This is a genomic window from Streptomyces sp. Root1310 (assembly GCF_001426425.1).
GTDB lineage: Bacteria > Actinomycetota > Actinomycetes > Streptomycetales > Streptomycetaceae > Streptomyces.
In genome coordinates this window covers 115,344-229,893 of sequence record NZ_LMEQ01000034.1, presented here as the reverse complement: position 1 = coordinate 229,893, position 114,550 = coordinate 115,344, and the positions used below count along the sequence as shown (strand labels likewise).

Genomic DNA, 114,550 nt, shown 5'->3' with positions numbered 1-114,550 from the left:
CGTGCTCGCTCAGCTGGGCGACTCCGCCGTCCTGACCGTGGGCGGGGCCAGGCTGGCGTTCTCCACCGACTCCTACGTGGTGCGGCCGCTGTTCTTCCCCGGCGGCAGCATCGGCGACCTGGCGGTCAACGGCACCGTCAACGACCTCGCCATGAGCGGCGCCCGCGCCGCCTACCTCTCCTGCGGATTCATCCTGGAGGAGGGCGTCGAGCTGGACGTGGTCCGGCGGGTGTCCGAGGCGCTGGGCGCGGCCGCGCGTGCCGCCGGGGTGGAGGTGGCCACCGGGGACACCAAGGTGGTGGAGGCCGGACACGGCGACGGGATCTACCTCAACACCGCGGGGATCGGTGTCCTCCCCGCGGGTGTGGACCTGCGGCCGCAACGGGTCGTCCCCGGCGACGTGGTGATCGTCAGTGGCGCCATCGGCGTCCACGGGGTGGCGGTCATGAGCGTGCGCGAGGGCCTGGAGTTCGGGGTCGAGATCAAGAGCGACTGTGCGGCGCTCGGCGGCCTGGTCGACGCCATGCTCGCCGTCACCCCGGATCTGCACGTGCTGCGCGATCCCACCCGAGGCGGTCTGGCGGCCGCGCTGAACGAGATCGCGGCGGCCTCCGGCGCGGGGGTGGTCATCCGGGAACGCGACGTCCCGGTCCCGCCGGCCGTGGCCAACGCGTGCGCCATCCTGGGCCTGGACCCCATGTACATCGCCAACGAGGGCAAGCTGGTGGCCTTCGTGCCGCGCGAACACGCCGAGGCCGTTCTCGGGGCGATGCGGGCCCATCCGCTGGGCACGGACTCCGTGGTCATCGGTGAGGCCGTGGAGGAGCATCCCGGGATGGTCGTGGCCAGGACCGGGCTGGGCGGAACGCGGGTGGTCGATCTGCCGATCGGGGAGCAGCTGCCGCGGATCTGCTGACGCGGATCTGCTGACACGGATCCCGCGCAGTCGCGCGCGCCGCCGGGATCCGTGACGCGATCGCCGGGGGCGTGGAGGAGCCGGCCGTCCACGCCCCGAGCGGGCCGTCAGCCCGATCGCCGTCCGGACGGCGGGTCCTGCGGGTCCACGCCGGTGGTGGCGGACGCGTTCCTGGTGCCGCTGGGGCGCTGGGAGCGACCCTTGGGGCCGGTGTCCCGCCGGCCCTTCTCGTCCGCGTCGGCGTACCCCTCGCCGCGTCCACCATGACTCTTGACCGTGTCCCCCGGAACGGACTTCGTCTCCTCCGCGGACCTGGTCCGGCCACGTCCCTTCGCGTCGGCGTGCTCGGCGGCGTGGAAGGAGCGGTGGGCGCTCGGGTTGTCCTGCTGACGTGTCTCGTCCACATCGGGCGACCAGCCGTGCTGCCCGGTGCCCTCGTGCCGGCTCGGCCCCTTGCCGTGGGGCGGCTCGGACGAACGTGGTTTCTTCGACATGGTCCGACCTGCCTGTTCCTGGTCAGTGGAGGACGCCGGTCGAGCGCCACCGTGCTCATTGAATTATCCCCTCTTGTGATATTTCGAGCACATCGTGCCTCCGCGTCCCCCGCCGGTTCGGCACGGGCGGCGGCAGCGATGGCGAGCGATGGCGAGTGGCTGATTGTTGTCGAAATTGTTGACGATCCCCTCGGTGTGGGTCACGCTGACCGCTCGGTGGCCGTCGACCGTGGCGCGCCCGCACCGAGAGGGGAACCCCATGCGTTGGTCCTTCGCCCGAGGTCGAAGGAGACCGGCCGCTGTCGCCGCCCGGGTGGCGGTGGTGGCCATGCTCGCCGCCGTCCTGGTGCCGGTCACGAGCGCGAGCGGCGCGCAGGCGTCGCACCGCGCCGTCACGGCCGACGGCCTGGCGGATCTGCCCGCGGTGCGGCCCGTGATGGACTGCGCCGGTCTGACCGGCCTCGATCTGGACGGCGTCACCGACGCGCCCGTCACGATCTCCTCGGCGACCGTCGTGACGACCGGCGCGGCCCCCTACTGCGAGGTGCGGGGGACCGTCGCCCCCGCGAACACCATTGTCATGCGCCTGCCGGTCGACGGATGGACGCAGCGCTACGTCCAGACCGGCTGCGGTGGTCTGTGCGGTAGCGCCACCATCAACTACGGCCAGGCGGCGGCCTGTCCGGTCGTCCGGGACGGCACGGTCGCGAGTGCCACGACCGACATGGGCCACCAGGGCCGCAACGACGGCTCATGGGCGCTGGACAACCCGCAGGCGCAGATCGACTTCGCCTACCGGGGCGTGCACGTCACGTCGCAGGTGGCCAAGGCGGTCATCACGAGGTTCTACGGCAAGCGTCCCGCCTACGCGTACTTCACCGGCTGCTCCGACGGCGGCCGTGAGGCGCTCATGGAGGCGCAGCGCTACCCGGACGACTTCGACGGCGTCGCCGCCGGCGCGCCCGCGAACAACATGGTCGTCCAGAACACCTTCCACCACGCCTGGAACGTGCTGACGAACAGGGACGCCGACGGCGACTACATCCTCCTCGCCGACAGGCTGCCCCTGATCCACCGGGCCGTGCTGGCGGCCTGCGACGCGCTGGACGGACTGACGGACGGGCTGCTCGACGACCCGCGGCGCTGCGACTTCGACCCGGGGACGCTGGTGTGCGTGTCCGGTCAGGACCCGTCGACGTGCCTGACCCCGGCGCAGGCCGCCGTGGTCCAGCGGCTGCACGACGGCGCCACCGACGCGCAGGGCCACCGGCTGGAGCTCGCGATCTCCCACGAGTGGGGCTCGGAACTCGAGTGGACCCTGTTCGTGCCGAAGGCGCAGGGTGAGACGGTGGCGAGCGAGAACTTCGTGACGTCCTTCGCCCGCTACCTCGCGTACCCGAACGCCCCCGACCCGGACTTCCGGCTCTCGGACCTCGACTTCACCGTCGAGTCCTTCTGGAAGACCGTCCAGTCCTCCGGCTATCTGGCGGCCCTGGACCCCGACCTCGGCGCCTTCGAGAAGAGCGGCGGCAAGCTGCTCCTGTGGCACGGCTGGAACGACCAGCACATCTCACCGCAGGGCACGCTGGCCTACTACGACGCCCTGCGCGACACGATGGGGGCGAGGACCGCCGACCGGTTCGCCAAGCTGTACATGTTCCCGGGAGTGGCCCACTGCGGGGGCGGTGACGGACCGAACACCTTCGACGTCCTCACCCCGGTGATGGCCTGGGCGGAGAGCGCCACCGCGCCCGGCCGGATCGTCGCGTCCCAGAGCACCGGCGGCACCGTGACGCGTACCCGGCCCGTCTACCCGTACCCCGAGGTCGCCCGCTACGACGGCACCGGCAGCGTCGACGACGCCGCCAACTTCGTGCCCCGGACCCCGTCGGCCCGCCCGGACGGCGACGCCTACGACTGGCTGGGCGAGCGCCTGTACTCCTCCGACTACCAGACGTGGTGCAGGGCCGTGGACGGCAAGCTCGTGTGCCGACCCGCCCGGACCTGGCTGACGGAACGGGAGCGGGCCGCGTAGCCGCGGAGCCGGCGCCCCGCTCGGGGCGCCGGCCTTCCCGCCGGTGCTTCCCGCGCCGCTGCTCCTCGCGTCGGTGTTTCCCACGGCGGCGCCTCCCGTGCCGGTGGAGACTGGTCCGAGGACCAGCCCGTCGGCCAGGAAGCCCCGAACCGCTAGGAATGAGCATGGACTTCACCGTCGAGACCGCCACCGAAGCGGTCGTGGACAGCTTCCGCGGCACCGAGGACCCCCGGCTGCGGGAGGTGCTGAAGAGCCTGACCCGCCACCTCCACGCCTTCGTGCGGGACGTCGGGCCCACCGTGGGGGAGTGGGAGGCGGCGATCGACTTCCTCACCGCCGTAGGGCAGAAGTGCGACGACACCCGGCAGGAGTTCGTCCTGCTCTCCGACGTCCTCGGCGTCTCCACGCTCGTGGAGACGCTCGACGGAGCCCAGGAGGGCACGGAGAGCACCGTCCTCGGCCCCTTCCACATGACCGAGTCGCCCCGCAGGGACCTCGGCGACAGCATCGACCTCCTCGGCACCGGCCACCCCTGCGTGGTCTCCGGCCGGGTGCTCGCCACCGACGGCACCCCGCTGCCGGGTGCCGAACTCGACGTGTGGCAGTGCGACGAGGAGGGCTTCTACGACGTGCAGCGGCCGGACGTCCAGCCGCCGGGCAACGGACGCGGGCTGTTCCGCACCGACGGCGAGGGCCGCTTCTGGTTCCGCACCGTCGTCCCGTCCCCCTACCCGATCCCCACGGACGGGCCGGTGGGCACCCTGCTGCGCGCCACCGGCAGACACCCCTACCGGCCCGCCCACGTGCACTTCATCGCGCGTGCCGAGGGCCACCGGCCGGTCACCACCCACATCTTCGTCGCCGACGGCCCCTACCTCGACTCCGACGCCGTCTTCGCCGTCAAGCAGGGCCTGATCACCGACTTCGCGGAGTCGCACGACCAGCGCGCGGCCGAGCGCTTCGGGGTGGCCGCGCCCTTCACCCATGCCGCCTTCGACATCGTCCTGGCGCCGGAAGCCGGGACGTCCTGACGGCGTTCACGTACGAGGCGTTGCCCATGCGGGTGCTCTTCGGCGCCGGAACTCTCGGTCAACTGCCTCAGGAGGCCGAGCGGTTGGGTCTGCGGCGGCTGCTGGTGCTGTCCACTCCCGGTCAGCGGGCCCTCGCCGAGCGGGCCGCCGGGCTGCTGGGCCCCACCTGCGCCGGACTGTTCGGCGAGGCACGGACGCAGGTGCCGGTCGGGACCGCCGACGCGGCCCGCGCGGCCGCCCGGGACGCCGGCGCGGACGGCTGCCTGGCCATCGGCGGAGGCTCCACCGTCGGCCTCGGCAAGGCGATCGCCCGGGACACCGGCCTGCCCGTGATCTGCGTGCCGACCACCTACGCGGGCTCGGAGATGACCCCGGTGTGGGGCCTCACCGAGCAGGGCCGTAAACGCACCGGCCGCGACCGGACCGTCCTGCCGCGCAGCGTGATCTACGACCCCGAACTCACCCTCCGCCTCCCCGTCGAGGTGTCGGTCACCAGCGGCTTCAACGCCATGGCCCACGCGGTGGAGGCCCTGTACGCGCCCGACGCCTCGCCGATCGTGTCCCTGATGGCGGAGGAAGGGGTGCGCTCGCTCGCCGCCGCCCTGCCCGACGTCGCCGCCGACCCGGGGGCCATCGGCGCCCGCACGGACGCGCTCCGGGGGGCATGGCTCTGCGGGGCCTGCCTGGGCGTCACGACCATGTCCCTGCACCACAAGCTCTGCCACGTCCTCGGCGGCACCTTCGACCTGCCGCACGCCGCCACCCACACCGTCCTGCTCCCGTACGTCGCCGCCTTCAACCTCCCCGCGGCGCCCGCGGCCGACGGGGTACTGCGTCGCGCCCTGGCCACCGACGACGTGCCCGGGCACCTCGCGCGCACGGCCACCGGCCTCGGCGCCCCGCGCTCCCTCGCCGAACTCGGGCTCGGCGAGCGCGACATCGACGAGATCACCGCCCAGGCTCTGGACCGTCCCTACGCCAACCCCCGCCCGGTGACCGAAGAAGCCCTCCGCGCGCTCCTGGCCGATGCCCTGAACGGAAGCCTCGCAGCCTGAGTAAGGCAAGGCAAGCCTAACTTCAGATAATGTTCCCCGTGCAACTATCTGCCGGGGGCGCGCACATGGGGAGTCGGCCTTGCCGCACACGATCGATACCGCCGGGGCCGGACTGGACGCCGGGACCGGGAGGGGCTGGGTGGCGCTGGAGTCACCGGCCGAACTGCGCGCCCTGCTGGGCGAGCCCTGGCCCGTGGTGATCGAGAAGGTCCACGACCGGCTGACCGGCCAGGACCTGGACATCGTCGCCCGCTCGCCGTTCTGTCTGCTCGCCACCTCCGACGCGCACGGCAACTGCGACGTCTCCCCGCGCGGGGACGCCCCGGGTTTCACCCACGTCGTCGACTCCGGCACGATCGCCCTGCCCGACCGGCCGGGGAACCGCCGGGGAGACAGCTTCCATAACATCCTCGACAACCCGCACGCCGGCCTGCTGTATCTGATCCCCGGCGCCAAGGAGGTCCTGCGCGTCAACGGCCGGGCCCGCATCCTCACCGACGCGCCGTTCTTCGACTCTATGACGCTCGACGGCCGGCGGCCCCAGCTCGCCCTGGTCCTGGAGATCGACGAGGTCTATCTGCACTGCCCGCAGTCGCTGCGCCGCTCGGGCGTCTGGGATCCGGCGTCGTGGCGGACCGGCTGAGCCGGGTGCCGGGCACCTCTGATCCACTTCAATTTAGGTTAGGCTAACCTTCGTCGTGTGAGATCTGGTGAAGAAGCAGCCGCCACCCCGCGGCTACGCGGTCATGAACTGTCCGCCTCGGGTGTGACCGTGTCGTACGACGGCGTCGACGTCGTGCACGACGCCTCGGTCGCGCTCCGGCCCGGCGAGGTGACCGCGCTGGTCGGCCCCAACGGCAGCGGCAAGTCGACGCTCCTGCGGACCATCTCCCGTCTGCAGCCGGCCCGCCACGCCACGCTCAGGATCGACGCCGACACCGACGGCCTCACCCTGACCACCCGTGAGTTCGCGCGGCACGTCGCCCTGCTGACCCAGGGTCGCCCCACGCCCAGCGGGCTGACCGTGCGGGACGTCGTCGAGTTCGGCCGCTACCCCTACCGGGGCCGCTTCGGCCGGCCCGATCCGGACGCGTCGGCCGCGGTCGAACGGGCACTCGCGCTGACCGGTGTCACGGACCTCGCCGAGCGGGGCGCCGACCACCTGTCAGGCGGGCAGCTGCAGCGGGTGTGGCTGGCCGGCTGCCTCGCGCAGGAGACCGGCGTGCTGCTGCTGGACGAGCCGACGACCTATCTCGACCTCCGCTACCAGATCGAACTCCTCGACCTCATCCGCGACCTGGCGGACGACCACGGGATCGCCGTCGGCGTCGTCCTGCACGACCTCGACCAGGCGGCGGCCGTCGCGGACCGGATCACGCTGCTCCAAGCGGGCCGGATCGTCGCCGACGGCCCGCCCGAGGACGTCCTCACCCCGGAACGCCTGACCGCTGTCTACGGCATCCGGATCGACGTCGACACCGACCCCCTGACCGGCCGACTGCGCACCCGCCCGATCGGCCGCCACCACACTCGACACCCACGGACCGAAAGGCTCGGCACCACCTCATGAGACGCCTCCTGCTCACCGCGGCCACCACCACCGCCGCGGCGCTCACCCTCACCGCGTGCGGCACCACCGAGCCTGCCGCCGACAGTTCCACGAAGCCCTCGCAGGCCATCAGCCTCACCGACGCCACCGGCGCCAAGCTCAAGCTCGACGGCCCGGCCACCAAGGTCGTCGCCACCGAGTGGAACGTCGTCGAGAGCCTCCTCACGCTCGGCGTGGACCCCGTCGGCGTCGCCGACGTCAAGGGCTACAAGACCTGGGACACCGCCGTCCCGCTGAAGAACGAGCCGAAGGACATCGGCACGCGCGGCGAGCCGAGCATGGACGCCATCGCCTCGCTCGCGCCCGACCTCATCGTGACCACCACCGACCTGACCCCCGCCGCGGTGAAGCAACTGCGCAAGGTCGCCCCGGTGCTGGAGGTGACGTCCGCCGACTCCGGCGACCAGATCGGGCAGATGCTGGAGAACCTCGACCTCATCGCCAAGGCCACCGGCACCACCGCCAAGGCCGAGACGGCCCGTACGGCCTTCGAGGCCAAGGTCGCCGAGGGCAGGAAGGCCCTCGCGGACGCCGGTCTCGCGGGTGCGGACTTCGCCTTCTCCGACGGTTACATCGCCTCCAACCAGGTCTCCCTGCGCCCGTACACCAGCGGCTCGCTCATCGGGGCCGTCAACGAGGCGGTCGGTCTGAAGAACGCCTGGACGGTCAAGGGCGACGCGGCCTACGGCCTCGGCACCACCGACGTCGAGGGCCTCACCGCCCTGCCGAAGGGCACCCGGTTCGCCTACATAGCCAACGACGACGACGCGAGCAGCACGCCGTTCACCGGTGCGCTGGCGAAGAACGCCGTATGGACGTCCCTGCCGTTCGTGAAGGCCGGCGAGGTGCACCGACTGCCCGACGGCATCTGGATGTTCGGCGGTCCCGAGTCGATGGAGGCGTACATCGACGCCGTCGTCGACGCGCTGACGAAGTAGCGCCGGCCATGGCCGTCACCGCAACGCCTCCCGCGCTCCGTCCGCCGGCGGCCGCGTCCCGGACGGGCGCGGCCGCGGTGACGGCCGCGCTCGTCCTCCTGGTCGCGGCCCTCGCCGTCGTCGACATCACCCAGGGCACCGCCTCCGTCGGACCGGCCGAGGTGTTCAAGGCCCTGACCGGACGGTCCGATCCGGCCGACGCCTCCGTCGTGATCGCCTCCCGGCTGCCGAGGATGACCGCCGGCATCATGGTCGGCGTCGTCCTCGGCGCGGCCGGCGCCGTGCTCCAGGCCGTCAGCCGCAACGTGCTCGCCGCTCCCGACACCCTCGCGGTGAACGCCGGTTCGTACCTGGCGCTCGGGCTGGTCGGCGTCACCGGCGTCTCGCTGCCGGTGATCGCCTCCTCCGGGGTCGCCTTCGTCGGCGGACTCCTCGCCGCGACCGTCGTGCTCGCCCTGTCCGGCCTCGGCACGGGCACCGTACGACTGGTCCTCGCCGGCACCGCGCTGGCGCTGGGGCTGACCTCCGTGACGGAAGGCCTGCTCCTGCTGTTCCCCCAGGAGACCGAGGGCCTCTACCAGTGGAACCAGGGCAGCATCAGCCAGAACGGCTTCGACGGCGTCCTTCAGATGCTGCCCGTCGTCCTGGTCGGGCTGGCCGGCCTGCTGCTGACCGCCCGTCGGGTCGACGCGCTGGCCCTCGGCGACGACGCGGCGCGCGGGCTGGGCGTCCCGGTCCGCGCCACCCGTCTGACGGTCGTCGTCCTGGCCACGCTGCTGTCCGCGGCGGCCGTCACCCTCGCCGGGCCCATCGGCTTCGTCGGCCTGTGCGCCCCGGCCCTGGTGCGACCGCTGGCTCGCCGGTGCCGGGGCTTCGTCCGGGCCCGGACGACCCTGTCGGTGGCCGGCCTGGTCGGCGCGGGCCTGGTCCTCGGAGCGGACGTGCTGCTGCGGGCGCTCGTGCCCGCGGACACGGCGGTCGCCGTGCCCACCGGTGTCGTCACCAGCCTGGTCGGCGCCGTCTTCCTGGTGGTGATGGCCCTGCGGCTGCGGGACACGGCCGGTGCGGACGCGCCGGACCGGTTGCGCGTCCCCAGCCGGGCCGCGTTCCTGACCACGCTGGCCGTACTCGTCGTCGTGGTCGTCGGGGTGACGATCGCCGGCGTCCTGCTCGGCGACAGCAAGCTGCTGCTCGGCGATGTCGCGAACTGGGCGCAGGGGCGGGCCGGCCGGGCGGTGTCCTTCGTCCTCGACACCCGGGTGCCCCGCGTCCTCGCGGCGCTGTGCGCGGGCGCGGCGCTCGCCCTGGCCGGCACACTGGTGCAGGCCGTGACCCGCAACCCGCTCGCGGAGCCCGGCGTCCTGGGCGTGTCCGGCGGAGCCGCGCTGGGCGCCGTGCTCCTGGTCACCACCGTTCCCGTCGCCGGGACCTGGGGGGTGGCGGGTGCCGCGTTCGCGGGCGCCGCCGTGACCTCCGTCGTCGTCTTCGGGCTCGCCGCCCGGGGCGGCTACCAGCAGAACCGGCTGGTCCTCGTCGGCATCGGCACGGCCGCCGGTACGACGGCACTGATCAGCCTGCTCATCGTGCTCACCGACCCGTTCAACGCGACGAAGGCGCTGACCTGGCTGTCCGGTTCGACGTACGGCCGCACCATGCCGGACGTCCTGCCCGTCGCGCTCGTGCTGACGGTGGGCCTCGTCGTCGCGGTCGCCCGGCGCACCGAGCTGGACCTCGTCTCGCTGGACCCGGACACGCCCCGGCTGCTCGGCCTGCGGCTGTCCCGGGCCAGGCTCGGGTTCCTGGTGGTGAGCGTCCTGCTCAGCGCCACGGCGGTCGCGTCGGCCGGCACCATCGGCTTCGTCGGCCTGGTGGCGCCGCACGCGGCGCGTGCCCTCGTGGGCCGACGGCACGCGCGGGTGGTGCCGGTCGCGGTCCTCCTCGGCGCCGCACTCGTCTGCACGGCCGACCTGCTGGGCCGTACGGTCATCGCCCCCGCCCAGCTGGGTGCCGGCCTGATGACGGCGGTGATCGGCACGCCGTACTTCCTCTATCTGCTGGTGCGTGGCAGGCGGGGGCGCTAGGGCGTGTCCGACAATTCGCGTCGCGCGCCCGGCGGGAATTGTCAGACGCTCCCTGGGCGCCGAGCCGCTCGGGGCGGACCGGCCTGCGGGCCGGGGCGGCGGCGAGGTCACCGTCCGCCCCCACCGTGGTCAGGGCGGCCGGGGCGCCGGTGCGGAAGCCGCCCCGTGCCTGCCCGCTGTCCCGGTTCGGAGGCGAACACCCCTGCGACGGGGCGTGGTTCCAGGTGTCCTCCCCTGGTGAGGGCCGGCGGGCGGGTGGCCTCGCAACGCGTGCGGCCTTGCAGCGCGTGCGGCCACGGGAGATCATGGGCGCGTCCCGCGGAGTCCGCGTGGGCACCGCGCAGCAGGGCACCGTCCGGTGCGCAGTCGTCAGGACCGAGGGGGGCCATGGTGGGGACAGCGCCCGTCCGGCCGTTCCGCACCCCGGCCCTGGCTCCCGCCCGGACGAAGCGTCGGCACGTCGACCTGTGCCGGACCCACACCGCGCTCTGTCGCTGACCTGACCTCCGGCATTTCCCTGGCGGGCCCGCGTGTGCCCGCCCTGCCCGAGCACGAGTGGCCGCGCAGGCGCGGGTCCTCACCCCGCCGCCGGAGCATCACGTCAGGCACCCCCCGCACAGTCGGGTGTCCGCCCCACCCGTGGAGCCCTGTCCGGGTGCGAACCGTACCCGTGGAACTCCGTCCCCCGAGACGACACCGACGCCGGTGAGAAATGGACGAGTCGTGAGCGTGCAGCAGCCCAGGACGCTGAAAACCGTGACCGGAGCCGGCGGTACGTCGGAGACCTACGATCTGGCGGTCGATCCGACCCGGTCCACACTGGACACGGCCGTGCGGGTGGCGAAGCTCGCCGAGGCGGCACGGATCGACGCCCTGTTCACCGCCGACCTGCTGCGCTTCGACGCGCAGGGCCCGATCGGATCGCAGGAGCCCCTGGTCTTCGTCTCTGCGCTGAGCCAGGTGACCTCGCGGATCGGCCTGATCGCCACGGTCTCGACGACGTTCAACCACCCTTTCAACCTGGCCCGGTTGTTCGGAACGCTCGACCACGTGAGCGAGGGGAGGGCGGCCTGGAACCTGGTGACCTCCTCGGTCGGCGAGGAGAACTTCGGGTCCGGTGAACTGCCCAGTCCCGAGGAGTGCTACGCACGCGCCGCGGAGACGCTGGAGGTGGTCAACGCGCTGTGGGACAGCTGGCAGCCCGACGCCCTGACCGTCGGCGCGGACGGGAAGGCGGTGCTGCATCGCGACCGGGTGCACCCGATCCACCACTCCGGCCGGTTCTTCGACGTGGCCGGCCCGCTCAACATCCCGCCGCTGCCGCAGCGCAGGCCGGTGCAGATCCAGGCCGGCCAGTCCGCGGCGGGCACGACACTGGGCGCTCGATTCGCCGAGATCGTCTTCACCTCGCTGCCGACCCTCGACCACGCGCTGGACTTCACCCGGAGGATCCGGGGCCAGGCCCGCCGGTTCGGCCGCGCCGACGGACTGCCGCTGATCTTCAGTTCGTTCCACGCCACCTTCGGCGCGACCGAGGAAGAGGCGCGGCGACTCGTACGCGAGCGGCGCGAGGCGATCGACTTCGAGCGCGGCCGCGCCCAGGTCGCCGACATGCTCGGCGGCGGCGTCGACCTGTCCGACCTGCCCCTGGACGCACCATTGCCGCAGAGCGTGCTGCCGGAGATCGCCTCGGTCAACCGCCGCCGCGGGCGGGTCGACATCTTCGCCGGGTACGTCCGCCAGGGCTACACCCTGCGCGAACTCGTCGTCGCCGCGCAGGACACGGGTCACTGGGCCGCCGCCGGAACTCCCGGCCAACTCGCCGACGCGGTGGAGGAACGCTTCCGGGCGGGCGTGCTGGACGTGATCTCCCTGAGCGGTCTCGCCGACCCGCGGCAGCACGACTTCGTCGTCAACGGTCTGCTGCACGAACTGCGCCGGCGCAAGATCGTCGCCGCCGACTACACCGGTACGACACTGCGGGAGAACCTGGGACTCGAGTTGCCGGCCCGGAAGACTCCGGCCCGCCGAAGCTGACCGGCGCGGTGCCCGGGAGTCACCGGACCGTTCGGGCGTCACACCTGGTCGGTGTTCCTGCGGCCCCGGCGGTCGGCGCCGAGCCGGACGAAGTGGGCGATGAGCTCGGGGGCGTCCACCGCGGCGGGGTTGACGACCCGCTCGGCGGGCGCGCCCTGGAGGAGACGCTTCACCGGGACTTCGAGCTTCTTGCCGGTGCGGGTGTGCGGAATGGCCGGGACTTCCAGGATCTCGTCGGGGACATGCCGGGGCGAGGCGCCCGTGCGGATGGCGTCGCGGATGCGTTCGCGCAGGTCGTCGTCCAGTTCCGTACCGGCCGCGAGGACGACGAACAGCGGCATCCAGTAGCCGCCGTCGGGTTCCTCGGCGCCGATGACGAGGGCTTCGGTGATCTCGGGCAGCCGCTCGACGACGTCGTGGATGTCGGCGCTGCCCAGCCGGACGCCGTTGCGGTTCAGAGTGGAGTCGGAGCGGCCGTGGACGATCACCGAGCCGTGGGAGGTGAGCGTGATCCAGTCGCCGTGCCGCCACACACCGGGGTAGGAGGAGAAGTAGGCGTCGCGGTAGCAGGTGCCGTCGGGGTCGTTCCAGAAGTACAGCGGCATCGACGGGAGCGGCCGGGTGACGACCAGTTCGCCGACCTTGTCCACCACCGGGACGCCCTCGGGGTCGTACGCCACGAGCGCCACACCCAGGTGCGGGGCGGACAGTTCACCCGCCCAGACCGGCAGGTTGGGCGCGCTGCCGGCGAATCCGGAGACGATGTCGGTGCCGCCGCTGATGGACGCGAGCAGGACATGACCGCCGACGTGGTCGCGGACCCACGGATAGGCGGAGGCCGGCAGGGCGGAGCCGGTGCAGCCGACGACACGGATCGACGACAGGTCGTGCACGGACGGGTCGATGCCGAACTTGGCCATGCCCAGCAGGTACTGGGGACTGGTGCCGAAGACGGTGACGCGATGGCGGGCCGCCAGCTCCCACAGGATGTCGGGGCGGCTGAACGGGGCGGGGCTCCCGTCGTACGTACATGGGGTGGCGCCGGTCAGCAGCGTGGAGGCGACCAGGTTCCACATCATCCAGTGGGTGGTGGTGTACCACAGGAGGCGGTCGCCGGGCCCGAGGTCGGAGTGCAGGCCGAGTGTCTTGAGGTGTTCGAGCAGGACCCCGCCGTGACCGTGCACGATGCCCTTGGGCAGGCCGGTGGTGCCGGAGGAGAAGACGACCCACAGGGGATGGTCGAACGGCACGGCGGTGCAGACGAGTTGTTCCGTACGGGTGACGGCGTCCTCCCACGGGACGACCGACGACGGGTAGGTGTGCGAGGGCCGGGGCAGGCCGACATGGCCGACCAGCAGGGTTGCCTTCAACGTCGGCAGCGCGGTGGCCAGTTCGTGGACGGCGTCGCGACGGTCGTGGGTGGCACCGTTGAAGAGGTAGCCGTCCGCCGCGATCAGCACGGTGGGTTCGAGCTGGGCGAAGCGGTCGGCCGCCGCCCTGGGCGCGTAGTCCTGCCCGCACACCGACCACACCGCGCCCAGACTGGCGGCGGCGAGGAACGCGATGATCGCGTGCGGGGTGTTGGGCAGATAGCCGACGACCCGGTCGCCCCTGCCCACGCCCAGGTCGCGCAGGGTGGCCGCGACCGAGGCGACCTGGGCGCGCAGCCGCCCCCCGCTCACCTCGTACCCGGCGCCGGTCTCGTCGAGCGCGACGATCGCCGTGTCGTCGTCCCCGAGGTTGCGCAGGGCGTGGTGGGCGTAGTTGAGGGTGGCGCCGGGGAACCAGACGGCGCCGGGCATCCGCTCCTCCCCGAGCACCCGCTCGTACGGGGTGTCCGCGTCGACGTCGAAGTACGCCCACACCGCGCTCCAGAAGCCCTCCAGGTCGGTGACCGACCAGAGGTGCAGGGAGGCGTAGTCCGCGTCCACGGCCACCCCGCGGTGCCGGGCGGCCCAGCGGGCGAAGTCCACGACGCGGCTGGCGTCGGCGGCCCGCGGATCGGGCGTGAAGAAGGGGTCCGGGTAGGGCGTGTTCATCGTGTGGCGCTCCTCGACGGGCTTTCCCCGACCGACGGTCGGGACGGCAGGGGGCTTCGGGTGGTGTGCAGCAGGGACGCCCAGTCGGCCGTACCGGTGAGGTCGTCGGCGCCGGCCGGCACGACGTCCATGACGACGCGGTCCGGCCGCAGCAGCACGGCGTCCGCTCTTCCCGCACGCAGCCAGGCGGCGAGCCGGCCGTCGTCGCCGAGGCCGGCCACCGCGACGGTCCGGGCGCCGAGACCGTCCGCGACCGCCCGGAGCGAGGGCGCCGGCGGTATGGCGGTCAGCAGGGCGAAGGAGTCGCCGAGCAGCTCGTCGAGACGCACGCGCCGGCCGTCGACGGCCACCCACGGCTGCGGGCAGAAGCCGCCCACGAGACCACGGCCGCCCCGGCGGGCCCGACGGTGCACGAGCGGTCCCGCGCCGAGCACCGGACCGAGGTCACGCACGGCCGCCGTGGACAGGCCGGGGATCCGCACCGCCGCACTCAGGACGCCGCGGCGGAGGGCGGCGGCGCCGTCCTGGCCGCCGGTCATGGCCCAGCCCATCGCGACCGCGAGCCGGATCACATGGCGGGCGTGCGGCTTGCGTTCACTCTCGTACGTGTCCAACAGCCTTTCGTCCGCGCCCTGTCGAAGGACACGGGCCAGCTTCCAGGTCAGGTTGTGGGCGTCGCGCAGGCCCGCGCAGAGTCCCTGTCCGATGAACGGCGGGGTGAGGTGCGCGGCGTCGCCGAGGAGGAAGACCCGGCCCCGGCGCCAGCGGTCGGCGATGCGCGCCCGGAAGGTGTACCGCGCCTGCCGCAGAACCGTGAAGTCGGCTCCGGGCGCGAGGTCCACCCACGGGGCGACGAGGTCCCGCAGCCGCTCGTCATCGAGTGCGGAGTCCTCCCGCAGCCGGAACTCCCAGCGGTAGCGGTCCTCGCCGACCCGCATGAACGTCGCGGGACGCCGCGGGTCGCAGATCTGCTCGACGCCTTCCCAGCAGCGGACCGGGAGGCTGGTGCGCACGTCGACGACCGTCCAGCGTTCCTCGAAGCGCAGGTCCTCCCAGACGGCGCCGACGGCGTCGCGGGTGAGGCTGCCCGCGCCGTCGCAGCCGAGGACGGCGTCCGCCCACAGCAGGTGTTCGCCCGTCGCGTCACGGTAGGCCACGCGGACCGGCCCCCCGCCGTCCGCCCCTTCGCCGTCCGCCCCTTCGCCGTCCGCCCCTTCGCCGTTCAGCCTTTCGCCGACCGGCCCTTCGTCGTCCTGGTCGACGCCGACGACCTCCACGCCGCCGCGCAGTTCGCACTCCGGTCTGCGGGCGAGGGCGTCGCGCAGCAGCCGTTCCAGCTCAGGCTGGTCGAACATGCCGGTCTGCGGGAAGCCGTGGGCGCCCTGCGCGGCGCGCGGGAACTCGGCCATCACCCGGTGCCGGGCGTCCAGCAGGCGCAGTCCGCGTGCGGGGCGGGCGATCGCGGCGAACTCTTCCGCGACGCCCGCTGCCTGGAGGATGCGGCGCACCTCGTCGTCGGTGGCGACGGCGCGGGGCAGCGGGTAGACGTCGTGGTGGCGTTCGAGGACGACGGTCCTCACGCCACGCCGGGCCAGCAGCAGGGCGGCGGTCACGCCCACGGGCCCGGCTCCGACGATCACCACGGGTACGTGTGCCGGCCGGGGCGCGGGGTCCCGTGGTCCGGCGGCCTGGTCTACGGTCATGTGCGGCTCACTTCGGGTCTCAGGTCGCCTCGGTCATTTCGCGTCGGTGACGGCGGTGCTCGCGTCGGTGACGGTGGTGCGCTGCTCACCGAGGTCGATCCGCCCGTCCGGCGTGGCGATCGTCGCGGTGATCAGGTCGCCCCGGCCGAGGTAGCGCGGGTTGCGGGCCTGGCTCTTGAAGAAGGCCTTCCACTTCACCGCCGGCGGCAGCAGAGCGCCGATCTTCTCGACGGCCTTGGGCGGTGCCTTGAGGGCGGTGCCGCCGGGCGTGCCGGTGAGCAGCAGGTCACCCGGGTCGAGCGCCTGGAAGCGCGTCAGCAGGGTCAGTGCCTGCGCGGGGCGCACGATCATGTCGGCCAGGGTGCGGTCCTGGCGCGGCTCGCCGTTGACGGACAGCTTCAGCCGCAGGTCGGGAAGGTGCGCGAAGTCCTCCGGTTCCATGAGGGAGAGGTACGGCCCTGCCGGGGTGAAGGTGGGGTAGGACTTGCTCTCGTAGAACTGTGTCTTCGTCAGCTGTACGTCACGTGCGCTGACGTCGTTCGTGATCACGAGTCCGGCGACGTAGGCGGGCAGGTCCCCTTCCGCGACGACCGTGCCGACCGGCAGCGGCGCCCCCATGACCAGGCCGAGTTCGATCTCGTAGTCCAGGAACCGCACATGGGACGGTCGGACGATGTCGTCGTGCGGGCCGCTCACCAGCCGGACGCCTTGCGGAAGAAGGCGGGCGGGATGTCCCCGGTGAATCCCGAATCGCGGGCGTGGCTGCGGTAGTTGACCATCTGTGCGACGACCCGGCAGGGGGTGGTGACCGGGGAGAGCACGACCAGGTCGGCCACGGGCGTGCCCGTCCCGCCGGAGACGGCGGCCTCCCGGACGGCGGCCCGGTCGGCCAGCAGTCCGGCGGTGGTGACCGCTTCGGTGTCGATACGGACGGCGCGCGCGTCGCGCACCACCCACCAGCCGTCGGCGGTGCGCAGGACGTTGGTGCTCATGTCGTTGCCTTTGGTGAGGGGGCGAGGGGAGGAAGAGGCGGAGGGGGTCAGGAGTTCGCGGCCTTGAGCAGGCCCAGGAGGCGCGCGGGGTCCATCTCGTTGTCGCCGCGCAGGGCCCGGAACACCTCGCGGATCCTGGCGGGGGAGGGACTCGCGCCGAGGAAGTCGCGGGTGGCCGGCGGCCCCCACTGGGCGAGGCCGCTCGTGGACATGGGCGCCCAGCCGGGATCGAGGTCGCGGGAGAAGAGGTCGCCGTCGGCGAAGTGCTCGAGCATGAGGCGGTCGGGGTCGCGCCAGTAGTCGAAGAGCTGGCTGCCCTGGATGTGCCGGCCGATGCCCCAACTGCGCTGGTAGCCACGTTCGTCGAGGTACTCGCCCCCTGCGGCGATGGAGTCGAGGTCGGTCACCTGATAGGCGGAGTGGACATAGCCGTTGCCCGGTCCGAGGTGCATCGCGAGGGTGTGGTGGTCGACGGCCACACCACCCTGGTCGCAGCGGATGAACGCCATCGTCGGACCGCGGTCGCGCTGCCCGTCCAGGAACAGGAAGTCGGACACGATCATCCCGAGGGTGTCCAGGTACCAGTCCAGGGCTCGGGCGAACACCCGGGTCTCCAGCACCAGATGGCCGAGGCGCTGGATACGGGACGGTTCACGGGGCGGGCGCTGCGCGAGGTTGATGCGGCGCTGGTCCGTGCCGGAGTTGAGGAGCAGCGGTCGCTGTCCGGGCAGCGCCGGCAGCCGCTCCTCGCAGTGCACGACCCGGACCGGGAAGCCCGAGGGGTCGAGCAGGTCGACGACCTTGCCGCCCCCGGGCACGTCCGCGTCCCGTACGTCTCGTACATCCCGTACGCGCGAGCCGGTGGCGCGGGCCAGCCGGTCCAGGTCGGCGCGCTCGGCCGCGCGGAACGCCGGGCCGATGAAGCTGCTGGTGCGTCCCTTGCGGATCACCATGCACGGGGTGCCCGCGAAGGTGCCGCGCAGCCACAGCTCACGCTCGGTGCGGGCGGCGATGCCGAATCCGAAATCGCGGGCGAAGACCTCGGCCCGGTCCAGATCGGGCTTCTCGAACTCCAGCCAGGCCAGGTCGGCGACCTTGACGACGGGGTTCCGGGAGCGCCCGGGATGTTCGCCGCGCAGGGCGCCCCGCTCGCTGTGGAGGTCCTGGTGGGCCGTCCTGACGCCGGTGACGCCGACCGCGTTGACGTGAGTTCCGGACATGGTGTCCTCCAAGCGACAGTGCCGTGATGAGGAAATCATCAGCATTGACAGTTCGATCGTCAAGAGTCGCTCGATGGCGAGTGATGATTTCCTCAGATGTGAGCTCGATGCGAGCTGAGCGATTCATCAGAACTGTGACCTGGCACACCCGGTGGGTAGACTCGCGCCCATGTCGACGTCAGCCCCGCCCCTCAACCGTTTCGAACGGCGCCGTGCCGAGACCCGTCAGGCGCTGGTCCGCGCGGCCCGGCAGATCCTCGCCGAGACCGGGGACACCAGCGCGAGCATCCAGGCCATCGCGGAGCGCGCCGATGTCGGCTTCGGCTCGTTCTACAACCACTTCGAATCGAAGACGGCCCTGTTCGACGCGGCGGTCAAGGACGCCCTCGAAGAGCTCGGCCAGGCCTTCGACGAGCATCTCCAGGGCATCGACGACCCGGCGGAGCTCGTCGCGGCGGGCTTCCGCCTCAGCGCGCGTCTGGCCGATGCCCGGCCCGAGCTGATGCAGGTCCTGCGCCACCGCGGACTCGGTCACCTCCACTCCGACACCGGACTGGCCCCGCGTGCCGTACGCGACCTGGAGGTCGGCATCGCCTCCGGCAGGTTCACCGTCGGCGACCCGACCGTCGCCCTGACCGCCCTGGGCGGCTCCCTGCTGGCGCTGCTGGAGCTGCGGTTCGCCCGCCCGGACCTCGACGGGGACGAAGCGGCCTCGAACCTGGCCGAGATGCTGCTGCGCATGCTCGGTCTCCCGCCGCGGGACGCCCGTGAGGTCGCCCGGCGTCCGCTGCCCGACCTCGGCTGACGCGCACCGCCGCACCGCCCGGCGTCGGAGCGGCGCGCCCCGAACCGTCCGACGGCCGAAGGCCTCGAACTCCGTCCGCCCTGGCACTCCGTCCCCCAGGGCCGAATGCGTGGTGTTCATGGCCCGGTCGGGGGCATCCGCTGAGCAACGAACCGCAAGAGAGCAACGACACCGCACGAGCGCCACCACCGAACCGGCCGAACCACGAACCGGCCGGCACCACGAACCGGCCACACCCCGAAGGGACGGACCCCTTGCTCGCCATCATCTCGGCAGTGCTGTTCTTCATCGCCTTTCTGATCAACGCGGCGGAGATCTCCACCAACGACACCTTCACCTCGACCAACCTCATGCTCCTCGGCCTGACCGTGCTCGCCCTGCACGTCGCGGGCATAGGCAGCGGCTGGTCGGTGCGGGGCCGCCGGCGCTGAGCGCTCCGGGCGCAAACCGACCCGTACTCGCGGACAGCCGCCCCCACAAGGGAAGATGGAAGGCGCAAGCCTTGATCGACCGATGCGGAGGAGCGGGCACATGCAGCACGAGCGAGCGGGCACGAAGGCCGGCCCCGAGGATCTCGTCGACGTCGCCCGGCTGGTCACGGCGTACTACGCGCTGCACCCGGACCCGGCCGATCCGGGGCAGCGCGTGGCGTTCGGCACCTCGGGGCACCGGGGATCGTCGCTGAACACGGCGTTCAACGAGGACCACATCGCCGCGACCAGCCAGGCCATCTGCGAGTACCGGACCGCCCAGGGCACCGACGGCCCCCTCTTCCTCGGCGCCGACAGTCACGCCCTGTCCGAGCCCGCCCGGGTCACCGCCCTGGAGGTGTTCGCGGCCAACGGCGTGACGGTGCTCGTCGACAGCGCCGACGGCTACACGCCGACACCCGCCGTCTCGCACGCGATCCTCGCCCACAACCGGGGCCGCACCGCCGCCCTCGCCGACGGCGTGGTCGTCACCCCGTCGCACAACCCGCCCGCCGACGGCGGCTTCAAGTACAACCCGCCGAGCGGTGGCCCGGCCGGCTCCGACGCCACCTCCTGGATCCAGGACCGGGCCAACGAGATCATCGTGTCCGGCCTGAAGGACGTACGGCGCATCCCCTACGCCCGGGCCCTCGCCGCGTCCACGACCGGCCGCTACGACTTCCTCGGCACCTATGTCGCCGACCTCCCGAACGTCCTCGACCTGGACGCGATCCGCGCCGCCGGTGTCCGCATCGGCGCCGATCCGCTGGGCGGTGCGTCCGTGGCGTACTGGGGACGGATCGCCGAACAGCACCGGCTCGACCTGACCGTCGTCAATCCGCTCACCGACCCGACCTGGCGTTTCATGACGCTCGACTGGGACGGCAAGATCCGCATGGACTGCTCGTCGCCGTACGCGATGGCCTCGCTGATCGAGCAGCGCGACCGCTTCCAGATCGCGACCGGCAACGACGCCGACGCCGACCGGCACGGCATCGTCACGCCGGACGCCGGTCTGATGAACCCCAACCACTACCTGGCCGCGGCCATCGCCTACCTCTACGCGCACCGGCAGCAGTGGCCGGCCGACGCGGGGATCGGCAAGACGCTCGTGTCGTCCTCGATGATCGACCGGGTCGCCGCCGACCTCGGGCGCCGCCTCGTCGAGGTGCCCGTCGGCTTCAAGTGGTTCGTGGACGGGCTGGTCGACGGCTCGCTCGGCTTCGGCGGGGAGGAGTCGGCCGGTGCCTCCTTCCTGCGCCGCGACGGCTCCGTCTGGACCACGGACAAGGACGGCGTCATCCTGGCGCTGCTGGCCTCCGAGATCACGGCGGTCACCGGGAAGACCCCGTCCGAGCACTACGCCGTGCTGACGGACCGCTTCGGCTCGCCCGCCTACGCGCGCATCGACGCCCCGGCCACCCGGGAGGAGAAGGCGCTGCTCGGCAAGCTCTCACCCGCGCAGGTCACCGCCGACACCCTGGCCGGTGAGCCGGTCACCGGCGTGCTCACCGAGGCCCCGGGCAACGGCGCGTCCATCGGCGGCATCAAGGTGACCACCGCCAACGCCTGGTTCGCGGCCCGCCCCTCGGGCACCGAGGACGTCTACAAGATCTACGCCGAGTCCTTCCTCGGACCCGACCACCTCGGCCGGGTCCAGGAGGAGGCGAGGGACGTGGTCGACGCCGCACTGGGCGCCTGAGCCGCCCGAGGCGGACCACTTGGCCGGCTCGCATGCCGGCGGTGTTTTCCGTACCGCTGTGAGCGGTACGGAAAACACCGCCGGACGTTCTGCGCAGGTCGGCCGGGACCATCCTGCCAACTTGCGGGGCCGGTCAGTTGACGGTCAGGGCCGCGGTGTTGTTCGTGAGGTCCGGGTCGAAGTCGAAGGGGTACTGGCCGAACTCGCCGAACGACGGGTGGAGGCTCACGGCGCCGGTCGCGCCGGGCACCACGGTGTCGATGCGCACCGAGAACGTGAACGTGCGCTGGGTGTCCTCCAGCACCCAGTACGGCAGGTAGCAGTCGTAGCGCGGGGCGCCCGTCGGCCTCGGGTAGGAGCCGCCGGCGAGGGTGTGCGGGACGCAGCCGGTCGGCACGCCGGTGACCTTGGCGCCCGTGGGCACGATCAGCCGGACCGCGGCGACCGGGTCGCCGGAGCCGAGGTGGCCGAACCAGGCCGGGCCGTTGTTCTTGAACGTGAGCTCGGCCGTGGCCGTCTGTCCCGCCGCGCCGGAGATGGCGTCACCGGTCACGGAGAAGTCCGCGGTGTTCTCCGCGCCGATCTGGAGCGCCGTGTAGTCGTTCTGGGGGTCGATGTCCTGGGCGCCGCCGACCGGTTCGACATCGATGTCGAACCGCTCGTTCAGCGCGTGCGGGGCGAGTCGCACCGTCAGCGGCTCGGGCAGTTCGAAGGAGTCGCCCGGTGCCAGCACCTGGTCGAACGTGCACAGGGCCGTGGCCGTCGGCGGATAGTCGTTGTCGACCGCCGCGGTGTAGGCGCAGGCGTCGTACCGGGTCAGGTCCGTCAGGCCGTACGAGGTATACAGCTTGACGGTGAACCCGTTCGCGCTCTCGTTGCCCTCGTTGGTGATCTTGAACGGGATCGTCCGCTCGTCGCCGGGCCGAGCGTTCTCGATGTCGGCGAGGGGGGCGATGGCGAGGTCGGGACCGGAGCCGACGGTGAGCGTGGTGGCGAAGCTGTCGTGCGGCGCCGTGAGCGTGCCCTGGGGACCGCCGGTGGCCGTCGCCTCGTAGGTGATCCGGCCCTGCGCGCCGACCGCGGCGCCGTCGGCCGCGCGCACCGTCAGGGATACCTGGCGGTCTCCCGTCGTGGGAACCACGGGGATGTCGCACACGGCGCTCGTGCCGCTCGGCGTGCAGTTGTCCGGCCAGGCCACCTCGGCGACTCCCGCGAGGCCGGAGACATCGACGCTGAGCCTGCCGTCGGTCACCGTGAAGTTCTCGTTGTCGTGGTAGATGCCGACGTCGAGGACGAGGGACTGCGGCTGACCGCCGTCGGTGCCGAGCGGCAGCGTTCGCTCGGTCGGCTCGTTGATCCACAACTGGTCGGTCTGCGGCGGATCGTCGGCGGCGAACACGGGCGCGGCGAGACCGGCAGTCAGCAGACCGGCCACCACCACGGCCGCGCCGGATCTGAGACCTAACGGGCGTCCGGCGAAGAACAGTCTCATTGCTCCCCCAAGGGTGTGACAGCGCGTCGGCAGTCCCGGCGCATCGGCAGGATCATGACATGGCAGCACAGCCCGCCGCGCCCAGGTTTTCGACCCTGCCGGAGAGCACCCGGCTGCAGGTGAGCCCGCTCGCGTCTCCCGAGGACCTGGCCGCCGACGACTTCGCCGCCCTGAACACGATCTCGACGATCGACTCCTCTGTCCCAGGCCTGCCGATGACCGTCTCCGGTCGGAACTCTCCATGTGACGCGCGCCACACTCGCGCTCCGGAACCCGGTCGGCGGCCGCTCCGACTACTGAAGCGGTACGGCGCGATCCCGGCGACGTCGTACGACGTCACCTGGAGACGCGGCTGATGGACGTATCCCGGAATTCCTCCCTGTCCGGCGTGGGCGCGGCCTTACGGAAGGCGGGGCCCCCGCCCGCCCTCTGCGGCTTCCTCCTGCTCATGGCGCTGATCTTCGCGGTCTCGTACGCGGTCGGCACCGCCTCCGGCCCCGTGGCCCCCGGCATGCACGGCACCGGGACCGGGACGGGCGGCGGCGGTGGCGGCGGGGGAGTGGAGGACGCCGATGACATGGGTGACATGGGCGGCATGACCGACCCGCACGGGGGCGGCCACTGATGAGTACGGAACCGGTGACCGCCCTGGTCATCACCGATCTGGCCGTCGGCGGCATGACCTGCGCGGCCTGCGTGACCCGGGTCGAGAAGAAGCTCGGCAGGCTGGACGGCGTCACGGCGAGCGTCAATCTGGCCACCGGGCGGGCTCGGGTGAGCCACCCGGCGGACATCGGCCCGGCCGAACTCGTCGCGACCGTCGAGAAGGCCGGCTACACGGCCGCCCTGCCCGAACCGCCCAGGAGCAGGCAACCCACGGACGGCGGCGACGCGTCCGAGGGGACCGGGCGGGAACGGCACCGGCTGGTCGTCACCGCCCTGCTCGCGCTCCCCGTGCTCGTCCTGTCGATGGTGCCCGCCCTCCAGTTCCGCAACTGGCAGTGGCTGTGCTTCGTGCTCGCCGCACCGGTCGCCGTGTGGGGGGCCCTGCCCTTCCACGAGCGTGCCGTGCGGGGACTGCGGCACTCCGCCGCGACCATGGACACGCTGGTGTCGCTGGGCGTGGTGGCCTCCTTCCTCTGGTCGGCGTACGCGCTGTTCCTCGGCGGCGCCGGCGACCCCGGTATGCGGATGCCGTTCACCCTCGTGCCGACCGCCTCGGACGGCGTCGCGCACATCTATCTCGAAGCGGCCGTCGGCGTACCGCTGTTCGTGCTGGCCGGACGGTTCCTGGAGGCGCGGGCCCGGCACGGAACCGGGGCGGCACTGCGCTCGCTGGCCCGGCTCGCCGCGAAGGAGGTGTCCGTCCGCGCCGCCGACGGATCCGAATCGCTCATTCCCATCGAGGAGTTGCGGGTCGGTCAGGTCTTCGTCGTGCGGCCGGGGGAGCGGGCGGCCACCGACGGCGAGGTGCTGGAAGGCAGTTCGGCCGTCGATCTCTCCCTCGTCACCGGCGAGAGCGAGCCCGTCGAGGTGGGGCCGGGGTCCGCGGTGGTCGGCGGGGCCGTCAACGCCGGCGGGCTGCTGCTCGTACGGGCCGAGGCGGTCGGGTCCGACACCCAACTCGCCCGCATCACCCGGCTGGTCACCGAGGCGCAGGCCGGGAAGGCGCGGGCGCAACGGCTGGCCGACTCGGTGGCCGGCGTCTTCGTGCCCGTCGTGCTGGCGCTGGCCGTCACCACCCTCGGGTTCTGGCTGGGCGCCGGGGCCGATCCCCAGGCGGCGGTCACCGCGTCCGTGGCCGTGCTGGTCGTGGCCTGCCCGTGCGCGCTGGGCCTCGCGACCCCGACCGCGTTGATGGCGGCGACGGGCCGGGGCGCCCAGCTGGGCATCCTGGTCACCGGACCGCAGGCGTTGGAGGGGCTTCGGCACCTCGACGTGGTCGTGCTGGACAAGACCGGCACGCTGACCTCCGGACACATGAGCGTCGCCCGGGTCACCGCGGTACCGGACGGGCTCGGCCGCGACGCGGCACTGCGGCTGGCGGGAGCCGTCGAGCAGGGTTCGGAGCATCCGCTGGGCCGCGCCCTCCGCGCGTACGCCCGACGGGAGCCGGACGGGCGGCGGCTGCCGGAGGTGAGCGACTTCGGCGCGCTGCCCGGGCGGGGAGTACGCGGCCGGGTCGAGGGGCGGCTCGTCGAAGTCCTCGCACCGGACGAGGAGTTGCCCGACGCCCTCGGGGCCGCCCTGGCCGCGGCGGAATCCGCCGCTCGTACCCCCGTACTGGTCCGCGTCGACGGCAGGGCCGAAGCGCTGATCGAGATCGGGGACGTCGTGCGCCCCGGCAGCTGTCGCGCCGTGGACCGGCTGCGGCGGCTCGGTGTGCGTCCCGTGCTCGCCACCGGCGACCGGGAGGCGCCCGCCCGTGCCGTCGCCCGGGCACTCGGCATCGAGGAGGTGCACGCCCGCCGCAGTCCCGAGGGGAAGGCCGCCCTCGTGGGTGGGTTGAGGGAGCAGGGCTACCGGGTCGCGGTCGTCGGGGACGGTGTGAACGACGCCGCCGCGCTGGCCGGCGCCGATCTCGGGATCGCCATGGGCGGCGGCACGGACGTGGCCATCGGGGCCGCCGACGTCACCCTCGTCCGCGGCGACATCGAGGACCTCGCGGACGCGGTCCGGCTCGCCCGGCGCACGCTGGGCACGATCCGCGTCAACCTGGTGTGGGCCTTCGGCTACAACGTCGTCACCGTCCCGCCGGCCATGGTCGGCCTGCTCAACCCGATGGTCGCGGCGGCCGCCATGTCGGCGAGCTCGGTGCTGGTCGTCGCCAACAGCCTGCGGCTGCGCGCCTGGCAGCCCTCGGCCCGGTCCGTTGCCGCGCGGAAAGGCACCCCATGAACGAACGAGCAACCCGGCGGCCTTCCCGTCGCCGGCTCACCGACACGCTGCTCGCCGCGCTCGCGCCCGTCGCCGTGTGCGGTCTCGCCCTCGGCGGCCTGAGCACCTGGACCGCCTACGGCAACGCCGGCAGCCCGGCCCGGATCAGGGTCACCGACGGCAAGGTCTTCCTGCCCTCCGTCGGCGTCCCGGAGACGGCCGCGTTCTTCCGGGTCGCCAACAGCGGGGGCTCGGCGGACCGGCTGCTGAAGGTGACCACCGCCGAGGCCGGCGCGGGGTCGCCCCGTCTCAGCCGCCACCTGATGACCGGCACCGGTTCGGCCTCCGCGCGGACGGTCGCCTCCGTCACCGTGCCGCCCGGCGAGACCCTCGCCATGTCACCGGGCGGCCTCGACGTGATACTGCCGGCGAAGTCGGGCTGGCAGTCCGGTGATCTCGTCGCGTTCACCCTGCACTTCGAGCACGGCGGGACGGTGAAGACACTCGCGGTGGTGGTCCGGCCGGGCCAGGACGGCATCTGACTCCGGCCGCGGAAATCGATCCGGAAACACGGAGAGACGGAGACGCGGAAGCAGCACGGAGACGCGGGAACACGGAAACACGGAAGCAGCACGGAGACGCGGGAACGCGGGACCGTCCGTGGCCGGCCCGTTGCTTCGGAACGCCCCCATAGGCCAAGCCGAAAGGAGGAGGCGGTAATTCGTTGATGCGCGGGGAGAAATCCCCGGTATTCCCTGCCCGACAGTTTCCGACTGTCGGTCCCTCGGGCTGCCCGGAAATATCGGGAAGCGGTTTCGGTGCGGAAATGCGGGGGGCGGGAAAACGACCGTTCCCATTCCGGATTCCGACTGCTACGGTGACGGAAATTGATCGACCGGCCGGAATTCGGGTCCATGGAATTCCGCATACTGCGCTTCTGAGGGGGTGATGGATGATGTCCCTGTTCGTTCTGGCGGCGGGGCAGCTCGTCATCTCGCTCGACTACAACATCGTGTACGTCGCCCTGCCGGACATCGGCGCGGGCCTGGGTTTCTCCGACCGTGACCTGCAGTGGGTGGTCAGCGCCTACGTCGTGGCCACCGGAGGCTTCCTGCTGCTGGGCGGCCGGGCCGCCGACCTGCTGGGCCGACGCCGGATGTTCGTCCTCGCGGCGTTGCTCTACGCGGGGTCGTCGCTCGTGGGCGGTCTGTCGGAGTCGGCCGGTGTCCTGGTCGCCGTCAGGGCGGTCCAGGGCCTGGGCGGGTCCCTGCTCTTCCCGGCGACGCTGTCCCTGATCAACACCCTGTACGCGGAAGGGCCGAGGCGGAACCGGGCCCTCGCCGTGTGGGGCGCGGCGGGAGCCGGCGGGCTCTGCTTCGGGTCGTTGCTGGGCGGGGTTCTGGTGGAGGTGTTCGGCTGGCCGTCGGTGTTCTTCGTCAACGTGCCGATCGCGGGAGCGCTCGCGGTCGCCGGGTGGCGTCTCTTCCCGGCGGACGGGCCGTGGGACCGCTCGCGGCGCTTCGACGTCGCGGGGGCGCTGACCGCGACGGGCGGGGTCACGCTCCTGGTGTTCCTGCTGGTGCGCGTCCCGGCGCGGGGCTGGGGCCCGGCCGCCGTCCTGACCGGCGGGGCGCTCTCGGCCGGCCTGCTGACGCTGTTCGCCGTCGTGGAGCGGCGCTCGCGTGAACCGCTCGTCCCGGCACGGTTGTTCGCCCGTCGCGGCCTGGCGGTCGCCATGGGAGTGACCGCCCTGTTCAGCGCCACGTTCAGCTCGGTGCCGTACTTCCTCACCCTGTACTTCCAGACCGTCCACGGGTACAGCGCCGTCGCGACCGGTCTCGCGTTCCTGGTGCCCGCCCTGGTGATCGCGGCGGGGACCCAGGCCGGGGAACGGGCCGTGACCGCCTTCGGTGTGCACCGGGCGCTGGTCGGCGGCATGGCGCTGGGGGCGGTCGGGGCGGCGGTGCTCGGCCTGGGGCTCACCTCGGACGGCTCGTATCCACGACTGCTGCCCGGGATCGTGCTCCTGGGGCTCGGCCAGGGTGCCGCGTGGACGGGGATGTGGATCGCCGCGTCCGCCGGAGTGGCCGCCGACGACCAGGGTGTGGCCTCCGGACTGGCGTCGACGACCCTCCAGGTGGGCGGCGCGGTGGGCCTGGCCCTCCTGGTCGCGATCGCCGGCGGTGTCGGGTGGAACGCCCCGGGCCCCGGGCTCCTGGACGGCATCCGGACCGCCGTCTTCGCGACGGCGGGCGCCCTCGCCCTCGGCGCGCTCGCGCTGCTCGCCCTCCGCCGGGGCACCGGAAGCACCGTGGGCACCGGAAGCACCGTGAGCGCCGGGAGCAGCGCCGGTCCCGCCGCAGTCCTCGCGGAGGGCGGCGATCCCGGCGGGACCGGCCGGCCCGGCGGCAACGCCGACGACCCCCGGGCTCCGGGGAGCACGAGTGCCTAGGCGCCCATGGCCCCGGGGAGCAACGGTGCCCGACCGCCCGTTCCCGCCCCCTGTTCCCGTCCCGCCTGCCGACCCCGGCCGCCGGCCCACCCGGCAGTCCCACCCCTGATTCCCCCTTTTCCCCCTTCCTCCCCGGGCCGCCCGGCCCGTCCTTCGTCATGCCAGGAGCAGACCCATGTCCCCGATAGCCGGCGGTTCCTCCGCGCCCCCGGCCGCCGTACTGTGCGGGCTGGCCGGATCGGTGCCGTCCCACGTGGTGACCAACGAGCACCTCGCGCGACGGCTCGACACCGACGACACCTGGATCCGCACCCGGACCGGGATCCGCCGACGGCACGTCGTCGGACCCGGGCAGGCGACCTCCGACCTTGCCGTCGAGGCCGGCCGCCGGGCCCTCGCCTCCTCCGGTACCGGCACGGTGGACGCCCTCGTCGTCGCCACGGCCACCCCGGACCGCAGCTGCCCGGCCACCGCCCCCGCGGTCGCCGCGCGGCTCGGCCTCACGGGGGTGGCGGCCTTCGACGTCGGTGCCGCGTGCACCGGATTCGTCTACGGACTGGCCGCCGCCGCCGGGCTGATCGCGGCGGGCGCGGCCGAACGGGTCCTGCTCATCGGGGCGGACACCTACTCCACCATCGTGGACCCGCTGGACCGGGCCAACGCGATCATCTTCGGCGACGGCGCCGGAGCCGTCGTCCTGCGCTCCGGACGTCCCGACGAGCCCGGCGCGGTCGGCCACTTCGACCTCGGCAGCGACGGCGCCCACGAGGAGCTGATCATGGTCGCCGCCGGTGGCTCCCGGCAGCGCTCCCGGCCCGCCGAACCCAGCCACGAGGACCGGCACTTCGCGATGCGGGGCAAGGAGGTCTACCGCCACGCGGTGACCCGGATGGCCGCGTCCGCGCGGGCCGCGCTGTCCCGGGCCGGTCTGCGGATCGACGAGGTCGACCACTTCGTACCGCACCAGGCCAACCTGCGGATCCTGCACGCCGTCGCCGACGACCTCGGTCTGCCCCGGGAGCGGTGTGCGACCCACGTGGAGACCGTCGGCAACACCGGCGCCGCGTCCATCCCGCTCGCCCTCGCCGACGCGGCCGCCCGTCGCACCGTCCGGTCCGGCGACCGGCTTCTGCTGACCGCTTTCGGCGGCGGTCTCACCTGGGGTTCCTGCCTCCTGACCTGGCCCGTGCTCCATCGACAAGAACGGACGACGCCATGAGCACCACCTACGAGCAGCTCGTCGACCTCCTCACGAGAGTCCACGACGCCCCCGCCGACCGCATCCGCCCCGAGGCGACCCTCGGCGAACTGGACGTCGACTCGCTGACCACGGTCGAGATCAGCATCCGCATCGAACGCGACCTCGGCGTGACGGTCGGCGACGACGAACTCGGACCCGACCGCACCCTCGGCGACATCGCCGGACTCGTGGACGCCCGGCAGCCGGCCGTCTGATCCCCTGGAAGGAACCACCGCGATGCAGATCGAGGAACAGCCCGGCACCGCGATCGGCGCCACGGTCGAGGGCTTCGACCACACCACCGCCTCGGACGCCGCCATCGAGGCACTCAAGAACACCGTCTACACGAGGAAGATCGCCGTCCTGAAGGGACAGCACCTCTCCCCGGCGGAGTTCCTCGCGCTCGGCAGGCGGCTGGGCCGCCCCGAGACCTACTACGAGCCGATGTACCGGCACCCGGAGGTCCCGGAGATATTCGTCTCCTCCAACGTGCCGGAGAACGGCAGGCAGATCGGCGTTCCGAAGACCGGCAAGTTCTGGCACGCCGACTACCAGTTCATGCCGGACCCCTTCGGCGTCACCCTCATCCACCCCCAGGTCGTGCCGGAGACGAATCGCGGGACGTACTTCATCGACATGGGACGGGCCTACGAGAAGCTGCCCGAGGAGCTGAAGGAGGAGATCGCCGGCACCCGCTGCACCCACTCGGTGCGCAAGTACTTCAAGATCCGGCCGCACGACGTCTACCGCCCGCTCTCCGAGATCATCGACGAGGTCGAGCGCAAGACCCCGGCCGTCGTCCAGCCGACCACGTTCACCCACCCGATGACCGGCGAGACGGTCCTCTACATCAGCGAGGGCTTCACCGTCGGCATCCAGGACCGGGACGGCGACCCGCTCGACGAGGAACTGCTCAAGCGGCTGTTCGAGGCGACCGGCCAGCTCGACGAGACGTTCACCCACGACGGCATCCACCTCCAGGGCTTCGAGCGGGGCGACCTGCTGATCTGGGACAACCGCAGCCTCGTCCACCGCGCCCGGCACACGGACACGCCGGAGCCCACCGTCTCCTACCGCGTCACCGTGCACGACGAGCGCCGGCTGCACGACGGGATCGAGGCGGCATGACGGACGAAGCCCTGCTGGCGCACGTGCTGACGCCGTACAAGGAGCACTGCAGATACCTGCGCTCGGCCGTCGTGACGGAGATCGACGGGCGCGCCTCGGCCCGCTGCGAGTTCGAGATCCCCGCGTCGTGCTACATCGACGACACCGGCCATCTGAATTCCGTGGAGGTGAACATCTGCTACAACCAGATGATGTATTACCTCGTGGCCAAGTCCGTGCAGGAGGGACTGGGGACGGGATTCGAGTCCTGGACGCTGGACGACTTCTTCGAGCGCCAGCTCCCGGACATTCTCATCGCCCGCTTCGCCGCCAGTTTCCGGCGCCCGATCGATTCCCGCGCGTTCTCGGGGGAGCTGGAATTCAATTCCGTCACCCGGCGCGTTCCGGCCGCCGGTCACCCGTTCCTCCACGCCGAGACCGCCTACCGCTACCGGGACGCCGGCTCGGGCCGGTGCGACGGAGTGGCGACCCTGGCGTTCGTCAACCTCCCCTGACCCGAGGCGAGAGAAGAAACCATGAGCACGGAAAGCCTCCACCACCCGGAGCTCCGGACGCTCGTCCGGACCACGGGCTTCCACGCGCGGCACCGGCCCGACACCCCCGCGATCCTGTGCGAGGGGCGCACGCTGACGTACGGGCAACTGCACCGCGAGAGCAACCGCATCGCCCACGGACTCCGGGCCGCCGGACTCACCCCGGGCGACCGGGTCGCCTACCTCGGAAAGGAGTCCGAGCACTACTACGAGATCCTCTTCGGCTGTGCCAAGAGCGGCGCGGTGCTCGTCCCCGTCAACTGGCGGCTCACCGGGCCCGAGGTCGGCCACATCCTCCAGGACTCCGGCACCCGACTCCTCTTCCTGGAGGACGAGTTCGCCACCGTCGTCGACAGCATGCCGACCGCGCCGCCCGAGACGGTCGTCGCGCTCGGCGAGCGCCTCGCCGCCTGGAAGGCGCCCCACCCCGACACCGAGCCGCCGGACACCGCCACTCCCGACACCCCGGTGGCCCAGCTCTACACCAGCGGCACGACCGGCCTGCCCAAGGGCGTGGTCCTCGCCCACCGCAGCTTCTTCGCGATCCGGGACGCCCTGGCGAGCGAGGGGCTGGACTGGATCGACTGGCGCGCCGGGGACATCGCGCTGATCGGCATCCCCGGCTTCCACGTCGGAGGCCTGTGGTGGGCCGCGCAGAACCTCAACGCCGGCACCACGGTCGTCGCCATGCGCGCCTTCGACGCCCGCCGGGCCGTCGACCTCATCCGCGACCTCGGCGTCACCACCGCCTGCGTCGTCCCGGCGATGCTCCGCATGATGCTGACCGAACCCGGCGTCCGCGCCGAGGACTTCACCACCCTGCGCAAGACGGTCTACGGCGGTTCCCCGATCTCCGAGGCCCTGCTGGAGGAGAGCCTCGCCGTCCTCGACTGCGAGTTCGCCCAGATCTACGGGCTCACCGAGACCGGCAACACCGCCGTCTGCCTGCCTCCGGCCGCCCATGTCCCGGGCGGCCCGCTCATGCAGGCGGCGGGGCGGCCGTACCCGGGCGTACGCGGCAAGGTGATCGACGGGGAGGGCCGGGAGCTGCCGCCGGGCGCGGTGGGGGAGGTCTGTCTGGCCACGCCCGCCCGCATGGTCGAGTACTGGGGACTGCCCGGGAAGACCGCCGAGACCCTCGTCGACGGCTGGGTCCACACCGGGGACGCCGGCTTCGTCGACGAGGACGGCTACCTCTTCATCCGCGACCGCATCAAGGACGCGATCCTCGTCGCGGGCGAGAACGTCTACCCGGCCGAGATCGAGAACGCGCTGGAAGCCCATCCCGGCGTGGCCGAGGCCGTCGTCGTCGGCGCCCCCGACGAACGGTGGGGCGAGTACGTGCACGCCTTCGTCGTCCCGGCCCCCGCCCAGCCGCCCAGCCCCCGGGACCTGCACACCTTCCTCGTCCCACGGCTCGCGAGCTTCAAGCTGCCCGCCCGCTACGAGTTCATCGACGCCGTACCGCGCAATCCCAGCGGAAAGATCCTGCGCCGCACACTGCGCGACCGTTTCTGGCGCGACTCCGCACGCAAGGTCAACTAGCCCCTCAGCGGGGCCGGATCGAGAGAGAACGACATGCCTGCTCCCCTCACCCTGGACGTCTTCCGCGCGGACCTCGCGGAGTACCTGTACCAGCGTCCCGACGAAGTCGACCTCGACGAGCACCCCCTCCACGCGGGCCTGGACTCCCTGCGCATCGTCACCCTCCTCGAACGGTGGCGGGAGACCGGCGTGGACGTCACCTTCGTCGACCTCGCCGAATGCACCTCGTTCGCCCAGTGGTGGGAGCTGCTCCGCGCCCGCCGGGGAGGAACGACGTGACCCCGCGCCGTCCGCTGCCGCCCGCCCGGGAAGGCGTGTGGACCGGACAGCGGCTCGACCCGGACAGCCCCGCGTACAACACGGCCGAGTACGTGCACATCCACGGTCCGGTGGACGAGGCCCTCTTCGACGAGGCCCTGCACCTCGTGGTCGCGGAGACGGAGGCCCTGCACGTCCGCTACGGGGCCGACGACCAGGGCCGCCCCTGGGAAACGGACGCCCCGGCAGGCGACTGGCGCCTGCACACGGCGTCCCTCACCGGCGAACCCGACCCGCACGCCGCGGCCCTGGCCTGGATGGGCGAGGACGTGGCCCGACCCGTCGACCTCACCCGCGGCCCCGTCTTCGGCCACGCCCTGTTGCGGATCGCGGGGGAGGAGCACCTCTGGTACCACCGCGTCCACCACATCGCCCTCGACGGCTTCGGCCTGGCGCTGGTGGCCCGGCGGGTCGCCGAGGTGTACACCGCCCTGGCCGCCGGGGAGCCGGTGCGGGACAGCGGCTTCGGCACGCCGGCCTCGGTGCGGGAGGAGGAGCGCGCCTACCGCGAGTCGCCCCGCTTCGCCGAGGACCGCGCGTACTGGACGGACCGGTTCGCGGACCGGCCGCCCGTGGTGACCCAGGCCGGCCGGGCGGCGCTGCCCGGGCACACCTTCCACCGGCGGGTCGTCGACCTGGACGCGGCGCGGACGGAGGTCCTGCGTGCCGTCGCCCGCGACCTGAAGGTCACCTGGTCCGAGCTGCTGCTGGCCGTCACGGTGGCCCGGCTGCACCACACGACCGGCGCCCCCGAGATCATTCTCGGCCTGCCGGTGATGGGCCGCCTCGGCTCGGTCTCCCTCCGCGTCCCCTGCATGGTCCGCAACATCCTGCCCCTGCGGGTGCCTGTGTCCGGCTCGGACAGTCCGCGCGGCCTCGCCGTCCGCATCGCGCGCGAACTGCGGGCCGCACTGCCGCACCAGCGCTACCGCTACGAACAGCTGCGGCGCGACCTCGGACTCCTCGGCGGACAGCGGCGACTGTCCGGTCCGGGCGTCAACATCATGCCCTTCGCCTACGATCTCCGGTTCGCCGGATACCGCAGCACGGTCCACAACGTCTCCGCCGGTCCCGTCGACGACCTGTCCGTCAACGTCTACGACCGCTCCGAGGGCGGCGGCCTGCGCATCGCCGTGGACGCCCACCCCGACCTCTACGACGCGGCGGACGTCGTCGCGTTCCAGGAAGGGCTGCTCGCCCTGCTCGCGGCGGCCGTCGCCGCACCCGACCGGACGCTGGACGAACTGCGCGCCCGTGAGACCGCCGTGGTCCTGGACGGGGGGCCGCTGCCCGGCCCGGCCCGCCCGGTGCTCGGCCTGATCGCCGGACACGCGGCCCGGAGCGGCGGAGCGGTGGCCGTCGAGCACGACGGCCGCGGCGTGACGTACGCGGAACTCCTCGGCTGCGCGCACGACCTCGCCCGCGGGCTGGCCGTCCGGGGAGTGGGCCCCGGGGACCTCGTGGCCATCACCCTGCCGCGCGGGATCGACGCCGTCGTCGCCGTCCTCGGCGTCCTGCTCCACGGGGCCGCCTACTGCCCGTTCGACCCGGCCGCACCACAGGCGCGTGGGGCCGGGCTGCTGGACGAGGCCCGGCCCGCGCTGGTCCTGACCGCCGCGACGTACGCCGACATGATGGCCGCCGGCCGTCCGGACCCCGGCACGGTCCCACCGGCGCCACCGGCGGCACCGGCGGCACCGGCGGCACCGGCGGCACCGGCCGCACCGGGACCCGACGACCTCGCCTATGTGCTGCACACCTCCGGTTCCACCGGCCGCCCCAAGGGCGTCGAGGTCGGCCACGGGGCCCTCGCCCGCTTCGTCGCCGGCGCCTCGCACCGCTACGGGCCGCGCCCCGGCGACCGGGTGCTCGGGTTCGCCCCCCTGCACTTCGACACCAGCGTCGAGGAAATCTTCCTCACCCTGTGCGCGGGCGCCACCCTCGTGATCCGCACCGACGACATGACCGACTCGGTCCCCGCCTTCCTGGACGCCTGCGCCCGGCTGCGGATCAGCTTCCTCGACCTGCCCACCGCCTACTGGCACGAGCTGGCGCACGCCGTCTCGACCGGGGCCGCCACCCTCCCCACCGAGGTGCGGACCGTCGTCATCGGCGGCGAGACCGCCCTGCCCGAAAGGGTCGACCGCTGGCGCGCGGCCGTCGGCCCGTCCGTACGGCTGCTCAACACCTACGGCCCGACCGAGGCCACCGTGGTCGCCACCGTCGCCGACCTCCACGACCCCCGCCTCGCCCCCGGGGACGTACCCATCGGGCTTCCGCTGCCCGGCACAGGCGCTGCGGTCGTCGACGGCGAACTCCACCTCCTGGGTGGCAATCTGGCCCTCGGCTACCGGGGCGACCGGCCTCCGGACGCCGCCCGCTTCGCGCCCCTGCACGCCCTGCCCGGAGCGCCCCGCGCCTATCGCACCGGCGACCTGGTCCGGGTCGGTGACGACGGGCAGCTGCGCCATCTGGGCCGCTCGGACAGCGAGTTCAAGATCAGCGGACACCGGGTGCATCCCGCCGAGGTGGAGAGCGCCCTGCTGGGCCACCCGGGAGTGCGCGCCGCCGCCGTCGTGGGACAGGTGCTGCCGGGCGGGACACGGCGCCTCGTGGCGTACGTCGTGCCGGAGGGGCCCGCCCCGGCGGCGGCCGCGATCAGGGAGCACCTGCGCAGCGCGCTGCCCGCGGCGATGGTCCCGTCGGCGGTCGAGTTCCTGGACGAGCTGCCCCGGACGGGCTCGGGGAAGACCGACCGCCACGCTCTCGCGACACAACTCCCCGTCACCCGGACCGCGGTGTCCGGCACGCTGGAACACGCCGTCACCGCCGTCTGGCGACAGGTGCTCGGGTCGGCGGGCCTGTCCGCGCGGGACGACGTGTTCGAACGGGGCGCCCAGTCCCTCCAGGCCATCCAGGCCGCCAACCGCCTCGGCGTCGCACTCGGCCGGGAGGTGAAGGTCGCCTGGCTCTTCCAGCATCCGACCGCCGCCGAGCTGGCCCGCTTCCTGGAGCAGCGCGGGCGGCCGGCCACGGTCGGCCTGCCGGAGAGCCTGCTCGCCGACGCGGTCCTCGATCCCGGCATCCGTCCCGGCGACGGCCCCCGGGCGGGCGGCACACCGGATCGGATCCTGCTCACCGGCGCCACCGGGTTCGTCGGCGTGCACCTGCTGGCGGAACTCCTCACGAGCACCGGAGCCGAGATCGTCTGCACGGTCCGCGCCCCGAGCCCCGCAGCGGCCACCGAGCGCGTCCGACGGGCCCTGGACACCCACCGGATCCAGTTGACGGACGCGGCACGCGACCGGGTCACGGCGATCCCCGCGGACCTCGCCCGCCCCCGACTCGGCCTGGACGAGAAGGAGTTCACCGCACTCGCCCGCACCTGCGACGCGATCCTCCACAACGCGGCGAACGTCAGCATCCTGCGCGAGTACGCCGGCCTCCGCGCCGCCAACACCGAATCGACCAGGGAACTGTCGCGCCTCGCGGCCCCACGTTCGATCCCCCTGCACTTCGTGTCGACACTCTCCGTCGCCCCGCCACTCGCCCTCGCCGCCGAGGTGCCCGAGGCGTTCCTCCCACCCCACCCCGGGCTGCGCCACGGCTACCAGCAGTCGAAATGGGCGGCCGAACAGCTGCTGCGCCAGGCCGCGGAGCGGGGCCTGCCGGTCACCGTGCACCGGCTCGGCCGGATCGTCGGCCCGGCCGCCACCGGTCACGTGAACGAACGCGACTTCCTCTGGAGCGTGCTGCGCGCCGGGATCCCCGCCGGCATCGTCCCCGACCTCTTCGAGGAGGAGATCTGGACACCGGCCGACCATCTCGCCGAGGCGCTGGTGCGGGTCTGTCTCGGACCTCCGGGCCCGGCGACCGTGTTCCACCACGCCGTCACGCCCCCGGTGCGGCTCAGCGACGTCTACGACTGGATGGAGGAGTACGGCTACCCGCTGCGGCGCCTGCCCCTGGACCGGTGGCGTGCCGAGTTGCCGCGTTCCTCCGGAGCCGCGGCGACCACGCTCGCCTTCTTCGACGCCCGGGACGCGGACGCGGGCGATGCCACGGGCGCGGACCTGCGCCTGGGACGGGTCCGCGCCGACAACGTCGTGAACGCACTGCGCGCCGGCGGCGTCACCTGCCCGCCCGTCGGCAGGGAACTCGTCCACCGCTACCTCGACCACTGCGTCACCACGGGCAAGCTGCCCGCTCCCGCCGGACGGCGGAGCCGTCCGGCAACTCCCGCGAAGTAAGGGGGGATTGCCGGGAACTCAAGGCCACCGCCCCCCGACTACTGCAACAGAACCCGTCGTGTCACGAGCCCCCCGCTGCAAGGAGCCCGCATGTCGAAGAAACGGCCGGTCGCCGTCGCCCTGGCCGGCGCCCTCTGTCTGGTCACCACGGCGTGCGGCGCCGACTCCTCGACCGGCACGGCCGGCAGCGGCGACAAGGCGTCTGCGGCCGCCGCCGGATCCGGCTACCCCGTGACGCTCGAGAACTGCGGGGTCGCCCAGAAGTTCGGCGAGGCGCCGAGCAGGGTCGTCGTCATGAACGGCGCCTCGGTCGCCGAGGTCTCCACGCTGCTCGCCCTCGGCCTCCAGGACAGGATCGTGGCCAACCAGCAGAGCTACGGCATGTCCGAGGTCGCGGGACGAGCCGCGGCCATCAAGGCGCTGCCCACCGGTGACGTCAAGCTCAACGACGCCTACGACATCCCGCGCGAGGCGATGATCGCACTGCGTCCGGACCTGGTGCTGTCCACGACCTCGTACGGCTTCGACGAGAAGAACGGCTTCGCCACCCGGGAGCAGTTGACGCAGATCGGCGCCCGCACCTATGTCTCGCCGCAGGGTTGCGACCAGGACACCACGAAGATGACGATCGCCGACAGCTACACGCTGCTGCGTGACCTGGGCAAGGTCTTCGGCGTCGGCGACCGGGCCGAGAAGATCGTCGCCGCTTCGGAGAAGCGCATCGCCGACATCGCCGCGAAGGTCGAGGGCGAGCGGCAGCCCAAGGTGATGGTGCTGTTCTCCAACATGGCGATGGGCGGCAACGACTTCAGCTCGGTCGTCGCCAAGGGCATCTACAACGACATCCTGGACAAGGCCGGCGGCTCCAACGCCTTCGAGTCCGCCTCCGAGACCTCCTTCGCCGACCTGAGCAAGGAGAAGGTGGCCGCCACCGACGTCGACGCCCTCGTCGTCATCGGCTACAACGACCCCGACCCGGCGGCCTACGCCGAGAAACTGCTGAAGGAGTTCCCCCAGTGGCCGGCCGCGAAGAACAAGACGTACGTGGCGCTGTCGGATTCGATGTACCTCGGCCCGAGCAACGACCTGGCGGTCGCGAAGATCGCCGGGATGCTGCACCCCGACAAGGTCTGAACGGGCCGAGGCTTCCCCTCGCCGCCGGCGGCCTGCTGGTGGTGCTCGTCGCCGTCATGGTGGCGGCGGTGAGCATCGGCGCGGTCACCATTCCGGTCGGCGACGTGTGGGGGATTCTCCTGCACCACCTCACCGGGCAGGGAACCACCGGCGATCCGGCCCTGGACCAGATCGTGTGGACCTTCCGGGCCCCTCGCGTCGCCCTGGCCGCCCTGGTCGGCGCGGGTCTGGCCGTCGCCGGGGCGGTGCTCCAGACCCTGGTCTCCAACCCGCTCGCCGACCCCGTCGTCCTCGGCTTCTCCTACGGCGCCTCGCTCGGCGCCGTGCTGGTCATCACCCTCGGCGGGGCGGCGCTCGGCGGGCTGGGCGGACTCGGTGTGTCGGGCGCGGCGTTCGTCGGCGCGCTGGCGGCGGGCGCCCTGGTGTTCGCCCTCGGGCAGCGGCAGGGACGGCTCGCCCCCACCCGGCTGGTGCTGGCGGGGGTCGCGGTCGGCTACGTCCTGCTGTCCGTGACCAGCTTCGTCCAGCTGCTCGCGACACCCACCGAACTGCGCACGGTCATGTTCTGGATGCTCGGCAGCGTCGCCGGCGCCCAGTGGAGCCAACTGCCCACCGTCACGGTGGTGGTCCTGACCAGCACGGCCCTGCTGACCCTGTTCGGGCGGCGGCTCAACGCCCTGCTCGCCGGAGACGAGTCCGCCACCGCGCTCGGCGTGGACGTCAACCGGCTGCGTGCCGTCCTGCTGGTCATCAGCGCGCTCCTGACCGGCACGGTCATCGCCGTCGCGGGCGGGGTCGGCTTCGTCGGCCTGATGATCCCCCACCTGGTCCGCCTCACCGTCGGCGCCGACCACCGTCGGCTGCTGCCGCTGAGCGCCCTGCTCGGCGCCGTCTACCTGGTGCTCGTGGACCTGCTCTCCCGTACCGTCAACCGCCCCAACGAACTGCCGCTGGGCATCCTCACCGCCCTGCTCGGCGCCCCCTTCTTCCTGTGGCTGCTGCGCCGCAACAAGGGCCTGGACACCGTATGAAACTGACCGTGGACCAGCTCCACATCACTCTGGAGAACAAGGCGATCCTCCGCGAGGTGAACCTGGAGGCGGCGGGGGGCGACATCGTCGGACTGGTGGGACCCAACGGCAGCGGCAAGTCCACCCTGCTGCGCACGGTCTACCGCTCGCTGCGCCCGGCCGACGGGGTCGTGCGGGTGGGGGGTGACGACGTGTGGGAACTGTCGGCGCGCGCCGCGGCCCGTCGCACGGCGGCGGTCCTCCAGGACGCCGGCACCACCACCGGCCTGACCGTGACGGAGATCGTCGCGCTCGGCCGCACCCCCCATCACGGCCTCCTCGGCCGCGACGGCGCCGAGGACCGCGAGGCGGTGGCCGAAGCGGTCGCCCGCTGCGGAGTCGCCCCCTTCGCGCACCGCGACTACGCCACCCTGTCCGGCGGCGAACGCCAACGCGTCCTGCTGGCCCGCGCCCTCGCCCAGCGACCGCGCCTGCTGGTCCTGGACGAACTCACCAACCACCTCGACATCCGCGCCCGGTTCGAACTGCTCCACCTCATCCGCAGCACCGGCATCACCACCCTCGCCGTCCTGCACGACCTCGACCTGGCAGCCCGCCTCTGCGACCACCTCGTGGTGCTCCACGGGGGCGCGGTGGTGGCGGCGGGTCCCGTACTGGACGTCCTCACCCCGGACCTTCTGCGTGAGGTGTTCGGCGTACGGGGCGCCACGGAACGGCATGCCGACGGCGTCGTGCGCATCACCTACGCGGCCGAGCCCCTCGACCTGGACCGGGAGGCCGAGCCCGCCGAGCCGTGACGTACACGATCACTCCCTGTCGGGCCGGTTCGGGAAGCCGGTCCGGGTGAGCGGTCACCGGTGGCGAGGCGGGTCGTCCCGCTCCGGTGCCCGCTAGGCGTCACTGCCGCCGACGGCCGCCGCACCTGCCCGGGCGGGGACGCGGGCCTGCCGGAGCGGCGCCCCGGCCCGGTGGAGACTGGCGAGGGCCTGCCGGTAGGACGCGATGAGCCCGGTCTCCAGGTAGTCCAGGCCCAGTTCCTCGCAGTGGCGGCGGACGATGGTCCGGGCCTTGCGCAGGTTGGGGCTGGGCATGCTGGGGAACAGGTGATGCTCGATCTGATGGTTCAGCCCGCCGAGGGCGATGTCGGTGAGGCGGCCGCCGCGCACGTTGCGCGAGGTGAGCACCTGGCGGCGCAGGAAGTCCGGGCGGTCCTCGCCCGTAAGGATCGGCATGCCCTTGTGGTTGGGCGCGAAGAGGGAGCCGAGGTAGACGCCGAACAGGCACTGGTGGACGGCGAGGAAGGCGATCGCCATGCCGGGGGGCAACAGCCAGAGCAGGACGGTCAGATAGACCGCGAAGTGCGCGAACAGCAGGGTGCCGTCGAGTGCCCGGTGCTTGAGGGAGCGGTTGGCCAGCGCCCGCACGCTCGACACGTGCAGGTTGAACCCCTCCAGCGTGAGGAGCGGGAAGAACAGGAACGCCTGCCAGCGGCCGATCAGCCGGGGGAGCCCCTTGGCGACCCGGGCCTGGTCCTCGGACCACACCAGCAGATCGGGGTCGAGGTCGGGGTCGAGTCCCTCGTGGTTGGGATGGGCGTGGTGACGGGTGTGCTTGTCCTGCCACCACCCGTAGCCCATCCCGACGCCGGCGCCGGCGATCCGTCCGGACGCCTCGCTGGCCCGGCGCCGGCTGAACACCTGGCGGTGGGCCGCGTCGTGCGCGAGCAGGGCGACCTGGCCGAAGACGACGGCCAGGAAGGCGGCGACCGCCAGCGTCCACCAGCTGGCGCCGATGAGTGCGACGGCGGCCCAGCCGCCGACGTAGAGTCCCGCGACCACGGTGATCCGCAGTGCGTAGTAGCCGGGACGGCGCCCCAGCAGGCCGGCATCGGCGATCTTTCTCGACAGCCTGGCGAAGTCACTGCCGGAGGTCTCCGAGGGCGGGGGGCGGACCGGGGTGTTTGCGGTCATGACGATGTGACTCTCTCCGAAGGAGGCAGATGGCTCGGCGCCGCCTCGGGAGTTGCTGAGACCGGGCCACACGTGGGGATGGGCTTCCGTCGTTGCGCGATGCGTGTGGCGCGACCGCGGAGCAAGGACGAGGTCTGCGTCGTCTGCCACGGCAGCGCAGGCCCTCTGTCCGCTTGCGGGTTCCCCGGCAGCGAGGTTTCACACTCCGTCGTCCCGACGACTGGTGACCAGCCAGGAGCGTGCGGGTTCCGCCGCGCGGGTGGTGTCCACCGTGAGGTGGAGACGGGTTCCGCCGGCCACCCTGCCGACGGGATAGCTGCGCTGCTCGGAGGAGGCGAAGCAGCTACGGAGGATCTCCGCGATCATGCGGGCGGCCTCGGGGGACGAGGCGACGAGACGCACGTCGACCTTCCCGGCAGCGGGCGGTTCCGGCGCCTCCACGGGGCGGTGCCGTCCTCCCGGCCCGCCCACCGTTCCCGCCGGGGAAGGGGGCAGGTCGTCCGCGGTGCCGGCCGGGGCGGCCTCGTGGAGAGCGGGTGACGCGTCAGCGGGTGCCGGGGAAGGCTTCGCCGCTCGTCGGTTCCTCGCCCGCAGGCGGCCGAATCCCGGCAGCGCGCGGCCGTAGCGGGAAGGCGTGGTCCCCATGTGCGGCTGCCCGTCGGGGTGAAGGGCCAGCGCGGGTCTCATGGCGACCCTCAGGGCGATCACGGCGATGATCAGTGCCGCGGTGACGACGATTTCCACGTCCTCACCCCCTCGGGCGGAGCGCACGCGACAGCACGGGAGAGGTCGTGCTCGGTGAGGGTGGTACGTCTGCCGGTCGCGGTCATGGCGCGAACCTGTCCCCGGGCTCGTCTTCGACGTTCCGGTCATGTTTGCTCACCGCGAACGGCACCGGCATCTGATCCGGTGTGCGAAGTGTTCCCGGCGCTTGGAGCCTACTCCGGTCCCTGGGAGGGGGACCTGCGACCGAGTCCTCTCCCCACACCTCTCCCCGGCTGTGTGCCGCGTGGGGACCGCGCTTGTCACGGGCACGGTGAGAGCCCTCGGCCCGACGATCGTCGTCCTCTTGCGTGCGGTCCCCACGCCTCGGCCGAGGACTACGCCGAGGGCGCGAACGTACGGGAGGACTGCGCTGCCTCGGCCGGACGGCTTTCCGCCGGCACCGGTCTCACGGCTGCCGACGCTGCCGAGCACGTTGCACGCAGGCGGGGGACCCCGCCCGGCGATCCCCGCCGTCGGAAGAGCACCTCAAGAATCGGAAGAGCACCTCAAGAAAGGGTCTCGATCCGGGCCGCCGCTTGGGCTGCGGGAGCGGTGCGGCAATCATGGGGCCATGCACCGGCCCGTCCGCCTCCGTACCCACGAGTGGTTCACGGTCGACGACTCGACCCTGAACGTCGCGCTCGTGTACCCGATGCAGGGGCCCGCCGGAATGTTCGGGCCCACCTGCGAGACCTGCGCCCGGCTGGCCGCGGAGGAGATCAACAAGGCGGGCGGAGTGCTCGGCAGGGAGCTGCGGCTCATCGAGGTCGACGGGGGCGCCGAGCCGCGCCGGGTCGCGGAGGACGTGGAGGCCCTGGTGGCCACCGGGGCGGTGCAGGGGGTCACGGGCTGGCACATCTCCTCGGTGCGGCAGGCGATGGCCCCGCGGATCGCGCACCGGGTGCCGTACGTCTACACCGCGCTGTACGAGGGCGGCGAGCGCACCGACGGCGTCTACCTGACCAGCGAGACCCCCGCCCGGCAACTGCTGCCCGCCATGCGGCTGCTCAACGAGGCCCGGGGTGTACGCCGTTGGTTCGTCGTCGGCAACAACTACGTCTGGCCCCGGCACACCGCCCGGGCCGCCCGCCGCTACGCGCGCGACTCCCGCGGCCGGGTGTGCGGCGAGGCGTATCTCCCGCTGGGGGCCGACGACTTCGACGACGTGCTGGGCCGGATCGAGCGGGCCGACGCCGACGCCGTACTGATGCTGCTGGTCGGCAGTGACGCGGTCCGCTTCAACCGGGCCTTCGCCGCCGCCGGGCTCGACCAGCGCTGTCTGCGGTTGAGCACGCTGATGGACGAGAACATGCTGCTGGGCAGCGGCCCCGAGGCCACCGTCGACCTCTTCAGCACGGCCGGATTCTTCGCCTCGCTCGCCGACCGGAACACCATGGACTTCCACGGCCGGTACGCCGACCGCTTCGGGGCGGCGGCCCCGACCCCGGGCAGTCTCGGCGAGTCCTGCTACGAGGGAGTGCTGCTGCTCGCCGCGCTCATCGAACGGGCCCGCACCCTGGACGTCGCCGCCATCGGGGCCGCCGCCGACACCGTTTCGTACGAGGGTCCGCGGGGTCTGATCGGCCTGGAGGGCCGGCATGTGCGCCAGCGCATCTATCTGGCGCAGGCGGACGGTCTCGACTTCAACGTCCTCGCTCAACTGCGCGCTCCGCACGAGCTGTCGTAACCCCGCCGTCCTCCTCGAGCACCTCCGCCAGGCGGTCCAGCAGGACTTCGAGCCGTTCGCCCCGCTCTTCCCCCAGCAGCGGTTCCCAGGCCGCCCGGTCGGCCCGCACCGCGCGGACCAGCTGCTGCCGGCGCTCCACGCCCCTCGGAGTGAGGCAGGCCAGGACACGACGCCGGTCGGCGGGGTCGACCCTGCGGAACACCAGGTTCTGGTCGACGAGTTGGTCGATCAGCTTGGTGGCGCTCGGGGCGGGCATGAAGGCGTGGTCGGCGAGGGCCGTCATAGGGTGCCCCTGCCCGTCGGAGAGCAGGTCCAGCACCCACCACGCCTCCACCGAGCAGTCGAACTCCTCCAGCACGCACTGGAGTCGGCGTGCGGCGAGACGCTCGGCCCGCGTCAGCAGACGGAGCAGTTCCTGGGGCCGCCTCGCCATCGCACTCCTCCGCTCGAAGCCGGGGTTCCCCGTGCGGGGTTGGGCGGGAGCCTACCGCAAATGGTCCTTTCCCCGGGAAGTATCAATGCGCGCTTTATTGCTTCCAGCAGAAACTGTTCATCAATTGCGCGGAAACGCGGCGGAAACAGTTTCCTCGCAGGCTGTGCGCCAACGCCGCGGCCACCGAGGCGCGTTGGATCCCCTTTCTCCCCAGAGTCCTTCCGCTCCCTTCGCACCGCCCTTCGGGGCATGGAGGTTTTGTATGTCCGGGCTCAGCATCAGCAGGCGTGGCCTGCTGGCCGGTATCTCGGCGGTCGGCGCCTCCGCCGCCCTCAGCGCCTGTGGCGCCAAGACGGGTGAAGGCTCCTCGACGGACGCGCCCGGCGCCTCCGCCGACACCTCCGGCAGCACGGTCAAGGTCGGTCTGCTGAACTCCCTGTCGGGCACCATGGCCATCAGTGAAGTCACCGTCCACAACGCCCTGTTGCTCGCCGTCAAGGAGATCAACGCGGCCGGTGGCGTGCTCGGCAAGAAGCTCAAGGCCGTCAGCCAGGACGGCGCCTCCGACTGGCCCACCTTCGCGGAGAAGGCCGAGGCCCTGATCAAGGACGACAAGGTCGCGGCCACCTTCGGCTGCTGGACCTCGGCCAGCCGCAAGGCCGTCAAACCGGTCTTCGAACGGTACAAGTCGCCGCTGTTCTATCCCGTGCAGTACGAGGGCCTGGAGGAGTCGCCGTACATCTTCTACATCGGCGCGACCACCAACCAGCAGATCGTCCCGGCCCTCGACTATCTCAAGAAGCAGGGCCTGACCAAGCTTTACCTGGTCGGCAGCGACTATGTGTTCCCGCGCACCGCCAACAAGATCATCAAGGCCTATGCGAAGGCCAAGGGAATGAGCGTGGTCGGCGAGGACTACGCGCCGCTCGGGTCCACGGAATTCGGCACCATCGTCAACAAGGTCAAGGACTCCGGCGCGGACGCCGTGTTCAACACCCTCAACGGCGACAGCAACGTGGCCTTCTTCAAGGAGTACAAGTCCTCCGGGCTGACGGCGAAGAGCATGCCGGTGCTGTCGGTCTCCATCGCCGAGGAAGAGGTGAAGAGCATCGGCACCCAGTACCTCCAGGACCAGCTGACCGCGTGGAACTACTACGAGACGACACCCGGCGCGGCCAACACGAAGTTCGTGGCGGCCTACCAGGCCGAGTACGGCAAGGACAAGCCGACCAGTGACCCGATGGAGGCCGCCTACATCTCCGTGTACCTCTGGAAGGCGATGGTGGAGAAGGCCGGCTCCTTCGACGTCGCCAAGGTCAAGGCGGCCTCGGACGGCATCACGTTCGACGCCCCCGAGGGCAAGGTCACGGTCGACGGCGCGAGCCAGCACGTCCACAAGACGGCCCGGATCGGCAAGGTCGGCGCGGACGGCCTGATCACCGAGGTCTGGAACTCGGGCGGTCCGATCAAGCCGGACCCGTACCTCAAGGGCTACGACTGGGCCTCCGGCCTGTCCTGATCCCCGCCCGGTCCCGACGCCCGGCCGGGCCGGTCCCGCCCCCTGATCCGGCCCACTCCCGCTCCCGCGGTGGGACCCGGCCCCATCCAGGGGCCGGGTCACGCCCCCCGGCCCCGCCCGCACCCCCGTCCCGACCAGGAGCCGCTTCATGACGGTCATCCTCAACCAGTCCTTCACCGGCATCAGCATCGGTGCGGTCCTGCTGCTCATCGCGCTCGGTCTGACCCTGACCTTCGGTCAGATGGGCGTGATCAACATGGCGCACGGCGAGTTCATCATGACCGGCGCCTACACCACCTACGTTCTCCAGAAGTCCGTCAGCGGCGCGGGTGTCTCGCTGCTCGTCGCCCTGCCGGTGGCCTTCCTGGTGGCCGGCGCCATGGGCGCGCTGCTGGAGTGGCTGCTCATCCGGCGCCTCTACACCCGCCCGCTGGACACCCTGCTGGTCACCTGGGGCGTCTCCCTGATGCTCCAGCAGCTCGCCCGGGACGTCTTCGGCGCCCCCAACGTGCAGACCCACGCCCCGGACCTGCTCACCGGCAACCTGTCGATGGGCGGCGGCATCACCTTCGCCAGCAGTCGCCTGTTCATCCTCGGCCTGGCACTGCTCAGCGTCCTCGTCCTCACGATCGTCCTGCGGCTCACCCCGCTCGGCCGCCGGATCCGGGCCGTCGTGCAGAACCGCGACCTCGCCGAGGTGTCCGGCATCGCCACCGGCCGGGTCGACCGTGTGACCTTCTTCGTCGGCTCGGGCCTCGCGGGCGTGGCCGGCGTCGCGCTCACCCTGGTCGGTCCGATCGGCCCGACGATGGGCACCAACTACATCGTCGACGCCTTCCTGGTCGTCGTCGTGGGCGGGATCGGGCAGCTCAAGGGGAGTGTCATCACCGCCTTCGCGCTCGGCGTCCTCCAGTCGGTCCTGGAGTACTCGACGACCGTCAGCGTCGCCAAGGTCGTCGTGCTCGTGGCGATCGTCGCCTTCCTCCAGTGGCGACCCCAGGGCCTGTACACACTGCGCACCCGGAGCCTGGCATGACGACGATCACCGAGACCCCGCCCGCACCGCTGACGGCACGTCTGCGTGTCCCCGGCGCCTTCGCCCTCGGCGCCGTCCTCCTGCTCGGTGTGGCCCCGCTCGCCCTCTCCGACTTCCGCCTCTCGCTCCTCGCCAAGTACCTGTGTTACGCGATCGTGGCCGTGGGAGTGAGCCTCGCCTGGGGCCGCGGCGGGCTCATGGTGCTCGGCCAGGGTGTCTTCTTCGGCCTCGGCGGCTACGCCATGGCCATGCACCTCAAACTCGCCGACGCGGCCGCGACCGGCGAGACACTGCCCGACTTCATGCAGCTGTACGGCACCGGCGACGCCCTGCCCTGGTGGTGGAAGCCGTTCGGCAACCCGGTCTTCGCGCTCGCCATGACCGTACTGCTGCCCATGGCGGTCGCCGCACCGCTCGGCTTCCTCGTCTTCCGACGCCGGGTCAAGGGCGCCTACTTCGCGATCCTCAGCCAGGCCCTGGCGGCAGCCCTGTCCATCTGGCTGATCGGCCAACAGGCCACCACCGGCGGCACCAACGGACTCACCGACATCCAGGGCTTCTTCGGCTATTCGCTGGACGACCCCGTCAACCAGCGGATGGTGTACCTCGTCACCGCCGCCGTGCTGCTCCTGCTGATGGCGGCCGCCCGCCAGTTGTTCGTCAGCCGCTACGGCGAACTCCTCGTCGCCGTACGCGACTCCGAGGAGCGGGTCCGCTTCCTCGGCTACGACCCGGCCAACGTCAAACTCGTCGCGTACGTCGTCGCCGCCGGCATGGCGGGCCTGGCCGGGGCTCTTTTCGTCCCGGCGGTGGGGATCATCTCGCCGGCGCTGATCGGGATCGTGCCGTCCATCGGCTTCGTGATCGGCGCAGCGGTCGGCGGCCGGGCCTCGCTGGTGGGCGCGGTGCTCGGCGCGATCGCCGTCGCCTGGGCGCAGAGCACGCTCTCCGACGCCTTCCCCGGCGCGTGGACGTACCTCCAGGGTCTGCTCTTCGTCCTCGCGGTCGGCTTCCTGCCCGGCGGCCTCGCCTCCCTCGGCGTCGTCCTGCGGCGGCGCCGCACCCGTACCCCTGCGACTGGAGAGACAGCATGAGCGGCGAGGGACTGACCGTGCGCGACCTGCGGGTGACGTTCGACGGGTTCACCGCCGTCGACGGCGTCGACCTGGACATCCGCCCCGGCGACCTGCGTTTCCTCATCGGCCCGAACGGCGCGGGCAAGACCACTCTCGTGGACGCGGTCACCGGGCTGGTCAAGGCGACCGGGGCGGTCCGTTTCGGCGACCAGGACCTGCTGGGCAAGCCCGTGCAGAAGATCGCCCGGCTGGGGATCGGGCGTACGTTCCAGACGGCGACGGTCTTCGAGGAGCTGACCGTCGTGCAGAACCTGGACATCGCCGCCGGCGCCGGCCGCGGATTCCGGACCATGCTGCGGCGCCGCAAGGACGTGCCCGAGCCGGTCGCCAGGGCCCTGGAGACCATCGGCCTCGGCCACCTGGGCGACCGCCCCGCCGGGGTGCTCGCCCACGGGCAGAAACAGTGGCTGGAGATCGGCATGCTGCTCGTCCAGGACGTACGGCTGCTCCTGCTGGACGAGCCCGTCGCCGGCATGAGCCACGACGAACGCGAGGCCACCGGCGAGCTGCTGCGGCGGGTGAGCGAGGACCGCACGGTCGTCGTCATCGAGCACGACATGGACTTCATGCGCGCCTACGCCCGCAGCGTCAGCGTCCTGCACGCCGGCAAGGTGCTCAGCGAGGGCTCCGTCGCCGAGGTCCAGGCCGACGCCAAGGTCCAGGAGGTCTACCTCGGGCGCGCCTCCGAACCCGAGCCCGCCTCCCTGCCCGCACCCGCCCCCGCAGCCCCGCCAGCCCCTGCTGCCGCGTCCGTCGCCGAGGAGGCGTGAAGCCCATGCTGGAGATCGACACCGTCCGGGCGGGCTACGACCGCACCACCGTGCTGCACGGCGTGACCGTCACCGTCCCCGATGACGGCGTCGCGGCCGTGCTCGGGCACAACGGGGCCGGCAAGAGCACCCTGCTGCGCGCCGCCATGGGCCTGATCAAGCCGGCCGGCGGGACCGTCCTGCTCGACGGCGAGGACATCACCCGGCTCGCCCCGCACCAGCGGGTCGCCCGCGGTATGGCGTACGTCCCGCAGGGCCAGCAGTCCTTCCCGCACCTCACCACCGCCGAGAACCTCCAACTGGTCGCGGACGGCCGTCCGAGGACCGCGCCGGGCCGGCCGGGCGGCGGGGGCGGGAAGGAGGCGATCGCCGAGGCACTGGATCTGTTCCCCGTCCTGCGCGAGCTGTCCGGCCGCCGGGCCGGCCTGCTCTCCGGCGGCCAGCGTCAGCAGCTCGCCATCGCCCGCGCCCTGGTCACCCGGCCGAGGCTGCTCCTGCTCGACGAACCGACCGAGGGCATCCAGCCCTCCGTCGTGGCCGAGATCGAGGAGACGATCCTGGCGCTCGCCCGGCGTGGCGGACTCTCCGTCCTCCTCGTCGAACAGCACGTGGGCTTCGCCATGCGGGCCGCCCAGCGCTACTACGTGCTGGAGGCGGGCCGGGTGACCTCCTCGGGCGAGGGTGGAACGGGCGCCGAGCAGACCGTACGGGCGGCGCTCAGCGTGTGAGCCCGCAGGACCCGTGCCGGTGCCGCACGTGAGGCGGCCCGGCGCGGGCTCCCAGGCCCGCGGGGGCGAGGTCCGGTGCATCTCGGCGCGGGGGTTCCGCGGAGGTCGTCGACGGACTGTGCGACCCGTCCCGCGGCGGGCGTCGAAGAACTGTGCGACCGCGTCCCCGTCGGGCCGCGCCTCAGGGCCGGTATCATCCTCTAAAGGTAAAATATGAGGTTTGCCCGATGGGGCTGCCCTCCCGACGAGCTGCCGTCCCGCCGGAGTGATCAATGTCCCGCAAGCGCCCCACGGACGACGGCGACGAGCTGCTGGCCAGACTCGGTTCGCTGACCGCCCAGGCGCGCGAGCGCGCGGAGCTGCAACGCTCCCGCGTAGAGCTGGCTCTCGCCCTCCAGCGCGGCATGCTGCCCAGGGACCTGCCCGCGGCACCCGGCTTCCGCCTGGCCGTGCAGTACGCCCCCGCCTGCTACGGCCTCAACGTGGGCGGCGACTGGTACGACGCCTTCGCGATGCCGGACGGGCGCATCGGCCTGTCCATCGGCGACGTCCAGGGCCACAACATAGAGGCGACCGCGTTCATGGGTCAGGTGCGGGTCGGTCTACGGGCCCTCGCCTCCGTCACCGGCGAGCCCGGCGAGCTCCTCGCCCGCACCAACGACCTGCTCCTCTCCCTCGGCAGTGATCTCTTCGCCACCTGCACCTTCATGCGGCTCGACCCCGCCACGGGGGTCCTGGAGAGCGCCAGGGCCGGGCACATCCCATGTGTCTGGGCCACGGCGGACGGCAAGTCCGGCGTAGCCGAGGACGAGTGCGGCCCGCCTCTGGGGGTCCAGGAGGGCATGGACTACCCGGTCACCCGTTACCGGCTCACCAAGGGCGGAGTGTTCGTCCTGCTCACGGACGGCGTGGTGGAGGGGCCGACCCTGAACGTCGACGAGGGCCTCGACCAGGTCGTACGGCTCGCCGGCATCGCCGCCGTCGCGGGCATGTCGGCGGACTCCCTCGCCGCCGCGGTGATCAAGGGCGCCGAGCGCGTCGGACACGAGGACGACGCGGCCGTGCTGGTGGTCGGACACGACGGACTGACGGCGCCGGACGTCCCCCTGGTTCAGCCATAGGGCCGGACACCGCGCGTCTCGCCTCGCCGACAGCGTCGCGCAGGTGTCTGATGGCTGCTGTGGTGGGTACCCCGGATCTGCGTCGGTCAGCCGTCTTCGCCTTGCAGACGCTGGCCGTAGCCCTGGGCTACTACGCCGCCGGGCGGCTGGGGCTCATGCGGGAGCTCGTCGTGGAGGGCGCGGTCTTCACCCCGATCTGGCCGCCCACGGGCGTGGCGGTCGCCTGTCTGCTGCTCCTCGGGATCCGCGCCTGGCCGGGCATCGCCCTCGGCGCCCTCTTCGTCATCATGTCCCTGACCTCGTTGCGGCCCGTGGTGATCGGCAACCTGATCGGCAACACCGCCGCCCCCGTCTGCGCGTACCTCATGCTCCGCAAGGTGGGCTTCCGCAACGACCTCGTCCGATTGCGCGACGGCCTCGCGCTGGTCTTCCTGGGCGCCCTCACCGCGACCCTGCTGAGCTCGACCATCGGCGTAGGTCTCCTCGTCCTCACCGACAAGCTCGCCGCGCACAGCTTCTGGCCGGTCTGGCTGGCCTGGTGGGTCGGTGACGCGATGGGCGTACTGATCGTCACACCGGTCCTGCTCGTGCTGCACACGATCACCCGGCCGCTGCGGTTGTCCCGCTGGAAGGAGGCCGTAGGACTCGCCCTCATCGCCGGCGCCCTCGTCCCACTGGCCACCCACAGTCGCGTCAGCCTGCTCTTCCTCGTCTACCCCATGCTGATCTGGGCGGCCCTGCGCTTCCAGCTCGCCGGCAGCATGCTGTGCGCCCTCTTCACCTCGGTCATGGCCACCGTCGCCGCGACGGACAACGTCGGGCCCTTCGAACGGCTGAGCCGCGTCGAGGTGATGATCAAGCTTCAGGCCTTCAACGGCACGATGGCCCTGACCGCCCTGCTGCTCTCCGCGGTGATCACCGAACAGCACCACACCAGACGCTCCGTGGAACGCGCCTGCCAGGAACTGGTCGAGGTCCTGGAACACCTCACCGCGGGCGAACCCCCACCAGGCCGACCGACGAAGGACATCGAGTACGGGACGGGCCCGCCGGACGCCGAGGACCACCCGAAGCACACGACGAGCACGAAGGACACGACGAGCGCGAAGGACACGACGGGCGCGAAGCACGAGAGGGACCAGGGGCACGAAGGACACGAACCGCAGATGTGACGATCACCTACGGCGCCGGGCCGGCTCACGGGACGAGGGCCGCAGCACGCGGGTCGGCCGGGCACCGGCCGACGTGATTGTCAGTGCCAGCGCCTACGGTTCAGGGAGTGGGACTCGCCGGAACGGCCGCGGGTCCACCCTGGGGAGGGTTTTGTCATGGCTACCGGGTCCAGCACCGTGTCGACGACGTATCTGGAGCTGTCGCAGGACGGCGGCGGCGCCCACAAGTTCTACGAAGTGGCCGTCGACGGCGTGGTGGTGACGGTGCGGTACGGGCGGATCGGCGCCACCGGGCAGCTGCAGACGACGACGTTCCCCACCGCCGAGAAGGCCCGCGCCGCCGCCGCGCGGAAGGTCGGCGAGAAGGTCCGCAAGGGGTACGCCCCGGCCGTCGCGGGCGGGCGTGCCCCGCGTTCGGTGACCCGCCGTCAGGTGACCTCGACGCCGTCCACCGCGCGCGCCGTGGCCCCGGTGCTGTGGCGGTTCCGCACCGGTTCCTCGGCGTTCGGCATCCACGTGGACGACGACCGCTGCTGGGTCGGCAACCAGTCCGGTGATGTCTACACCCTGGACCACGAGGGCGGCGTGCTGGCCCGCTTCAGCCTGCCCGACGGGGTGAAGTGCCTGGTCGCCGACGACTTCTGGATCTACGCGGGCTGCGACGACGGCAAGGTCTACGACCTGTCCTCGAAGCTGCCGTTCGCGGCGTACGACATCGCGGCGGACGTCGACATCTTCTGGCTGGACATCCACGAAGGCCTGCTGAACGTCTCGGACCGCGACGGCCGGCTCACCGTCATCGACCACGAGGACGAACACCAGTGGGCCCGCCGCAGCCAGGGCGAGCACGCCTGGATGGTCCGCGCGGACGACCGCGCCGTCTACCACGGTCACCACCGGGGCGTCACCGCCTACGCGCCCGACGGCGGCGGCGAACTCTGGCACACGCCCACCCGCGGCGGCGTCCTGTTCGGCTGGCAGGAGGAACACGCCCTGTTCGCGGGGACCGCGCACAAGGTGGTGCAGCGGCTGTCGAAGGCCACCGGCGCGGTCGAGGCCACCTACGGCTGCGACAGCGCGGTGTACTCCTGCGCCACCTCGCCCAACGGGCGCTTCGTGTTCGCCGGCGACGCGTCGTCGTCCGTCTACTGCTTCGACCGGGACGGCACGCGCCTGTGGAAGCTCGGCACGGGCGGCGGCTCGGCGCTGTCGATGCAGTACCGCGACGAACGGCTGTACCTGGTGACCACCGACGGCTCGCTGGTGTGCGTGGACGCGAGCGAGGCGGCCGTCACCGCGGCCGAGCAGGGCACGGTGCCGGTGGCGCGGGACGTCAAGCTCGCCGCGGCCCTGCCGACGTACGCCCCCGCCACGGCCGCGGCCACGGTGGCCACCGTGGCCCAGGCCCCCTCCGGGTCGATCGTCGTCGAATGCGTCCGGGAATCGGGCCGGGTCCGGGTGCACGTGGTGTCCGACGGCTACGACACGTCCTGGAACGTCCAGTTCCCGCGCGAGATACGCGAGCCCGGGGCACGCTACGTCGTGGACGCCCTGCACACGGCGGCCGGCGGCTTCTACCGGGTCCGCGGTGACATCCGGCGGCTGCTCTGACCGTATGGTTCCCGCCCGGGCTCGCTCACCGACCGGTGCCGCCCCGGGCGGCAACGGGCGGTGCGGCCGGTGGTACGGCCGACAGTGCGGGCGGGGTGGCCGGGGTGGCGACACCGGCGGGTCGCCACCCCAGCTCCGGCGCGATCAGGTGCCGGACGTCGTGCAGGATCTGCTCGTAGTCGCCCCGATGGAACTCGTACGGCAGTTCCAGGCGCAGCTCCGACACGGCCGACACCACGGGATCCGCGGCCAGCTGCTCCAGGATCTGCTCCGCCGTCCCGACCACGTCCGGCGCGAACAGGGTCCGCTTCCCGCCCTGCGGCGCCAGGGTGCGCGCGTGCCGGGCCGCCGCGTACTCCCGGTACCGGGCCCGGGTGGTGGCGTCGGCGCTGTCGAACGGCACGATCACCCGGCCCAGCGCCACCCGCGCCGGACGAGCGGCGGAGACCGTGCGCCGGTACTCGGCGAGCAGGGTGAGCTGGGCCGTGGTGAAGTCGTCGGTGCCCTCACCGGTGACGATGTTGCCGCTCAGCAGGTTCAGGCCGTGTTCTGCGGCCCAGCGGATCGAACGCAGGCTGCCGCCGCCGTACCAGACACGGTCCAGCAGGCCCGGGTCGTGCGGCTGCAGCCGCGGCCGTTGGGTGTTGCCCGGCGACCGGATCACGGTGTCCGGACCCCCGAGGTAGTCCCCGCGCAGGTTGTCGACGACGCGGGCGATCCTGCCGTACGACAGGTCGAAGCCGCGCCAGTCCCCGTCGTACACCAGATCGCCGAGCAGTTCGGCGTGCGGCATGCCGGTGCTGAACCCCGCCTGAAGCCTGCCCCGGGACAGCACGTCGGCCAGGGCCAGGTCCTCGGCCAGCCGGAACGGGCTCTCGTACCCGATCGGGATGACCGCGGTACCCAGCTCGACCCGCTCGGTCCGCTGGCCCGCCGCGGCGAGGAACACCGCGGCCGAACCCACCCCGTGTTCGAGATGCCGCTGCCGCACCCAGGCCCCGTCGAAACCGATCCGCTCGCCGTATTCGAACAGCTGAAGCGTCTCCTCCAGACCGGTGTAGGGATCGTCGTCGGCGAAGTTGCCCGGGGTGAGAAAGGCCAACGAGGTGAGGGAGGGGATGCTCATACGGTGCCAGTCCTCAGGGTCGGGGGCGGCTCATCGGTGCTCGGTGCTCGGTGCTGGATGGTCAGGACCCGCCCCGCTCGTGGGGGATCTTCTCGCCGGCCTCGACCGGCACGGGCAGCCGGTTCTCCGCGGGCGGCAGCGGGCAGGTGGCCAGATCGGTGTAGGCGCACGGCAGGTTCGCCGCCCGGTTGAAGTCCACAACGACCGTGCCGTCGGCGGCGGGCGCGTCCAGCGCGAGGGCCCGGTTGGCCGCGTAGGTGGTGACCCCGGAGGTCGCGTCGGTGAACAGCACGAGCAGACTTCCCGGGCCGTGCCCGGGGAACGCGGTCAGCGACAGCGATCGCCCGTCCAGCTCGAACTCGACCCGGCCCGGCGCGTCGTACACATGCTCCAGCCCCTCGACCGCCGCACCCACGGTGGTCGGCCTGGGCTCGTCGAACGCCGTGTAACGGCCGGTCACCACCCAGCGCGGGTGCGGGGCGTAGGCCGGTGTGCCGGTGAAGCCGGTGCGCAGCGGGGCATCCGGATGCCGGGGGCGGATGATGTCCTGCCCGCCGCGCTTGGCCACCTCGATGACGGCGTCGCCCCACACGGCGTCGACCCCGCCGCGCTCCGGGATCACTCCGAAGCGGTGCTCGCCGCGGACGGCGGTTCCGTCGACGACCAGTTCCTCGCCCTCGTCGAGGACCACGACGATCCCGTCGGCGCCGGTGGACCACGAGCCCGGCGCGTCCGGGAAGCGTTCCGGCCGATCGCTCAGCCAGTGCAGGCCGGTGATCGCCAGGAATCCGTGCGGGTCGGCGAGTCGCGCCTCCTGCCGCTGATGCCACTCCTGCCAGTCGTGGACGAAGGTTTCGAGTTCCGCCGACGTGTCCTGAACGGTCACAGGTGCTCCTTCGGTTGGTGCGGCCGGTCCCCTGACGACGCGTGGCGGCCGCCGGGGATCGCCGCGAGCAGTTCGCGGGTGTAGTCGTGCCTGGGATGGGTGAAAAGGTCCTCGGCGGTGCCCGTCTCGACGACGCGTCCGGACCGCATGACGGCCACCCGGTGCGCGATCTGACGTACGACGGCCAGGTCGTGCGAGATGAACAGGTAGGCCACTCCCGTGTCGGCCTGGAGTTCGGCGAGCAGCTCGAGCACCTGCGCCTGGACCGACACGTCGAGCGCGGACACCGGTTCGTCGCACACCACCAGGTCGGGCGAGAGCGCGAGGGCGCGGGCGATCGCGACACGCTGCCGCTGCCCGCCGGACAGTTCCGCCGGGCGACGGTCCAGCACCGCGCCGGGCAACGCTACCCGGTCGAGCAGCTCCCGGGCCCGGGCGAGCCGGGAGACACGGTCGCCGACCCGGAACGCGCGCAGCGGCTCCGTGATCACCTCGCCGATCGAGAACCGGGGATCCAGCGAGGCGTACGGGTTCTGGTAGACGAGCTGGGCCCGCCGGCGCAGCTGCCGGGCCTCCGCCCCGCGGGCGGTCGTGACATCGGCGCCGTCGAACAGGACGCTCCCGGAGGTCGGATCGACGAGCCGCAGCACCAGACGGGCGGTGGTGGACTTTCCCGAGCCGGATTCGCCGACCAGGGCCAGCGTCCGGCCGCGGTGCACGGTGAGACTGACGTCGTCGACCGCGCGCAGGGTGCGGGCCGCGCCCGCGGCGGCGGGCAGCCGGAACTCCTTGACCAGGTTGCGGGCCTCGACCAGCGGTGCCTGGTCGGGAGCCGGCGCGGTGACCGCGGCCGTGGCGCGCGGCCGGGCCGTGGTGAGGCTGGGCGCGCTGGCCAGCAGCCGCCGGGTGTACGCGTGCCGCGGGTTTTCCAGGACGTCCCGGGTGGGCCCGGCTTCGACGACCCGGCCCTCGGACATGACCACGATCCGCTGCGCCCGGTCGGCGGCCACGCCGAGATCGTGCGTCACCAGCAGCACGGCGGTGCCGGACTCCTCGGTGAGCTGCTGGAGGTGGTCGAGGATGACGCGCTGCACGGTGACGTCGAGGGCGCTGGTCGGCTCGTCGGCGATGATCAGCTGCGGTTTCGCGGCGATGGCGACCGCGATCAGGGCCCGTTGACGCATGCCGCCGGACAGTTCGTGCGGGTACTGCCGGGCACGGGTGGCCGCGTCGGGCAGTCCCGCCTGGTCCAGGATCGCGACCGCGGCCGACGCGGCGGAGCGGCGGGTCGCCAGCCCGTGGATGCGCAGCACCTCGGCGACCTGCTCACCGATGCGTTTGACGGGGTTGAGCGACACCGTCGGGTCCTGCGGCACCAGCCCGATCCCCGCGCCGCGTACGGTGCGCAACTCCCGTTCCGACAGCGTGGTGAGGTCGTGCCGGCCGAAGCGGACGGTGCCCGCGTCGATGCCGCCGTTGGCCGCCAGCAGCCGGGTGATCGCGTGCGCGGTCGTGCTCTTCCCGGAACCCGACTCGCCGACCACCGCGGTGACCTGCCCCGGCCAGACGTCGAGGTCCACGCCCCGCACCGCGCGCACGGTGCCGCCACGCGTGCGATACGACACGGACAGGCCGCGCACTTCCAGCAGCGCGGGCTCGTCCGCTGAAGCGGCGTCGGGTGCGGCGTTGGTTGCGGCGTTGCCGGTGGCGAGCCTGCCCGTGGGGGGCGCGTAAGCGGCGGGCGGGTCGGTGGCGGCGGCAGCGTCGGTGGAGGCCGCGTCGGTGGCGGGCCGGTCCGTCGTGGCGTGGTCGGTGGCGACCTCGTCGCCTGCCGCCTCCGCCGTCGCGGCCCTGTCCGTCGCGGTTCCGTCGGCTGCGGCCCTCTCCGCCGCGGTTCCGTCGGTCGCGGCCTCGGCCGAGGCCGCGACCGACGCGGCCCGGTTCGTCGTGGCCGTGTCGGTCCTGGGGCGACCGGTCGGGCTGTGGCCGTACACGCCCTGGTCGGACACGGTCTGGTCGGCCGTGGTGTGGTCGGCCGCGGACTCGTGGGTCACGGTCTCGTGGGTCACGGCTTCTTCCGTCACGGGTACGTCCGTCTCGGGCTCGTTCGTCGTGGGGCCGGTCATCGCTGTCGGGACCATTCGCCGTCCAGCGCCCGCGCGAGGCGGTTGGTGGCGAGGCCCGTGGCCGCGATCGCCAGTCCGGGCAGTGCGGTGAGCCACCAGGCGTTGGCCAGGTAGTTGCGCCCGTCGGAGATCAACGTGCCCCATTCCGGCGCCGGTGGGGGCGCCCCGTAGCCGAGGAAGCTCAGCGACGACACGGCGAGGATGGCGGCGCCGAACTCGAGGGTGGCGAGCACGATCACCGGGCCCGCCGCGTTGGGCAGGACGTGCCGGCCCAGCACCGAGTACCAGCGGGCGCCGCAGGAGCGAGAGGCCTCGACGAAGACCGCCTGCCGCACCCGCAGCACCTCCGCGCGGGTCACCCGGGCGAAGCCGGCCACGCTGGCGATGCCGACCGCGACGGCCACCTTCACCGTTCCGTAGCCCAGCGCGGTGACCAGAGCCAGGGACAGGAACAGCGACGGGATCGACAGCAGTACGTCGACGAAGCGCATCAGCACGTCCTCCACCCAGCGGCCGACGAACCCGGCGACCAGGCCGATGAGGCCGCCGACCACGAACGCGAACCCCACCGCGATCAGGGTCGCCTTCAGCGACAGCTGGGCACCGTGCACCACACGCGAGAACACGTCGCGTCCCAGCTCGTCGGTGCCGAACCAGTGACCGCCGCCGGGACTCCGGAAGTTCTCCGTGGGCACCCCGTGCAGCGGGTCCTGCGAGGTGAACAGCCCTGGCCAGAACGCGGCCAGGATCACCAAAACCAGCACCAGGACGGAGGCCAGCAGCCCGGGCCGGCGCAACAGGAACAGCAGGAACCGCCGCGGTCCGACACCACGTCCGGCATGCGCGGGGCCCGGGTCGGCCCCTGGATCCACGGTCAGGGCCAGGCCGGCCACGGCATCGACCGGTCCGACCGCTTCGGCCGTTCCTGCGGCGCCCGCCGTTCCGGCGGTTCCGGCAGTTCCGGCGGTGACACCGTCGGCAAGGGTCCGGCTCATGCGGGACGCACCTTCCTGCTCGCCGCCACCACGATCCGCGGGTCGAGCAGCGGGTAGACGAGATCGACGATCAGATTGGCCGCCACGAAGATCAGCGCCCCGAACACCACGACCCCCTGGACCAGCGGGATGTCCTGGACCGTGACCGCGGCTGCCGTCACCCGGCCCAGACCGTCGCGGGAGAACACCGTCTCGACGACGACCGAACCGGCGATCAGCTGGCCGGCCAGCAGTCCGACGACCGTCAGGGCCGGCAGCGAGGCGTTGCGCAGCGCGTGCCGCAGATGGATGCGCAGCCGACCGGCGCCCTTGGCCCGGGCGGTCTCCACATAGGCCTGGTCCAGCGCGGTGAGCAGGCTCTTGGCCAGCACCTGTGCCACCAGCGCGCCGGTCGGGACCGCCAGCGTCACCGCAGGCAGCACCAGGCCCCGCAGCCCGTCGTTGCCGAACGCCGGGAACAGTCTCGTCCGGAAGGAGAACAGCTCCACGAGGACCAGCCCGACCCAGAACGTGGGCACCGACACCCCCAGCGGCGGCAGCGACAGCAGCAGTTGCCGCAACCAGCGCCGGCTGGTGTAGGTGGCCAGCACCGCAAGCCCGCCGCCGAGGAACACCGCGAGGAGCAGCGCCGCCCCGGTCAGCTGGAGGGTCTGCGGCAGCGCGTCGGCCAGCGTCGAGGTCACCGGCCGGCCGGTGGACACCGAGTCGCCGAAGTCGCCGCGCACCGCCCTGCCGAGATAGTCGGCGTACTGCGCGAGAATCGGTTTGTCGAAGCCGTACTCGTGCCGCAGCGCGGCGAGTTGGGCCGGATCGACCTGGCCCGTGTCCGCTCCCGCGCCGGCCATCGCCGAGACGGGGTCACCGGGCAGGTAGTCCAGGACGAGGAAGGACACCGTGTAGGCCGCCCAGAGCACCCCGAGGGCCTGCGCGAGTCGCTTGACCACATAGAGACGCATGCCGACCGCTATCCGATCCAGGTGTCGTGCAGCTGGATCCGGCTGGAGGCCTCGAAGTCGAGGTGGTGCACCTTCTTCGCCACCCCCAGCTGGGTCTGAAGCTCCACCACGGGTACGACGTAGGCGTTCTGCACGATCAACTGCTGTGCCTGGGTGACGAGTTGTTTGCGCTTCGCCGCGTCGGTCGTCGCCGCCTGCCGGGTCAGCGCGGTGTCCAGCGGGCCGGCCGGCAGGTGGTAGAAGTTGGCCAGCTGGGTGGAGTACGAGCTGCGCAGGATGTCCGGGTCGGCGCGGGTCACGTTGCCCCACACCGCGTCGAAGTCACCGGACTGCAGGGTGGGGGAGAACTGGGCGATCTGGAGCTGCTTGAGCACCACCTCGACGCCGACGGCCTTGAGTTGCTGCTGGATCAGTTCCAGCGCGGGCTGGTTGGTGGCCGCGTTGGCGAACCACTTGACGGTCAGGCTCAGCTTCTTGCCGTCCTTGACCCGGACGCCGTCGCCGCCCGCCTGCCAACCGGCGGATTCCAGCAGTGACTTGGCCTTGGCGGCGTCGAAGGTCAGGTCGGAGCCGAGATCGGTGTAGTCGGGTGTCGTGTGCGCCAGGATACTGGTCGCGGGCTCGGTGCCGGTCGGGAAGACGGCGTCGACGATCTGCTGCCTGTCGATGGCGAACAGGATCGCCTGCCGTACCTTCGCGTCCTTGAAGAGCGGACGGGAGTTGTTGAGGCCCAGGTTGAACACCACGCCCGGGTTGGCCCGTGCCTGGAGGTTCACCGCGCCGCCCTTGAGCGCCGCCTCGTTGGCCCGACCGACGCTGCCGATCGCGTCCACCTGGCCGGACTGGAGGCTGCCGGTGCGCACGCCCGCCTCGGGCACCACCTTGAACACCAGCTTGTCCAGGTAGGCCTCGCCCTGCTTGGTCCACAGGGAGGAACCCCAGGCGTACTTGGCACGCTTGGCCAGGGTGATCGACTGATTCTGCACATATCCGTTCAGCACGAACGGCCCGGAGCCGACCACTCCCTTGCTGCACTTCTCCTGCGGGCTTCTGTGGACGCTCGCCGACGACTCGATCCCCAGCGAGTGCGTGGCCGTGGCCTGCAGGAACTGGGCGTTGGGCTGCTTGAACCTCACCCGCACGGTGAGCGGGTCGACGGCGGTGGTGCTCTCCACGCCGCTCAGGTACCCCTGGGCGAGTGTGCCGAGGGCGCCGAGCTTGGGCACCGCGTCGAAGTTGTCCTTGACCACCTGCGCGGTGAGCGGTGTCCCGTCGCTGAAGGTCACCCCTGATCTCAGGTGGAACGTGAACGTCGTCGTGTCCGAGCTGATGTCCCAGCTCTTCGCGAGCCACGGCACGATCTTGCCGGTCTTGGGGTCCTGGTCGGTCAGGGAGTCCACGACCTGGCGCAGTGAGTAGATGGTGTCGTTGCTGCCCACCTGCTGCGGATCCACGCAGCCGGCGTCGGAACCCACCGCGAAGGTGAGGGTGCCACCCGACCTCGGGCTGCCGCCCGCGCCGCTCGCGCTGCCGCTGCCGCTGGATGAGCAGGCGCTGAGCAGAAGGCTGCCGGTCACGAGTGCGGCGAGCGCCGCCCACCGGGGGGTACGGGAATCCGGATGCGCTGTCACGGGATGGTTCTCCTACTCCAAGGTCACCGCGCACATGCCGGCGCGACACGCGGCCATGGCGATGCGCGGAGGGTGCCGGCCCCGCACGGGGCGGCACTGCTCAGAACTGTTCAGGGGGAGGGGGGCGCCGACGAGGGTGTCGACGGCGACGTCGATGACGGCGTGACCGCGCCGTGGGCGGGGGTCAGCCTGCGGTGTGGGGCGTGATCAGCCCTGACACAGACAGCTGGCGGAACGCCGCAGGTCGATGTGGCGGCGGCGGGAGAATCCGGAGAACAGAGCCGCGGTCGCGATCGAGGCGCTCAGGTTGCCGCTGTGCCGCACGCTGGTCCTCCCCATCTCAGGCCCCTGAACAGGGCCACGCGCTTGCAGAGTCGGTGACCCTGCCGGGCTTTCACCTGGAGCACCCCACCGCGGAGGAGGGTTGCCGGTCAGCTAGCCAGGGCTTGACGCTGACACTCAATGCCGGGGTCGATCTTACGGAGTACTGACATTATCCGTCAATATCGGTAGGAGAGTTGAACGGCTCCGCCGCACCCGCCGTCACCGCCGGTGCGGCGGTGACGGCGGGTGCGGCGGAGCCGTGTCCGTGCGTGCCGCCCGCCCGTCCGGTGGGGAGGGCGGCGCGGGCGGTTACGGCTTGCGGGCGAGGCCGCCGTGCTCGCCGATGACGACGGGGGCGGGGGAGGTGGACTCCGGGCGCCAGAGGGGGACCGAGACGACTCCGGGCTCGAGGAGCTCCAGGCCGTCGAAGTACGCCGTGATCTCGTCGACGGAGCGCAGGTTGTACGGGACGGCGCCGCTTTCGTTGTAGGCGTCCTGGGCCTCTTCGAAGACCGGGTCGATGCCCCGCGAACCGTCGTTGACGGAGAGGTAGCTGCCGGACGGCAGCGCCGCCATCAGCGTGGTGACGATGGACCGGGCCTGGTCGTGGTCGGCGACGTGACCCAGGATGTTGCTGAGGATGAGCGCGGTGGGGCGGCTGAAGTCCAGCGTCTCCGCGGCGCGCGCCAGGATGCGCTCCGGGTCCAGCACGTTGGCGTCGACGTAGGAGGTCGCGCCCTCCGGGGTGGAGTAGAGCAGGGCGCGGGCGTGGGCCAGGACCAGCGGGTCGTTGTCGACGTAGACGATCCTGGTCTCGGGGGCGAGACGCTGGGCTACCTCGTGGGTGTTGTCCGCGGTCGGCAGGCCGGTTCCGACGTCGAGGAACTGCCGTATGCCCGCCTCGGAGACCAGGAACGTGATGTTGCGGCGCAGGAACGCGCGGCTGCTGCGCGCGATGGTGACGATGCCGGGGAACACGGCGGTGTAGGCGTCACCGGCCTGCTCGTCGACGGGGTAGTTGTCCTTCCCGCCCAGCCAGTAGTTCCAGATGCGTGCCGAGTGCGGCACCGAGGTGTCGATCTTCTGAGGTGCCGCTGAACCGGGCGTGGTCACATGGTCGGTCATGAGGGGCGTCCGTCTTTCGGCCGAGGCGTGGGCAGTTCGAGCCACAACTTACGTCCCAACGACCCCGGCACGTACACCCGTTCACATTTTCGGTCGATTCGAACAGTGCTCTGGCGGAGGCCTCCGGGTCCACGTGCCCCTGCCGGGTGGACCGGCCGTACCGTCGGGCACGCCGTCCGCGCGGTGAAGTCGGCCGGGCCGGTAGCGTGGGCCGCGTGATGGTGGGCACCCCAGAGACCCGGCTGGTCGTCCTGCGCGGCAACAGCGCCTCGGGCAAGTCGGCGGTGGCGGCCGGTCTCCGCGAGAGGTTCGGCCGGGGCCTGGCCCTGGTCGGGCAGGACAACCTCCGCCGGGTCGTGCTGCGCGAGCACGACCGGCCCGGCGCGGCGAACATCGGGCTCATCGAGGCCGTCGCCCGCTATGCCCTGGACGCCGGTTACCACGTCGTCCTGGAGGGCATCCTCCACGCCGACCGGTACGGGCCCATGCTCGAACGACTGCGCAGGGAGCACCGCGGCCCGACCCACTGCTACTACCTTCATGTGCCGCTCGCCGAGACCCTGGTGCGTCACGCCACGAAGCCCATCGCCCACGAGGTCGCCGAGGCGGACCTGCGCGCCTGGTACCGAGAGCTCGATCTGCTGCCGGGCGGTGTCGAGACAGTCATCGGCGCCGACAGCACGCTCCCGTGGACCGTAGACCGCATCATGCTCGACACAGGCCTCGACCGGCTTCCCGCCCGGGAAAACTCCTGAGGCAACGTCACCGACGCGCACCCGACGGCGACTTACGCGAGCAACCGGAGGGATGCCGGGCGCTGGAATTATCAGGCAGTCGGTTGCAGCTTGAACTTCGTTGCGAGCATGATTACTTGTGTGAAGCGTGCTGCCGGACTCGAGCGTTCCCCCGCCAACCCCCTGACACCCACACAGGAGTTGGTCCGCTCGGGCGATCGCGGCACCGGGACCCTACGGAGCACCCCCTCCCCGTAGGTCCGTCGCTCACCGTTCCCCGCCTCAGGCTGCTGCCGCCCCCCACGGAAGGCGACCATCGTGTCCCCCCACACGACGTCCTCACCCCGGTCCTTGGACACCTGGAGTCCCGACCGGACGCACTGGATCGAACTCCCGGCACACCGCTCCAGCGTCTCGGTGGCCCGCCGCGCCATGAGCGCGCGGCTGACCGCCTGGCGGCTGCCGGGCGAGCTGTGCGCGGACACCGTGCTGCTCGTGTCCGAGCTGGCCACCAACGCCGTACGGCACACACTCGGCGCCCGTTTCCTGTGCGGCGTAGGACTCGTCACGGACGGGCGGCTGCGCCTGGAGGTGCACGATCACGACCGTACGGGACGGGGCCTGCCCCGCTGCGAGCCCGGACCGGACGACGAGGGCGGCCGCGGCCTCTTCCTCGTGGAGCAGCTCGCCGAGAACTGGGGAGTCGCCCGGTCGAGGCTCACCGGCGGCAACGCGGTGTGGGCGACCATGACGGACTGAGCGGCCCCGGGAACCCGGCACGCGCCGCCCGGGACCGGCGACTCAGCACCCGGCCGGGGTCAGTTCGGCCAGCAGCAGGGTGCGGTCGTCGGCTCCGGCCGCGCCGGACGGGGCGTGCAGGAGCCGACGGCACAGGGACGGCAGCGCGTCCTGACCGTCGCCGTCCACGGGCTCGACGGCGGCCGCCGCGTCCACGGTGCGCGCGAGGCGGCTGATCTCCTGGTCGATGTCGGCGTCGCGGGACTCCACCAGACCGTCGCTGTAGAGCACCAGCAGGGCCGGATCCGGCACGCTCAGCACGGTCTCCTCGTAGCTGCCCGCCCCGAGCCCGAGGGGCAGCCCCGCCCCGGTCAGCCTGACCGGAGCGGTGCGGCCGTCCGGGCCGCGCAACAGCGGGGGAGGGTGGCCCGCCCCCACCAGGGTGCAGGTGCGCCGCCGGGCATCCCACTCGGCGTATATGCAGGTCGCGAAGGACACGCCGGGTGAGTCGCCGGCGAGCGTGTCGAGCCGTCCTATGAGGTCGGCCGCGGGGATGTCGAGCGCCGCCAGGGTACGGACGGCGGTGCGCAGCTGGATCATCGCGACGGCGGACTCGGGACCGTGCCCCATGGCGTCCCCGACGATCAGACTGACCCGGTCGCCCGGCCGCTTCAGCACGTCGAACCAGTCACCGCCGACGAGGTTGCCCTGCCCGGCGGGCAGACAGCCGTGCGCCGTGCGGCAACCGCCGAACTCCTGCTCCGTGCCCGGCGGCAGACTGTTGCGGATCGCCAGGGAGGTCCGGCGCTCGCGCTCGTAGCGGCGCGCGTTGTCGAGGGCCACGGCGGCCCGCGCGGCCAGTGCCTCCACGGCGGCCACGTCCGCCGGGCCGAACGGCGCACGGCCCGGTCCCCGGGTGCACGTGACGAAGCCGATCGACAGGTCCCGCAGCCGCAGCGGGACGACGAGGAAGGCCGCCACGTTCAGGAGGTCGCAGACGCGGGCCTCGCCGTCCCCTGAGGCGATGAGCCGCTCGGACGTGTGCGGGTCCACCGCGTCCAGCATCTGCGCGTGCCCCGCGGTGAGCGCGCGGGCGTACGGCGTGTCCCGGGGGAAGGCGATCACCTCGCCGACCGGCAGCATGCCCTCCCAGTCCTCCCGCGCGCCGGGCCCGACACGCAGTGCCATCCGGCGTGCCTCGATCCGGGGCGCGTCCACACCGACGTGCGCGTTCTCCTCGACACGCCACCTCTCCAGCAGGTAGAGGGACGCCGCGTCGCAGAATCCGGGAGTCAGCGCGTGCACGACATGGCTGCCGGTCATCAGCAGATCCAGTTCCGAGCCGATGACGTCGGCGGCGGGGGAGAACACCGACCGACGGGGCGAGGACAGAGCGGCGCGGACGTCGTCGGTGTCGCTGCGCGGTTGGTTCCGCAGGGTGGTGCCTTTCCAGTGGGGGCCGGCCGCGCGGCGGGGGACAGGGGAGCACCGCGTGCCGTCGCAACTATATGATGGCGCGTCAAGTTACCGGGCCCGAAGCACAGTTGCCGGACCCGTTCCCCGGCCGTGGCGACGGCCCGGCCGCTCGGGGCCGACCGTTCGGGGCCGACGGGCGACTTCGCACCGCTGGGGGAGCGTCATCGCGGGCCGGCCGGGCCACCGCGAACGGGCGCCGGCCGGCCCGGCCGAGAACGGCCGAAAGCGGCTCAACCCTCCGAAGCCCGGCAACCCCCCTTCCGCCCGCCGGGTCCCTCCCCCTGACCGAACCACCGGCCGAACGGGGACGACACATGTCAGTGCACCAGGGACGTCTGCGCAAGGGATTCGTCGGAGCGGCCGCGGCGATGGCGGTGACGGCCGTGGCCCTCACCGCCGTACCCGCGGCGGCGGACCCGAGGCCGGCAGCCGGCCGCCACGAGGCGACCCGGCGGGCGATGGACGCCGTCGTCGAGGAGGGCGTACCGGGAGTCGCGCTGCAGGCCAAGGACAAGCACGGCGTCTGGAAGGCCACTTCGGGCGTCGGCAACCTCACGACCGGCGCCCCGCGCGACGCCCGGGACAGGTATCGCGCCGGCAGCATCACCAAGACCTTCATCGCGACGGTGCTGCTCCAGCTCGAGGCCGAGCACCGGCTCTCCCTCGACGACACGGTCGACACATGGCTGCCGGGGCTGGTCCGCGGCCACGGCCACGACGGGCGCCGGATCACCGTCCGTCAACTCCTCAACCACACCAGCGGGATCTACAACTACACGGACGACGAGGACCTCCAGAGTGCGATCTTCCTGCCCGGGAACTTCTTCGAGAACCGCTACCGCACCTGGACACCCCGCGAGCTCCTGAAGATCGCCATGGGCCACCGGCCCGAATTCGCTCCGGGCACCTCGTGGGGTTACTCGAACACCAACTACGTGCTCGCCGGCCTGCTGATCGACAAGGTGACCGGCAACTCCTACGGCGACGAGGTCCGGCGGCGCATCATCGAGCCGCTGGGGCTGCACGGCACGCGGATGCCCGGCACCAGCCCCACCGTGCCCCGGCCGAGCAGCCGGGCCTACTCACAACTCGCCGAGAACACCACGGGCAAGATCTACGACGTCACCGAGTTCAACCCGTCGGTCGCCAACGCCGCGGGCGAGATCATCTCCGATTCCGGTGATCTGAACCGCTTCTACGCGGCGCTGCTGACCGGCCGGGTGCTGCCGGCGACGCAGCTCGCCGAGATGAAGGAGACCGTCCCGGCCGCGAGGGTGGGCGGCCGCTACGGGCTCGGCCTCATCGAGAGCGAGCTGAGCTGCGGAGTCCGGATCTGGGGCCACAGCGGCGGTATCCACGGCTCCGGCTCCGTGGCGTTCACCACGGCGGACGGCAGCCACTCCCTCGCCGCCAACGTCAACGGCGACTGGGCCGGCGACCCCATGAAGATCGTCGAGGCGGAGTTCTGCGGCGACTAGCCGTTCCACGGCCGCGAGTCGGGCACGGGCCTACCGGGACCGAGTGACCATCGAGTCACCGATCCCCGGAAGCCCGTGCCCGTGTCCGCGTACCTGCCCGTGCTCGTGCTCGTCCGCGCCGAAAGCCGGTTGAGATACCGGCCGGACTTGGGAAGGGTCTGCCGGTATGGAGTTCTTCTGCTACCACCGTGACCGGCCCGGCTCCGCCGCCCTGCGCGACGAACTGCTCGAGAAGCACTGGTCCTACATGGACCGGTACGCGGCACAGATGATCGCCCGGGGTCCGACCTTCGCCGCCGACGGCGACACGCCCACCGGCAGCGTGCACATCGTCGACCTCCCGGATGTCGCCGCCGCCCGCGCGTTCGTCTTCGACGAGCCCAACTACCAGGCCGGTGTCTACCGGGACGTGCTGCTGCGCCGGTGGCGCAACACGCTGGGGCGGACCATGTGGGACTTCCCCGGTGGCCGCAGCGGCGGCGACCGGTACCTGGTGCTCGGCCTCGGCCCGGGCACGGACGACGGCCTCGTCGTGCAGCCCGACGAGGACGAGCTGATCGCGTACGGGCCGCTGCTGTCCGACGACGGGACCACCCGGGTGGGCACCGCGGTGCTGCTCAGAGCCCCGGACGCGGACGCGGCGCGCGCCGTCCTGGCCCCGGACCGGTATGCCGACGTCGAAGTCCACGACTGGCAGTTCGGCGGACGGCCGTCATGAGCCCGGTGTCGCCCTCCGTGCGGGGCGGGCCTGCGTGACAGTGGAGACATGAACGCAGACGACAGGAACATGCTGGCCCGGGGACGCGTGGCGACCAGGCTTCCCACCCAGGACCTGGACCGGGCCCGGCGCTTCTACGCCGAGCGGCTCGGTCTGGAGCCCGTCGACGAACGGCCCGGCGGGCTGCTGTACCGATGCGGAGGTACGGACTTCGCCCTGTTCGCGTCGACGGGAGCCTCGCCCGGCACCTTCACCCAGATGGGGTGGGAGGTCGACGACCTCGACGCGGTCGTGGCGGAGCTCAAGCGCCGTGGCGTGGTGTTCGAAGAGGTCGACGTGCCCGGGTTCGGCACGAAGGACGGCATCGCCGAGATCGACGGGAACTACCCGAGCAAGGGAGCGCGGGGGGAGCGGGCGGCCTGGTTCCGGGACAGCGAGGGAAACCTCCTGGGCATCGGCGAGCCGGTCGTCTGAACGCCCGTCCGCCCCGGGCCGGCGATCCGGAGCTGCCCCCCTGCCCATGCGGCCCCGGACGCGGTCGCCCCCCGCCGCCCAGGTCGCCCCGGTGGGCACGGCGCGGGCACGCCGCTGCTCCCGTACGGCTCTGCGGCGGTTCTACGGCGGTTCCACTGCGGCTCTAGGGCTGCGGCTCCAGGCTGGGGCTCCAGGACTGCGGTTCCACCGCGGCCCTACTCCGGCTCGCAGCCGCGCAGGACGGACGCGATCACGTCGTCCAGACCGGGCCCGGTGACCTCCGGTGGGAGCAGCCCGCTCACGGTGAGCCCGGCATAGCCGTGCAGCGCCGCGAAGATCGGCAGGGCGACGCGCTCCAGCTCGCCCTGCCGCACCTCGCCCCGACGCTGCCCGTCGCGGATCAGTTCGAGAAGCCGGTCGGACCACGTGTGGGCCGTCGCGCCCAGTGCCTCCGACGCCTCCGGGCTGTGCTTGGCCGAGAACATCAGGTCGAGCAGCGCGGGGTTGGTCACGGCGAAACCGACGTAGGCGCGGGCCGCGGCGTCCAGGCGTTCCGCGAACGACTCGCCGACGCCTTCCTGGGCCGCCGAGATGAGGGCGGCCAGCCGCTGGAAGCCGGTCAGCGCCAGGGCGTCCAGCAACGCCTGCTTGGTCTTGAAGTGGCGGCTCGGCGCGGCGGGGCTGACGCCGATGTCACGGGCCAGTTCCCGCAGGGACAGCGCTCCCGATCCCCTCTCGCGCAAGGTCTGCTCGGCGCGTGCGAGCAGCTCCGCGGGGAGGTCTCCGTGGTGGTAGGGGCGGCTTTTCATGCCCTCAGCCTAGCCCGGCGTGAGCAGCGCCCACATTGTTATCGTTGCCAACATTGTGAGCAGCGCATACATTGGACTCATGGCAAACGACATGAAGACCACCCCGTCCTGGAACACCACCGACATCCCCGACCAGACCGGCCGCACCGTCGTGGTGACCGGCGCCAACAGCGGCCTCGGCCTCGCCACCGTCGAGGCGCTGGCCCGTGCGGGCGCCCATGTGGTCCTGGCGGTGCGGGACCCCCGGCGCGGCGAGGCGGCGGCCGCGGCCGTACCGGGCAGTGTGGAGGTGCGCCGGCTCGATCTGGCAGACCTCTCCTCCGTCCGCGAGTTCGCCGCCGGCTGGCGCGGTGACCTGGACCTGCTCATCAACAACGCGGGCGTCATGAACGTCCCCGAGGGCCGAACCAAGGACGGCTTCGAGACGCAGTTCGGCACCAACCACCTCGGCCACTTCGCCCTGACCAACCTGCTGCTGCCGTACGTCACCGACCGCGTGGTCGTCCTGTCGTCCGGCGCCCACAGGATGCCGGGCCGTCCCCGCATCCACTTCGAGAACCTCGACCTGAGCGGCGAGTACGCCCCGATGGCGGCCTACAGCCAGTCCAAGCTCGCCAATCTGCTGTTCACCCTCGAACTCCAGCGGCGGCTCGGCGAGGCGGGCTCGACCGTACGCGCCGTGGCGGCCCACCCCGGCTGGGCCGCCACCAACCTCCAGGGGCACGACGCCAGCCTCCTGCGGCGCCTCTTCATGCGGGTGGGCAACCGGCTCATCGCCCAGGACGGCCGGGCCGGCGCGCTGCCCACCCTGTACGCCGCGGTCCGGGATCTGCCCGGCGCGAGCTATGTCGGCCCCGACGGCCTCTTCGAGATGCGCGGTGCGCCGACTTTGGTCGGCCGTTCCGCGGCGGCCAGTGACCCGGCCGCCGCACTGCGGCTGTGGACCGTGTCCGAGGAGCTGACCGGCGTCACCTTCCCCGAGCCCGCCCTGACGGCGAGCGGCCCGACGTCCTGAGAGGCCCGGAAGGCCGCGACGGAGCGGTACGCCCCGCCGCGGACCGGGACGGCCGTCCAGCGCCGGGACGGCCGGTGGCGGACGGTGGACGGCGGGCGGACGGTGGACGGCGGGCGGTGGCCGATGGCGGGTGGACGGCGCGGCGGCCACCCGCCACGGGAGCGGCTACTCGCCCTTCGGTGCCGCCTGTTGCACCACCTCGAAGGACCAGAGGGTGGAGCCCGATGCCGCGGGCTTGGGCCGCTCCCCCTCCGTGTCGCCCCGGTGGGCGGCCTTCATCGGGCCCTCGAGCCAGGCCTGGAACGACGCCTCGTCACGCCAGCGCGTGTACACGAGGTAGGTGTCGGTGCCCTCGACCGGGCGGAGCAGCTCGAACCACTCGAAGCCGTCCGAGTTCTCGACGGCGTGGGCCCGTGCGGCGAACCTCTTCTCGAGGGTCTCCCGCTGTTCCGCCGGGACGGTCAGTACGTTGATCTTGACTACGCTCATGCCCCCATCCTGCCTTCCGGCGACCGCCGGGGGACGGACCACCCCTCCGTACCGTCGGCCCGGGCCCTGAGGCCCCGCTCCGGAATCCGAGCCTCCGAACCCGAGCCTCCGAATCCGAGCCTCCGAATCCGAGCCTCCGAACCCGGTCTCGTAGATCCGGGTCCGTGAATCTCCGGCGCGGTGAACCCCCTCCCGTGAATCTGGTCCAGACCAAACTCTTGACAGGGTCATTACTCACTTCTTAAATCACGTAGTGAACTAAGCCCGGGTCAGGGCCGGTTCGCACCCCCCACCCATTCGGCGCGGTCAGCGGTGAGCCGCCCGGCCGCGCCCACGGATGTCATGACCATGTCGTGACCGTCCGTCATGTGCCAGGAAGGGAGAGCCATGGCCTCTCCGCGCCTGCCCCGGCGCCTGCTGTTGTCGCTGGCCTCGCTGCTCGCCTTCGCGTCGCTGTCCACCGGACCGGCGCTGGGCGTGTCTCCATCCGCGGAGGACACCTCCGCACGCGCCGCCGCGGCACCCCGGGCGGCCGCCGCCGTCACGTTCTCCGAGGAGTTCGACGGACCCGCCGGTTCCGCCGTGGACGGCGCCCGATGGCAGACCGAGACCGGTGACAACGTCAACAACCACGAGCGGCAGTACTACACCGCGGGCAACCGCAACGCCGCTCTGGACGGCCAGGGCCATCTGGTGATCACCGCCCGCCGGGAGAACCCGGGCAACTACCAGTGCTGGTACGGCCGGTGTGAGTACACCTCCGCCCGGCTGAACACGGCCGGCCGGTTCACCACGACGTACGGGCGGGTCGAAGCCCGGATGAAGGTCCCGCGCGGGCAGGGCATGTGGCCCGCGTTCTGGATGCTGGGCAACGACATCGGCCAGGTCGGCTGGCCCGCCTCGGGCGAGATCGACGTCATGGAGAACGTGGGCTTCGAGCCGGCCACCGTCCATGGCACCCTGCACGGCCCGGGATACTCCGGCTCCGGTGGCATCGGCGCCGGGTACACCCTGCCCGGCGGCCAGGCGTTCGCCGACGCCTACCACACCTTCGCCGTCGACTGGAGCCCGAACGCGATCACCTGGTCCGTCGACGGCACCGTCTACCAGCGGCGCACCCCGGCCGACCTCGGCGGACGGCAGTGGGTCTTCGACAAGCCCTTCTTCCTGATCCTCAATCTCGCGGTCGGCGGCTACTGGCCCGGCGACCCCGACGGCAGCACGGTCTTTCCCCAGCAACTGCTGGTCGACTACGTGCGGGTGAGCACCGACACCGCCCAGCCGGGCGGCAGCGGCCCCATCACGGGCCTCGCCGGCAAGTGCGTGGACGTGGCCGGGGCCAACAGCGCCAACGGCACGGCCGTTCAGTTGTACGACTGCAACGGCACCGCCGCCCAGCAGTGGACGGTGGGCGCCGACGGCACGATCCGCGCGCTCGGCAAGTGCCTGGACGTCGCCTCGGGCGGCACGGCGGACGGCACCCCCGTCCAGCTGTGGGACTGCAACGGCACCGCCGCCCAGCAGTGGGCCGTCCCCGCCGCCCGGGACATCGTCAACCCGCAGGCGAACAAGTGCCTGGACGCGACGGGCGGCAGCTCGGCCAACGGCACCCGGCTCCAGATCTGGACCTGTACCGGTGCCTCTCAGCAGAAGTGGACGGTGACCCGATGACCAGGAGGTTCCCGCACCGCCGCGCGGTACGCGGCGCCCTGGGCGCGGCGGCCGCGGCCGCCCTGCTCACCGGCCTGAACGGCACACCGGCGAGCGGCGCCGCGGCCGTCGCCGGGCAGATCACCGGCCTCGGCGGCAAGTGCGTCGACATCGCGGGTGCCGCCACGGCCAACGGCACGGCCGTCCAGCTCTACGACTGCAACGGCAGCGCGGCCCAGCAGTGGACGGTGGGCGACGACGGCACGATCCGCGCGCTGGGCAAGTGCCTGGATGTGACCTCGGGCGGCACCGCCGACGGAACCCGGACCCAGCTGTGGGACTGCAACGGCAGCGCGGCGCAGCAGTGGACGGTCACCGCCGCCCGGGACATCGTCAACCCGCAGGCGAACAAGTGCCTGGACGCCACCGGCAACAGCTCCGCCAACGGCACCCGGCTCCAGATCTGGACCTGCACCGGATCCGCCAACCAGAAGTGGACGGCGCCCGGCGGCGGAGGACCGGCGCCCGGACCGGGCGCCATGGCCGTCGCGCCGTATCTCTACAACGGGTGGGGCAGCCCGCCCAGCCCCACCACCGTGATGAACGCGACCGGCGTCAAGTGGTTCACGCTGGCCTTCGTCCTCAGCAACGGCTACTGCAACCCGCAGTGGGACGGCAGCCGCCCGCTGACCGGGGGAGTCGACCAGCAGACCGTCAACACCGTCCGGGGAGCCGGCGGTGACGTGATCCCCTCCTTCGGCGGCTGGAGCGGCAACAAGCTGGAGAGTTCCTGCGGCAGCGCGGGCGAACTGGCCGCCGCCTACCAGAAGGTCATCAACGCCTACGGGCTCAAGGCGATCGACATCGACATCGAGGCGGCGGCGTACGACAGCCCGACCGTGCAGCAGCGTACGGTCGACGCGTTGAAGACCGTGAAGGCCAACAACCCCGGCATCAAGGTGTACATCACCTTCGGCACCGGGCAGAACGGGCCCGACAGCAGCCTGATCGGCAGGGCCGCCGCCTCCGGGCTCACCGTGGACAGCTGGACGATCATGCCGTTCAACTTCGGCGGTGCGGGCCAGAACATGGGCCAGCTCACCGTCCGGGCCGCCGAGGGACTCAAGACCGCGGTGAAGAACGCGTACGGCTACTCGGACGACCAGGCCTACCGGCGCACCGGCATCTCCTCGATGAACGGCATCACCGACAACAGCGAGACGGTGACCGTCGCCGACTTCCGCACCATCCTGGCGTATGCCCAGCAGCGTCAGCTGGCCCGGCTGACCTTCTGGTCGGTCAACCGCGACCGGCCCTGCACCGGCGGCGGAGCAGACACCTGCTCGGGCGTCGCCCAGCAGCCCTGGGACTTCACCCGGGTCTTCGCCCAGTACGCCGGCTGACCCGCCCGCGCGCACCCGGCCGACCCGACCCCGCCTCCCCGCGGTACTTCCCCGATCCCCACTCACGCCGTCCCGGCGGCACAGGAGAAAACGTGCTCCGCATTCCCCGACCATCCCTGGCCGGCCCCTGGGTCGCGGCCTCCGTGGCCGCCGCCACGGCCGTCTCGCTCTTCACCGGCGTCCACCCCGCCCGGGCCGCGACCGACGCGGCCACCGCCCTGCCCACCGGCTGGTCCACGGTGGTGAACTCCGGCAGCGGCAAATGCCTGGACGCCCGGTCCGCCGCGACCGTGAACGGCACCGCCGTGCAGCAGTACACCTGCAACAACAGCACCGCCCAGCAGTGGAGTTTCACGGCGACCGGTGACGGCTTCGTGCGGATCGGCAACCGCAACGACGCCCAGCAGGTCGTGGACGTGAGCGACGTGTCCACCGCCGACAACGCGGCCGTGCACCTGTGGACGTACGGCGGTGGCGCCAACCAGCAGTGGCAGGCCGTCGACGAGGGCGGCGGCGCCTACCACTTCGTCAACCGCAACAGCGGCAAGTGCCTCGACGTCCCGTCCGCCTCGACGGCCGACAGCGTCCAACTGGTGCAGTACACCTGCAACGGCACGGCCGCCCAGCGCTTCCAGGTGGCGCCGGTGAGCACCGCCCCCGGGGACGTCGACCTCGGCCCCAACGTCGTCGTCTTCGACCCCTCGATGCCGTCCTCCACGATCCAGAGCCGCTTGAACTCGATCTTCCAGCAGCAGGAGACGAACCAGTTCGGCTCCCAGCGCTACGCGGTCATGTTCAAGCCCGGCACGTACAGCAACGACGTCAACGTCGGCTTCTACACCCAGGTCCTGGGGCTCGGCCAGTCGCCCGACTCGGTCACCATCAACGGCGCCGTGCATGTGGAGGCCGACTGGTTCCCGCCGCAGAACGCCACCCAGAACTTCTGGCGCGGCGCCGAGAACCTGTCGGTCAACCCGACCGGCGGCACCGACCGGTGGGCGGTGTCCCAGGCCTCCGGCTACCGCCGCATGCACGTCCGCGGCAACCTGGAGCTGAGCGACGGCGGCTGGTCCAGTGGCGGGTTCATGGCCGACAGCAAGATCGACGGCCAGGTGCGGTCCGGCACCCAGCAGCAGTGGCTGACCCGGAACTCCCAGCTCGGCAGCTGGACCGGCTCCAACTGGAACATGGTCTTCGTCGGCAGCCAGGGCGTCCCCGGCAACAGCTTCCCCAACCCGCCCTACACCACGGTCAACCAGACGCCCACCGTGCGGGAGAAGCCCTTCCTCTACGTGGACGCCGCCGGCGCCTACAGGGTGTTCGTCCCCTCCCTGCGGGCCAACTCCTCGGCCACCACCTGGGCGAACGGGACCGCCGCAGGCAGCTCGCTCGGCCTCGACCAGTTCTTCGTCGTCAAGCCGGGCGCGACCGCCGCACAGATCAACGCCGCTCTCGACGCGGGCAAGAACCTCCTGGTCACCCCCGGTGTCTACCATCTGAACCAGACCCTGCGGGTGGCCCGCCCCGACACCGTCGTGCTCGGGCTCGGCCTGGCCACCTTCGTCCCGGACAACGGCGTCACCGCCATGACCGTCGCCGACGTCGACGGGGTGAAGGTCGCCGGCGTCCTCTTCGACGCGGGTACCACCAACTCGCAGACACTCATGGAGATCGGCCCGGCCGGCGCCGCCGCCGACCACACCGCGAACCCCACGTCCCTGCACGACGTCTACTTCCGGGTCGGCGGGGCCGCCGTGGGCAAGGCGACCACCAGCCTCGTCGTCAACAGCGACGACGTCATCGGCGACCACATGTGGATATGGCGCGCCGACCACGGCAGCGGGGTGGGCTGGACCACCAACACGGCCGACACCGGACTCGTCGTCAACGGCGACGACGTCACCATGTACGGCCTGTTCGTCGAGCACTACCAGAAGCACCAGACCCTCTGGAACGGCAATGGCGGGCGGACGTACTTCTACCAGAACGAGATGCCCTACGATCCGCCCAACCAGGCCGCCTGGATGAACGGTTCCACCCAGGGCTACGCCGCCTACAAGGTCGCGAACTCGGTCACCAGCCATCAGGCCTACGGGCTCGGCAGCTACTGCTACTTCAACGTCAACCCGAGCGTCACCGCCGAGCACGCCTTCGAGGTGCCGGCCAGTCCGAACGTGCGCTTCCAGAACATGGTGACGGTCTCGCTCGGCGGCACCGGAACCATCCGGCACGTCATCAACGACCGGGGCGGACCGTCCAACTCCGCCACCAACGTGGCCAATCTGGTGAACTACCCGTGAGGTGACCCCGCCACGGGCCGTCAGGTGCGGCGTGCGGCCCACACCGTTCGTTCGGTGCGCACGCCCAGGTCGGTGCGGTGCACGATGCCGTGCGGGCCGTCGGTGTCGAGCAGCCGGTCCAAGGCGGTCAGGTCCTCGGCCGTCAGCGCGGACGCGACACCCGCCCGCATGCGGCGCAGACTGGTGAGGGCGTAGCGGCCGACCGCGTCGGTGCGGGCCGGGCCGATGTCGACGGTGAGGGTGCGTTCGCCCTCGACGGTGAATCCGGCCTTCGCCAGCTCGGTTCCCCAGTCCGCGCCGCGGTGGGAGAGGTGCTCGGCGTGATGACGGTCGAGTGCGGCATGGCAGCGCTCCTCGAGACCGGGAGCGTCCTCCGGGGCGCTCTCGGGCAGGAAGCGGGGGAAACCCGCCAGCTCGACGACCGTGAACAGTCCGCCCGGTGCCAGCAGGTCGTGCACCTGGCGCAGGGCCCGGCCGGGCTCGGCCATGTGGTGCAGGGAGGCAGACGCCCAGACCAGGTCCGGCGTGCCGAGTGCCGGCCAGGCCGGCGCGTCGAGGTCGGCCTGCACGATGCGCACGCGGTCTGCCGCTCCGGCCGCGACGGCCTTCTCCCGCAGGCGGTGCAGGTGGGTGTCCGAGACGTCGACGGCCGTCACCTCGGCCTCGGGAAAGCGTTCGAGCAGAGCAAGGGTGCCCGCTCCGGTCCCGCAGCCCAGATCCACGACGCGGGAGGGGCTGGTCCGGACGGGCAGCCAGGCGGTGATGGACGCGATGTGTTCGGCGAGCACTTCCGCGTCGAGGTCGAGGATCTCCGACTGGTCGCCTGCGTCGTGCTGGTGCTGGTGCTGGTGCTGGTGCTCGTGTTCGTGTTCGTTCACTTGCTCCCGCTCGTGGAGAGGGTGCGCGGCGGCGTGCGTCGGGTGCGGGGAGGGGCGGTTCATGCGCTCACGCTAAGCGGGCCGACAGCGAGGGGCGGTGCCCGTTGCGGAATGCGCAAGACGATGGCCCGCTGGATTGCCCGACACGCAAGAAGACGGTCACGGTGACGGGCGGTTCGCCTTTCCGGCATCCTCGCCGCGCTGGTGGCCGCGGCGGGCGTCGCGGTCGAAGATGCCCAGGAGCTCGCACGGTCCGCCCGCGGCGCCGATGGCGTGCGGGAGCATCGTGGGGAACTCCGCCGCCTGGTTGGTCTCGATCCGGAAGCGACGGTTGCCCAGCAGCAGGATCGCGGTGCCGGAGAGGACGACGAGCCATTCGCGGCCCGGGTGGGCGCGCATCCGCGAGGGATTGTCGGGCGGCGGGTCCGTCATGCGCTGACGCACGACGGTCACGCCGGGTTCCGCCTTGACGAGCCAGCGCATTCCGTGGGCCGCGTCGACGATCGGGTTGGAGACGACGTCGTCCGTGGCGGTCTCGACCAGTTGGTCGAGGGAGGTCTCCAGGGCGCGGGCGAGGGTCACGAGCTGGTCCAGGGCCAGACGGCGCCTGCCGTTCTCGATACGGCTGAGCGTGGACTGACTGACCTGGGCGCGGGCCGCCAGCTCCTCCAGGGACCAGCCCTGCGCCAGACGCAGCGCGCGGATGCGTTTGCGGACCAGGCTCTCCAGCTCACCGGCTTCTTGCGTCATGAGCAACATCGTATGCACCCGCGGCAAGAAGTGAGTGTCCGAACCGAAGGGTGCGCCGCCGGACCGAAGGTTGCGCCGCCGAACCGAACGGTGCTCCGCCGCACCCACCGAATCCGCCGCACCCGCCGGGGCGACGGGACCCGCCGGCCCCCCGGCAACCGTCACCCGGGACCCGTCACCTGCACTCCGCCACTCACTCCGTGTCGAAGTCCGTCCCCCGGGAGACCTTCTCCCACGCGGTGAGCTCGGCCCGCACGGAGTCCAGGTGTCCGGTCAGGAAGTCGACCGCGTCACCGCCGAGGGCGAGGCGGAGCGGCGTGTTCTCGGCGTCCAGAGCCAGCCGGATCGCCGCCGCGGCTTTCGCCGGGTCGCCGGGCTGGCTGCCGTTGCCGCCCGCCACCAACCGCCGGGTCGCGCCGACCTTCTCCGCGTACGCCGGGTTCTCCTCGGAGAAGTACGCCGCACCTTTGCCGAACAGGTTGGTACGGAACGCGCCGGGCTCCACGATCAGCACCTTGACGCCGAACGGTGCCACCTCGTCGGCCAGACCCTCCGACAGCTGCTCCAGCGCCGCCTTGGTCGCGCTGTACGCGGAGAACCCGGCGAAGGACAGCTGACCGCCGAAGCTGCTGATGTTCACGACAGATCCACTGCCCCGCTCCCGCATCTGCGGCAGCAGTGCCCGGGTCAGCCGCGCCGGACCGAACACGTGCAGCTCGAACAGGTCGCGCAGCTCCTGGTCGGTGGTCTCCTCGAACGCCCCGACCTGGGTGCGGCCGGCGTTGTTCACCACCACGTCCACCCTCCCGTAGCGGGCCAGGACGTCGGCGGCCACCGCGTCGACGCGCTCGCCGTCGGTGACATCCATGCCGATCGCCTCCGCGCGGTCCGGGTGCGCGGCGACCAGGTCGTCCAGCGCCTCGATCCGGCGGGCCGTGCCGATCACCGTGTCACCGGCGGCGACCGCGGCCTCCGCGATGGCCCGCCCGAAACCGCTGCTTGCGCCGGTGACCAGCCAGACCTTGGCGTTGTCGCTCATGTTCGTCTCCCTCGTCGTCCGCCGGCCGGGGCTCCCCGTCCGGCGGCTTCCATCCTTCGCCGGGCATCGGGGCGGCGTCCAAGACCCCTTGTGATAGCCATGAGTTATGGACATCCATGGACGCGATCTGCGCTACTTCACCGCCGTGGCTGAGGAGTTGAGCTTCACGCGTGCCGCCGAGCGGCTGTTCGTCTCCCAGCCCGCGCTGAGCAAGCAGATACGGATGCTGGAGAAGCAACTGGGCGTGGTCCTGTTCGAACGCGACCGGCGGGCGGTGCGGTTGACCGCCGTGGGGGAGGCGCTGCTGCCGCACGCCCACGAGGTGCTGGCCGCCTGGCACGCCGCGGAAGCTGCGGTGCGGGAGGCGGAGACCGCCGAGCGGCGCACTCTGGTGATCGGCATGTCCACCAGCCCGGGCCGTGGGCTGCTGCCCGCCCTGCGGACCCGTCTCGTCTCCCGCTGTCCGCAGGCGCAGCCCGTCCTGCGACAGGTCAACTGGGCGGATCCCAGTGCCGGGCTGGCGGACGGATCCAGCGACGTCGCCTTCGTCTGGCTGCCGCTGCCGGACGAGGACCGCTACCGGTATGCGGTGGTGGCCCGCGAGCCTCGCCTGGTCGCGCTGCCGGAGGGACACCCCTTGGCGGCGCGGGCCGCGTCCGACCCCGAGGGGCAGGTGGACTTCGCCGACCTGCTGGAGGAGCCCTTCCTCGCCCTGCCCGAGGAGGCCGGCCCGTTGCGCGACTACTGGCTCGCCCTCGATGCCCGCGGCGGTCGTCCGCCGCGGATCGGCGGGGTGGTGGCCAGCGCCGAGGAGACCCATGAGGCGGTGTCCGGCGGTCAGGGGATCGCGCTGCTGGCCACCGGGAACGCTCCGCTGGTCGTCCGGGACAAGGTGATCGCCGTACCGGTCCGGGGCATCTCCCCGTCCCGGCTGGCGGTGGCCGCCGCCCGGGACGACGGACGGCCCCTCGTGCTCGCCTACCTGGCCGCCGCGAACGAGGTCGGAACCACCGCCTGCGGCGACCGGGTGCCCGGAGCATGAACGCCTTCGCCCGCCCCGGAGAGCCGTTCGGGGCGGGCGAAGGCGGCGGTCGGTACTACTTGGTGAGCGCCGCCAGCTTGGGGTCGTTCGCGTAGGCCTCGGCCGCGTTCTCCTTGGTCACGATGACCGGCGGCAGGAGGTAGGACGGGACGACCTTCTTGCCGTTGTCGTAGGACTTGGTGTCGTTGATGCTCGGCTTGTCGCCCTTCTGGAGGGCCTTGACCATGTTGACGGTCTCCGCGACGAGCTTGCGGGTGTCCTTGTTGATGGTCGAGTACTGCTCACCGGCCATGATCGACTTCACCGACTCGACCTCGGAGTCCTGGCCGGTGACGACCGGGACCGGCTTGCCGGCTCCCTTGACCGAGGTGAGGATCGCCCGGGCGAGCGTGTCGTTGGGCGACAGGACGCCGTCGAGGGTCTTCTTGCCGCCGTAGGCCGAGGTCAGCAGCGAGTCCATGCGCTGCTGGGCGTTCTCGGCCTTCCAGCCCTGGGTCGCGGTCTGCTTGATGTCGGTCTGCCCCGACCCGACAACGATGTCTCCCTTGTCGATCAAGGGCTTCAGCACCTCCATCGCACCGTCGAAGAAGACCTTGGAGTTGTTGTCGTCCGGCGAGCCGGAGAACAGCTCGATCGTCCAGGGACCCTTCGGCTTCTTCGCCTTCATGCCGTCGATCAGCGCCTGCCCCTGGAGCTGGCCGACCTTGAAGTTGTCGAAGGCGATGTAGTAGTCGACGTCGGGCGTGTTCGTGATGAGCCGGTCGTAGGCGATGACGGTGGCGCCCTCGTCCTTGGCCTGCTTCACCTGGGTCGCGAGCTGCGAGGCGTCGGTCGCGCCGATGACGATGACCTTCGCGCCCTTGGTGACCATGGAGGAGATCTGCGCCTGCTGGTCGGCGACGGTGGTCGAGGCGCCCGCGTACTGGACGTCGGCCTTGAAGCCGGATTCCTTGAGACCGTCGGTGAACAGGTCACCGGCGAGCACCCAGTTCTCCGACGTCTTGGCGGGCAGGGCGACGCCGATCAGCGCGTCCTTCGCGAAGCCCTTGGCGTCGGCGCTGTCGCTGCCGGTGGAGCCCTCGCGTTCATTCGAGCAGGCCGTGCCCAGGGTGAGCAGGGCGGCGGCGCCGACGGCGGCGATGCTTCTGATGACGAGTGTGCGCATGGTGGAGTTGGCCCTTCGTACGGTGTGCTGGTTGCGGGAGTGCGGGGTGCCGTCGAGTGCGGCGGGGGAGGAGATGCGGGCTCTGCGGTCAGCCCGCGATCCCGGCCTTGTCGACGTCGGAGTTCGGGGCCGCCGGTGCAGCCGGGTCGTCCCGCCGGAACGGGCGCGTCAGGGCGCCGATGACCGAGAAGCGTCCCTGCCGCTTGTTGTAGACGTCGAAGGCGACGGCGAGCAGGAGGACCAGGCCCTTGATGATCTGGACCATGTCGGATCCGACGCCCTCCAGTTGGAGGCCGTTGTTGAGCAGCGCCATGACCAGGCCGCCGACGATCGAGCCGCTGACCGTGCCCAGGCCGCCGGAGACCGCCGCGCCGCCGATGAACACGGCCGCGATGGCGTCCAGTTCCCAGCTCAGTCCGTCCTGCGGTCCGGAGGCCGAGGAGCGGGCTACGAAGATCATGCCGGCCAGCGCGGCCAGCACCGACATGTTCATCATGACGAGGAAGTTGACGCGCTTGAGCTTCACACCGGAGAGTTCCGCCGCGCGCGCGTTGCCGCCGACGGCGTAGATGTGCCGACCGCCGATGGTGTTGCGGGTGTAGTGCGAGTACGCGAGGACCAGAACGATCAGGATGATGCCGGAGATCGGCAGGCTGGTGCCGATCCGGCCGCCGGCGAAGCGGAGCGTCGCGAAGACGATCACGCCGAACATGACGGCCAGGCGGATGCCCGTGACCCACAGCGGTGCCAGGTCGGCGTTCATCTCGCGACGCGTCCGGCGTGCCTGCCACTCGCGCCACAGCACGCCCGCGCAGGCGGCCACGCCGAGCAGCAGCGTCAGGTTGTTGTACCCGGTGTCCGGCCCGACCTCGGGGAGGAAGCCGGCGCCGATCTTGCGGAATCCCTCGGGCACCGGAACCGTGTCTGCGTTGCCGATGTACTGGTTGCCACCGCGGAACAGCAGCATCCCGGCGAGGGTCACGATGAAGGCCGGCACGCCGATGTAGGCCACCCAGAAGCCCTGCCAGGCACCGATCGCGGCGCCGACGAGCAGGCCGAGCGCGATGCCGAGGGGCCAGGGCAGGTCGTACTCCTGCATCGCCTTGGCGACGACGATGCCGGTGAACGCGGCGACCGAACCGACCGACAGGTCGATGTGGCCGGCGACGATCACCATCAGCATCCCGATGGCCAGGATCAGGATGTAGGAGTACTGGCTGACGACCGCGATGAGGTTGCCCGACGTGAGCGTCAGGCCGTCGGTCCAGATCTGGAACAGCAGGACGATCGCCACCAGGGTGGAGATCATGCCGAACTGGCGGGCGTTGGAGGTCGTTCCTCCGAAGAGGTTCTTCTGAAGGTCGGATATACGGCTCATGGAGTGGGGCTCTTCTTGGTAGCGGTCATCTGCTTCATCAGGAGTTCCGGATCGGCGTCGCCACGCGCCACATCGCCGGTGATGGTGCCCTCGAACACCGTGTAGATGCGGTCGCACAGGCCGATCAGCTCGGGCAGCTCGGAGGAGATGACGACGACCCCCTTGCCCTGGGCGACGAGCCGCTGGATGATCCCGTAGATCTCGAACTTGGCGCCCACGTCGATGCCGCGGGTCGGTTCGTCGAGGATCAGCAGGTCCGGGTCGGTGAACATCCATTTCGCCAGCACGACCTTCTGCTGGTTGCCACCGGAGAGCTTCACGACGCCCTCGTCGACGCTGGGGGTCTTGATCCGCAGGCTCCGGCGGTACTCCTCGGCGATCCGGTGCTCGCGCACCGGGTCGATGACGCGCCGCCGGGCGATCTTCGACAGCTTCGCGGCCACCATCGAGGTCTTGATGTCGTCCAGCAGGTTGAGACCGATCGACTTGCGGTCCTCGCTGACGTAGGCGAGGCCGTGCCGGATGGCGTCCGACACCGTCTTCAGCCGGACCTCCTCGCCGTCCTTGAAGACCCGGCCCGACAGCCAGGTGCCGTAGGACCGGCCGAAGAGGCTCATCGCGAGTTCGGTGCGGCCCGCGCCCATGAGTCCCGCGAAGCCGACGATCTCCCCGCGGCGTACGTGGAACGTCGAGCCCTTGCACACCATCCGCTCGTCCGAACTGGGGTGGCGTACCGTCCAGTCGCGGACCTCGAAGAAGATCTCGCCGATGTCGGGCGTGCGGTCGGGGAAGCGGCTGTCGAGCTCCCGTCCGACCATGCCCCGCACGATGCGGTCCTCGTTGACGCCGTCCGCCCGCACGTCGAGGCTCTCGATGGTGCGGCCGTCGCGCAGGATCGTGATGGTGTCGGCGACCGCCTCGATCTCGTTCAGCTTGTGCGAGATGATGATCGAGGTGATGCCCCGCTCGCGGAAGCCGCGCAGCAGGTCGAGCAGGTGCTGCGAGTCGTGCTCGTTGAGGGCCGCGGTCGGCTCGTCGAGGATCAGCAGCTTCACGTCCTTCGCGAACGCCTTGGCGATCTCGACGAGTTGCTGCTTTCCGACACCGATGTCCTTGATGAGGGTGTCGGGGTCCTCCCGCAGTCCCACCCGCGCCATCAGCTCCAGGGCGCGGCGTTGGGCCGTCTTCCAGTCGATCGCGCCGCGACGGCGAGGTTCGTTCCCGAGGAAGAGGTTCTCGGTGATCGACATACCGGGCACCAGGGCCAGTTCCTGGTGGATGATCGCGATGCCGGCCTGCTCGCTGGCCCGGATGTCGTGGAACCGGACCTGCTCGCCGCGGTAGACGATGTCGCCGGTGTAGCTGCCGTGCGGGTGCACCCCGCTGAGCACCTTCATGAGAGTGGACTTGCCGGCGCCGTTCTCGCCGCAGATCGCGTGGATCTCGCCCTCCCGCACGACGAGGCTGACGTCGGCGAGCGCGGTGACGCCGGGGAAGGTCTTGGTGATCGACCGCATCTCCAGCAGGGTCGGGGCGGTGGGCTTCATGACCGGTGCTCCCCACCGCCGGGAACGCCCCTGGGCGTACCCGAGCCTTCGGGCCTGCGGCATTGCATGGACATCAACTTGCCTCCGATGGCACTGCCCTGTGCCTTCGTGTCCGAGATTTCGTGTGCCGGACACTAAATCCATTTGTTTTACTAAGTCAATGGGCTGCGAGGGATAGGTTGTAGGGGGAAACGAGAGAGGACCGTGCGTGCGGCAGGCAGGAACGAACCTTCCCAAGGTCGGGCGATACAACCGGGCCGTGGTCCTGGACCAGATCCAGCTGGCCGACGGCATCAGCCGGGTCGAGATCGCCCAGCACACGGGCCTCACCCCGCAGACGGTCTCGGGCATCGTGCGGCGTCTGCTCGACGAGGGCATCGTGCGGGAGGACGGCGCGAGCAGGGTGTCCAGCGGCGGGAAGCCCCGCACCACCCTGCGCATCAACGCCGAGGCGGGCAGCGCGGTCGGCCTCCACTTCGATCCCGTGGAGCTCAGCTGCACCGTGGTCGACCTGCTTGGCCGGCCGCTGGTCGTCAAGAAACGCCCCACGGATCCAGGCACCGACCCGGCCCAGGTCATCAAGGACATGGCGGAACTGGTCGCCGACGTGCTGGCCGAGACGGGCGTCGACCGCGGCAAGGTCCTCGGGCTCGGTCTCGCCACTCCCGGCCCGATCGACCTGGAGGCGGGCGCGATCGTCGGCGCGCCCCAGCTGGCCCGCTGGACGAGGGTGCCGGTGCAGCACATGCTGAGCGAGGCGACCGGCCTGCCGGTGACCCTGGACAACGACGCCACCGCCGCCGCGGTCGGCGAGCGCTGGTCGGGCAAGGGCAAGGGGGTGGCGGACTTCGCCTACTTCTTCTTCGGCACCGGCGTCGGCGGCGGCCTCATCCTCAACCACCAGGTGTACCGGGGCGGTTCACTGAACGCGGGCGAGTTCGGGCACTCCTCGGTGCTGCCCGAAGGACCGGAGTGCTACTGCGGCAACCGGGGCTGCCTCGAGAGGCTCGTGAACCCCACGGCGATCGTCGCCGAGGTGCACCGCAGGCTCGCCGCGGAACCGCGTCCGGACAGCGCGCTGGCGCGGGTCTTCGCCGAGCGTCCCGAGGCGGTCGACCACACCGCCATCGTGGTGGCCGCGGCGGCCGGCGACCCGGTCGCGGCGGCCGTCATCGACGAGACCGCGGAACACGTCGCCTCGGTAGCGGTCGACATCGCGAACTTCATCGACGTGGACCTGATCGTCCTCGGGGGTCACGGCATCCAGCACGTCGAGTCGCGCTACGTCGAGGTCGTCGCCGCCGCGCTGGCCAGCCGGCCGTTGTCCCGGCATGTCCGGGTCGTCGAGGTCGAGGCCTCCTGGCTCGGCACGGACGCCGCGGTGGTCGGTAGCGCGGCACTCGTCCTGCACGCCACGTACTCCCCGCAGCTGTCGGCCCTGCTGGGGACGGCGGCGGACCCCGGCGGGATGCCCTAGGCCGGGTCCGCAAGGTCCCGCCCGGCCCGCGGCGCCCGGCGCGTACGCCCCGAGGGGGCACCCCCAGCCGCGGTGTCGGACCGGCCGCGTACACCGACCGGTAAGAGGGCCGCCCTCCTGCCTGCCGCCGGCGGCCCTCCGCCGTGCGACCGCACGCACGCACCGGACGCCGGGATCCCCGCCCCGCGGGCAGACGGTGCCACGGTGCGGACACGCCCCGGCCCGGCCCCGCGCGCCTTGCCCGAGCCGGGCGCCTGGCGCAGGCTGGTCCTATGGGTGGGCAGGACGGCCCCACGCTCATCACCTCCGTGCAGCGGGCCTTCCGCTTGCTGGAGGCGGCGAGCGCGCACGAGAACGGCGCGCCGGCGAAGCAGCTGGCGCGTGAGACGGGGCTGCCCCTGGCCACCGCCTACCACCTGCTGCGGACCCTCGTGAACGACGGCTACCTGCGGAAACTCCCGGACGGCGGGTTCATCCTGGGGGACCGGCTGCAGACACTGCACACCGCGGGCCGTGCACAGGCACTGCTCAGCCGGGTCCGACCCGCTCTCGCCGCACTGCGGGACGAGCTCGCCACCGCCGCCTACCTCACCTTCTACGAGGACGGGGAGATCCGGGTCGCCGAGATCGTCGACGGCCCCAGGGCACCCCGTGTGGACCTCTGGGTCGGCTTCGAGGACGCGGGACACGCCACCGCGCTCGGCAAGTCGGTACTGCGGGAACTGGACGAGGAGGCCCGCAAGGAGTACCTCTCCCGCCACCACCTCGCCGATCTCACGCCCAGGACCATCACCAGCGCCCCCGAACTGCTCCGGCAGCTGGACTCCTCGCCCGTGGCCCCGGCCGTCACGGACCTGGAGGAGTACACCCTCGGCACGGTCTGCGTCGCCGTGCCCGTCTACAGCGGCGACACCCTCGGCTCGCTCGGCGTCTCACTGCCGGTCGACCGGCTTTCCCGGCTCGAACAGGTGCGGGCCCGGCTGCTTCCGACCGCGAGTCGCGTGACCAGGGGTCTTTCGCTCACCAGGTGATCGTTCACTATCTGAAAATCCGATCCTTGTAAGGAGTCGGGTCGAACCCGTTTCCTAGAGGAAACGGACATTTCCGAAGTTCCCCGGCGCACACACAGACGAGGATTGCGGACGAAGCATGGGTCATGAGCGCAACCACGGCGGCGATCACTGCCCGACACGGCTGTTGAAATCGTTCAGACACCGGGTGGCGGGGCCCCTGCTGCCGGTCCTGGTCCTCCTGGTCATCATGCTCGTCGGTCTCTTCGGTGACGCGGGGATGATCTGGCTTCCCATGCTGTCGGCCGGGCCCGCGCTGGCCGCCACGACCAACGGCCCGCGCGGCGTCCTGTGCGTCGGCCTCCTCGCCGCGGTGGTCGGCGCGACGCTCGGCGCCCGGGTCGGTGCGCCCGGCCGCGAGGTGGCCGCCGTACTGGCCGCCCTGGTGGCCGTCACCCTGGCGAGTGGCCTGGCCAGCGCGTTGCGCGGGCGCCGTGAGCGGGTGCTCGCGGACGTCCGGTCGGTCGCCGAGGCCGCCCAGCACGCGCTGCTCAGGCCGGTGCCGGCGACCGTCGGTCCGTTCGAGGTCGCCGTCCGTTACAGCGCCGCGGCCGCCGAGGCCCGGATCGGCGGTGATCTCTACGCGCTGGTGCCCACCCCGTACGGCGTACGGGTGATCGTCGGTGATGTGCGGGGCAAGGGACTGCCCGCCGTGGGGACCGCCGCACTCGTCCTCGGTGTCTTCCGGGAGGCCGCCTACGACGAACCCGATCTCCTCGCCGTCGTCGAAAGGATCGAGCGGAGCCTCGCGCGCAACCTCGGCGCCGACGACTTCGTCACCGCCGTGGTCGCCGGATACCCGCGGTCCGGCGAGCTGGAGATGGTGAACTGCGGACACGCCCCACCGCTGCTGGTCGGCGCCTCCCGAGACGTCGTGGCGGTGGAGCCCACGCAGCCCGCTCCGCCCCTCGGGCTGCGCGGCCTCACCGACCAGACCCCGAGCCTCCAGGTGATCCCCTTCGCCGACGGTGACCAACTGCTGCTCTACACGGACGGGGTCATCGAGGCCCGAAACCGCGACCGGGAGTTCTACCCGCTCGTCGAGGGCCTCGCGGACCACCTCTGCGACGATCCGGCGACCGCCGTCGGCGCGATCCACGACGAACTGCTGACACACGTCGGCGGACGACTGCACGACGACGCGGCGCTGCTCCTCATCCGCAAGCCGGCCGTCGCCACCACCTCGATTCCCCAACCGGTCCTGCCTGAGCAGCTGTTGGGGGACCAGGCGGTGTGAACGCCGGGCCGCCCGCCGCCCTCCGCTCGTTGCCCACTGCCCACTGCCCACTGCCCACTGCCCACCGAACCGACGGGGCCGGCTACTCGCCCGAGGGGGGTGCCCGGAACACCGACGGCACGCCGAACTTCGGCACCCCGGTGGCCCTCGGCGTCACTGTCGCTGCGCGTCCTCGCGTGGACGCGGGGTGCTGGCCGACGCCGTACGTGTGGATCCGTCCGCCGCGCCGCAGGACGGGCCTGACGACACGGTCCTGGCGCCCGGTGAACTCGTCGCCCCGCGCGATGAGCCGCACGATGAGCCGCGCGACGTCACCTGGCCGTACCGGCCGCTCGGCCAGACCCCCGCCCCCGCCCCCGCTGCCGAGCGCACCGGCATCGTCCCGGTGCCCTACCACTCGTGGGCGCGCCGAGGCCCCTCGACGTCGTCGCGGCGACGGGCGTGATGTACCTGGACGCCTCGGGGATCCCGGTCAAGCCCACCCCCGAGGACGCGGTGGCCCTGCGTGAGCTGCTGAGGGATCCCGCCTGCACCGCCGAAGGATCGCCGCGCTGCTGCACGCCTGGCCGCGCGCCACCTGAACCCGCCGCGCCTACACGGCTGCACGTCCGCACGTCCGCACGTCCGCACGTCCGCACGTCCGCACGTCTGCACGAATGCAGGAATGCAGGAATGCAGGACTGCACGGCTTCACCGAACGTGCACACAGCTGCACACGCCTCCACGTGTACTTAAAAGTTCAAGCGCTACGCTCGTCGGCAGTCCGAGTGGCCGAGGAGGTCCCCACGGCGCGGCCGCTCGCTTCCCCCTGCACAGGAGACGCGCGTGCGCGACGGCGACATAGTGGTGATCGGCGGAGGCTACGCGGGCGTCCGGCTGGCGAAACGGCTGGACACGACGGCCCGGGTCACTCTGGTGGACCGTAAAGAGGTGTTCTTCCACCGCATCGCCTCGCTCCGCGCCGGCGTGCGCCCGGAGTGGTCGGTCACCCCCTTCATTCCGTACGACCGGCTGCTGCGTGACGGCCGCGTGGTCCTGGGCAAGGCGGTCCGCGTCGACACCGACGAACGGCAGGTCGTCCTGGCGACGGGCGAACGGCTTCCCTACGACGTGGTCGTGATCGCCACCGGCGCCGACTACCCCGAACCGGCCCGCTTCACGGGCACCACTACCGAGGAGACGCTCAAGTCCTTCGCCGGCCACCAGCGCAAGGTCGCCGCCGCCGAACACGTTCTCGTCGTCGGCGGCGGGCCCTCCGGCGTCGAGCTCAGCGCCGAGATACGCCTGGCCCGGCCGGACGCCCGGGTCACGCTCGCCCATGCGGGGGCGGCGCTGCTGAACTCCGCCGGCAGCCGGCGGGCCGGGCGCCGGGCGCTGGCCTGGCTGGAGTCCCATGACGTGGAGGTGCGCCTCGACTCGTTCATGTCTCCCGGGAACGACTTCGGCACCTACCGTGACGCGCGCGGCGACGTCATCGACGCGGACCTCTCCTTCTGGGCGACGGGCACCACACCCAACACGCTCTGGCTGCGGCTGGCCGGACACGGCGACTGGCTGAACGCGGCCGGGCACATCAAGGTCGACCGGAGGCTCAGGGTCCAGGGCCGCCCGGACGTGTTCGCGGTCGGTGACGTGAACGACGCCACCGAGCTCAAGATCACCCCCGCCGCGCTGGCACAGGCCGATCTCGCCGCTCACAACATCCGTGTCCATCTGCGCAGTTCCGGTCGGCACCGCAGGGAGCCCCGCCTCTACCGGCCGGTCCGGCGCACCCCGCTCATCGTGCCGTTCGGCCCCGCCGACGGACTGACCGTACTGCCCGTGCCGGGCGGCGAGAGCGCCGTACTGGGCGGTCGCGCATCGGTTCTGGCGAAGGCGAAGACCCTCATGACGCCGTACATGAGGCGCCAACTGGGCTACAGCGCCGGCTGAACCGTCCGTTCGCCCCGTCAGGCCCCGCCCTGTCCCGTCCGCCCCGCCCGTCGCCCCGCCCCGCCCCGCCGGTCTGCCGCGGCCGCCGGTCATCGTCGGCCTCTCGTGGGAAAACGCTTACCGTGCCGATGCGTCGCTCGGAGCTGACGAATGGCCGAAACGGCATGGCGGACGACGGCAAGCGCTCTCAACTTCCCTGCCCGGCAAGAAAGTTCGCCTACGTTGGTGCCCTGATCAACTACGTAGCCGTGCAGGAGGCTTTGCCGTGTCGGACCCGACTTCCCAGACCACCACGCCCGCCGGAACACCCGGCCGGATCGACACGTCCAAGCCGCACTCGGCCCGGTTCTGGAACTACTTCGTCGGCGGCAAGGACAACTACGAGGTGGACCGGGAGATCGGCGACCACATCAAGGAGATCTTCCCCGGTCTGGTGGACGTGGCGGTCGCCAGCCGGCACTTCCTGGGACGCGCGGTGCGGCACCTCGCCGAAGAGCGGGGCGTCCGCCAGTTCCTGGACGTGGGTACCGGGCTGCCCACCGCAGACAACACCCACCAGGTGGCGCAGAGCGTGGCCCCGGACGCCAGGATCGTGTACGTCGACAACGACCCCGTGGTCCTGGCCCACGCGCACGCCCTGCTGACGAGCACCCCGGAAGGCAGGACCGCCTATCTGGACGCGGACCTGTACGACCCGGAAGCCGTGCTCGAAGCCGCCGCGGGAACCCTGGACCTCTCCCGGCCGGTGGCGCTGATGATCCTCAACACGCTCGGTCATGTCGGCGACTACGGGCAGGCACGCGACCTGGTCCGGCGGCTCATGGCCGGTCTCCCCTCGGGCAGTCACCTGGTGATCAGCGACAGCACGGCCACCAGCGCGGGCATGATCGCCGCGTCGGAGGCGTACAACGCGAGCGGCGCCGTGCCCTACCACGTCCGCTCGGTCGAGGAGATCGGCGGCTTCTTCGACGGCCTGGAGCTGGTGGAACCGGGGATCGTCCAGGTCACGAAGTGGCGCGCGCACCCCGATGATTCAGCCAACTTCGCCGCCGTCGACGCCTATTGCGGCGTGGGACGTAAGCCGTAGCCGCCCGGGGCGGCCCGGCTCACCGACCCTGGCTCACCGACTCCGGGGCACTTGTTCAGGATCCGGCGCGGACAATGGGGCCATGGGATTCGCCGTGTTCATGACCCTGCCCGGACTGGTCATCGTGCTGACCGCCGTGGCCTTCGCCGACCAGCTGGTTCTCCGGGCCGGGCGGGCGGGGCTGCTGCCATGGCGCAACAGCGCCCGGCAGGGCCAGATATCGGCGACCGGGTTCGAGCAGCTCCACGCGAGCTTCTCGCCCGGGAAACAGAACGAGCTGAGGGAGCGCCGGTCGGCACTGGTGATGCGTGACGACGAGGAGGACGGCGCGCCTCCGAACCGGACGACGGTGGACCTCGACGGCGGAGTCGCGGTCGTCCGGATGCCCAGGGCCGGCCGCCGGTCGCGCGGCCCGGCTTGCCTCGGCGAGCACGGGTGACCCGCCGCACGCGCACCGTTCCTGCCGGTGAGCAGGGGTCACCGGGTGCGCTGATCCGCCGAGCCCTGCCTGCCCGCATTCCGCGCGTCACCGAAAGCCCACCACCCCTGGAGTGCGGCCACGGCAGGCGTGGCTCCCACGCGGAGCCACGCGGAGACGGCCTCCCGACGAGGCCTACGCGCCCGTACGGCGTAACGTCGTCCTTGTGGACCTGACGGCTGCCGGTCTCGTGTCCCGTGTCGTGCGCGAGCTCGGTTCGCGAGCGGACGAGCTGATCGCCGAGGTGGAGCGCGGCCTGCGGCGGGACCTTCCCGAGCTGTGGGACGACCCCGGCATCGCGCGGATGGCGGCGGAGAACATCGCCGACCACATCGCCGCCGGGCTGTTCGGCCTGGAACACGCCATCGAGCCGACCCTGATCGAACCGCCGCCCGCCGACCTCGACCGCTCGCGCCGGCTGGCCCGGCACGGCATCCCGCTCGGCATGATGCTGCGGGCCTTCCGGCTGGCGCAGACCATCGTCCTCGACCGGCTGCTCGCGGAGATGCCCCGGTTCACCGACGACGCCGAGCTGGTCAGCGAAGCCGCACGGCATGTGATCGAGTCGGCGGCCGCGTACGTGGACCGCACCTCGGAGCAGGGCGTCGCCGCGTTCCAGGAGGAGCGGGACCGGCGGCTGCAGTGGCGGCTGTCGATGGTGAACGAGGCGGGCGTGCGCATCGGCACCACCCTGGACATCGCCCGCACCACGCAGGAACTGGCCGATCACGCAGTCGAGCGCTTCGCCGACCTCGTCACCGTCGACCTGCTCGACGCCGCCCTGCACGGCCACGAATTCTCGAGCGAACCCCCCTTCGTGCTGCGCCGCACCGCGTGGGCCTCGGTGACCGACGACGGTCCGGAACCGGACACCGCGACGCAGCGGCTGTACACCTGCCCCGAAGGGTCGCCCGAGGCTCTCGCCCTGGTCACCGGACAGCCCGCCAAGTATCACGGCGACGCGGCCGCCGCCGCGGCCCCGCGCGTCCACTCCACCCTGGTGGTGCCGCTGCACGCCCGCGGCGCCACGCTGGGTGTCGCCCGGTTCTCCCGGCACCGCACCCCCGACCCCTACGACGACGAGGATCTGCTCCTCGCCCAGGAGATCGCCGCCCGGGCGGCCGTGGCCGTCGACAACGCCCGCCGCTACAGCCACGCCCGCTCCACCGCCCTCACCCTCCAGCGCAGCCTGCTCCCGCGCGGTGCGCCGCGGCAGTCCGCGGTCGACGTCGCCTACCGCTACCTGCCCGCGGGCGACCGGGTCGGCGTCGGCGGCGACTGGTACGACGTCATCCCGCTGTCCGGCGCCCGGGTCGCCCTCGTGGTGGGCGACGTGGTCGGCCACGGCATCCACGCCGCCGCCGCCATGGGCCGGCTGCGCACCGCCGTGCGCACCCTCGCCGACATCGACCTGCCGCCCGACGAACTCCTCACACACCTCGACGACATCGTTCTGCGCCTGTCCGGCGAGAACGCCGACCACGTGGACGGCGAGGCCGCGGGAGACCTGGGCGCCACCTGCCTGTACGCCGTCTACGACCCGGTGTCCCGGCGCTTCGCCCTGGCCCGGGCGGGCCATCTGCCGCCCGCGCTGGTGACCCCGGACGGAACCGCCGAGATCCTGGACCTGCCGCCCGGCCCGCCCCTCGGCCTGGGCGGCGTGCCGTTCGAGGCGGCGGAGTTCGAACTCCCCGAAGGCAGCCTCCTCGCCCTCTACACCGACGGCCTGGTCGAGTCCCGCGACCATGACGTCGACGCCGGTCTCGCCAGGCTGCGCCAGGCCCTCACCCGGCCGGCTCACTCTCTGGAGGAGATCAGCGACCACGTCATCGCGGCCCTGCTGCCGACCCGGCCGGACGACGACGTCGCCCTGCTCCTCGCCCGCACCCACGCCCTGGGCGCCGGCCAGGTCGCCACCTGGGACCTGGCCGCCGAACCCGCCGCCGTCGCCCGGGCCCGCTCGGAGGTGTCCCGGCAGCTGGGCGAGTGGGGGCTGGAGGAACTCGGCTTCACCGCCGAGCTGGTCGTCAGCGAACTGGTCACCAACGCCATCCGCTACGGCCAACCCCCCATCCGGCTGCGCCTGATCCACGACCGCGCCCTGCTGTGCGAGGTCTCCGACGGCAGCAGCACCACCCCTCACCTGCGCCGGGCCCGTGTCTTCGACGAAGGCGGCCGAGGCCTGCTGCTGGTCGCCCAGCTCGCCGAACACTGGGGAACCCGGCACGCCCGCCGAGGCAAGACGGTATGGGCCGAACTGAGCGACTCCGCCGAACTCCCGCTGCCCTCCTTCACCGAGGTCTGAATCAGCGGCGGCGCGCCCAGAACAGAGCGTGGCCGCTCTCGCCCTCGGGCACGAACTCCTCCTGCTCGACGACGAGACCGGCCTGTGTGATCCAGCTCCGGTTCGTCGCGACGTCCGCGTGGCTCCACCACATGGGGGTCCCGCCGCCCAGCCAGTCCTCGTCGACGCCGGTCCAGGCGCGGTGGCCGGTGGTACCGAGGAACCAGCCGCCCGGTCGCAGCCATCCGGCGATCTTCCGGAGCAGCGGCAGCTGTTCGTCGAGCGGAATGTGGATCAGTGCGTAGAACGAGACGACCGCGTCGAAGGAGGCCGACTCGAAGTCCACCGCCGTGGCGTCGGCACGGACGAACTCGGCCTGCGGCACGGCCTCCCGAGCCCTGCGGATCTGCACCTCACTGATGTCGACGCCCGTGACACGGTGACCTGCGGCCGCCAGGTCACGAGCGACGGGGACCCCGCTTCCGCACCCGAGATCCAGCACCGTGCCGCCTGCCGGGACACGACCGGACAGGGCGCGGATCCACGGCCGGTACTTCGTCTCGGCGCCGTACGTCCGGTCGTAGCGGAGGGAGAGCGCGTCATACCCGCGTCGGACCAGTTCTTTGGGATCTTCGATGGTCACGCCGGTGCACGCTAGCCGCCCACTGTGAGAAGCCGCGAACGGATTTCCCCGGAGGGACAAGGCGGTGTGTTCGGCCCCGCGCGCGTGCACGCCTGTCCCGGTAGACCTCACTCGGCAGACCTCTCCCGATAGAACCGCCCCGGCCTGGGCAGACGCTCGATGATCTTCGTTGTCGTATCCGGGAGGACGCACCGCCATGGCCGTACCGCCGCACGTTCCGCAGCCCGCGCGCAGTCCGCGCCGGTTCGAACTCCGCTCCACGGCCGTGTACTTCGTGCTGCTCGCCGTCCTGCTCACGCTGCTCGGCACGGTCGCCCGTACCGCCGCGGCCGCCGCGCAGCACCGCCCCGCCTGGGCCGTCTCGCTCGTTCTCGTCTGTGCCGCCAGTGTCGTGGCCGGCCGTCGTGGACGGCGCAGGTTCTCGGCGGCGAGGCTCGCGCGCCGCGCCGCGAAGTCCCTGGAGGAGGCCACGGAGACGGTGGTCGAGGCTCTCGAGACCGCGCCGCCGGTCGTCGCCTCGGGTCCGGCCGTGTCCCGGGCGGAGTTCGTCGGTGGGGGTGTCGACGTGGAACCGACGATCCCGCTCGGTCGGCCCCTCGGCCGGATCGCCGGGCACCCCCTCGACGACGAGCCGGCCGTCACCGAGGAGATCGGTTACGAGGAGCTGGACCCCTACGAGTTCGAGGAGGCGATAGCCGAGCTGTGCCGGCGCGACGGCTGCACCGAGGTGGAGGTCGTCGGCGGGGCCGGTGATCTGGGCGCCGACGTCGTGGGGAGGACACCGGACGGACGGGTGCTGGTCATCCAGTGCAAGCGCTACAGCGATACCAACCGCGTCGGTTCCCAGGACATGCAGCGCTTCGGCGGGACGTGCTTCGCCGTGCACGGAGCCGAGGTCGCGGCGGTCGTCACCACCGGCGACTTCACCGCGCCCGCCGTCGAGTACGCGAGCCAATGCGGCATCGTGTGCGTGGACGGCGAGGACCTCGGGCGTTGGCAGGACGCGGAGGGCCCGCGGCCGTGGGAGCCGGAGTTCGTGGCGGTGTGCTGAACCGGTGACCGTCGAGAACATCCGGATGAGCGGCGAGAGAGGCGACGGGCAGTGCGCGAAGAAGCGGGCGGCGAAACGGGCGGCGAAGCGGGCCGAGGAGCGGGCGAAGGAGGGGTCGGGGAAGTGAGCGGAGCAGCGGGCGGAGACGGAGGAGGCGCCGCTAGGAGCACGTCCGCGTTGGTGGTGCGGCACCGGCCGGCCGGCTCGCCGGGCGCCGCGGTCGTGGTCCTGCACGGCGGCCGGGAGCACAGCCGGGAGGCATCACGGGGCTGGCACCTGGCCGCCCTGCGCATGCGTCCCGTCCTGCGGGCGGCCGTGGCCGCGACGGACCGTCAGGACGTTCTGGTCGGCGAGGTGCGCTACCGCTACCGGGGCTGGAACGCGACCGCCGACCCCGTGCACGACACCGTACGGGCCCTCGACGAACTGCGCCGGACGGCCGGCGAGGTGCCCGTGACCCTCGTGGGCCACTCGATGGGTGGCAGGGCGGCCCTGCGCGCGGCGGCCGACCCCGCCGTACGCGGTGTTCTCGCACTGGCGCCGTGGTGCCCGCCCGGTGAACCCGTCGAGCACCTCGGCGGGAAGCGGATCGTCGTCCTGCACGGTGACCATGACCGGGTCACCGATCCGGGGGAGTCCGCGGAGTACGTCCGACGGGCCCGGCGGGCGGCGGCGCAGGCAGGCATGGTCCTCGTCCGCCGCGGTGACCACGCCATGCTCCGGCGGTGCGCCGACTGGCACCGAGCCACCGCCGCCATCGTCGCCCAACTCCTGCGACCGGAGCCGGACATCGAGGGTCTCGCTGGCGAGGCCTGCACGGCGGAAGGCCCCCTGCCGTGGTGACGGCGGGCGGCGCGCACGCCTCCGGCGAGCGGCCGCGCCGAGGGTGTCCGGGGCCGGTCCGGGGCACCTGCGCGCAGCCCGCCTCGACCGTTCCCGGGCCCCCATGGTCACCCGCACCCGGGCCATCGGGGACAATACGATGACGTCACCATGGTCGTTCGCGCTGTCGAACCGTCAGGAGACGTCACAAAAACGCCGGTTCGCTCCGTCGGATCGTCGGCCGTGTCCGAAGCAAGTCCTGCCGTGTCGGCCTGCCCGACCGTCCACGAAAGCAGAGCCCCCTCGGTGATCCCCGTCTTCGACGACACCCCGATCTACCACCGCCTCATCATCGAACGCGGCGACGTGCCCGCTCAGGTGAAAGGCGAGGCCGAACGCATCAAGCGAGACCTGGACCGGGTCATGAGCGCCCCGTCCTCCTTCACCCCCGGCCTGCCCGCCCAGCGGTCGTTCTTCGGCTGAGCCGCCGGGGTTCCGGGAGCCTGAGGTTCCGGGGTTCTGGGGTTCTGGGGTCCGAGTCCCGAGGACGCCCGTCCGGATCCGCCGACCGCCCTGGGTATCGTGGGCCCGCCCGGCACCGGCAGGGCACCCGGCCAGGGACGATCCGAGGAGATCCGTGAACGAGGGTGAAGTCGTCACCGTGCCCCGACCGTTGACGCTGCCCGACGGGCGGCCCGCGCTGGCGGCCTGGACACTCGACCCGGATCTGCGGCATCTCAACCACGGCTCGTTCGGTGCCGTCCCCCGGGTGGCGCAGGAGCGGCAGAACGCCCTGCGGGCGGAGATGGAACGCGCCCCGGTCGCGTGGTTCCCGTCGCTGCCCGGCCGGATCGCCGCGGCCCGCGCGGCCGTCGCCGGCCGGCTGCGGACCGACGCGAAGGACCTGGCGCTCGTGCCGAATGCCAGCGCCGGGGCCAGCGTCGTCTACGCGGCCCTGGCCGCCAGGCCCGGCGGGGACATCGTGGTCACCGACCACGGCTACGGTGCCGTCACCATGGGCGCGGAGCGGCTGGCCCGCCGCTGGGGGACCGGCGTACGCACGGCCCGGGTGCCCCTGGCGGCCGATGCCGAGCAGGCGTACCGAGCGGTGATGGCGCAGGTGGACGACGGCGTCGCCCTGATCGTCCTGGACCAGATCACCTCCGCGACGGCCCGGCTGATGCCGGTCGAACGCGTCGGGACCGAGGCCGCGCGGCGCGGGATCACCCTGCTCGTCGACGGCGCGCACGCCCCCGGTCTGCTGGCCGCGCCGCTGGACGGACTGGTCTGCGACGCCTGGGTCGGCAACCTCCACAAATGGGGCTGTGCCCCGCGCGGCACGGCGGCGCTCGTCGCCCACGGCCCGCTGCGGGCGGACCTGCACCCGCTGATCGACTCATGGGGCGCGGCCGAACCCTTCCCGGACCGCTTCGACCACCAGGGCACGCTCGACTCCACCGGCTTCCTGGCCGCGCCCGACGCGCTGGACTTCGTCGACGACACCTGGGGCTGGGACACGGCCCGCCGGTACATGGACGAACTGGCGGACCACGGCGCCCGTGTCGTCGCGGAGGCCTTCGCCCGGAGCGGGACCCCGGCCGACCCCGTCGACGTCGGGCTGCCCGTCCCCGGGATGCGGCTGGTCCGCCTGCCGGAGGGGCTCGGCACGAGCCGGGTGGCGGCGGACGCCCTGCGCGACCGTGCGACCGCCGAACTGGGCGTGGAGGCCGCGTTCACCAGCTTCGACGGACTCGGCTACCTCCGGCTGTCCGCCCATGTCTACAACACCCCCGACGACTACCGGCACTTCGCCGAGACCTGTGTGCCCGTCGTCGAGAAGTGGGCCCGCGAGGCAAGGGAGTCGTAGGCCCCGGCGCTCACGGCCCGTCCGGCGTGCGCCCCCGCCGCGCGGCCGCCGCTTCGTCGGCTCGGCCGCCGGCTCCGAGCGGCCCGGTGGGGCGCAACGACTCCGAGGCCTCCAGGCGGGGCAACGCGCGGCGGGACCGGCGGAGGACCAGGGCCGGCAGCGCGGCCCGTGCCACCTGGACGAGACGCAGCGAGGCCGGGACGTAGACGGCGGTGCGCCGGCGTTCCACGGCCGTGGCGAGGCGCGTCGCCACGAACTCCGGGGGGAGGACGCGTCGGGCGGGCGGCGGCATGTGGGCGCGCAGCTCCCGCAGCACCGCGTGCCGGTCCGCGTCCCGGATCATGTCGGTGTCGGTCCAGTTCAGATAGGCGATGCCGACGGCCACGCCGTGGTGGGCCGTCTCGGCCCGCAGCGTGTGCGCGAAGGCCTCCACACCGGCCTTGGAGGCACAGTAGGCGCTCATCAGGGGAGCCGCCCCGATCGAGGCCAGCGAAGCGATCTGGAGGTAGTAGCCCGCCGACTCCACCAGGTCCGGCAGGAAGGCGCGCGCGGTCAGGGCGCTGCCCGTGACGTTGACGTCGATCACCCGCCGCCAGGAGGCCATGTCCGCCGACGCGAACGGGCCGCCCTCCGCGATCCCCGCGTTCGCGACGACGACCGACGGCGGCCCGAGCCGCGCGCGGACGACCTCGGCCGCCCGCTCCAGCGCCTCGCCGTCGGTGACGTCGGCCTCGACGGCCAGCGCGGGCGTGGGCAGCGACGCGGCCACGGACCGCAGCGCCGCCCCCTCGTGGCCGATCAGCGCCAGGCGCGCACCGCGCCGTGCGAGCTCCCGGGCCAGCGCCGCTCCCACCCCGCGGGCGGCTCCCGTGACCACGGCGGTGCGGTCGTCGAGGGGACTGTCGTGCACGGCGTGCTCCGTTCCTCGGATCCTCCGCTTTTTCTGGTCTTCCGTCTTTCGGGTCTTCCGTCTTTCGGGTTCTCGGTCGATCGGCGGGCGCGTGGCGCGGGTCAGCCCGCGGACGGCTGTTTCGCGCCGGTGCGGTCCCGGCGGGCGAGCGCCCGCTGTACGAACGTCCCGCCGGGCGGGCGGTGCCGGCGCAGCGCGGCGCGAGCGGCGTTGGCGCCCGGCGCGCCGTGGACACCACCGCCGGGATGGGCGCCCGCGGAGGCCAGGAACAGCCCGCGCACCGGGGTCTCCGGGCGCCCGCTGCCGGGCAGGGGCCGGAAGAGGAGCTGCTGGTGCAGCGCCGTCGTGCCGCCGTTGATCGCGCCGCCGTACAGATTGGCGTCGAGGGCCTGGAGCGTGGGCGGGGCGAGGATGCGGCGGGCCCGGATCAGGGACCGGAAGCCGGGAGCGAACCGCTCGACCTGATGTTCGACCCGGTCGGCCATCCGCTCCTGCTCGCTCGCGTCCCAGGCGCCCGTGAGCCCCTCGTCGCCCGCGTCGCCCTCGACCAGCTGGGGCACATGCGTGTAGGCCCAGGCGGACTCGGTGCCGGCGGGGGAGCGCCCCGGGTCGGCGGTCGTCATCTGCCCGAACAGCGCGAAGGGGCGGTCGGGAACCTGGCCCATGGCGATCTGGGCCGCGAACCGGGTGAGCTCGTTCAGGCCGTCGGCCAGGTGCACGGTCCCGGCCCGACGCGCCGCCTCCGCCTGCCAGGGCACCGGGCCGTTCAGCGCCCAGTCGACCTTGAAGGTCGCGAAGTCCCACTGGAAACGCTTCAGGTCGGCCGCCAGCTGGGACGGCAGGTGCTCCGGCTCCACCAGCTCGCCGTACAGCGCGGGGACGGAGACGTCGGCCAGCACCGCGCGGTCCGCGGTGACCCGCTCGCCGTCGGCGGTGCGCACGCCCACGGCCCGCCCGTCCCGGACCTCGATCCGGCTGACCCGCCGTCCGCAGTGCAGCTCGCCGCCACGGGCGCGCAGTCGCCGGACCAGGGCCTCGGTGAGGGCGCCGGAGCCGCCGGCCGGCACGGGAAAGCCGTAGGACTGGCCGAGCATGGCCATCAGCCAGCCGAACCCGCCGCTGCCCGCGGCCTCCGGCGCGAGATCGGCGTGCAGGGCGTTGCCGGCCAGGAGCAGCCGGCCGCCCTCGCCCCCGAACTCCTCCTCGCCCAGTCGCCGCACCGGCAAGGCCAGCGTCCTGGCCATGCGCAGGCCGCCCGCGGCGCGCAGCCTGACCGCCAGCCGCGCCGTGGCCCGCACCGGCGGGAACGGGGTGAACAGCGCGTCGAGGATGTCCGGGCGGAGCTGTTCCCACACCTCGTGCAGGCGGCGCCAGGCGGCTCCGTCCCCGGCGTGGAAGGCGTCGAGGGAGCGGGCGGTGACCTCGACCCTGCGGTCGAGGACCGCGCAGCCGCCGTCGGTGAGGGGATGGGCCACGACGCTGGGCGCGTGGTTCCAGCGCAGACCGTGTTCGTGCAGCCGCAGCCCGGACAGGACCGGAGAGGCGACGGCCAGCGGGTAGAAGGAGCTGAACAGGTCGTTGACGAACTCGGGATCCACCGACCGGTCGTGCCGCACCGCGCCGCCGGGCTCCGGCTGCTCCTCGAGGACCTCCACGCTCCAGCCCGCGTCCGCCAGCAGGTTCGCCGCCACCAGCCCGTTCGGGCCGGCCCCGATCACCACGGCGTCAGGCATCGGCGCCTCCCTCGGCGTGCGATCGCGCCGCCGCGGGTGTACGCCGGGCCCCTTCGGCGGCTCCGCCGCGGGCGTCGGCCTCGCACACCTTGGCCAGCCGGCCGAGCAGGGCCCGGTGGCGGATCTGGGTCACCGCCTCCACGGCGGCGTTGTGCAGCAGCCCGCCGACGCCCTGCAGCGGATGCTCGTCCAGGATCACCAGACAGTGGCGGCCCCAGGGCCGCAGCTCGAACGCGATCCGCGCCGTGCCCAGCGCGCCCGCCCGCGCCTCCAGCTCCAGCACGTCCGGCTCCCGGCAGCGCCGGACGACGGTCTCGTTGGTCAGGGTGACGGGCCCCACCCGGATCTCGTAGGCGATCTTCGCGTCCACGTGCGGCCACTCGCCCGTCATCTCGTGGGTCGACGACGTGCCCACCACCCACTCCGCGTAGCGGTCACCGTCGGCGAGAACGTCCCACACCGTCTGCGGACTCGCCTTGACCAGCCGATGCCGTACCGCCACCGTGCACCTCCCGCAGTCGCTGACACGTGGCTCGCCGAGTGCCCGTATCGCCGGAGGTCAACCGCCGGAAGCGCAGGACGCGGCGCCGATGAACCCGCCCGTTGTCAGTGCCGTCATGAAGGATGCCCCACATGAGATCAACTTCGGCTCAACCGGGTAGTCGGTCTCATGTCCCCGCCGAGGAAAGGTCACCGATCATGCCGCCCACCGCCCTCCAGCCGCAGCTCCTCGACGTACGTTCCGACGCGCACCCCTGGTGGCGTCGGCACGAGGAGGTACCCGGCGCGGTGGGCACGGTCGGCACGGCGGCCGGCGTTCCGCGTCAGCGCGGCCCGCTCCCGATCGGCCGCGAGGAGAAGGCACGTCCGGCGACGCGTCCGGTACCGGGTCCGGCACCGCGACCGGCCCGCGCGGACGACGCCGGTGCGGTCCGCGACGGGCGCTCGGCCCACCCGCCCCGCCCCGGCGTGTCGCCGGGCCGCCCCGGCGTGTCGCCGGGCCGCGCCGGGGCCGACGTGCTGCGCATCGTCTCCGATCCACGGACACCCGTGTTCGTCACCGAGCACGCCAGTGGACGCCGTGTGTACGGCTACTGGCGGCCGCTGGACGCCGACGGCGGCCGGGGAGGCTGCTACGTCGCGCTGTCCGCCACCGAGTGCGACGAGCTGTACGCGGCCGGCCGGATCACGGTGGGCGAGCCCGTCACGGACCCGACGAAGACCACCTACCGGGTCCGCGCCGCCCGCACCCAGGGCCCGGGGGCTCGCTCCCAGGCCGCGGGCGCCCGCCCCGCGGCCGCGCCGGTGCGGACGACGACGGCCAGGGGGCGCGCGGCGTGAGCGGACGGCACGGCGACGGGGGAGCGGCGCGTCCTTCCGGTCGTCCGGCTGCCTGCGAACGCCCGGCCCGGCGGGCCTGATCGGCGTGTTCGGGGGTAGCCGGACGACCGCAAGGGCCGGTACGAACGACCGCAAGGGCCGGTACGCACGACGACAGACATGGGGAGGACCAGGATGAGCGTCATTCAGCGCATCAAGGAGTTCGCGAGGAGCCCGCAGGGGCGGCGCACGATGGAGCAGGCACGGCGTGCGGCGGCGGATCCGCGCCGTCGGGCCCAGGCGCGCGGCCTGCTGGCCCGCCTGCGGACGCGGCGCTGACGCCGAAGGTGCCTCCAGGGGAGCATCAGCTTCGATCACGCGTCAATACCTCGACACCGTAAGTCTTTTGAAAGGGACCCAGGGGTCACAGGGGACCTTCGGCTGATTCCTGCTTCTTTCATTGACAGCGGAAAATAAGGGCCCTAGGTTCCGGGCCATGCCCTCGTCCTTCGCCGCGCACCCCGCCGAGACGTTCCCCGCCGGAACGCCGGCCGCTTCGCAGGTCTTCACCACCGTCCTGTCCCAGGGCCCGCTCACCCGCCTGGAACTGGCCCGGCGGGCCGGTCTGTCGGCGGCGGCCGTCACCAAGGCCGTCCGGCCGCTGTTCGAGTCCGGCTACCTGGTGGAGGACGCGGACACGGAGGCCCGCTCGGCGCTCGGCCGGCCCGCGAACCTGGTACGGGTCGACGGGGGCCGCGCGCTGTTCCTCGGACTCAAGCTCACCGGGGACGCGATCTTCGGGGTGCTCACGGACCTGCGCTGCCGGACCCTGCTCGCCCGGCGCGTGCCGCTGACCGACCGCGCCGCCAAGGCGGTCCTGGCGTCGACCGCCGAACTGGTGCGGGAGTTGCTGACCGAGGCGGACGGCTACGGCGTGCGCGTCATGGGGCTGGGCGTCGCCGTCTCCGGCGACGTGGACCGCGGCGAGGGCGTGGTGCGCTACTCGCCGTTCCTGGAGTGGCGCGACGTCCCGCTCGCCGAACTCGTCTCCGCCGTCACCGGACTGCCGGTCACCGTCGACAACGACGTACGGGCCCTCACCGTCGCCGAGCAGTGGTTCGGCGCCGGCGTGGGCCTGTCGGACTTCGCCGTGGTGACCGTCGGCGCCGGTGTCGGCTGCGGCCTGGTGGTACACGGCCGCGTGGTCGCCGGAGCGCACGGGGTGGCCGGCGAGATCGGCCATGTCACCGTCGACCCGGACGGGCCGCTCTGCCACTGCGGCAACCGCGGCTGCGTCGAGGCGATCGCCGCGGACCCCGCGATCCTCACCCGGATCCGCGAACGGACCGGCGTCGAGGTCACCGACACCGGCGAGGCCGTCGCCCTCGCCCGCCGGGGAGACCCCCACGCCCGCGAGGCGTACTCACGGGCGGGGGAGGCGATCGGCCGCGGCATCGCCACCGTGGCCAATCTGCTCGGCCCGGAGCGCGTCGTCATCTCCGGGGAGGGCCTGGCCGCCTACGACCTGTTCGCCGAGCAGATCCGCAGCGCCTTCGCGGCGGCCGCTTTCGGCTCGGCCGCGCGGTGCGACCTGCAGACCCGCCCGCTGCCCTTCGAGGAGTGGGCGCGCGGCGCCGCGGCGACCGCCATCCAGTCCTTCATCACCGACCCGAACTGACCGTACGAGCAGCGTCCCCGCACGCCCCGGCGCGGTTCTTCGGCGGGCCCGCGATCGGCGCGGGTCCACGACCGGCCGCCCCGGAGCGGTTCCGCCGAACCCCACACCTGGAGGTCAGACCCATGCGGTCACCCTCGCACGTCGTCCTGCCCGCACGCGCCCTGAGAGCCGCCGTCGTCCTCGCCCTCGCCGTGGGCACCGCCACCGTCGCCCCCGCCGCCCACGCCGAGAGCGCCGCACCGGCGCCGGCCGCCAAGCCGTACATGGGCTGGTCGAGTTGGAGCATGCAGTCCTCCAAGTACCCCGGCCTCAACCCCGACGGCGACTACAGCTACCTCACCGAGGCCAACGTCCTGAAGCAGACCGACGCCCTGGCCGCGAAACTCAAGAAGTACGGCTACGAGTACGTCAACATCGACGCCGGCTGGTGGCGCGACCAGGCCTGGAAGCCGCGCTTCGACCGGTACGCCCGCCAGCAGGCCGACCCGCAGCGCTTCCCCCGGGGCATGAAGGCCGTCGCCGACCACGTGCACGCCAAGGGCCTCAAGGCGGGGATCTACCTCCCCGTCGGCCTGGAGAAGGAGGCGTACGCCGACGGCAAGGCCCCGATCTGGAACGCCGAAGGCTGCACCACGGCCGACCTCGTGTACGACGATCTGCGCACCACCAACGGCTGGGACAGCGCATACAAGATCGACTTCTCCGACCCCTGCGCGCAGAAGTACATCGACTCCCAGGCGCGGATGTTCGCCGACTGGGGCTACGACTTCCTCAAGCTGGACGGCGTCGGCCCCGGTTCGTTCAAGAGCGGCGAGAACTACGACAACGTTGCCGACGTGGCCGCCTGGCAGCAGGCGATCGCCGCCACCGGACGCCCGATCCACCTCGAGGTGTCCTGGTCCCTCGACATCGGACACGCCGCCGACTGGAAGAAGTACTCCGACGGCTGGCGCATCGACACCGACGTCGAGTGCTACTGCAACACCCTGGTCTCCTGGGAGAACTCCGTCGACGACCGCTTCGACGACCTCCCCGCCTGGACCCGCCACGCCGGTCCCGGAGGCTGGAACGACCTCGACTCGCTCGACGTCGGCAACGGCGCCATGGACGGCCTGACCAAGGCCGAACGGCAGACGTACGCCACCCTGTGGGCCATCGCCAAGTCGCCGCTGTACACCGGCGACGACCTCACGCGCCTGGACTCCTACGGCCTGTCCCTGCTGACCAACCGCGAGGTCATCGCGGTCAACCAGGGCGCCGCGCCGCCCGCGCACCCGCTCACCCCGTCCGACCCCCAGCGCGTGTGGGCGGCGAAGAACCCCGACGGCACCTACACCGTCGCCCTGTTCAACCTGGCCGACGCGCCCGCCTCGGTCAGCGCCGACTGGACGACACTCGGCTTCACCGGCAAGGCGGCCGTGCGGGACCTGTGGAACCACGAGAACCTCGGCACCCACAGGAACCGGATCACCCAGGCACTGCCCGCCCACGGCTCCCGCCTGTTCACCGTCACCCCGCGCGGCGGCGCTCTCGAACGCACCGGCTACGAGGCCGAGGCCCCGGCCAACACGCTCGGCGGCAACGCCTCCGTCGCCGACTGCTCCACCTGCTCCGGCGACCGCAAGGTCGGCAACCTCTACCTCGGTGGCGAACTCACCTTCACCGACGTCGTCGTCGACAAGCCCGGCACCTATCAGATCGAGGTCGCCTACGTCAGCGGCGACGCACGGGCCGCCGCGGTCTCCGCCAACGGCGGCGGCGCCACCCGCCACACCTTCCCCGCCACCGGCGACTGGGGGACCGTCGCCCGCGTCCATGTGCCGGTGACGCTGAAGGCCGGCGCCAACACGGTCACCTTCGACAGCGGTTCGGGCTACGCGCCGGACATCGACCGGATCGACGTGCCGAAGACCTCCTGACGACACCCGGGGGCCCGGCACCGCGGCCGGGCCCCCTCCGACCTCCGGAGCCGCCATGAACCCCCGCCCGACGGACCCCGACAGACGCACCCTCCTCGCCGCCGGTCTCACCGCCGCGGCCCTGGCCGGCCTGCCCGCCTTCACCGCCTCCGCCGCACCCCGGCGGCCCACCGCCACGCCACCGCCCACCGAGGACTCCCGGCACCTGCTCTGGTGGCAGGCCCCCGCCGACGACCACTCCATGATCGAACAGGGTCTGCCGGTCGGCAACGGCCGTCTCGGCGCGCTCGCGGGCAACGACCCCGGCCGGGAAGTCCTGCTGATCACCGACGCCACCATGTGGACCGGCGGCCTCAACGGCACACTGGACGACGACGGCCAGTTTCCCTACGGCCGCGCCGACTTCGGCTCCTTCACCCTGCTCGCCCGGCTCACCGTGGACATCCCCGACCACGACCTGTCCGCCGTCAACGGGTACCGCCGCACCCTCGACCTCTCCCGGGCACTGCTCACGACCACATACGTCCGCGCCGGGGTGACCTACCGGCGGCAGATCTTCGCCAGCCGCCCGGACGACGTGATCGTCCTGCACTTCACCCAGAGCGGCGGCGGCCGGTACACCGGGTCGGTGACCCTGGACGGCACGCACGGCGAGACGGGTGGCGGAGCGGAGTCCTTCGGCGCGTCCTTCCCCGGCGGTCTGCGCTACGGCGCGGCCGTCACGGCGCACGGCACCGGCGGCCGGGTCCGGGTGAACGGAGCACGGATCGACTTCTCCGGCTGCGGCGACCTCACGGTGGTCGTCAGCGGCGGCACCAACTACGCTCCCGACGCCCGCGCGAAGTACCGCGACCCGTCCCTCGACCCCGAAGAGCTGGCCCGTACGAAGGTCCGCGCGGCCGCCGCCCACCCGGCCGGCACCCTGCTGCGCACCCATGTGGCCGACTACCGCGCGCTCTACGGCCGGTTCGACCTCTCGCTCGGCACGTCGACCGCGCGACAGCGCGCCCTCGACACCTGGGAGCGTCTCACCGCACGCGCCCGCGACAGCACCCCGGATCCCGAACTCGAAGCCGCCTACCTGCAGTTCGGCCGCTACCTGATGATCTCCGGATCACGCGGCAGCCTTCCCCTCAACCTCCAGGGGCTGTGGCTCGACGGCAACGACCCGGACTGGATGGGGGATTACCACACCGACATCAACCTCCAGATGAACTACTGGATGGCCGACCGCACGGGTCTGTCCCCGTGTTTCGACGCCCTCACCGACTACTGCCTCGCCCAGCTGCCCTCCTGGACCGCCCTCACCCGGTCCCTGTTCGACGACCCGCGCAACCGCTACCGCAACTCCACCGGAAAGAACGCCGGCTGGACCGTCGCGATCTCCACCAACCCGCACGGCGGAATGGGCTGGTGGTGGCACCCCGCGGGCAACGCCTGGCTCGCCAACACCCTCTGGGAGCACTACGAGTTCACCGGATCCCGCACCCACCTGGAGAAGATCTACCCGCTGCTGAAGGGCGCCTGCGAGTTCTGGGAGGCGCGGCTGCTGACCACGACCCTGCCCGGCAGCGCGCGTGAGGTCCTCGTCGCCGACAGCGACTGGTCCCCCGAACACGGCCCGCTCGACGCCCGGGGCATCACCTACGCCCAGGAGCTGGTGTGGGAGCTGTTCGGCCACTACGCGAGCGCCGCCGGGGAACTGGGCAAGGACGCCGCCTACGCGGACACCGTCGCCGGTCTGCGCGAACGGCTGTACCTGCCGCGGGTGAGCCCGAAGACGGGGTGGCTGGAGGAGTGGATGTCACCCGACAACCTCGGCGAGACCACCCACCGGCACCTGTCCCCGCTCGTCGGCCTGTTCCCCGGCGACCGCATCCGCCCCGACGGCTCCACCCCGCGGGAGACCGTCGACGGAGCCACCGCCCTCCTCACCGCGCGCGGCATGGACAGCTTCGGCTGGGCGAACGCCTGGCGCGCCCTGTGCTGGGCCCGCCTGAAGCACGCGGAGAAGGCGTACGAGCTGGTCACGACCAACCTGCGCCCGTCGACCGGCGGCGGCAACGGCACCGCCTTCAACCTGTTCGACATCTACGAGGTCGAACAGGGCCGGGGCATCTTCCAGATCGACGCCAACTTCGGCACCCCGGCCGCGATGACGGAGATGCTCCTGTACTCCCGCTCCGGGCACCTGGAACTCCTGCCCGCGCTTCCCGCCGCCTGGGCCGCCGCCGGGCATGTCACCGGCCTGCCCGCGCGCGGCGGATTCGTCGTCGACCTGCGGTGGCGCGAGGGCACTCCGACCTCGGTGCGGGTGCGCAGCGTCGGCGGCCGGACCACGACGGTGACGTACGGGGAGACGTCCCGGACGGTGGAACTGCGGCCCGGCAGGTCCGTCACACTGAAGGGCTTCTCCCGATGACGGCCCGCCGCACACCGGCCCGCGTGCTCCTCGCCGTCCTCACCGCACTGCTCGCCGCCGCCCTGCCGCAGGCCTTCCCGGCGGTCGCCCGCGCGGCGGAGACCGGGCACGACGTCGTCACCTGGGCGGCGTCCGCGGACCGGCTGGGGGAGGGCGTCGCCGACCGCGGATACCGGCTCGTCGTCCGCACCAGCGTCGGCGGCACCGACCCGCGGATCCGGCTCACGAACGCCTTCGGCGACCGGCCGGTGACCTTCGACAGCGTCTACGCGGGGGTCCGGCTGGAGGGCGCGGCCCTGGTCCGGGGCAGCAACCGGCGACTGAGCTTCGGCGGCGCGCACTCCGTCACGATCCCCGCCGGCGGCACCGCGCTGAGCGACGCGCTGCCCGGCCGGCTGCCGGCCGCCACCGACCTGGTGGTCAGCCTGCACTCGCCGGACGCGGCGGGCCCGGCGAGCGGTCACGGCATGGCCCTGCAGACCTCGTACCTCACCCGGGGCGACCACACCGCCGAGGAGAGCGGCGACCGGTGGAGCGGGACGACCGGCTCCTGGTTCTACCTCGACTCCGTCTCCGTCCGCGCGAACGCGTCGACGGGCGCGGTGGTCGCGCTCGGCGACTCCATCACGGACGGCTGGCAGTCCACCGCCGACCTCGACCGCCGCTGGCCCGACTACCTCGCCCGCCGACTCCAGCGGGCGGACACCCAGGTCAAGGGAGTGGCCAACGAGGGGATCTCCGGCAACAAGGTCCTGGCGGACGGAGCGGGCCAGAGCGCGCTCAACCGGCTCCAGCGGGACGTGCTGTCGCAGCCGGGCGTGCGCACCGTGTTCCTCTTCGAGGGCGTCAACGACATCAAGGCACACAACGGGGTGACCGCCCAGGACATGATCGCCGGATACCGGGAGATCGTCCGCCGTGCGCACGCGGCCGGGAAGTGTGTCGTCGGCGCCACCGTGGCCCCCTTCGAAGGCTGGTCGGAGTGGGACCCGGCCGCCGAGTCCGTACGCCAGGAGGTGAACGCGTTCATCCGGGGCGGCGGCGAATTCGACGCCGTCACCGACTTCGACCGGATCCTGCGCAGCCCCTACGACCCCGAGCGGATCCTGCCCTTCTTCGACGGCGGCGACCACCTCCACCCCAACGACAAGGGGATGCAGGCGATGGCCGACGCGGTGGACCTCACGGCGCTCGACTGCCTCTGAGCGCCTGCTGGCGATCGTCTCCGCGACCGGACGCGCTCGCCGTCCGAGAAGCCGTTCCGCCCCGGCGCCCGTGGCGTCGAGATCCCGGCCGAGCCGGCGTCGGAGCGGTCGCAGGGCGGCGCGCCGCGTCCGGTCAGGCTCGGCACTCACGACGGGCCGTGCGAGGGGAAGGCTCACCCCTCGCGCGGCGCGCTCCGGTCGGACGCGGGCCAGACGTACGGCAGGTCGTCGGGCACGCCGGGGAACTGCGGCGCGTAGAACTCGGGATCCTTGCGCACGAGCGCCGACCGGTGACTGCGGTGGAACGCGGGATCGCCGAGCCACGGCGGCAGTTCCCCCGCCTCGGCGAGCCGCCGCTGGCTGCGGATCCCGGCCGGCTCCCTCCCGAAGCCGGCCACCAGCGAGGTGGCGCAGGTGTCCGCACGTCCGGACGCCGTCCACAGACCGCAGACCTCCAGGCCGTAACGCACGAGCGCCTCCTCGTACCCGGTCCACATGCGCACCGCCGGGTGGTGGCGCCATCCGTACCCGGCGACCGTCAGACCCCGCAGCACCTGGAGCGCCTCGACCCGCTGCTTGCCCAGCCGGCGAGGGTCCAGGGCGGCGGCCGACGCCGTGAAGTCCGCGTACGGCAGGAACGTCTGCACGGTCAGACCCCCTCCTGTCACATGTGTCCCAACCGTCTCCACCACCCGGGCGGGCGGACGGCACGCCGGTCGACGGCCGCCGCCCCGTCCGGGCCGACCGGGCCGTCCGGGCCGTCCGGGCCGTCCGGGCCGTCCGGGGCGGCGGCCGCCGGGTCCGGACCGCTCGGACCACCGCTCAGGCGGCGGTGAACCAGTCCCACGCGCGGTGCCCGCCCAGCAGGGTGACGCGCTGGGCCAGGGCGGCGGCCGTACCGATGTCGCCGACCACCACGCCCGGTGCCCCGGCGGGTACTCCGGCCGCCCGTTCGAGGGGGTTGGTCTGGCTCATGGGGTGACAGTCCTCCGATGTGTACCGAAGATGTATAAAAAGGGTATTTGGTGCGTCACGCTCTCATGGCCCGGAGGGCCGCGCACCAGGCGCGCACCGATGGGGTGAACCCCGAGTCGTCGGGCGTCCGGCCGAGCCGTCGGGGTTTCCGCCCCGCCCCGACCGAACTGCTTCACGGCAGGTCAACGCGTTTGGAGTGGTCGTCGGCAAGGAACCCAGCCGCAGACGTGGCCGCAGACGTGAGCGACGTATCGCAAGGAGGCGCGGAACCGTGGATCGTGAAGAGGTAGAGGCCCGATTGCTCCACGGGCTGACCGTGGACGACCGCAGACCGGAACAGCCGGTGCTGCTCGACGGCGCGCGTCAGCCGATCACGACGTGGCGGGAGAACTACCCCTACGACCGCAAGGTGAGCCGCAGGGAGTACGAGCGCACCAAGCGCGTCCTCCAGATCGAGATGCTCAAACTCCAGCGCTGGGTCAACGACACCGGCGCCCGTCTGGTCGTGATCTGCGAGGGGCGGGACGCGGCGGGCAAGGGCGGCACCATCCAGCGATTCACCGAACGCCTCAATCCCCGCGGCGCGAAGATCGTGGCGCTGGGCAAGCCCACGGAACAGGAGAAGGGCCAGTGGTACTTCCAGCGGTACGTCGACCATCTCCCCGGGCCGGGTGAGATCGTCTTCTTCGACCGCTCCTGGTACAACCGGGCGGGCGTGGAACGGGTCCTGGGCTTCTGCACGCAACAGGAGTACGCACTGTTCCTCAAGCAGTGCCCGCTGTTCGAGGAGATGCTCGTCGAGGACGGCATCATCCTGGTGAAGTTCTGGTTCTCCGTCTCGCGGACCGAGCAGCGGACGCGGTTCGCCATCCGCCAGGTCGACCCGGTACGTCAGTGGAAGCTCTCGCCCACCGACCTCGCCTCCCTGGACCGCTGGGACGAGTACACCACCGCCAAGGTCGAGATGTTCCGCGTCACCGACACCGCGCACGCCCCCTGGACGGTCGTCAAGAGCAACGACAAACGCCGGGGGCGCCTCGAAGCGATGCGCAGTCTGCTGAGCCGGGTCGACTACGCGGCCAAGGACGCCGAATTGGTCGGCAGTCCCGACCCCCTGGTCGTCGGTGCCGCGGCCACCCTTCTGGAGCCGGGCGAAGAGGACACCGTCCTGTCGCCGACTCCGCTGACCGACCAGGCCGAGGGCCCCGGACGGCATCCCGGCGGCACGGCCACCTGAAGCGCGGTGCGGGTCCGTCCGCGCGGGATGCCCGCACGGCGCTTCGGGCGAGGTCCCGGCTGGGGGCCGGTCAGACGCGGCGTCGGCGTCGCCTCACGCAGGCGGCGCCGGCCAGCAGGCCCGCCGCCGCGAGGCCGGCGCCGATGCCGATGTCCCGGGCGGACGGTCCCGTGGTCACGGCGCCGCCGACGCCGCCGCGCACACCGAGGCTGGGCACCGCGGCGGGGCTGACCGCCACCGGCGCGAGGCCGGTCGGGACCGGCGCGGGAATGCTGGTGGCGGGTACGAGGGTGGCCGGCGACCGGCGAGGGAGGACCTCGCAGGCGATGCCGTCGTCCCGTCCGTGGTCCTCGTCGAGGCGGTTGGGGTCGCTGATGTCCCGGTCGAACTCCGCCTGGGCGTCCTCCTGGAAGGTGAAGTCGCGGCAGTCGAGGTCCTGGGCGTGGGCGACTCCGGACAGCGGAGCGAAAGTCATGATCGTCGCGGCTATGCCCGCGACGGCTGTGCGATGGGGCATGGGTGTCTCCTCCCGGCCGGGGGCCGTCGCTTCGACGCTAGGCAACGACCGGCGTCGTCGCGCGAGGCGGGCGGCCATCCGGGTGGGCCCGCCCCGATCGGCGGGCCGCCGGGCGGTGGTGTGACCGGCGCGGGTCCGGAAAGACGCACTCCGACCGCCGCGACCGCCGCGGCCGGAGGAAGCCGCGAACGGCCGGGCGAGGCCGAGAGGAAGAGGAAACGGAGGGGACCGTGAGGGATCTGCTGGGAGGGTTCCGCAGTTTCATACTGCGCGGGAACGTGGTCGACCTGGCCGTGGGCATCGTGATCGGCGCGGCCTTCACCGCACTCGTCAACGGCTTCGTGAAAGCGTTCCTGACCCCGGTCGTGGGCTTCACGACCGGCGCGACGGGCGACTACAGCCGCAGGACTTTCACCCTCGGCGGGACTGTCTTCCCGTACGGAAGTTTCGTGAACGCCGTCATCAGCTTTCTGCTGATCGCCTGCGTCCTGTACTTCCTCGTCGTCCTGCCGATCAACAAGCTGCACGAGCGTTTCGCCCCGCACCAGGACATCCAGGCGGACAAGCGGGACTGTCCCGAGTGCCTCAACCCCGTGCCCGCCCGGGCGCGCCGCTGCGGGTTCTGCACCAGCGATCTGGTGCCCCTTCCCGACACGGCCGGCGCGGGGGAGACGCGGGCGTAGGTGTGACTTGTCATGTTCCGCTGCGGGGATGTCTTTCCCGCCGGTCATCGGGTACCCGGTGCGGCACCTGGAGGAAGGGGTGAACGCGATGGCTGAAGCAGGACGGTACGGCACGGACGGCGAACGCGGTGTGCGGACCGCCGACGGCGGTGAGTCGGTCGGCGACCTGGTGCAACGTGCTTCGCAGCAGCTGACCGAACTGGTGCGCGGCGAAATGCAGCTCGCACGGGCGGAGATGGTCGAGAAGGGAAAACGCTACGGCAAGGGCGGTGGGCTGTTCGGCGGGGCCGGACTCTTCGGCTTCCTCACCCTTCAGGCGCTGGTCGCCACCGCGATCGCCGCGATCGCGGTGCCGCTCCCGGTGTGGGCCGCGGCCCTGATCGTCACGGCCGTACTGGCGGTGATCACCGCGGTGCTGGCCCTGACCGGCAAGAAGCAGGTCGGCGCGGCCGCCCCACCGATGCCCGAGCGGACCGTCGACAGCGTGAAAGCCGATGTGTCGGAGATCAAGGAGAGTGCACGACGATGACCCAGCCACCCCATGACGAGCCCACCGCCGCCGGTCCCGAGGATCTGCGCCGACAGGTCGAACAGACCCGCCACGAACTCGGTGAGACGGTCGAGGCGCTGGCCGCGAAGACCGACGTCAAGGCCCGCGCGCAGGAGAAGGCGATCGCGTTGAAGGAACAGGCCGGCACCACGGCGGCGCACCTGTCCGAGCAGGCCAGGACGAAGGCGGCCGGGGCGGCCCACCTGCTGGAGGAGAAGGTCCCGGCCCCGGTCAAGGACACGGCCGCCGCGGCCGCCGTCCAGGTCAGGGCCAGGGCGGGGCAGGCCGAGCAGTTGTGGCAGGACAAGGCACCCCGACAGGTGCGCGACCATCGCGGCGCCCTCATCGGCGCCGTCGCGGCACTGACCGTCGCCTACCTGCTGCTGCGCCGCGGCAGGAAGTAGCCGACGGCGGGACGGGCGCCGCCGGCCCCATCGGCCGGCGGCGCCCCTCGCCGAACTGCGGATCATGCTCCCGGATGTGAGACTGCGGCCAAGCGACCGGTCGATTCCGTTCCGTCCTGTCCCTCCGGCCCGCCCGGTCCATCCGATGCACCCGGTGCACCCGGCAGCGAGTAGCCCACCAGGTGGTGACGACGTGACGGCCGAGCTCAACGACGAGCGGCTCATGGGCTTCCTCGCCGACTCCGCCAACCGCACCTTGGAGCTGTCGAGAGCGGTGGCCCGCTGCACCGAGGCGCTCGGTCTCCAGCACGCCGTGGCCTACCTCGCCGATCTGCAGCAGCGCCGCCTCATCCCCCTCACCGACATCGCCTCGACCCTGTGGATCGACGACTCGCTCGCGGGCTGGACGTACCGCACGCAGTCACTGCGGGTGGAGGAATCGGGCACGGGCGGGGTGATCGCCTGGTTCCCGCTGCTCGACGGAGCCGAGCGACTGGGCGTCCTCGCCGTCCACACACCGGCGGTCACCGCCGCCTTGCTCACCCGGGGCAAGGCCCTCAGCACCCTGCTGAGCATGATGATCACGTCCAATCGGGCCTACATGGACTCCGTCGTCCGCAGGACGCGCACCGAGCCCATGCGGCTCCCCGCCGAACTGCTGCGGGCGTTCCTGCCGCCCCGCACCATCGGCAACGGACACGTCGTCTCCACGGCCGTCCTCGAGCCCGCCTACGAGCTGGGCGGCGACGCCTTCGACCACTGCCTGACCGACACCACCCTGCATGCCACCGTCATCGACGCGATGGGTCACAACCTGGCGTCCGGACTGACGAGCGCGGTCTCGCTGGCCGCCTGCCGCAACGCCCGCCGCACCGGCGAGGATCTCCCCGAACTGGTCGACAGCGTGGACCAGGCACTCGCCGAGTGGCTCCCGGACCAGTTCTGCACGGCCGTTCTGACCCAACTGGACCTCGCCACCGGCGTGCTGCGCTGGAGCAACAGCGGTCACCCCGCCCCTCTGCTCATCCGCGACCAGCAGCTGGTCGCCGACGCGCTGGAAGGCGATCCGGACCCGCCGATGGGGCTGCGCTTCCTGTTGGCCGGGCGACCGCGCCAGATCCACGAGTACGCCCTTCAGCCGGGCGACCGGGTGCTGCTGTACACCGACGGCGTCACCGAGGCCCGGACCCGGGACGGGAACCTCTTCGGCCTCGAACGCTTCGCCGACCACGTCATCCGCGCGACGGCCGCGGGAGAACTCGCACCCGAGAGCCTCCGGCGGCTCATCCACGCCATCCTGGACACCAGGACGAGCCGTCTCCAGGACGATGCGACGATTCTGCTGCTCGAGTGGAATCCGCCGCCCGTGCCGGAGTCGTGATGGTGCTCGCCGTCGTCTTCGGCGTCCTCGGCGCCGTCAGCAACGCGGTGGGCACGGCGTTCCAGCGCAAGGCCGCCTCAACGGTGGACCGGGGCGGCGGAGTACGGCTGCTGCTCGCCCTCGCGCGGCGGCCCGCCTGGGCGATCGGCATCGCGGGCGTGGTGGGCGCCGCGGTGTTCCAGGCGCTGGCCCTCGTCAACGGCCCGATGGCGCTGGTACAGCCCCTGTTCATCCTCGAACTCCCCTTCGCCCTGCTGCTGGCGGTGCCGCTCATGCACCGACGGCTGCCGGCCGCGGGCTGGTGGGCGGTCGGGGGAGTGGTGGCCGGACTCGCCGTGCTC

Annotated in this window: 103 protein-coding genes, 2 pseudogenes and 1 riboswitch (2 of these 106 only partly in view); of the genes and pseudogenes, 72 read left to right on the top strand and 33 right to left on the bottom strand. The window is 72.1% G+C overall.

All coding sequences use genetic code 11. The annotated features are described in order from the left end of the window. On the top strand, nucleotides 1-916 hold the 3' portion of the coding sequence (hypE, locus tag ASD48_RS39320; protein WP_057606694.1) for a hydrogenase expression/formation protein HypE. The gene continues 170 nt to the left of window position 1, outside the view; only the last 916 of its 1,086 coding nucleotides appear in the window; the start codon falls outside the window, past its left edge; its stop codon occupies nucleotides 914-916. 107 nt (nucleotides 917-1,023) lie between these two features. On the opposite strand, the gene ASD48_RS39315 is transcribed toward hypE, so the two are convergent. Then, nucleotides 1,024-1,410 carry a hypothetical protein gene (locus ASD48_RS39315; RefSeq protein ID WP_057606693.1) on the bottom strand — a complete coding sequence of 129 codons (387 nt, stop codon included), beginning with the start codon at nucleotides 1,408-1,410 and terminating at the stop codon, nucleotides 1,024-1,026. Between the two features lie 259 nt (nucleotides 1,411-1,669). Between ASD48_RS39315 and ASD48_RS39310 the strand changes: the two genes are divergently transcribed. From ASD48_RS39310 to ASD48_RS39275, 8 genes are all read left to right on the top strand, one after another. Then, on the top strand, nucleotides 1,670-3,445 hold the full coding sequence (locus ASD48_RS39310) for a tannase/feruloyl esterase family alpha/beta hydrolase (RefSeq protein ID WP_242432864.1): 1,776 nt from the start codon (nucleotides 1,670-1,672) through the stop codon (nucleotides 3,443-3,445). 158 nt (nucleotides 3,446-3,603) lie between these two features. Continuing rightward, on the top strand, nucleotides 3,604-4,476 hold the full coding sequence (locus tag ASD48_RS39305) for a dioxygenase (RefSeq protein ID WP_199876182.1): 873 nt from the start codon (nucleotides 3,604-3,606) through the stop codon (nucleotides 4,474-4,476). A gap of 26 nt (nucleotides 4,477-4,502) precedes the next feature. After that, a complete protein-coding gene (locus ASD48_RS39300) occupies nucleotides 4,503-5,531 on the top strand; it encodes a maleylacetate reductase (RefSeq protein ID WP_057606691.1) in 1,029 nt (342 codons plus the stop codon). 79 nt (nucleotides 5,532-5,610) lie between these two features. After that, entirely contained in the window at nucleotides 5,611-6,174 is a 564-nt protein-coding gene (locus ASD48_RS39295) for an MSMEG_1061 family FMN-dependent PPOX-type flavoprotein (protein WP_057606690.1), read from the top strand. 57 nt (nucleotides 6,175-6,231) lie between these two features. Further along, entirely contained in the window at nucleotides 6,232-7,101 is an 870-nt protein-coding gene (locus tag ASD48_RS39290; protein WP_057606689.1) for an ABC transporter ATP-binding protein, read from the top strand. Continuing rightward, complete coding sequence (locus ASD48_RS39285) at nucleotides 7,098-8,078, top strand: iron-siderophore ABC transporter substrate-binding protein (protein ID WP_057606688.1); 981 nt, start codon at nucleotides 7,098-7,100, stop codon at nucleotides 8,076-8,078. Before ASD48_RS39290 ends, ASD48_RS39285 begins: the two co-directional genes overlap by 4 nt. Before the next feature lie 8 nt (nucleotides 8,079-8,086). After that, entirely contained in the window at nucleotides 8,087-10,159 is a 2,073-nt protein-coding gene (locus ASD48_RS39280) for an iron ABC transporter permease (protein WP_057606687.1), read from the top strand. A 723-nt stretch (nucleotides 10,160-10,882) separates the two neighbouring features. Further along, nucleotides 10,883-12,196, top strand: a complete 1,314-nt coding sequence (locus ASD48_RS39275; protein ID WP_057606686.1) for an NtaA/DmoA family FMN-dependent monooxygenase — start codon at nucleotides 10,883-10,885, stop codon at nucleotides 12,194-12,196. Between the two features lie 38 nt (nucleotides 12,197-12,234). Here ASD48_RS39275 and ASD48_RS39270 read toward each other — a convergent pair whose 3' ends face one another. From ASD48_RS39270 to ASD48_RS39255, 4 genes and pseudogenes are all read right to left on the bottom strand, one after another. Continuing rightward, nucleotides 12,235-14,235, bottom strand: coding sequence for an acetoacetate--CoA ligase (locus tag ASD48_RS39270; RefSeq protein WP_057606685.1), 2,001 nt, complete (start codon nucleotides 14,233-14,235; stop codon nucleotides 12,235-12,237). Further along, nucleotides 14,232-15,938, bottom strand: a complete 1,707-nt coding sequence (locus tag ASD48_RS39265) for a bifunctional 3-(3-hydroxy-phenyl)propionate/3-hydroxycinnamic acid hydroxylase (protein WP_057606684.1) — start codon at nucleotides 15,936-15,938, stop codon at nucleotides 14,232-14,234. The genes ASD48_RS39270 and ASD48_RS39265 overlap by 4 nt, the downstream gene beginning before the upstream one ends. A 33-nt stretch (nucleotides 15,939-15,971) precedes the next feature. After that, nucleotides 15,972-16,930, bottom strand: a pseudogene (locus ASD48_RS39260) (fumarylacetoacetate hydrolase family protein). Nucleotides 16,931-16,977: 47 nt separating this feature from the next. After that, nucleotides 16,978-18,150: a VOC family protein gene (locus ASD48_RS39255; RefSeq protein ID WP_057606798.1), complete on the bottom strand. Its 1,173-nt coding sequence runs from the start codon at nucleotides 18,148-18,150 to the stop codon at nucleotides 16,978-16,980. Nucleotides 18,151-18,319: 169 nt separating this feature from the next. Between ASD48_RS39255 and ASD48_RS39250 the strand changes: the two genes are divergently transcribed. The 3 genes from ASD48_RS39250 (at nucleotide 18,320) to pgm (ending at nucleotide 21,127) form a co-directional block, all read left to right on the top strand. Beyond that, a complete protein-coding gene (locus ASD48_RS39250; RefSeq protein WP_057606683.1) occupies nucleotides 18,320-18,955 on the top strand; it encodes a TetR/AcrR family transcriptional regulator in 636 nt (211 codons plus the stop codon). A 254-nt stretch (nucleotides 18,956-19,209) separates the two neighbouring features. Then, the gene (locus ASD48_RS44000; RefSeq protein WP_020126694.1) at nucleotides 19,210-19,386 is read left to right on the top strand and encodes a hypothetical protein; all 177 of its coding nucleotides are present in this window, start codon (nucleotides 19,210-19,212) and stop codon (nucleotides 19,384-19,386) included. 100 nt (nucleotides 19,387-19,486) lie between these two features. Continuing rightward, nucleotides 19,487-21,127 (top strand): phosphoglucomutase (alpha-D-glucose-1,6-bisphosphate-dependent), encoded by a 1,641-nt coding sequence (pgm, locus tag ASD48_RS39245; protein ID WP_057606682.1) that lies wholly within the window; start codon nucleotides 19,487-19,489, stop codon nucleotides 21,125-21,127. Between the two features lie 133 nt (nucleotides 21,128-21,260). Here pgm and ASD48_RS39240 read toward each other — a convergent pair whose 3' ends face one another. Next, the gene (locus ASD48_RS39240; protein WP_057606681.1) at nucleotides 21,261-22,619 is read right to left on the bottom strand and encodes a hypothetical protein; all 1,359 of its coding nucleotides are present in this window, start codon (nucleotides 22,617-22,619) and stop codon (nucleotides 21,261-21,263) included. Nucleotides 22,620-22,678: 59 nt separating this feature from the next. On the opposite strand from ASD48_RS39240, the gene ASD48_RS39235 reads away from it, so the two are divergent. From ASD48_RS39235 to ASD48_RS39165, 15 genes are all read left to right on the top strand, one after another. Further along, complete coding sequence (locus ASD48_RS39235) at nucleotides 22,679-22,975, top strand: hypothetical protein (protein ID WP_057606680.1); 297 nt, start codon at nucleotides 22,679-22,681, stop codon at nucleotides 22,973-22,975. Further along, nucleotides 22,975-23,244 carry a hypothetical protein gene (locus tag ASD48_RS39230; RefSeq protein WP_057606679.1) on the top strand — a complete coding sequence of 90 codons (270 nt, stop codon included), beginning with the start codon at nucleotides 22,975-22,977 and terminating at the stop codon, nucleotides 23,242-23,244. The genes ASD48_RS39235 and ASD48_RS39230 overlap by 1 nt, the downstream gene beginning before the upstream one ends. Next, entirely contained in the window at nucleotides 23,244-25,517 is a 2,274-nt protein-coding gene (locus ASD48_RS39225; RefSeq protein ID WP_057606678.1) for a heavy metal translocating P-type ATPase, read from the top strand. Before ASD48_RS39230 ends, ASD48_RS39225 begins: the two co-directional genes overlap by 1 nt. Then, complete coding sequence (locus ASD48_RS39220; protein WP_057606677.1) at nucleotides 25,514-26,038, top strand: copper chaperone PCu(A)C; 525 nt, start codon at nucleotides 25,514-25,516, stop codon at nucleotides 26,036-26,038. The genes ASD48_RS39225 and ASD48_RS39220 overlap by 4 nt, the downstream gene beginning before the upstream one ends. A gap of 413 nt (nucleotides 26,039-26,451) precedes the next feature. Beyond that, nucleotides 26,452-27,948, top strand: a complete 1,497-nt coding sequence (locus tag ASD48_RS39215; RefSeq protein WP_057606797.1) for an MFS transporter — start codon at nucleotides 26,452-26,454, stop codon at nucleotides 27,946-27,948. 175 nt (nucleotides 27,949-28,123) lie between these two features. Further along, entirely contained in the window at nucleotides 28,124-29,167 is a 1,044-nt protein-coding gene (locus tag ASD48_RS39210) for a beta-ketoacyl-ACP synthase 3 (protein ID WP_057606676.1), read from the top strand. Beyond that, entirely contained in the window at nucleotides 29,164-29,403 is a 240-nt protein-coding gene (locus ASD48_RS39205; protein ID WP_057606675.1) for an acyl carrier protein, read from the top strand. Before ASD48_RS39210 ends, ASD48_RS39205 begins: the two co-directional genes overlap by 4 nt. 22 nt (nucleotides 29,404-29,425) lie before the next feature. Beyond that, nucleotides 29,426-30,316, top strand: coding sequence for a TauD/TfdA family dioxygenase (locus ASD48_RS39200; protein ID WP_079074244.1), 891 nt, complete (start codon nucleotides 29,426-29,428; stop codon nucleotides 30,314-30,316). Further along, entirely contained in the window at nucleotides 30,313-30,810 is a 498-nt protein-coding gene (locus ASD48_RS39195) for an FcoT family thioesterase (RefSeq protein WP_057606674.1), read from the top strand. Before ASD48_RS39200 ends, ASD48_RS39195 begins: the two co-directional genes overlap by 4 nt. A gap of 21 nt (nucleotides 30,811-30,831) precedes the next feature. Then, nucleotides 30,832-32,394: a fatty acid--CoA ligase gene (locus ASD48_RS39190; protein WP_057606673.1), complete on the top strand. Its 1,563-nt coding sequence runs from the start codon at nucleotides 30,832-30,834 to the stop codon at nucleotides 32,392-32,394. Between the two features lie 33 nt (nucleotides 32,395-32,427). Beyond that, entirely contained in the window at nucleotides 32,428-32,673 is a 246-nt protein-coding gene (locus tag ASD48_RS39185; protein ID WP_057606672.1) for a phosphopantetheine-binding protein, read from the top strand. Beyond that, nucleotides 32,670-36,962, top strand: coding sequence for a non-ribosomal peptide synthetase (locus ASD48_RS39180; protein ID WP_057606671.1), 4,293 nt, complete (start codon nucleotides 32,670-32,672; stop codon nucleotides 36,960-36,962). The genes ASD48_RS39185 and ASD48_RS39180 overlap by 4 nt, the downstream gene beginning before the upstream one ends. Before the next feature lie 90 nt (nucleotides 36,963-37,052). After that, nucleotides 37,053-38,096: an ABC transporter substrate-binding protein gene (locus ASD48_RS39175; protein ID WP_057606670.1), complete on the top strand. Its 1,044-nt coding sequence runs from the start codon at nucleotides 37,053-37,055 to the stop codon at nucleotides 38,094-38,096. A gap of 56 nt (nucleotides 38,097-38,152) precedes the next feature. Then, nucleotides 38,153-39,127, top strand: coding sequence for an iron ABC transporter permease (locus ASD48_RS39170; RefSeq protein WP_057606795.1), 975 nt, complete (start codon nucleotides 38,153-38,155; stop codon nucleotides 39,125-39,127). Further along, on the top strand, nucleotides 39,124-39,924 hold the full coding sequence (locus tag ASD48_RS39165; protein ID WP_057606669.1) for an ABC transporter ATP-binding protein: 801 nt from the start codon (nucleotides 39,124-39,126) through the stop codon (nucleotides 39,922-39,924). The genes ASD48_RS39170 and ASD48_RS39165 overlap by 4 nt, the downstream gene beginning before the upstream one ends. 93 nt (nucleotides 39,925-40,017) lie before the next feature. Here ASD48_RS39165 and ASD48_RS39160 read toward each other — a convergent pair whose 3' ends face one another. Both ASD48_RS39160 and ASD48_RS39155 read right to left on the bottom strand, forming a co-directional pair. Beyond that, a complete protein-coding gene (locus ASD48_RS39160; RefSeq protein ID WP_057606668.1) occupies nucleotides 40,018-41,097 on the bottom strand; it encodes an acyl-CoA desaturase in 1,080 nt (359 codons plus the stop codon). Nucleotides 41,098-41,295: 198 nt separating this feature from the next. Then, nucleotides 41,296-41,538 carry a hypothetical protein gene (locus tag ASD48_RS39155; protein ID WP_057606794.1) on the bottom strand — a complete coding sequence of 81 codons (243 nt, stop codon included), beginning with the start codon at nucleotides 41,536-41,538 and terminating at the stop codon, nucleotides 41,296-41,298. An 895-nt stretch (nucleotides 41,539-42,433) separates the two neighbouring features. Between ASD48_RS39155 and ASD48_RS39150 the strand changes: the two genes are divergently transcribed. Then, on the top strand, nucleotides 42,434-43,549 hold the full coding sequence (locus tag ASD48_RS39150; RefSeq protein WP_057606667.1) for a substrate-binding domain-containing protein: 1,116 nt from the start codon (nucleotides 42,434-42,436) through the stop codon (nucleotides 43,547-43,549). Here the strand turns inward: ASD48_RS39150 and ASD48_RS39145 are convergent. Beyond that, on the bottom strand, nucleotides 43,506-43,982 hold the full coding sequence (locus ASD48_RS39145; RefSeq protein ID WP_057606666.1) for a MarR family transcriptional regulator: 477 nt from the start codon (nucleotides 43,980-43,982) through the stop codon (nucleotides 43,506-43,508). The two genes, ASD48_RS39150 and ASD48_RS39145, sit on opposite strands and share 44 nt — an antisense overlap. A 262-nt stretch (nucleotides 43,983-44,244) precedes the next feature. Between ASD48_RS39145 and urtA the strand changes: the two genes are divergently transcribed. The 8 genes from urtA (at nucleotide 44,245) to ASD48_RS39105 (ending at nucleotide 53,075) form a co-directional block, all read left to right on the top strand. Next, nucleotides 44,245-45,501: an urea ABC transporter substrate-binding protein gene (gene urtA / locus ASD48_RS39140; protein ID WP_057606665.1), complete on the top strand. Its 1,257-nt coding sequence runs from the start codon at nucleotides 44,245-44,247 to the stop codon at nucleotides 45,499-45,501. Nucleotides 45,502-45,649: 148 nt separating this feature from the next. Further along, on the top strand, nucleotides 45,650-46,537 hold the full coding sequence (gene urtB / locus ASD48_RS39135; RefSeq protein ID WP_057606664.1) for an urea ABC transporter permease subunit UrtB: 888 nt from the start codon (nucleotides 45,650-45,652) through the stop codon (nucleotides 46,535-46,537). Further along, complete coding sequence (gene urtC / locus ASD48_RS39130) at nucleotides 46,534-47,631, top strand: urea ABC transporter permease subunit UrtC (protein WP_057606663.1); 1,098 nt, start codon at nucleotides 46,534-46,536, stop codon at nucleotides 47,629-47,631. The genes urtB and urtC overlap by 4 nt, the downstream gene beginning before the upstream one ends. Then, nucleotides 47,628-48,443 (top strand): urea ABC transporter ATP-binding protein UrtD, encoded by an 816-nt coding sequence (urtD, locus tag ASD48_RS39125; RefSeq protein ID WP_057606662.1) that lies wholly within the window; start codon nucleotides 47,628-47,630, stop codon nucleotides 48,441-48,443. The genes urtC and urtD overlap by 4 nt, the downstream gene beginning before the upstream one ends. Before the next feature lie 5 nt (nucleotides 48,444-48,448). Then, the gene (gene urtE, locus ASD48_RS39120; protein WP_057606661.1) at nucleotides 48,449-49,171 is read left to right on the top strand and encodes an urea ABC transporter ATP-binding subunit UrtE; all 723 of its coding nucleotides are present in this window, start codon (nucleotides 48,449-48,451) and stop codon (nucleotides 49,169-49,171) included. Nucleotides 49,172-49,443: 272 nt separating this feature from the next. Beyond that, a complete protein-coding gene (locus tag ASD48_RS39115; RefSeq protein ID WP_057606660.1) occupies nucleotides 49,444-50,292 on the top strand; it encodes a PP2C family protein-serine/threonine phosphatase in 849 nt (282 codons plus the stop codon). A gap of 50 nt (nucleotides 50,293-50,342) precedes the next feature. Next, the gene (locus tag ASD48_RS39110) at nucleotides 50,343-51,464 is read left to right on the top strand and encodes an MASE1 domain-containing protein (RefSeq protein WP_057606659.1); all 1,122 of its coding nucleotides are present in this window, start codon (nucleotides 50,343-50,345) and stop codon (nucleotides 51,462-51,464) included. Between the two features lie 156 nt (nucleotides 51,465-51,620). Beyond that, nucleotides 51,621-53,075: a WGR domain-containing protein gene (locus ASD48_RS39105; RefSeq protein ID WP_057606658.1), complete on the top strand. Its 1,455-nt coding sequence runs from the start codon at nucleotides 51,621-51,623 to the stop codon at nucleotides 53,073-53,075. 25 nt (nucleotides 53,076-53,100) lie between these two features. Here the strand turns inward: ASD48_RS39105 and ASD48_RS39100 are convergent, their stop codons facing one another. From ASD48_RS39100 to ASD48_RS39070, 8 genes are all read right to left on the bottom strand, one after another. Next, complete coding sequence (locus ASD48_RS39100; protein WP_057606657.1) at nucleotides 53,101-54,201, bottom strand: LLM class flavin-dependent oxidoreductase; 1,101 nt, start codon at nucleotides 54,199-54,201, stop codon at nucleotides 53,101-53,103. 61 nt (nucleotides 54,202-54,262) lie between these two features. Then, complete coding sequence (locus ASD48_RS39095) at nucleotides 54,263-55,087, bottom strand: DUF1684 domain-containing protein (protein WP_057606656.1); 825 nt, start codon at nucleotides 55,085-55,087, stop codon at nucleotides 54,263-54,265. Next, entirely contained in the window at nucleotides 55,084-56,736 is a 1,653-nt protein-coding gene (locus ASD48_RS39090) for an ABC transporter ATP-binding protein (RefSeq protein WP_057606793.1), read from the bottom strand. Before ASD48_RS39090 ends, ASD48_RS39095 begins: the two co-directional genes overlap by 4 nt. Before the next feature lie 473 nt (nucleotides 56,737-57,209). Beyond that, nucleotides 57,210-58,208, bottom strand: coding sequence for an ABC transporter permease (locus ASD48_RS39085; RefSeq protein WP_107104509.1), 999 nt, complete (start codon nucleotides 58,206-58,208; stop codon nucleotides 57,210-57,212). After that, nucleotides 58,205-59,164: an ABC transporter permease gene (locus ASD48_RS39080; RefSeq protein WP_057606655.1), complete on the bottom strand. Its 960-nt coding sequence runs from the start codon at nucleotides 59,162-59,164 to the stop codon at nucleotides 58,205-58,207. Before ASD48_RS39080 ends, ASD48_RS39085 begins: the two co-directional genes overlap by 4 nt. 8 nt (nucleotides 59,165-59,172) lie before the next feature. After that, nucleotides 59,173-60,795, bottom strand: a complete 1,623-nt coding sequence (locus tag ASD48_RS39075; protein ID WP_057606654.1) for an ABC transporter substrate-binding protein — start codon at nucleotides 60,793-60,795, stop codon at nucleotides 59,173-59,175. A gap of 207 nt (nucleotides 60,796-61,002) precedes the next feature. After that, nucleotides 61,003-61,134 carry a putative leader peptide gene (locus tag ASD48_RS46110; RefSeq protein WP_267882166.1) on the bottom strand — a complete coding sequence of 44 codons (132 nt, stop codon included), beginning with the start codon at nucleotides 61,132-61,134 and terminating at the stop codon, nucleotides 61,003-61,005. Between the two features lie 18 nt (nucleotides 61,135-61,152). Then, a riboswitch (SAM riboswitch) is annotated at nucleotides 61,153-61,262 on the bottom strand. A gap of 166 nt (nucleotides 61,263-61,428) precedes the next feature. After that, entirely contained in the window at nucleotides 61,429-62,244 is an 816-nt protein-coding gene (locus ASD48_RS39070; protein ID WP_057606653.1) for an SAM-dependent methyltransferase, read from the bottom strand. Between the two features lie 218 nt (nucleotides 62,245-62,462). On the opposite strand from ASD48_RS39070, the gene ASD48_RS39065 reads away from it, so the two are divergent. Then, the gene (locus ASD48_RS39065; protein WP_057606652.1) at nucleotides 62,463-62,999 is read left to right on the top strand and encodes an AAA family ATPase; all 537 of its coding nucleotides are present in this window, start codon (nucleotides 62,463-62,465) and stop codon (nucleotides 62,997-62,999) included. Nucleotides 63,000-63,296: 297 nt separating this feature from the next. Next, nucleotides 63,297-63,737: an ATP-binding protein gene (locus ASD48_RS39060; protein WP_057606651.1), complete on the top strand. Its 441-nt coding sequence runs from the start codon at nucleotides 63,297-63,299 to the stop codon at nucleotides 63,735-63,737. 42 nt (nucleotides 63,738-63,779) lie between these two features. Here the strand turns inward: ASD48_RS39060 and ASD48_RS39055 are convergent, their stop codons facing one another. Then, on the bottom strand, nucleotides 63,780-65,087 hold the full coding sequence (locus ASD48_RS39055; RefSeq protein WP_057606650.1) for a PP2C family protein-serine/threonine phosphatase: 1,308 nt from the start codon (nucleotides 65,085-65,087) through the stop codon (nucleotides 63,780-63,782). Nucleotides 65,088-65,506: 419 nt separating this feature from the next. On the opposite strand from ASD48_RS39055, the gene ASD48_RS39050 reads away from it, so the two are divergent. The 3 genes from ASD48_RS39050 (at nucleotide 65,507) to ASD48_RS39040 (ending at nucleotide 67,862) form a co-directional block, all read left to right on the top strand. Beyond that, entirely contained in the window at nucleotides 65,507-66,670 is a 1,164-nt protein-coding gene (locus tag ASD48_RS39050) for a serine hydrolase domain-containing protein (protein ID WP_199876180.1), read from the top strand. Between the two features lie 166 nt (nucleotides 66,671-66,836). After that, nucleotides 66,837-67,388: a YciI family protein gene (locus ASD48_RS39045; RefSeq protein WP_057606649.1), complete on the top strand. Its 552-nt coding sequence runs from the start codon at nucleotides 66,837-66,839 to the stop codon at nucleotides 67,386-67,388. A 48-nt stretch (nucleotides 67,389-67,436) separates the two neighbouring features. Next, nucleotides 67,437-67,862, top strand: a complete 426-nt coding sequence (locus ASD48_RS39040; RefSeq protein ID WP_057606648.1) for a VOC family protein — start codon at nucleotides 67,437-67,439, stop codon at nucleotides 67,860-67,862. 215 nt (nucleotides 67,863-68,077) lie between these two features. Here the strand turns inward: ASD48_RS39040 and ASD48_RS39035 are convergent, their stop codons facing one another. Continuing rightward, entirely contained in the window at nucleotides 68,078-68,671 is a 594-nt protein-coding gene (locus ASD48_RS39035; RefSeq protein ID WP_057606647.1) for a TetR/AcrR family transcriptional regulator, read from the bottom strand. Between the two features lie 91 nt (nucleotides 68,672-68,762). Between ASD48_RS39035 and ASD48_RS39030 the strand changes: the two genes are divergently transcribed. Then, complete coding sequence (locus tag ASD48_RS39030) at nucleotides 68,763-69,686, top strand: oxidoreductase (RefSeq protein ID WP_057606646.1); 924 nt, start codon at nucleotides 68,763-68,765, stop codon at nucleotides 69,684-69,686. Nucleotides 69,687-69,851: 165 nt separating this feature from the next. Here the strand turns inward: ASD48_RS39030 and ASD48_RS39025 are convergent, their stop codons facing one another. Continuing rightward, entirely contained in the window at nucleotides 69,852-70,175 is a 324-nt protein-coding gene (locus ASD48_RS39025; RefSeq protein ID WP_057606645.1) for an antibiotic biosynthesis monooxygenase, read from the bottom strand. Nucleotides 70,176-70,562: 387 nt separating this feature from the next. Between ASD48_RS39025 and ASD48_RS39020 the strand changes: the two genes are divergently transcribed. The 3 genes from ASD48_RS39020 (at nucleotide 70,563) to ASD48_RS39010 (ending at nucleotide 75,528) form a co-directional block, all read left to right on the top strand. Further along, complete coding sequence (locus tag ASD48_RS39020; protein WP_057606644.1) at nucleotides 70,563-71,846, top strand: glycoside hydrolase family 16 protein; 1,284 nt, start codon at nucleotides 70,563-70,565, stop codon at nucleotides 71,844-71,846. After that, the gene (locus ASD48_RS39015) at nucleotides 71,843-73,228 is read left to right on the top strand and encodes a chitinase (RefSeq protein ID WP_057606790.1); all 1,386 of its coding nucleotides are present in this window, start codon (nucleotides 71,843-71,845) and stop codon (nucleotides 73,226-73,228) included. The genes ASD48_RS39020 and ASD48_RS39015 overlap by 4 nt, the downstream gene beginning before the upstream one ends. 92 nt (nucleotides 73,229-73,320) lie before the next feature. Continuing rightward, nucleotides 73,321-75,528, top strand: a complete 2,208-nt coding sequence (locus tag ASD48_RS39010) for an RICIN domain-containing protein (RefSeq protein ID WP_242432863.1) — start codon at nucleotides 73,321-73,323, stop codon at nucleotides 75,526-75,528. 20 nt (nucleotides 75,529-75,548) lie between these two features. On the opposite strand, the gene ASD48_RS39005 is transcribed toward ASD48_RS39010, so the two are convergent. The 3 genes from ASD48_RS39005 to ASD48_RS38995 all read right to left on the bottom strand — a co-directional run bounded on the left by ASD48_RS39005 (nucleotide 75,549) and on the right by ASD48_RS38995 (nucleotide 78,195). Further along, nucleotides 75,549-76,469, bottom strand: coding sequence for a class I SAM-dependent methyltransferase (locus ASD48_RS39005; RefSeq protein WP_057606643.1), 921 nt, complete (start codon nucleotides 76,467-76,469; stop codon nucleotides 75,549-75,551). A gap of 96 nt (nucleotides 76,470-76,565) precedes the next feature. After that, entirely contained in the window at nucleotides 76,566-77,156 is a 591-nt protein-coding gene (locus tag ASD48_RS39000; RefSeq protein WP_057606642.1) for an XRE family transcriptional regulator, read from the bottom strand. A 193-nt stretch (nucleotides 77,157-77,349) separates the two neighbouring features. Further along, nucleotides 77,350-78,195 (bottom strand): oxidoreductase, encoded by an 846-nt coding sequence (locus ASD48_RS38995; protein ID WP_057606641.1) that lies wholly within the window; start codon nucleotides 78,193-78,195, stop codon nucleotides 77,350-77,352. 106 nt (nucleotides 78,196-78,301) lie between these two features. Here ASD48_RS38995 and ASD48_RS38990 point away from each other — a divergent pair, with 106 nt between their 5' ends. After that, nucleotides 78,302-79,237, top strand: coding sequence for a LysR family transcriptional regulator (locus tag ASD48_RS38990; protein ID WP_057606640.1), 936 nt, complete (start codon nucleotides 78,302-78,304; stop codon nucleotides 79,235-79,237). A gap of 55 nt (nucleotides 79,238-79,292) precedes the next feature. On the opposite strand, the gene ASD48_RS38985 is transcribed toward ASD48_RS38990, so the two are convergent. The 3 genes from ASD48_RS38985 to mmsA all read right to left on the bottom strand — a co-directional run bounded on the left by ASD48_RS38985 (nucleotide 79,293) and on the right by mmsA (nucleotide 83,327). After that, entirely contained in the window at nucleotides 79,293-80,402 is a 1,110-nt protein-coding gene (locus tag ASD48_RS38985; RefSeq protein WP_057606639.1) for a sugar-binding protein, read from the bottom strand. Nucleotides 80,403-80,490: 88 nt separating this feature from the next. Continuing rightward, entirely contained in the window at nucleotides 80,491-81,780 is a 1,290-nt protein-coding gene (gene mmsB / locus ASD48_RS38980; RefSeq protein ID WP_057606638.1) for a multiple monosaccharide ABC transporter permease, read from the bottom strand. After that, complete coding sequence (mmsA, locus tag ASD48_RS38975) at nucleotides 81,777-83,327, bottom strand: multiple monosaccharide ABC transporter ATP-binding protein (RefSeq protein ID WP_057606637.1); 1,551 nt, start codon at nucleotides 83,325-83,327, stop codon at nucleotides 81,777-81,779. Before mmsA ends, mmsB begins: the two co-directional genes overlap by 4 nt. A gap of 208 nt (nucleotides 83,328-83,535) precedes the next feature. Here mmsA and ASD48_RS38970 point away from each other — a divergent pair, with 208 nt between their 5' ends. From ASD48_RS38970 to ASD48_RS38935, 9 genes and pseudogenes are all read left to right on the top strand, one after another. Then, entirely contained in the window at nucleotides 83,536-84,804 is a 1,269-nt protein-coding gene (locus tag ASD48_RS38970) for an ROK family transcriptional regulator (RefSeq protein ID WP_057606636.1), read from the top strand. A 272-nt stretch (nucleotides 84,805-85,076) separates the two neighbouring features. Then, on the top strand, nucleotides 85,077-85,835 hold the full coding sequence (locus ASD48_RS38965) for an IclR family transcriptional regulator (RefSeq protein WP_057606635.1): 759 nt from the start codon (nucleotides 85,077-85,079) through the stop codon (nucleotides 85,833-85,835). Between the two features lie 229 nt (nucleotides 85,836-86,064). After that, a complete protein-coding gene (locus ASD48_RS38960) occupies nucleotides 86,065-87,111 on the top strand; it encodes a PP2C family protein-serine/threonine phosphatase (protein ID WP_057606788.1) in 1,047 nt (348 codons plus the stop codon). Between the two features lie 187 nt (nucleotides 87,112-87,298). After that, complete coding sequence (locus ASD48_RS38955; protein WP_057606634.1) at nucleotides 87,299-87,556, top strand: hypothetical protein; 258 nt, start codon at nucleotides 87,299-87,301, stop codon at nucleotides 87,554-87,556. Then, nucleotides 87,535-87,692, top strand: a pseudogene (locus tag ASD48_RS45875) (fic family toxin-antitoxin system, toxin component); the annotation flags it as partial. The gene ASD48_RS38955 and the pseudogene ASD48_RS45875, both read left to right, overlap by 22 nt. A gap of 244 nt (nucleotides 87,693-87,936) precedes the next feature. Further along, nucleotides 87,937-89,043: an FAD-dependent oxidoreductase gene (locus ASD48_RS38950; RefSeq protein ID WP_057606633.1), complete on the top strand. Its 1,107-nt coding sequence runs from the start codon at nucleotides 87,937-87,939 to the stop codon at nucleotides 89,041-89,043. 265 nt (nucleotides 89,044-89,308) lie between these two features. Continuing rightward, complete coding sequence (locus ASD48_RS38945; protein WP_057606632.1) at nucleotides 89,309-90,130, top strand: SAM-dependent methyltransferase; 822 nt, start codon at nucleotides 89,309-89,311, stop codon at nucleotides 90,128-90,130. Between the two features lie 82 nt (nucleotides 90,131-90,212). Next, nucleotides 90,213-90,569, top strand: a complete 357-nt coding sequence (locus ASD48_RS38940; RefSeq protein WP_057606631.1) for a DUF6191 domain-containing protein — start codon at nucleotides 90,213-90,215, stop codon at nucleotides 90,567-90,569. Nucleotides 90,570-90,774: 205 nt separating this feature from the next. Then, the gene (locus ASD48_RS38935) at nucleotides 90,775-92,913 is read left to right on the top strand and encodes a SpoIIE family protein phosphatase (protein ID WP_057606630.1); all 2,139 of its coding nucleotides are present in this window, start codon (nucleotides 90,775-90,777) and stop codon (nucleotides 92,911-92,913) included. Nucleotide 92,914: 1 nt separating this feature from the next. Here ASD48_RS38935 and ASD48_RS38930 read toward each other — a convergent pair whose 3' ends face one another. Further along, entirely contained in the window at nucleotides 92,915-93,535 is a 621-nt protein-coding gene (locus tag ASD48_RS38930) for a class I SAM-dependent methyltransferase (RefSeq protein WP_057606629.1), read from the bottom strand. A gap of 196 nt (nucleotides 93,536-93,731) precedes the next feature. On the opposite strand from ASD48_RS38930, the gene ASD48_RS38925 reads away from it, so the two are divergent. The 5 genes from ASD48_RS38925 (at nucleotide 93,732) to ASD48_RS38915 (ending at nucleotide 97,275) form a co-directional block, all read left to right on the top strand. Further along, nucleotides 93,732-94,586 (top strand): restriction endonuclease, encoded by an 855-nt coding sequence (locus ASD48_RS38925; protein ID WP_057606628.1) that lies wholly within the window; start codon nucleotides 93,732-93,734, stop codon nucleotides 94,584-94,586. 4 nt (nucleotides 94,587-94,590) lie between these two features. Beyond that, nucleotides 94,591-94,713, top strand: coding sequence for a hypothetical protein (locus tag ASD48_RS46105; RefSeq protein WP_282438431.1), 123 nt, complete (start codon nucleotides 94,591-94,593; stop codon nucleotides 94,711-94,713). Next, nucleotides 94,710-95,429 (top strand): alpha/beta fold hydrolase, encoded by a 720-nt coding sequence (locus ASD48_RS38920; RefSeq protein ID WP_242432862.1) that lies wholly within the window; start codon nucleotides 94,710-94,712, stop codon nucleotides 95,427-95,429. Before ASD48_RS46105 ends, ASD48_RS38920 begins: the two co-directional genes overlap by 4 nt. A gap of 222 nt (nucleotides 95,430-95,651) precedes the next feature. Then, entirely contained in the window at nucleotides 95,652-95,891 is a 240-nt protein-coding gene (locus tag ASD48_RS44625; RefSeq protein ID WP_157880780.1) for a hypothetical protein, read from the top strand. Nucleotides 95,892-96,045: 154 nt separating this feature from the next. Then, nucleotides 96,046-97,275, top strand: a complete 1,230-nt coding sequence (locus ASD48_RS38915; RefSeq protein WP_057606626.1) for an aminotransferase class V-fold PLP-dependent enzyme — start codon at nucleotides 96,046-96,048, stop codon at nucleotides 97,273-97,275. 10 nt (nucleotides 97,276-97,285) lie between these two features. On the opposite strand, the gene ASD48_RS38910 is transcribed toward ASD48_RS38915, so the two are convergent. The 3 genes from ASD48_RS38910 to ASD48_RS38900 all read right to left on the bottom strand — a co-directional run bounded on the left by ASD48_RS38910 (nucleotide 97,286) and on the right by ASD48_RS38900 (nucleotide 100,420). Further along, a complete protein-coding gene (locus ASD48_RS38910) occupies nucleotides 97,286-98,185 on the bottom strand; it encodes an SDR family oxidoreductase (RefSeq protein WP_057606625.1) in 900 nt (299 codons plus the stop codon). A gap of 101 nt (nucleotides 98,186-98,286) precedes the next feature. Beyond that, nucleotides 98,287-99,918: an NAD(P)/FAD-dependent oxidoreductase gene (locus ASD48_RS38905; RefSeq protein WP_057606624.1), complete on the bottom strand. Its 1,632-nt coding sequence runs from the start codon at nucleotides 99,916-99,918 to the stop codon at nucleotides 98,287-98,289. Next, nucleotides 99,911-100,420, bottom strand: a complete 510-nt coding sequence (locus ASD48_RS38900; RefSeq protein WP_057606623.1) for an SRPBCC family protein — start codon at nucleotides 100,418-100,420, stop codon at nucleotides 99,911-99,913. Before ASD48_RS38900 ends, ASD48_RS38905 begins: the two co-directional genes overlap by 8 nt. A 197-nt stretch (nucleotides 100,421-100,617) precedes the next feature. Here ASD48_RS38900 and ASD48_RS46270 point away from each other — a divergent pair, with 197 nt between their 5' ends. The 6 genes from ASD48_RS46270 to ASD48_RS38875 all read left to right on the top strand — a co-directional run bounded on the left by ASD48_RS46270 (nucleotide 100,618) and on the right by ASD48_RS38875 (nucleotide 108,462). Beyond that, a complete protein-coding gene (locus ASD48_RS46270; protein WP_348983248.1) occupies nucleotides 100,618-101,259 on the top strand; it encodes a cell envelope biogenesis protein OmpA in 642 nt (213 codons plus the stop codon). 174 nt (nucleotides 101,260-101,433) lie between these two features. Further along, nucleotides 101,434-101,577, top strand: a complete 144-nt coding sequence (locus ASD48_RS44970) for a hypothetical protein (protein ID WP_171401420.1) — start codon at nucleotides 101,434-101,436, stop codon at nucleotides 101,575-101,577. Between the two features lie 157 nt (nucleotides 101,578-101,734). Further along, nucleotides 101,735-102,916, top strand: coding sequence for an ROK family protein (locus ASD48_RS38890; protein WP_057606622.1), 1,182 nt, complete (start codon nucleotides 101,735-101,737; stop codon nucleotides 102,914-102,916). A 122-nt stretch (nucleotides 102,917-103,038) separates the two neighbouring features. After that, nucleotides 103,039-104,835 (top strand): CBM35 domain-containing protein, encoded by a 1,797-nt coding sequence (locus ASD48_RS38885; protein ID WP_057606621.1) that lies wholly within the window; start codon nucleotides 103,039-103,041, stop codon nucleotides 104,833-104,835. Nucleotides 104,836-104,890: 55 nt separating this feature from the next. After that, nucleotides 104,891-107,257, top strand: a complete 2,367-nt coding sequence (locus ASD48_RS38880) for a glycoside hydrolase N-terminal domain-containing protein (protein WP_057606620.1) — start codon at nucleotides 104,891-104,893, stop codon at nucleotides 107,255-107,257. After that, a complete protein-coding gene (locus ASD48_RS38875) occupies nucleotides 107,254-108,462 on the top strand; it encodes an SGNH/GDSL hydrolase family protein (protein WP_057606619.1) in 1,209 nt (402 codons plus the stop codon). The genes ASD48_RS38880 and ASD48_RS38875 overlap by 4 nt, the downstream gene beginning before the upstream one ends. Before the next feature lie 173 nt (nucleotides 108,463-108,635). Here ASD48_RS38875 and ASD48_RS38870 read toward each other — a convergent pair whose 3' ends face one another. Next, nucleotides 108,636-109,109, bottom strand: coding sequence for an MSMEG_6728 family protein (locus tag ASD48_RS38870; protein ID WP_057606618.1), 474 nt, complete (start codon nucleotides 109,107-109,109; stop codon nucleotides 108,636-108,638). 175 nt (nucleotides 109,110-109,284) lie between these two features. Next, nucleotides 109,285-109,437: a hypothetical protein gene (locus ASD48_RS44620; RefSeq protein ID WP_157880779.1), complete on the bottom strand. Its 153-nt coding sequence runs from the start codon at nucleotides 109,435-109,437 to the stop codon at nucleotides 109,285-109,287. A 271-nt stretch (nucleotides 109,438-109,708) separates the two neighbouring features. Between ASD48_RS44620 and ppk2 the strand changes: the two genes are divergently transcribed. Beyond that, nucleotides 109,709-110,674, top strand: coding sequence for a polyphosphate kinase 2 (gene ppk2 / locus ASD48_RS38865; protein WP_057606617.1), 966 nt, complete (start codon nucleotides 109,709-109,711; stop codon nucleotides 110,672-110,674). 70 nt (nucleotides 110,675-110,744) lie between these two features. On the opposite strand, the gene ASD48_RS38860 is transcribed toward ppk2, so the two are convergent. Beyond that, entirely contained in the window at nucleotides 110,745-111,191 is a 447-nt protein-coding gene (locus ASD48_RS38860; protein ID WP_057606616.1) for a hypothetical protein, read from the bottom strand. Between the two features lie 239 nt (nucleotides 111,192-111,430). Here ASD48_RS38860 and mscL point away from each other — a divergent pair, with 239 nt between their 5' ends. The 5 genes from mscL to ASD48_RS38835 all read left to right on the top strand — a co-directional run. Then, nucleotides 111,431-111,874, top strand: coding sequence for a large conductance mechanosensitive channel protein MscL (mscL, locus tag ASD48_RS38855; RefSeq protein WP_057606787.1), 444 nt, complete (start codon nucleotides 111,431-111,433; stop codon nucleotides 111,872-111,874). Nucleotides 111,875-111,962: 88 nt separating this feature from the next. After that, nucleotides 111,963-112,403: a phage holin family protein gene (locus tag ASD48_RS38850; RefSeq protein ID WP_242432861.1), complete on the top strand. Its 441-nt coding sequence runs from the start codon at nucleotides 111,963-111,965 to the stop codon at nucleotides 112,401-112,403. Then, nucleotides 112,400-112,828, top strand: coding sequence for a DUF3618 domain-containing protein (locus ASD48_RS38845; protein WP_057606615.1), 429 nt, complete (start codon nucleotides 112,400-112,402; stop codon nucleotides 112,826-112,828). Before ASD48_RS38850 ends, ASD48_RS38845 begins: the two co-directional genes overlap by 4 nt. A 193-nt stretch (nucleotides 112,829-113,021) precedes the next feature. Next, nucleotides 113,022-114,209, top strand: coding sequence for a PP2C family protein-serine/threonine phosphatase (locus ASD48_RS38840; protein ID WP_348983247.1), 1,188 nt, complete (start codon nucleotides 113,022-113,024; stop codon nucleotides 114,207-114,209). Next, a protein-coding gene (locus tag ASD48_RS38835; protein ID WP_057606784.1) for a DMT family transporter crosses the window boundary here: on the top strand, nucleotides 114,206-114,550 show its 5' portion. Its footprint extends 513 nt past the window's final position; the window shows 345 of its 858 coding nt (coding positions 1-345); it begins with the start codon at nucleotides 114,206-114,208; its stop codon lies off the right edge, out of view. Before ASD48_RS38840 ends, ASD48_RS38835 begins: the two co-directional genes overlap by 4 nt.

Coding starts and splice junctions, on each gene's coding strand:
- ASD48_RS39065 (WP_057606652.1), top strand. CDS start 62,463: ATGGTGGGCACCCCAGAGACCCGGCTGGTCGTCCTGCGCGGCAACAGC.
- ASD48_RS39175 (WP_057606670.1), top strand. CDS start 37,053: ATGTCGAAGAAACGGCCGGTCGCCGTCGCCCTGGCCGGCGCCCTCTGT.
- ASD48_RS39190 (WP_057606673.1), top strand. CDS start 30,832: ATGAGCACGGAAAGCCTCCACCACCCGGAGCTCCGGACGCTCGTCCGG.
- ASD48_RS39170 (WP_057606795.1), top strand. CDS start 38,153: ATGGTGGCGGCGGTGAGCATCGGCGCGGTCACCATTCCGGTCGGCGAC.
- ASD48_RS39240 (WP_057606681.1), bottom strand. CDS start 22,619: ATGAGACTGTTCTTCGCCGGACGCCCGTTAGGTCTCAGATCCGGCGCG.
- ASD48_RS39210 (WP_057606676.1), top strand. CDS start 28,124: ATGTCCCCGATAGCCGGCGGTTCCTCCGCGCCCCCGGCCGCCGTACTG.
- urtB (WP_057606664.1), top strand. CDS start 45,650: ATGACGGTCATCCTCAACCAGTCCTTCACCGGCATCAGCATCGGTGCG.
- ASD48_RS38925 (WP_057606628.1), top strand. CDS start 93,732: ATGGCCGTACCGCCGCACGTTCCGCAGCCCGCGCGCAGTCCGCGCCGG.
- ASD48_RS39300 (WP_057606691.1), top strand. CDS start 4,503: ATGCGGGTGCTCTTCGGCGCCGGAACTCTCGGTCAACTGCCTCAGGAG.
- ASD48_RS39025 (WP_057606645.1), bottom strand. CDS start 70,175: ATGAGCGTAGTCAAGATCAACGTACTGACCGTCCCGGCGGAACAGCGG.
- ASD48_RS39100 (WP_057606657.1), bottom strand. CDS start 54,201: ATGAGCATCCCCTCCCTCACCTCGTTGGCCTTTCTCACCCCGGGCAAC.
- ASD48_RS39195 (WP_057606674.1), top strand. CDS start 30,313: ATGACGGACGAAGCCCTGCTGGCGCACGTGCTGACGCCGTACAAGGAG.
- ASD48_RS39040 (WP_057606648.1), top strand. CDS start 67,437: ATGAACGCAGACGACAGGAACATGCTGGCCCGGGGACGCGTGGCGACC.
- ASD48_RS39110 (WP_057606659.1), top strand. CDS start 50,343: ATGGCTGCTGTGGTGGGTACCCCGGATCTGCGTCGGTCAGCCGTCTTC.
- ASD48_RS38875 (WP_057606619.1), top strand. CDS start 107,254: ATGACGGCCCGCCGCACACCGGCCCGCGTGCTCCTCGCCGTCCTCACC.
- ASD48_RS39310 (WP_242432864.1), top strand. CDS start 1,670: ATGCGTTGGTCCTTCGCCCGAGGTCGAAGGAGACCGGCCGCTGTCGCC.
- ASD48_RS39105 (WP_057606658.1), top strand. CDS start 51,621: ATGGCTACCGGGTCCAGCACCGTGTCGACGACGTATCTGGAGCTGTCG.
- urtE (WP_057606661.1), top strand. CDS start 48,449: ATGCTGGAGATCGACACCGTCCGGGCGGGCTACGACCGCACCACCGTG.
- ASD48_RS39250 (WP_057606683.1), top strand. CDS start 18,320: ATGTCGACGTCAGCCCCGCCCCTCAACCGTTTCGAACGGCGCCGTGCC.
- ASD48_RS46110 (WP_267882166.1), bottom strand. CDS start 61,134: ATGGGGAGGACCAGCGTGCGGCACAGCGGCAACCTGAGCGCCTCGATC.
- ASD48_RS39030 (WP_057606646.1), top strand. CDS start 68,763: ATGAAGACCACCCCGTCCTGGAACACCACCGACATCCCCGACCAGACC.
- ASD48_RS39225 (WP_057606678.1), top strand. CDS start 23,244: ATGAGTACGGAACCGGTGACCGCCCTGGTCATCACCGATCTGGCCGTC.
- ASD48_RS38960 (WP_057606788.1), top strand. CDS start 86,065: ATGCTCGTCGGTCTCTTCGGTGACGCGGGGATGATCTGGCTTCCCATG.
- mmsB (WP_057606638.1), bottom strand. CDS start 81,780: ATGAGCCGTATATCCGACCTTCAGAAGAACCTCTTCGGAGGAACGACC.
- ASD48_RS39085 (WP_107104509.1), bottom strand. CDS start 58,208: ATGAGCCGGACCCTTGCCGACGGTGTCACCGCCGGAACTGCCGGAACC.
- ASD48_RS39255 (WP_057606798.1), bottom strand. CDS start 18,150: ATGTCCGGAACTCACGTCAACGCGGTCGGCGTCACCGGCGTCAGGACG.
- ASD48_RS39185 (WP_057606672.1), top strand. CDS start 32,428: ATGCCTGCTCCCCTCACCCTGGACGTCTTCCGCGCGGACCTCGCGGAG.
- ASD48_RS39000 (WP_057606642.1), bottom strand. CDS start 77,156: ATGACGCAAGAAGCCGGTGAGCTGGAGAGCCTGGTCCGCAAACGCATC.
- ASD48_RS39070 (WP_057606653.1), bottom strand. CDS start 62,244: ATGACCGACCATGTGACCACGCCCGGTTCAGCGGCACCTCAGAAGATC.
- ASD48_RS38890 (WP_057606622.1), top strand. CDS start 101,735: ATGCCCTCGTCCTTCGCCGCGCACCCCGCCGAGACGTTCCCCGCCGGA.
- ASD48_RS44970 (WP_171401420.1), top strand. CDS start 101,434: ATGAGCGTCATTCAGCGCATCAAGGAGTTCGCGAGGAGCCCGCAGGGG.
- ASD48_RS39265 (WP_057606684.1), bottom strand. CDS start 15,938: ATGACCGTAGACCAGGCCGCCGGACCACGGGACCCCGCGCCCCGGCCG.
- ASD48_RS39315 (WP_057606693.1), bottom strand. CDS start 1,410: ATGTCGAAGAAACCACGTTCGTCCGAGCCGCCCCACGGCAAGGGGCCG.
- ASD48_RS38965 (WP_057606635.1), top strand. CDS start 85,077: ATGGGTGGGCAGGACGGCCCCACGCTCATCACCTCCGTGCAGCGGGCC.
- ASD48_RS39205 (WP_057606675.1), top strand. CDS start 29,164: ATGAGCACCACCTACGAGCAGCTCGTCGACCTCCTCACGAGAGTCCAC.
- urtA (WP_057606665.1), top strand. CDS start 44,245: ATGTCCGGGCTCAGCATCAGCAGGCGTGGCCTGCTGGCCGGTATCTCG.
- ASD48_RS39020 (WP_057606644.1), top strand. CDS start 70,563: ATGGCCTCTCCGCGCCTGCCCCGGCGCCTGCTGTTGTCGCTGGCCTCG.
- ASD48_RS39230 (WP_057606679.1), top strand. CDS start 22,975: ATGGACGTATCCCGGAATTCCTCCCTGTCCGGCGTGGGCGCGGCCTTA.
- ASD48_RS38995 (WP_057606641.1), bottom strand. CDS start 78,195: ATGAGCGACAACGCCAAGGTCTGGCTGGTCACCGGCGCAAGCAGCGGT.
- ASD48_RS39050 (WP_199876180.1), top strand. CDS start 65,507: ATGTCAGTGCACCAGGGACGTCTGCGCAAGGGATTCGTCGGAGCGGCC.
- ASD48_RS38880 (WP_057606620.1), top strand. CDS start 104,891: ATGAACCCCCGCCCGACGGACCCCGACAGACGCACCCTCCTCGCCGCC.
- ASD48_RS39215 (WP_057606797.1), top strand. CDS start 26,452: ATGTCCCTGTTCGTTCTGGCGGCGGGGCAGCTCGTCATCTCGCTCGAC.
- ASD48_RS38940 (WP_057606631.1), top strand. CDS start 90,213: ATGGGATTCGCCGTGTTCATGACCCTGCCCGGACTGGTCATCGTGCTG.
- ASD48_RS38905 (WP_057606624.1), bottom strand. CDS start 99,918: ATGCCTGACGCCGTGGTGATCGGGGCCGGCCCGAACGGGCTGGTGGCG.
- ASD48_RS39115 (WP_057606660.1), top strand. CDS start 49,444: ATGTCCCGCAAGCGCCCCACGGACGACGGCGACGAGCTGCTGGCCAGA.
- ASD48_RS46270 (WP_348983248.1), top strand. CDS start 100,618: ATGCCGCCCACCGCCCTCCAGCCGCAGCTCCTCGACGTACGTTCCGAC.
- ASD48_RS39080 (WP_057606655.1), bottom strand. CDS start 59,164: ATGCGTCTCTATGTGGTCAAGCGACTCGCGCAGGCCCTCGGGGTGCTC.
- ASD48_RS39285 (WP_057606688.1), top strand. CDS start 7,098: ATGAGACGCCTCCTGCTCACCGCGGCCACCACCACCGCCGCGGCGCTC.
- ASD48_RS39150 (WP_057606667.1), top strand. CDS start 42,434: ATGCACCGGCCCGTCCGCCTCCGTACCCACGAGTGGTTCACGGTCGAC.
- ASD48_RS38845 (WP_057606615.1), top strand. CDS start 112,400: ATGACCCAGCCACCCCATGACGAGCCCACCGCCGCCGGTCCCGAGGAT.
- ASD48_RS39045 (WP_057606649.1), top strand. CDS start 66,837: ATGGAGTTCTTCTGCTACCACCGTGACCGGCCCGGCTCCGCCGCCCTG.
- mmsA (WP_057606637.1), bottom strand. CDS start 83,327: ATGAAGCCCACCGCCCCGACCCTGCTGGAGATGCGGTCGATCACCAAG.
- ASD48_RS39270 (WP_057606685.1), bottom strand. CDS start 14,235: ATGAACACGCCCTACCCGGACCCCTTCTTCACGCCCGATCCGCGGGCC.
- ASD48_RS39005 (WP_057606643.1), bottom strand. CDS start 76,469: ATGAACCGCCCCTCCCCGCACCCGACGCACGCCGCCGCGCACCCTCTC.
- ASD48_RS39035 (WP_057606647.1), bottom strand. CDS start 68,671: ATGAAAAGCCGCCCCTACCACCACGGAGACCTCCCCGCGGAGCTGCTC.
- urtC (WP_057606663.1), top strand. CDS start 46,534: ATGACGACGATCACCGAGACCCCGCCCGCACCGCTGACGGCACGTCTG.
- ASD48_RS38990 (WP_057606640.1), top strand. CDS start 78,302: ATGGACATCCATGGACGCGATCTGCGCTACTTCACCGCCGTGGCTGAG.
- ASD48_RS39200 (WP_079074244.1), top strand. CDS start 29,426: ATGCAGATCGAGGAACAGCCCGGCACCGCGATCGGCGCCACGGTCGAG.
- ASD48_RS38860 (WP_057606616.1), bottom strand. CDS start 111,191: ATGCCCCATCGCACAGCCGTCGCGGGCATAGCCGCGACGATCATGACT.
- ASD48_RS39280 (WP_057606687.1), top strand. CDS start 8,087: ATGGCCGTCACCGCAACGCCTCCCGCGCTCCGTCCGCCGGCGGCCGCG.
- ASD48_RS39160 (WP_057606668.1), bottom strand. CDS start 41,097: ATGACCGCAAACACCCCGGTCCGCCCCCCGCCCTCGGAGACCTCCGGC.
- ASD48_RS44620 (WP_157880779.1), bottom strand. CDS start 109,437: ATGAGCCAGACCAACCCCCTCGAACGGGCGGCCGGAGTACCCGCCGGG.
- ASD48_RS39220 (WP_057606677.1), top strand. CDS start 25,514: ATGAACGAACGAGCAACCCGGCGGCCTTCCCGTCGCCGGCTCACCGAC.
- ASD48_RS38850 (WP_242432861.1), top strand. CDS start 111,963: ATGGCTGAAGCAGGACGGTACGGCACGGACGGCGAACGCGGTGTGCGG.
- ASD48_RS39235 (WP_057606680.1), top strand. CDS start 22,679: ATGGCAGCACAGCCCGCCGCGCCCAGGTTTTCGACCCTGCCGGAGAGC.
- ASD48_RS39165 (WP_057606669.1), top strand. CDS start 39,124: ATGAAACTGACCGTGGACCAGCTCCACATCACTCTGGAGAACAAGGCG.
- ASD48_RS39305 (WP_199876182.1), top strand. CDS start 3,604: ATGAGCATGGACTTCACCGTCGAGACCGCCACCGAAGCGGTCGTGGAC.
- ASD48_RS39015 (WP_057606790.1), top strand. CDS start 71,843: ATGACCAGGAGGTTCCCGCACCGCCGCGCGGTACGCGGCGCCCTGGGC.
- urtD (WP_057606662.1), top strand. CDS start 47,628: ATGAGCGGCGAGGGACTGACCGTGCGCGACCTGCGGGTGACGTTCGAC.
- ASD48_RS38985 (WP_057606639.1), bottom strand. CDS start 80,402: ATGCGCACACTCGTCATCAGAAGCATCGCCGCCGTCGGCGCCGCCGCC.
- ASD48_RS39145 (WP_057606666.1), bottom strand. CDS start 43,982: ATGGCGAGGCGGCCCCAGGAACTGCTCCGTCTGCTGACGCGGGCCGAG.
- pgm (WP_057606682.1), top strand. CDS start 19,487: ATGCAGCACGAGCGAGCGGGCACGAAGGCCGGCCCCGAGGATCTCGTC.
- ASD48_RS38885 (WP_057606621.1), top strand. CDS start 103,039: ATGCGGTCACCCTCGCACGTCGTCCTGCCCGCACGCGCCCTGAGAGCC.